Below are 101197 nucleotides of genomic sequence, written 5' to 3' on the forward strand. Positions count from 1 at the left end.
TCGCTGCGCGATGGCCTTCGGCCACCCTTGACCCCGCCGCCCGCCCCGGAAAAACGACAGACGAACGGACAACCCAAAACAAGGGCAAGGGGTGCACCTGTCCTGCGGCCCTTCCCGGCTGCCCGGCGGAGCCGGGGGCGGCGGCCCAACCCGCCCTCCGGGCGGAAAGCTCAGCCTTCACCCACCCGGAAGGTGCCAGAGACGGGCCTGCCGGGAGGGCACCCCGGATCGCTACGCGCTTCGGCCGTCTCAGTGTCCCCGTCTGGTCGCTGGCTGGACAAAAGCCGCCCCAGGGCGGAGGGTCATCGGCTGTATTGGCGGCCTCCGGAGCCGCGTGGGGCCGGTTACGGCGGTATGGGGTCGTTAGTGAGCGCCAGACGGTCCTGGAATGACGCAAGGGGAATGAGCGAGCCCAAAAGGCCCGCAATATGTCTCATTTGAGGGGCTTTGCCGCCCCTCCCGTCGCCCCGAGGGGTGCCTGACTGCAATCCACGACGCGCCAGACGGTCTTTCCTTGCGGACATCGGCCCCAGACGGCCTTTCGGCCGCCGGGGCGGCCGGAGCGCGTAGCGATCGATGGCGGTCTATGTCCGGCCACCGACCACACGGGGACACTTTGCCGAGTGGAGCGCGTAGCGGTGTGGGGTGCCCTGGGGCGGCCCGTCTGATGCACCTTCCGGGTGGGTGAAGGTGGGGCTTCCGCCCGGAGGGCGGAATCGGCCGCCGCCCCCGGCCCGGCCGGGCAGCCGGGAAGAGCCGCATCCCTGGGCACACCCCTTGCCCTTGTTTTGGGTTGTCCGTTCGTCTGTCGTTTTTCCGGGGACGGCCGCCCTGTCAAGGGTGGCCGAAGGCCATCGCGAAGCGACGCGACGAAGGAGCGCCCTTGACAGGGCGGACGGCCCCGGAAGGACGATGGGACGGACGGGCAACCACCCCGACGCAACCAACGCCCCCGGTCCGGTGGGTCCGGTCGCCCCCACCCCCGTCGGCGTCCCACGCCACCGGTCCAGTGGGCCCACCCGCCCCACCCCCGCCCCGGATCCGCGCCCCGCCCGAGCCGGCCCACCCCCACCCCCACCCCCGCCCCCCACCGCAGCACCCTCCCCAAGTGGCCCCCCTCCCATAGGCCGAAGGCCTATCGTGGGCGTGTGACTGTGCTGGAGCGGCTGCGCGGTGAGGCGGGGGCGGCTGAGGCGTACCCGCGGTTGCTCGGGGCCGGGGTCGACGAGTTGGCCGGGGCGCTGACCGAGCCCGGGCAGCCGCTGTGGGCGCGTGAGCTCGCCGCGTACCGGCTCGGGCTCGCGCGGGACCCGCGCGCGTTCGAGCCGCTGGTGCTGCTGCTCAACCACCGGGACCCGCCGCGCTGCGCCGCCGCCGCCGAAGCCCTCCTGGCGCTGGGGGATCCGCGCACCGCGCGGGCTGCCGCGGCGCTGGCCACCAATCCGCTGCGGACCGCCTACGCGCTGGAGCCGGTCCGGCTGCTGACCGCGCTCCGCGCCCCGGAGTCGGCGCCCGCCCTGATCGCCACGCTGGGCCGGCTGCTGTCCCCCCACGACCCGTACTGGAGGGTCGCGGTCGCCTGCGTCGAAGGGCTCGGCGTCCTCGCCGACCCGCGGGCGCGGGACGTGCTCACCCGGGCCCAGGCCCACCCCCGCTTGGCCGTGGCGGCAACGGGGGCGCTCCGCGCCCTCAGCGGGGCAGGCGCATCTCCTGGGTGATCGCCCAGCGTTCGTGGTCGCGCCACGCGCCGTCGACGTACAGGAAGTCGGGCGACAGGCCCTCCAGGCGGAAGCCGTGTCGGCGCACCAGCGCCATCGAGGCGGTGTTGCCGGGCTGGACGTTCGCCTCCAGGCGGTGGAGGCCGAGCGCGCCGAAGGCGTGGCCGACCACCAGGTCGAGGGCCTCGCCGAGCAGGCCGCGGCCGGCCGCGTGCGCGAACGCGCCGTAGCCGAGGGCGCCGCACCGGAACGCGCCGTGCACGATGTTGTTGATGTTGACGAAGCCGGCGATCCGTCCGTGGGCGGCGAGTTCGCACACCAGGAACCCGGCCCGGCCCTCCTCCTCGATCAGCCGTCGCGCGTACGGCTCGTACTCCTCGACGGTCTCGGGCGGGAACAGCCACGGGCGGTGGAGTTCCCGGCTCTCGCGTACCCGGGCGGTGAACTCGGGGCCGTCCGCGTGACGGAAGGGGCGCAGGGCCACCCGGCCCCCGGCGACGGTGTACGCGGTGGGTGAGGCGGAAAACGGCATCGAGCCAGGCTAGCGGCTGTGCGACGATCCGGTGTGATCTTCGACGACTACTCCCTCAGTGGCCTGGCGGCGCGCAACAACGCCGCCTGGTGCCACGCCGTCTGCGCCGCGCACGACCTGCCGGGGCGCATGGACGACCGCCTGTGGGCTTCCGGTGTGCGCACCCCGACGCTGTATCCGGACGCCGTCACCCTCGACCCCCGGACCACGGCGGAGGAGGTGCTGCACGCCGTCGACACGCGGAGCCCCGGAGGCGCGGTGAAGGACAGCTTCGCGACCCTGGACCTGGCCGGGGCCGGGTTCGAGGTGCTGTTCGAGGCGCGGTGGATCCACCGCACCGCGCTTCCGGAAGACGGCCGGCGGCCCGCCTCCGGCCTCCGGTGGCGGGTGGTCCGGACCGCCGGGGAGCTGGCCGACTGGGAGGAGGCCTGGTCCGACGGCGAGTCGGCCGGGTTGTTCCGCCCGTCCCTGCTGCGCGAGGACGTCGTCTTCCTCGCCGGCACGGACGGGGGCCGGATCGTGGCCGGAGCGGTCGCGAACCGTTCCGGAGACGCCGTGGGCCTGTCCAACGTGTTCGCCCGTGAGGACGAGTACCTCGACGGCGCCTGGGCCGGGAGCACCGCCCAGGTCGCCCGTCTCTGGCCGGACCTGCCGATCGTCGGGTACGAGGCCGGGGACGACCTCGACGCGGCCGTCCGGAACGGCTTCAGCCCTGTAGGTCCTCTCCGGGTGTGGCTCCACGCCGGTGGCGTCGGGGGTGAGGACGGGCCGGTGTGAGGACGGGCCGGCTCAGGGGCTTGGCTTCGCGGGTGGGGGGATCAGGGGGAGGTGCGGGACGTCGGTGCGGTCGAGGCCGAAGACCTGGACGTAGAGGGAGAGTTCCGCTTCCAGGGCGCGGACCATCGTGTCCGCCCGGCGGAACCCGTGGCCCTCGCCCTCGAAGGCGAGGTACGCGTGGGGCACGGGGCGGCCGCGGAGCGCCGTGAGCAGGCGTTCGGCCTGGGCCGGCGGGCACACCACGTCCGCCAGCCCCTGGAGCAGCAGGAACGGGGCGGTGATGCGGTCGGCCCGGGCGACCGGTGAGCGTTCGCGGCAGCGGACCGCGAGGGTCTCCGCCGGGCCTGCCAGGCCCTCGATGTAGCGGGACTCCAGGTCGTGGGTCTCGGCGGCGAAGCCGCGGAGTTCCAGCACGGGGTAGATGATGGTGCCGCAGGCGTAGAGGTCGGTCGAGGCCAGGGAGGCGGCGGCCGTCCAGCCGCCGGCGCTGCCGCCGCGGATCGCGAGCCGTTCCGGGTCGGCGGTGCCCTCGGCGGCCAGGGCGCGGGCCACCGCCGCGCAGTCCTCGACGTCGACCACGCCCCACTGCTCGCGCAGCCGTTCCCGGTAGGCGCGGCCGTAGCCGGTGGAGCCGCCGTAGTTGACCTCGACCACGCCGATGCCGCGCGAGGTGAAGTAGGCGATGTGCAGGTCGAGCACGGGCGGCACGTGGTCGGTGGGTCCCCCGTGCGCCCACACGACGTACGGGGGGAGTTCGTCGGCGGGGGCGCTGCGGGCCGGGTGGTGCGGCGGGTAGACGTGGGCGTGGATCTCCCGGTCGTCGGGGCCGAGGAAGGTGCGGCTCTGCGGTTCGGGGTAGTAGGCCGGGTCGACGGGGTGCCGGGAGGCCGCGCCGACGACCCGGGTGCGGCCGGTGGCCGTGTCCAGCTCGACCACCTCGTAGCCGCTGCGGGGGCTGGCGGCGACCCCGTACACGCGGGAGCCGTGTACGGCGAGCGTCGGCTGCCAGGCCGTCCAGGGGCCGGCGGCGTCGACGAGGTCGCCGGTCCCGGGGTCGAGTGTCCCCAGCACCGAGGAGCCCAGGCCGTGCAGCACGGCCACGGGGCCGGCCGGCAGGGGTGCCAGCCAGGTCAGGCCGGTCTTCCACAGCGGTCCGCCGAACTCCTCCTCGCGGGGGCAGAGGTTGGTGGCGGCGCCGGTGGCCGGGTCCACCAGGTACGGGTTCCACCAGCCGCTGCGGTCGCTGACCGCCAGGAGGGTCCCGTCGGCGGCCCATTCGGTCTGGGCGACGGCTTCGCCGGGGCCGCCGAGGACGGTGCGCACCGCGGTGAGCGTCCCGTCTTCGGTGACGTCGGCGAGTTTCAGTTCGGTGCCGTCCCACGGCATCCGCGGGTGGTCCCAGACCAGCCAGGCGGCTCGCCGGCCGTCCGGGGAGAGCCGGGGTCCGGTGGTGAACCGGTGCCGGTCGTCGGTGAGTTCGCGGACGCGGTCGCGGTCCCCGGCGGCGGAGCCGTCCAGTGGTACGGCGGCCAGCACCCTGCGGACGTCGGTGGGCGCGGGGCCGGTGAACTCCTCCAGTACGCACCACACCTCGTCGCCGCGGAGCACCGGATCGGCCCACCGCAGGCCGCCGCCCACCCCGGACAGGGGGGTGAGGGGCACGGGCGCGGCGCCGGCCGCGTCCGGCCGGTAGGCGTACATCCGCTGGTCGGTGTGGTGGACGAACACCACGAGCGGGCCGCCGTCGCGCAGGGCGCCGGTCCAGGGCCGGCCGCCGTACTCGACGACCCGGCTGCGGACGTTCCACGGCGCGGGCAGGACCGACCGCTCGGGGCCGCCGGCGGGCCGGCGCACCAGGGTGCGGCGGCCGCCCTCGGCGGGGCGGGGTTCGGTCCACCACACCTCGTCGCCGACCGTGCCGAGGTACTCGGGGCGGCCGTCGACGGCGGCGGCGAGGGCCGCGTCGATGGGGGAGGGCCAGCTGCCGTAGGGCCCGGCCGGCAGCATCACAGGGCCCGCAGGGCGCGGTCGAGGACGCGGACCCCGAAGTGGAGGGCGTCGACCGGGACCCGCTCGTCGACGCCGTGGAAGAGGGCCCAGTAGTCGAAGCCGGGGGGCAGCTTGAGCGGGGAGTAGCCGTAGCCGGTGATGCCGAGCCGGGAGAACTGTTTGGCGTCGGTGCCGCCGGCCATGCAGAACGGGACCACGTGTCCGTCGGGGTCGAAGTGCTCCACGGCTTCCCGCAGGACGGCGTAGGTGTGGCCGTCGACGGGTGCTTCGAGCGCCACTTCGCGGTGGTGGAACTCCCAGTGCACGTCGGGGCCGGTGAGTTCGTCCAGGGTGTCGGTGAACTCGCGTTCCCCGCCGGGCAGGATCCGGCCGTCCACGTAGGCGGTGGCGTGGCCGGGGACGACGTTCAGTTTGTATCCGGCGCTGAGCATGGTCGGGTTGGTGCTGTTGCGCACGGTGGCTTCGACGAGGGCGGCGGCCGGGCCGAGCTTGGGCAGCAGTCCGTCGAGGTCGAAGCCGGGGGAGCGGGGTTCCACGGACAGGCCTTCGCGGGCGGCGAGTTCGCGGACGCAGGCGGCGACGGTGGCGGTGAGCCGGACCGGCCACTCGTGTTCGCCGATCCGGGCGACGGCGGCGGCCAGCCGGCTCACCGCGTTGGCCGGGTTGGGCTTGGAGCCGTGGCCGGTGGTGCCGTGCGCGGTGAGCTTGAGCCAGGCGGTGCCGCGTTCGCCGGCGGCGATGGGGTAGAGGGCCCGGCCGGGCCCGGTGTGCAGGGTGAAGGCGCCGGATTCGCTGATGCCCTCGGTGCAGCCCTCGAACAGGTGGGGGTGCTGGTCGGCGAGGAAGCCGGAGCCGTCGACGGCGCTGTCCTCCTCGTCGGCGGTGAAGGCGAGGACGATGTCGCGGCGGGGGCGGACTCCGTGGCGGGCCCAGGCCCGGACGAGGGCCAGCACCATCGCGTCCGTGTTCTTCATGTCGACGGCGCCGCGGCCCCACACCACCCCGTCGCGGACCTCGCCGGAGAAGGGGTCCACGGTCCAGTCGGCGGCCTCGGCCGGGACGACGTCCAGGTGGCCGTGGACGAGCAGGGCGTCGGCGCCGGGGTCGGTGCCCTCGACGCGGGCGACCACGTTGGTGCGGCCGGGGGTGCGTTCCAGCAGGACGGGTTCCAGTCCGGCGGCGGCCAGGCGTTCGGCCACGTACTCGGCGGCGGGCCGTTCGCGGCAGTCGCCGCCGCCCCGGTTGGTGGTGTCGATGCGGATGAGGCCGGAGGTGAACTCGACGGCCTCGTCCAGTGCCGCCGCGTCGACGGCCTCCCCGGCCGTGCCGGGTCCCATGTCAGCCATACTGCTCCTCCACGGCCGCGGAGACGATCGTCGTGACCGCCTTGAAGGTCCGGATGCCCTCGTACATGGTGTCGCTGCGGTAGGAGATCCGGCGTTCGCCGCTCCGGTCGACCCCGGGGACGACGGTCGCCGCCATCGACAGGTGTTCGGCGTCGAACTCGACCTCGACGGTGAACGGGCCGCCGGTCACGGGGTCGTGGCGGACGGCGAGGGCGGTGGCTTCCTTGGCGGCCGCCCGGATGTCGGCGGAGGTGCGTTCCGGGGTGCGGCAGACGGCCGCGTAGCGGGAGACGTGGTCCTTGACGGCCACGGTACGGGCGCGCGGCGCGTATCCGGCGGCGTCGGCGCAGGTCAGGTCGTCTCCGGTGACCAGGATGACGGGCACGCCGTACTCGGCGACCGCGTGCGCGTTGAGCAGGCCCTCGCTGGCGCGGGTCCCGTCGACCCAGACGCCGGTGATGGAGTTGGCGAGGTAGGTGTGGGCGAGGACGCCCTCGGCGCCGGCGCCGGTGTGGTAGCCGACGAAGGCGATGCCGTCGACGTCCCCGTGCTGTACGCCCTCGACCATGGAGAGGGACTTGTGCCGGCCGGTGAGCATCTCGACCCGCGGGTCGAGCCGTTCCAGCAGCAGGTTGCGCATGGTCCAGTGGGCCTCGTTGATCAGGACCCGGTCGGCGCCGCCGTCGAAGAACCCCCGGGCGGCGGCGTCGACGTCGGAGGTGAACATGGACCGGCAGCGCTCCCACTGGGGCGTTCCGGGGAGGACGTCGGCGGGCCAGGTGACCCCGGTGGCGCCTTCCATGTCTGCGGAGATGAGGATCTTCATCGGCCCCCCGGCGGGTTCGGTGCGGTACGGAGCTGACGTCCCACACTAGCCAGGGGGCCGGGCGCGGCCCAGGGTGCGGCTCGCGCGGACCGCGGCCCGGGCGGGGCGGGCCGCGAAATCCACTCGAACCGGTGAGTCCCGGCCGGACCCCGGGGAGGGCCGGCTCAGGCCTCGGTCTCGCGGGCGAGGTTGGCGAGGACGGTGTCGTAGATGCGGCCGAGGCCCTTGGGGGCGAAGGTGCGCTCGAAGAAGCCGCCGATGCCGCCTGCGCCGTTCCAGACGGTGGTGACGACGGCCTTGGACTTGCCCTCGCCGGCCGGGGTGACCGTCCAGGTGGTGACCATGGAGGAGTTGCGGTCCTTCTCGACGAGGCGGCCGTCGGACGGCTCGGTGACCTCCAGCATGCAGTCGCGGACGCGCTTGCTGGTGGCCTGCAGCTTCCAGTGCACCAGGGTGCCCTCGCCGTCGCCGCCCTCCAGCACCTCGTACTCGCTGAAGTGCTCCGGGAGGAGCTTGCGGCGGGCGCCGGCGTAGTCCGCCAGCGTGTCGAAAACGGTCTCCGCGTCGGCCGCGATGATCCGCTCCGTGGTGGCTTCGACCTGCGCCATACCTGTTCCTCCAGCAGTAGTGAACGTTGTGCGGCGGCAAGCCAACCACTTCCGGGGCGGCGGCCCAAATCCGGCCCGGGGCCGGGGTTCTGGCGCCCGGGCGGCGGCGGCCCGGCGGGGTGGGGGCGCGGCCCCGCACGATCATGGGAACGTTTGTTCTATTCTCGGGTCGGAGCCATCGAGGAGGAGCCATGCGCTGGGACGATCTCACCGCGACCGGAGGCGGACCCGCCGCCCTGTTCGGCGCCGACGCCGTGGTCACCCGGACCTTCGATACCCCCGAGTTCCGCGGGATCACCTTCCACGAGGTGCGGGCCAGGTCGATCGTCAACCGGGTGCCCGGAGCCTCACGGATGCCGTTCGAATGGACGGTCAACCCCTACCGGGGCTGTTCGCACGCCTGCGTCTACTGCTTCGCCCGCAACACCCACAGCTACCTCGACCTCGACACCGGTCTCGGCTTCGACTCCCAGATCGTCGTCAAGACCAACGCCCCCGAACTGCTGCGCCGTGAGCTCGGCTCCCGCCGCTGGACCGGCGCCCACATCGCCATGGGCACCAACGTCGACTGCTACCAGCGCGCCGAAGGCCGCTACCGGCTCATGCCCGGGATCATCGAGGCGCTCCGCGACCACGCCAACCCCTTCTCCATCCTCACCAAGGGCACGCTGATCCTCCGCGACCTGGAACTGCTCCGGCAGGCCGCCGAGGTCACCGAGGTCGGCGTCTCCGTCTCCGTCGGCTTCACCGACACCGCCCTGTGGCGGACCGTGGAGCCCGGCACCCCCTCGCCCGCCCGCCGGCTGGACGCCGTACGGACGCTCGCCGAGCACGGCATCGGCTGCGGCGTGCTGATGGCCCCGGTCATCCCCTTCCTCGGGGACTCGCCGGAGCAGCTGCGCGCGACCGTCCGGGCGATCGCCGAGGCCGGCGCCACCTCCGTGACACCCCTGGTACTCCATCTGCGGCCGGGCGCCCGCGAGTGGTTCACGGCCTGGCTCGCCGCACACCACCCCCGGCTCGTCGAGCGGTACGAACGCATGTACGCGGGCGGGGCGTACGCGCCGACCTGGTACCAGCGCCGGATCACCCGCCAAGTCCACGGCTTCGCCGACGAATTCGGGATCGGACCGAGCAGCCCCGGAACCCACCGCCGACCCGTGCTCCCCGAACGCCCGGACGGACCGCGGCCCGCCGGACCCGTCCAGCTCAGCCTGCTCTGACCCGCCCGGCCCGCCTCGGCATCATCAGATCGGGCCAACGCGCGGCCCAATGCGCCCCTCCCGCGCACGGTTCCGGGACGATTCCGCCCAGAACCCTCTGCCGGGAGGCCCCATGACCCCGTCCCCGTCGTCCCCCTCGCCCGCGTCGTCGGCGCAGCCCGCGCCGTGCGCGCCGTCCGGGCCCGCGCCTTCCGCGTCGCCCCGTCCGGGCGCGCCGGCCCGGACCGCACCGCCCGTGCGGTTCCGCAGGCGCGCCGCCGTCCTGCTCGCCACCGCCACCGCGGCCACCGCCCTGTCCGGACCCGCCGCCACCAGCACCGCCGCCGCGCCGGCGCCCGCGCCGCGCGCCGCCGCCGACACGCTGCACTGGACCGGCTGCGCCACCACCCGCTTCCCCACCCTCCAGTGCGCCACCCTCGACGTCCCCCTCGACCACGAGGCGCCCACCGGCCGGAAGATCAGACTCGCGCTCACCCGGGTCCCGCACACCGCCGCCCGCTCCATGGGCCCGCTGCTGGTCAACCCCGGCGGTCCCGGCGGCAGCGGACGCAACCTCGCCGGGTTCATCGCCTCCGCGCTGCCCAAGGACGTCGCCGCCCAGTACGACGTCATCGGATTCGACCCGCGCGGCGTCGGCAAGAGCGAACCCGCGCTGGACTGCGGCCCCGGCCACTTCGCGCCCGTACGCCCCGACTCCGTCCCCTACCGCGCCGCCGACGAGCTCGCCAACCTCCAGCGGGTCCGCGCCTTCGCCGAGTCCTGCGCGGACCGGCACGCCGACGTCCTCCCGCACATCGGCACCGTCGCCGCCGCCCGCGACATCGAACTCCTCCGCGCCGCCCTCGGCGCCCCGAAGATCAGCTACTACGGCTACTCCTACGGCACCTACCTCGGCGCCGTGTACGCCAAGCTCCACCCCGGCCGCGTCCACCGGCTGGTCCTCGACTCCGTCGTCGACCCCTCCGGCGTCTGGTACCAGGACAACATCGCCCAGGACCTCGCCTTCGACGCCCGCCACAAGGCCTTCCTCGCCTGGGTGGCCAAGTACGACGACAAGTACGGACTCGGCAAGGACCCGGCCGCCGTCGAAGAGCGCTGGTACGCCATGCGGGACGCGCTGCGCGGCACCCCGGCCGGCGGCAAGGTCGGCCCGTCCGAACTGGAGGACACCTACCTCCCCGGCGGCTACTTCAACGGCTACTGGCCCCACCTCGCCGAAGCCTTCGCCGCGTACGTCCTCCGGCACGACACCGCACCGCTGGTCGCCGCCTACGAGCGGTTCGGCGCCGTCGACCCGGCCGCGGGCAACAGCTACAGCGTCTACAGCGCCGTGCAGTGCCGGGACTCCGCCTGGCCCCGCGACTGGGCGGTGTGGCGTCGCGACATGTGGGCCACCCACGCCAAGGCCCCCTTCATGACCTGGAACAACGCCTGGTACAACGCCCCGTGCGCGTTCTGGCCCACCCAGCCGCTGACCGCGCCCGACGTCACCAACAGCGCCCTGCCCCCCGCCCTCCTGGTGCAGGCCACCGAGGACGCCGCGACCCCCTACTCGGGAGCGGTCAGCATGCGCCGGAAGCTGGCCGGCTCCGCCCTGCTGGTCGAGGAGGGCGGCGGCAACCACGGGGTGTCGCTGGCCGGCAACAAGTGCCTCGACGAGAAGGTGGCGGCCTACCTCCGGACCGGCCGCGCGACCGACGCCGCCTGCCCGGCCGCCGCCGAGCCGACCCCCGTCCCGGCCACCCGGGCCGTACCCGCCAACGCCGGCGGGGCCGCCCTGCACGGACTGCTCGGTTTCCGGGGCTGACCGCCCCCGGGCCCCCGGCGCGCCCGGCCGGACTCACCGCCCGGCTGCCCCGGGCCGCCCGGCTGCCCCGGTCCGCCCTGCCACGGCCGGGTCGTCCCCCCGTACCGCCCCCGCATCCCCCCGCGGGTGGGACGATCCGGCAAAACCCTGTCACCGGGCCCCCGCGGCGTGTTCCATTCCCCCATGGCCACTACCGTCCGGCGCGCCGTCGTCACCCTGCCCGCCGCCCCGCTGGGGCCCGAGAACCCCCTGCCACCGCTCAGCCCCCTCGACGAGCCGCACGTCCTCGACGAACGGTCCCGCGAGGCCCTGCCCCGCCGGATGGCCCGCCAGATCGGCTATCAGCCGCTGCGCTCGCTGCTGCCCGTACGCCTCCGCGACGGATACGGCCGCGACCGGTCCGAGACCGCCCTCGACGCGGTGGTCCTGGAGAACGAACACCTGCGGGCCACCGTGCTGCCCGGCCTGGGCGGGCGGGTGCAGTCGCTGCTGCACCTGCCCACCGGCCGTGAACTCCTCTACCGCAACCCGGTGTTCCAGCCCGCCGCCTTCGCCCTCAACGGGGCCTGGTTCTCCGGCGGCATCGAATGGAACATCGGCGCCACCGGGCACACCACCCTGTCCTGCGCCCCGCTGCACGCCGCCCTGGTGCCCGCGCCCGACGGCGGGACCATGGTCCGGCTGTGGGAGTGGGAGCGGCTGCGGGACCTGCCGTTCCAGGTCGACCTCTGGCTGCCCGCCGACTCCCCGTACCTGTACGTGGGGGTCCGCGTGCGCAACCCGCACGAACGGCCCGCGCCCGTCTACTGGTGGTCGAACACCGCCGTCCCCGAGGACCCCGGCACCCGCGTCCTCGCCCCCGCCGACGAGGCCTGGCACTTCGGCTACGAGCGATCCCTGCGCAAGGTGCCGGTACCCCGCTGGGAGGGCGCCGACCGCACCTACCCGCTGGGCAGCGAGTACCCGGCGGACTGGTTCTACGAGCCGGCGGAGGACGGCGGCCGGCCCTGGATCGCCGCCCTCGACCACTCCGGCCACGGCCTCGTGCAGACCTCCACCGACCGGCTGGGCGGCCGCAAGCTCTTCGTCTGGGGATCGGGCCCCGGCGGGCGGCGCTGGCAGGAATGGCTGACCGAACCGGGCACCCCCGGCTACGCCGAGATCCAGGCCGGGCTGGCCCGCACCCAGCTGGAACACGTGCGGCTCGACCCCGGCGCCGAGATCAGCTGGCTGGAGGCGTACGGGCCGCTGGCGGCGGACCCCGCGGCCGTGCACGGCACCGACTGGGCCGCCGCCCGGGCCGAGGCCGCCCGGGCCCTGGACGCGGCGCTGCCCCGCGGCGCGGTGGACGCGGCGTACGCAGCCTGGCGTGAACACGCCGACACCGAGCCGGGAGAGCGGCTGGCCTCCGGCTCCGGCTGGGGCGCGCTGGAGGTGCTGTGCGGCGGCCACAAGCTGCCGGGCACCCCGTTCGCCGAGCCGGACATCGGCGAACAGGAGCGGCCCTGGCTGGAGTTGTGGCGCACCGGCGCCCTGCCGGGCGGCCCGGACCCCGCCGCGCCGCCCGGACCGGGCCCGGTCGCCCCGCACTGGCGGGACATGCTGGAGACGGCCCCCGCCGATCCGCTGACCGAGTACCACCTCGGGGTGGCCCAGTGGCACGCCGGGGACCGCGCCCAGGCCGTACGCAGCTGGGAGCGCGGCCTGACCCCGGCCCCGTCCCGCTGGCCCCTGCTGCGCTGCCTGGCGGCGGCCGACGCGGTGGCCGGCGAGACCGGCCGGGCCGCCGAGCGCTACGCGGAGGCGTTCCGGGCCCTGGCCGAAGCGCGCGACGGCCGCGGGGGCGCGGCCTGGGACGCCGCCGAATCGGCCCTCGGGCGGGAGGCGCTCGCCGCCCAGCTGGACGCCGGCCGGGTCCGCGAGGCCCGGGCCGTGTGGGACCGGGTCCGCCCCGGGCTGCGGGAGCGCGGCCGGTTCCGCCTGCTGGCGGCGAGGCTGCTGGTGGCGGAGGGACACGTGGTCGCGGCACGGCGGCTCTTCGAGGACGGGATAACGGTCCCGGACCTGCGCGAGGGCGACGAGTCCCTGGCCGAACTCTGGTCCGCCCTCTCGCCCCAGCCCCTCCCCGCCCACTACGACTTCCGCATGCGCCCGGCCTGACCCCCGGCGCGAAGCCCCGGAGGCGGGATGGGCGGGATGGCGGGACGGGCGGGTTCCGGGGCGCGGTTCAGGCGCGGCAGAGGATCTCGCCGTGGGGTACGGAGAACCACGCCTCGCCCGCCGCCGCGGCCCACTCGCGCCACGCGGCCGCCGCCTCCGCCAGCGTCGCCGGCGTCGCCAGGCCGCCGGCCGTGGCGAGGCCGGCGTACGCCGAGGCCGTCGTACGGTCCGCCCACAGCTCCGACCACCACGCCACCTCCTCCGCGGAGGCGAAGCACCACACCGACGCCGAGGCCCGGACCTCTCCGAAGCCCGCCGCCCTCGCCCAGGACAGCAGCCGCCGTCCCGCGTCCGGCTCCCCGCCGTTGGCGCGGGCCACCCGCCGGTACAGGGAAAGCCAGGCGTCCAGGCCGGGCGTCTGCGGGTACCAGGCCATCGCCTGGTAGTCGGCGTCCCGGGCCGCCACCACCCCGCCCGGCCGGCAGACCCGCCGCATCTCGCGCAGCGCAAGCACCGGGTCGCCGACGTGCTGGAGCACCTGGTGGGCGTGGACCACGTCGAAGGTGTCGTCGGGGAAGTCCAGCGCGTGCACGTCGGCCGTGCCGAACTCGATCCGTCCGTCCAGGCCGCGGCCCTCCGCGTACGCCCGCGCCTGCGCGACGACGTCTGCGGCGGCGTCCACCGCCACCACCCGCCCGTCCGGGCCGACCAGCTCGGCCAGGTCGGCCGTGATGGTCCCCGGCCCGCAGCCCACGTCCAGTACGGACAGGCCCGGGCGCAGCTCGCCGATCAGGTAGGCGGCGGAGTTCTCCGCGGTGCGCCACCGGTGCGAGCGCAGCACCGACTCGTGGTGGCCATGGGTGTAGACGGCGGTGTCCCGGGCGCGGCTCATCGTGTCACTCCTCGTCGTCCAGCGGTTCGAAGCGTTGCCGCAACCGTAGAGGATCATGTCGGGATATGAGATAGGCGTTTTGAAATGTGGACGTCACCCGTGCGGGTAAAGGGGATTGAGGCCCTGGCTGGCAGGGCAGTCCCGCTGCGAGGACAGTGGGCATCGGGGTCGCGGGGGCCGAGAGGACGGTGAGCTCCATGGGAACCGGAACCAGCGAAACCGGCACGGCGGGCGGGTCCGCCGGCCCGGACCGGCCCGGACAGGGGGACACCCTGCTCGCCGCGCACGCCGACGCGCTCCGCCTCTTCGGCGACCGCGTCCGCTCCGTGCGCGAGGACCAGTGGACCGGCTCCACCCCCTGCACCGAGTGGACCGTCCGGGACCTGGTCAACCACGTCACCGGAGAGCAGCTGTGGGTCCCGCCGCTGGTCACCGACGGCCGTACGGTCGCCGACGTCGGCGACGAACTCTCCGGCGACCTGCTCGGCGACGACCCGGTCGCCGCCTGGGACCGCGCGGCGGAGGCCGCGCGCGGCGCGTTCACCGCCCCCGGCGCGCTGGAGCGCACCGTCAAGCTCTCCTACGGCGACACCCGCGCGTCCGCGTACTGCTCCGAACTGACCGCGGACTGCGTGGTGCACGCCTGGGACCTGTCCCGCGCCATAGGCGCGGAGGACCGCCTGCCGGACGGGCTCGTCGAGTTCTCCCTCAAGGAGGTCATGCCCTATGCGGACGGCCTCGCCGCCAGCGGGATGTACGCCCCGCCCCTGGAGGCACCGGCCGGCGCCGACGCCCAGACCCGGCTGCTCGCGCTGCTCGGCCGGGCTGCCTGAAGGGGCGCACGGGAGCAATCCACCTTATAAAGGGCAGGGGTCGGGTAGAGGGAACGGGGCAAGCGGCAACGGGACGGTCGGACGGGACCCGCAGAGGAGACAGAGGCGGTGGAGGGGATGCAGCGCACGGTGCCGGAGGGCCGGGGCCCGGTGCGCTACGGCCCGCCCCCGCCCGAGCCGGGCTTCCCCGTACTGCCCGAACTCGCCGCCGCCCTCGCCGCGGAAGCCGGCCACGCCGCCCCCGAACCCGCCGGCGGCGGGCCCGCCGTACGCGCCGCCGCCTGCCGGTACTGGGGCCGGCGCGGACTGGCCACCGCCCCCGACGACGTGGCCGCCGGCCCCGGCGGGCCAGGGCTCCTGCTGGCCCTGCTCGGCGCGTACGGCGGCGACGTGATGCTGCCCCGGCCCTGCCCGGCCTGGTGGACCCCGCAGATCCGGCTCCTCGGCCGGCGCGCCTTCCACGTGCCCACCCCCGCCGAATGCGGCGGCGTGCCCGACCCCTGGGCGCTGATGGAGACCGTACGCCGGGTCCGGGCCGAGGGCGGCGACCCCCGCGTCCTGCTGCTCTGCCCGGCCGACGACCCCACCGGCACGGTCGCGCCGCCCGAGCTGATCCGCGAGGCCTGCGAGGCCGCCGAGACCGAGGGGCTGTTCGTCGTCAGCGACGAGACCTGGCGGGACACCCTGCACCACCCGCACGACACCCTCTTCGTCAGCCCCGCCGAGATGCTGCCCGAGCGCGCCGCCGTCCTGCTGGACCTGGCCGGATCCCTGCTGCCCGCGGGCCTGCCCGCCGCAGCCCTCCGCTTCCCCGACACCCCGCAGGGCACCTGGCTGCGCGCCCGCACCCTGGACGTGCTCACCGCCACCGGCGCGGTGGTGGCCGGACCGGTCGCCGCGGCCGCCGCGCACGCGCTGGCCGAACCGGGGGCCGTGGCCGCGCGGGCCCGGGCCGCGGCCGCCCTCCACGGGACCGTCGCGGCCGCCGCGCACCGCCGGCTGCTCGACGCCGGGGCGCTGAGCCGGCCCCCGGAAGCCGGCCGGCACCTGTACGCCGACCTCACCCCCCTGCGCGGCGGGCTGGCCCGGCGCGGGGTCGGCGACGCCATGGAACTGGAGGACTGGCTCGGCGCCCGCCTCGGCACCCCCACCCCCGGCGGACAGCGCTTCGCGGACGACCTCGGCGCGCCCCGGGTCCGGCTCTCCACCGCACCGCTGCTGGGCTCCGAGCCGGAGGAACGCGGAGCCGCGCTGACCGCACCCGACCCGCTCGCGCTGCCGCGGGTCCGGGAGGCGCTGGACACGCTCGCGGCGGTCCTGGCCGAACTGACGTGACCCGACCGACCGTCCGCAGAACGGAGCCATGCTGATGAGGGACCAGACCGACCGGCTCGAACCGGCCCCGCGCACGGCGCCGCGCGCCGCGCCCGCCGCGCCGCCGCCCGCCGGGGCGGGCCGCCGGCCTCCGGTCCTCGGCGGCACGCCGGCCCCGGCCGCGCCCCCCGTTGCCGGGCAGCCGCCCGGCGCGCTCCGGCCGCTGGGCGAGGTCCGCAGGTGGCCCAGGTCGTTCGCGGACCGGCTGACCACGCCCCTGCCCGGCCTGCGGGCCTTCGCCCGGCTGGCCCGCGAAGGCGCCTTCCGGCCCCGCCCCGAAGCCCTGAGCGGCATCCCCGACCTGCCGTACGAGCCGGGCCCGCTGCCCGAGGCCCGCCCCGGCACCCTGGCCGCCACCTGGGCCGGCCACGCCAGCTGGGTGCTGCGCGTCGGCGGGCTGACCGTGCTCACCGACCCCGTCTGGTCGCGGCGGATCCTCGGCACCCCGGCGCGGATGACGCCGGTCGGGGTGCGCTGGGAGGACCTGCCGCCGGTCGACGCGGTCGTCATCAGCCACAACCACTACGACCACCTCGACGCCCCCACCCTGCGGCTGCTGCCCCGCACCACCCCGCTGTTCGTCCCGGCCGGCCTGGGCCACTGGTGCCGGCGCCGCGGCTTCACCCGCGTCACCGAGCTCGACTGGTGGGAGGCGGCCGAACTGGACGGCGTCCGCTTCGACTTCGTCCCCGCGCACCACTGGTCCAAGCGGACCCTGCTGGACACGTGCCGGTCGCTGTGGGGCGGCTGGGTCCTGACGGACGGGGCCGCGGACCGCAGGGTGTACTTCGCCGGCGACACCGGCTACGGGCACTGGTTCGCCGAGATCGGGCGGCGGTACCCGGGCATCGACCTGGCCCTGCTGCCGGTCGGCGCGTACGCGCCGCGGTGGTGGCTGCGGGACGTCCACACCGACCCGGAGGAGGCGGTCCAGGCCTGCCTGGACGTCGGCGCGCGGCGGATGGCGCCGATGCACTGGGGGACGTTCGCGCTGTCGGCCGAGCCGGTACTGGAGCCGCTGCTCCGCGTCCGCGACGCGTGGACCCGCGCGGGCCTGCCCCGCGACCACCTCTGGGACCTCCCGATCGGCGCCTCCGCCACGCTCTAGCGCGGGCGAGGCCGCACATGCCGCCCCGGCGCTCGCTGCCCCGGCGGGGGCGCCGCCCGCGTACCGGCGGGGGTGGGCCATGCAGCCCGAGCGGCGTTTGAGCGGGCCCGGCCGGAGGCGCGGGTTGCGTGGCGGAGCGGGGGTGTGCTGGGGCACGTGGGGCTTCGCCCCACCCGCCGCGCCTCAATCGCCGGCGGGGCTGGAGTGGCGTGCCGGCGGCCGGCGGCCGGCCGGGGTGCCGCCCGCGTACCGGCGGAGCCGGACCGTCCGGCCAGGGCGGGGTTCGAGCGGGCCCGGGCGGAGGCGTGCTGCGCGGGGCCGGCAAGGGCGGGCGGGGTCAGGTGGGGCGGAGGTGGCGCCAGGCCGCGGGGGCGGCGCTCACCAGGAGCGCCAGGGCCACCGCGACCACCACGCCCTCCCACGGTTCGGAGAACAGCGAACCCCCCAGGATCCCGATCACCCCGTACGCCGCCGCCCACGCCACGCACGCCGCCGCATCCCCCCGCGCGAACCTCCGCAGCGGCATCTCCGCCATCAGGCACGCCACCATCACCGGGATCCGCCCCGCCGGCACCAGCCGGGACAGCACCAGCACCAGCATCCCGTGCCGGTGCAGCCGGCCCTGCGCCTGGGCCAGCCGTTCCGGGTCGGCCCGTTCCCGCAGCCGCGCCAGCCGGCGCGAGCCGCCGGGGGAGCGGACCCCGCGCAGGCCCAGCCAGTACAGGGCGAGGTCACCGGTGAACGCCGCCACCGCGCCCACCACGAACACCAGCAGCACCCCGAACGGCAGCGACTCCCGCTGGTGCACGGCCACCACCGCCGCCGAACTCACCAGCGCCCCGGTCGGGATGACCGGCACCAGCGCCCCCAGCGCGACCAGCAGGAACAGCGCGGGGTAGCCGACCGCCTGCTGCGTGGACTCCGCCTGCACCAGCATCACGGCAGCCGCACCCGTTCGCCGTGGTCCGGCACCCGTACCGCCACCTTCGGCGCCGCGCGGCCCGCCAGCCGCTCGAACTCGACGCCCGGCGCGTGGAACTCGTGCGGCCGCACCGCGTCCATGCCCACCGGCCAGTACGTGCCGTAGTGCACCGGAACCGCCGCCGCCGGCGCCAACGCGGCCACCACGGCGGCCGCCCGCGCCGCGTCCAGGTGCCCCGGCCCCAGGTACGGGCCCCAGCCGCCCACCGGCAGCAGCGCCACGTCCACCGGCCCGACCTCGTCGGCCATCGCGTCGAACGGCCCGGTGTCCCCGGCGAAGTACGTCAGGGCCGAGCCCTCGACGACGTACCCGAGCGCCGGCGACGACCGCGGGCCGAACGGCAGCCGGCGGCCGTCGTGCCGCGCGCTGACCGCCCGGACCCGGACCCCGTCCGACACCCGCACCACCTCGCCCGGTACCACCTCCGTGACCCGCAGCCCCCGCACCACGGCGACCCGGGCCAGCGCGGGCAGCGCCCGGCACGTGCCGCGCGGCACCACCAGGCGGGTGCCGGGCGCCAGCCGGGCCAGCGACGGCAGGTGCAGGTGGTCGGCGTGCAGGTGCGAGACCAGCACCACGTCGGCAACGGCCGCCTCGGGCGGCGGCAACGCGCCGCGCCTGCGCCGCAGGTGCGCGAGCCGCCGGGCGAACAGGGGATCGGTCAGCAGCCGGACCCCCGAGTCCTCGACCGTACAGGTGGCGTGCCCCCACCAGGTGACCTCCACCGGCACGGCGCCCCCCTCCCTTCGCTTCGTCCACCACGAGCGTAGGGCCTGCCCGGCCGGTTCGCCCGTACGAGCAGGCCGACGACCCCCTCCTCCCCGGGCCCCGATCGGAGTAGGGTCGGGCGGCATGGATGAGCTGCGGGTGGCCGCGATCGCCAGCCTGGTCCCGCTCGAACACCTGGACGCCGACCCCTTCGTGGTCGACACCCGGAGCCAGCAGGCCATGTGCGCCCGCTGGGCCGCCGACCAGGGCTACGTCGTCACGCGCCAACTGCTCGGCTACGGCATGCGCGCCGACCACTGCGGCCTGTGGGCCGACGTCGACGCCGGGCAGGTGGACCTCTTCGTCGCCCCGAACCGGCGGGTGCTGGAACGCGCGCTGCGTTCGGTGGACGAGTTCACCGCCGAGTGCGCCCGCCGCGGGGTCCGGCTGGAGACCGCCGGGCTGAGCGAGCCCAGCTACACCTCGGAGATGAAGGCCGAGGTGCACCGCCGGCTGTCCATGCCGACGGCGGGCTACGACGGCACCTGACGACCGCGAACCGAAAACGGCGTACCTGGCGCCCGCCGGGCCTGGTACCCGCCGGACCTGGCACCCGCCGCGTCCGGGACCCGCCCGGCCTGGTACCCGCCGCACCCGACACCGCCGGCCCCGCACGCGCCGCCCCGCGTCCCCGTGCGCCGTCCGTGTCGAAACGCCCGGTCACCCGCCCTGTGCGAGGCTGGTGAAGGGGCTCGCGGTCCGGGCGTGCCCGGGGCGGCCCCGGCCGGCGGGGTGACGGACGTGAGGCGGGTGCGGCGTGGTCCAGGGGTGGTGGGGGCGTTGGCGTACGGCGGGCGGGGCCCTGCTGCGGGTGATCCTCGTCTGGGCGGTGTCCACCCTGACGATGCTGGTGCTGGCCGGGATCCTGCCGGACTTCCGCTTGCAGTCCGGCGACGGTGACAGCTTCACCCGGATCGCCCTCACCGCGGCCTGGGGCGCCGGCGCCTTCGGCGTGCTGACCGCACTGGTCTGGCCCGTGGTGGTCCGGGCCCTGCTGCTGGTGCCCGCGCTGGTGCTGGGCCTGCTGGTGTTCTTCCTCAACGGCTCCCTGCTGCTCCTCGCCATGGACCTGATCCCCGACGGCCGCGGCGAGGCCGCCCCGGAGACGGCCGTGGTGGTCGCCGCCGTGATGTCCGCCGTCGCCTCCGCGACCTCCACCGCCCTCGCCGTGCGCGACGACGAGGCGTACGGCCGGCGCCTGTACCGGCTGGCCGACCGCCGTCGCCGGCGCCTCCGCGGCCGCACCGCCGCGGAGGCGGGCGTCGAGGTCACCCCCGGGCTGCTCTTCCTCCAGCTCGACGGGGTCGGGTACGGGGTGCTGCGGGAGGCGGCCGCCGCCGGTGTCATGCCCACCGTCGCCGACTGGCTCGACCGCACCCACCGGATCGCCCCCTGGCGGACGGACTGGTCCAGCCAGACCGGTGCCAGCCAGCTCGGCCTGCTGCACGGCTCCAACTTCGACGTGCCCGCCTTCCGCTGGTACGAGAAGGAGACCGGCGAGGTCATGGTCTGCAACCGGCCCGCCAGCGCCGAACGCCTCCAGCGCCGGGCGGTCAAACGCGCCGGCCACGGCGGGCTGCTGACCCGCGACGGCGCCAGCCGCGGCAACCTGTTCAGCGGCGGTGCCGACCAGCTGGCGCTGGTGCTGTCGGTCTCGGCCCGGCGCGGCCGGGGCAACCGGTCGCGGGCGGGCTACTTCGCGTACTTCTCCGACCCGGCCAACGCGGTCCGCACCGCCCTGTCCTTCGTCGCCGAGGTGGTCCGGGAGACCGTCCAGGCGCTGCGGGCGCGCAGGCGCGGCGGCACCGGCCCGCGGGTGGCGCGCGGCCTGCCGTACCCGTTCATCCGGGCCTTCGCCACCGTCGTCGAACGGGACGTGGTGGTGGCGGCCGTGATCGGCGACATGCTCGCCGGCCGCGCCGCCGTCTACGCGGACCTGGTCGCCTACGACGAGGTCGCCCACCATTCCGGCCCGCGCGGCCGGGACACCGACCAGGTCCTGGCCCGGCTGGACCGGAGCCTGGCCCTGCTCGCCCGGGTCGCCGAGCACGCCCCGCGTCCGTACCGGATCGTGCTGCTCTCCGACCACGGGCAGAGCCCCGGCGAGACGTTCCTGGGCCGGTACGGGCTGCGGCTGAAGGACCTGGTGCGGGCGGGCTGCGGGCTGCCGGTGTCGCGCCGGGCCGGCCGCACCCACAGCGGGGCGGAGGCCCGGGCGGCGGTGCGCGCGGCGCTGCACCGGCCGGTGGAGGAGGAGCCGCAGGAGGAGGCGCGGGAACAGCCGGCGTCGGACCCGGTGGTGCTGGCCTCGGGGAACCTGGGGCTGGTGTCGTTCCCGGACGTACCGGGCCGGGCCGGCCGGGAGTGGATCGACCGGGCGCACCCGGCGCTGCTGCCCACCCTGGCCAACCATCCCGGCATCGGGTTCCTGCTGGTGGACGGGGTGGTGCTGGGTCCGGGCGGGGCCTCGGCCAGGCTGTCGGTGCCGGGGGAGGCGGAGGAACTGCTGGCGGCGTACGGGCCGGGCGCGGCCGAGGCGGTCCGCCGGACGGACTCCTTCCCGCACGTGGCCGACATCATGGTCAACTCGGCGTACGACCCGGCGACCGGCACGGTCCACGCCTTCGAGGAGCAGATCGGCTCGCACGGCGGGCTGGGCGGCGAGCAGGGCACCGCCTTCCTGATGTGGCCGGCCGGCCTGCGGGACCCGGAGCCCGGGCTGGTGGGGGCGGAGCAGGTGCACCGGGTGCTGCGCGGCTGGCTGGCGGAAACGGCCCGGCCCGCCGGAACGGCTCCTTCCGCGGTGGTGGAGGATCCACGGCCGGAACGCGTCGCGGACGCAACCTTTCCGTCCGGACAGGTGCTCGCGCAGGACGAAAACCGATGATTTGGAGCCGCCCCGGCGATACCGGAGCATGTGGCGACCTGTCCACGATGTGAAACACCGTAAGGCGCACTACCCGTGAGCACCACCCTTCGCGGGGCCGCCGGCCCGGAGGCCACCAGCCCCGGTGCCGGGAGCGTGGGGGCCACCGCCCCGGACGCCGGCCCGCACGCCCGCCGTTTCGGCCTCCCCGTCGCGATATGCCTGGTCATGGGCAACATCGTGGGTGGAGGCATCTTCCTGCTGCCCGCCTCCGTGGCCCCCTTCGGCACCATCAGCCTGCTCGCCTTCGGGATCCTCACGCTGGGCGCGATCGCCCTGGCGCTGGTCTTCGGCCGCCTCGCCGGCCGGCTCCCGCACACCGGCGGACCCTACGTGTACGCCCGCGCCGCGTTCGGCGACTTCGCCGGCTTCCTCGCGGCGTACAGCTACTGGATCACCGCGTGGGTGTCGAACGCGGCCCTGGCCGTCGCCGCGGTCGGCTACCTCTCGGTGCTCTTCCCGGCCGTGGGCGAGCACCGCTGGTCGATGTGCCTGGCCGCGCTGGCCGTGCAGTGGCTGCCGGCCGTCTCGAACCTGGCCGGCACCCGGTACGTGGGCGCGGTGCAGCTGGTGGCCACGGTGCTGAAGTTCGTCCCGCTGCTGCTGGTCGCCGTGGGCGGGCTCTTCTTCTTCGACCCGGCCAACCTGGGCCCGTTCCGGGCGGGGGAGCAGAGCGCGGTCGGCGCGGTCTCGGCGTCCGCGGCGATCCTGCTGTTCGGCTACCTGGGCGTGGAGTCGGCCGCGGTCAGCGCCGGCGAGGTCCGCGACCCGCGGCGCAACGTGGGCCGGGCCACGGTGCTGGGCACCCTGGGCGCGGCCGTGGTGTACCTGCTGGGCACCGTCTCCGTGTTCGGTCTGGTCCCGCACGACCGGCTGGTCGGCTCCGAGGCCCCGTTCAGCGACGCCGTCGACGCCATGTTCGGCGGCGGCTGGGGCGGCACGCTGGTGGCCGGTGCCGCGGTGGTGTCGATGCTGGGCGCCCTCAACGGCTGGACCCTGCTGAGCGCGCAGACCCCGTACGCGGCCGCGCGGGACGGGCTCTTCCCGAAGGTGTTCGAGACCCGGCGGCGGGGCGTCCCGGTGGCCGGCGTGGTCGTCACCGTGACCCTGGCGTCCGCGCTGACCGTCTACAACTACACCGCCGGATCCGAAGGCGTGTTCGAGGTGCTGGTGCTGGTCACCACCTTCACCGCCACCGTGCCCTACCTGCTGTCCACCGCGGCCCAGCTGTACTTCCTGGCCTCGGGCCGGGCGGACCGGGTGCACCGGGGCCGCCTGGTGCGGGACGCGGTCCTCGCCGGACTGGCCTTCGCCTTCTCGATGTGGCTGGTGGCCGGCTCCGGCTACGCCGCGGTCTACCAGGGCGTCCTGTTCCTGTTCGCGGGCGTCGCGGTGTACGCGCTGATGGCGGCCCGGAGGCAGCGCGCCGCGGGCTGAACCGGCCCGGACGAGCGGAAGCCCGCGCCGTGACGGCGCGGGCTTCCGTGTCCTCGCGGGCTACGGCCCGATCAGTCCAGGTAGTCGCGCAGCACCTGGGAACGCGACGGGTGGCGCAGCTTCGACATGGTCTTGGACTCGATCTGGCGGATGCGCTCACGGGTGACCCCGTACACGCGGCCGATCTCGTCCAGGGTCTTCGGCTGGCCGTCGTTCAGGCCGTACCGCATGGAGACCACGCCCGCCTCGCGCTCGGACAGCGTGCCCAGGATGGACTGGAGCTGCTCCTGGAGGAAGGTGAAGGAGACCGCGTCGGCCGGCACGACCGCCTCGGAGTCCTCGATGAGGTCACCGAACTCGCTGTCGCCCTCCTCACCCAGCGGGGTGTGCAGGGAGATCGGCTCGCGGCCGTACTTCTGGACCTCGATGACCTTCTCGGGGGTCATGTCGAGCTCCTTGCCCAGCTCCTCCGGGGTGGGCTCGCGGCCGAGGTCCTGGAGCATCTGGCGCTGGACGCGCGCCAGCTTATTGATGATCTCCACCATGTGCACCGGGATGCGGATGGTGCGCGACTGGTCGGCCATGGCACGGGTGATCGCCTGCCGGATCCACCAGGTCGCGTAGGTGGAGAACTTGAAGCCCTTGGTGTAGTCGAACTTCTCCACGGCGCGGATCAGGCCGACGTTGCCCTCCTGGATGAGGTCCAGGAAGAGCATGCCGCGGCCGGTGTAGCGCTTGGCGAGGGAGACCACGAGGCGGAGGTTGGCCTCCAGCAGGTGGTTCTTGGCCCGGCGGCCGTCCTCGACGAGGATCTCCAGCTCACGGCGGTACGCGGGCTTGAGGTCCTCCTCCTCTTCGAGCTTGTACTCGGAGAACAGGCCCGCCTCGATGCGCTTGGCGAGCTCGACCTCCTGCTCGGCGTTGAGGAGCGGCACCTTTCCGATGAGCTTGAGGTAGTCCTTGACCGGGTCGGCGGTGGCGCCGGCCACCATGACGGTCTGGGCCGGGGCGTCGTCGTCGTCCTCGTCGGACAGCACGAAGCCCTGCCCGGCCTTGGGGTCCTCCTCGGTCTCGTCCTCGAGGTTCTCGAAGAGCTCCTCGTTCTCGAGGTCCGGGGTGTCGGCGTCGGCGTCCTTGGCGGTGGTCTTCTTGGCCGCCGTCTTCTTGGTGGCGGTGGCCTTCTTGGCGGTGGCGGTCTTCTTGACGGCCCGCTTCTTCGGCTCGGCGGCGGGCGCGGCCACGGCCGCGGCACCGTCCTCGGAGGAGGCCGCCTCGGGCTGAGCGGATATCGCCGCCGCGGCGGCGGGGGCCGCTGCGGCCGTCTTGCGCGCGCCGATGGGCCGGGGAGGGGCCGCGGCCTTCTTCACGGTGGTGCGGGCGGGTGCCGCCGCGGCCTTGCGGGGCTTCTTCGCGGCGGTCTTCGTGGCAGGGGCGGCGCTCACGTGCAGCGCGACGCCCTCCTCGTCCAGGACCTGGTTCAGGCTGCGCAGGACCCGCTTCCACTGGTCCACCGGGATGCGGCCGGTCTCGAAGGCCTGGCGCACGTCGTCACCGTTGATGTGACCCTGCTCGCGGCCGCGCTCGACGAGAGCGACCAGGGCCTCGGATTCGGCGATCTCCGGAGGGAACGTACGGGACGGGCTGAGCGACACAAGGAGCCTCTCGATTGCGAACAGATAAAGGACGGGCGGGACATCATCGCGCGGCCCTGCGAGAACGCCCCCGAGGGGGTCGGTATTCCGGCGCCGCGCGAGGACACCTGTCGGTTCATCGCGCGCCCGACAGGATTCGTTACGCGCTGAATTGAGTGACCTGCGCCACGCTCCCGCGAAACGGTCAGCGGCCGGAGCCCGGTTTCCGCGCCTCGATCAGGAACCGGGCGGTGTGGGCGACGAACGGCCCGTCGCGCTCGATCCGCTCGTGGAGCTCCCGCAACCGGTCCCGGTGATGGCCCACCGTGAAGCCCGGCACCATCCAGATCACCTTGCGCAGGAAGTAGATCACCGCCCCGATGTCGTGGAACTCGGTGCGCAGGCGTTCCGAGCGGAGGTCGACCACTTCCAGACCCGCCTTCTCCGCGTCCTTGACCGCGTCGTCGGGGTGCCGGGCCCGGCGGACCTCCTCCGGCTGCGGGCCGAGGAAGTACTCGACCAGCTCGAAGACGCTCGCCGGTCCGACCTGCTGGGAGAGGTAGATCCCGCCGGGTCTCAGCACCCGGGCGATCTCGTCCCACCAGATGGTCACCGGGTGGCGGCTGGCCACGAGGTCGAAGGCCTCGTCGCCGAACGGCAGCGGCGGCTCGTCGGAGTCGGCGACGACCACCGCGCCCAGCGGGTGCAGCAGCCGGGTGGCCCGGTCGACGTTCGGCGGCCAGGACTCGGTGGCCGCCGTCAGCTGCGGCAGCGGCGCCGCGCCGGCCAGCACCTCCCCGCCGCCGGTCTGGATGTCGAGGGCCGACCGGACGGAGCCCAGCCGCTCCCGCAGGAGGCGCTGGTAACCCCAGGACGGCCGCTGCTCGGTCGCCCGTCCGTCCAGCCAGGAGAAGTCCCAGCCGTCCACCGAGACCGACTCGGCCTCGGCCACGAGATGGTCGAAAGTGCGTGTCATGCGTTGATCGTCCCAGTTCGGGCGTGGCCGTTCCACCCGATAAGGCATCGCCGGCCCGTCGACTACAGTGGGCGGCGGGCCGTGACTGGCGTTCGGGTGGATCACCACCGGGGAGCGGCCCGGCGCACACCCCACGGGGGGTGCCGTGCGCCGATGCCGCGCGCCTGGGCGAACCGCGATCCCGCAGCGACGTTCAGGAGACCCCTATGACGACTGCCACCGCCCGCCTGATGGACGGCACCGCCCTCGCCCGCCGCGTCACCGAGCGGACCGCCGCCCGGGCCGCCGCGCTCACCGCCCGCACCGGCACCGCGCCCTGCCTGGCCACCGTGCTGGTCGGCGAGGACCCCGCCTCCGTGACGTACGTCCGCATGAAGCAGAACCGTTGCGCCAAGGCCGGCATCACCTCCCGCCACGTGGCGCTGCCCGCCGGCACCACCACGGAGGAGCTGGTGGCCGTCATCACCGCCCTTTCGGAGGACCCGGAGATCAGCGGCATCCTGCTCCAGCACCCGGTGCCGCACCACATCGACGAGCGCGCCGCGTTCGAGGCGATCGCCCCCGCCAAGGACGTCGACGGCGTCACCATGCACTCCTTCGCCGCCATGGGCTTCGGCCTGCCGGGTTTCGTCTCCTGCACCCCGGGCGGCATCATGCGGCTCCTGGAGGAGTACGACGTCGACCTGACCGGCAAGCACGCCGTGGTCGTCGGCCGCAGCGCCATCCTGGGCAAGCCGGCCGGCATGCTCCTGCTGGAGCGCAACGCCACCGTCACCTACTGCCACTCCCGCACGCGGGACCTCTCCGCCCTCGTCCGGCAGGCCGACGTCCTGGTCGCGGCGGTCGGCAAGGCGGAGTTCATCCGCGGCGAGGACATCAAGCCGGGCGCGGTCGTCCTCGACGCCGGCTACAACGAGGGCAACGTCGGCGACGTCCACTTCCCCTCCGCCGCCGAGCGCGCCTCCCTGATCACCCCGGTCCCGGGCGGCGTGGGCCCGATGACCATCGCGGTCCTGCTGGAACAGACCGTGGAGGCCGCCGCCGCCCAGGCGGGCATCCCCCTCACCGACCTCGACGGCTGACCCGCCGCCGCCGTGCGGGCGGGCCTGCCAGGCCCACGGCGGGCCCGCCCGCCCCGCGACCTGCATTACCCGGCAGGTAATCGACCCTCCCGCGGGGGCCCGGCATGGTGGTCGTGTCGGGTTCCGGGGACGGGGGACCTCCTGGCGGTGGCTGGGGGCGTTCCGGTCCGGGCCCGGCTGTGACCAGCGTGTTCGGCCCGCCCAAGGAGGATGGTTCCCATGTCCGCGACCCTGCTCACCGGTATCGCCCGCACCGCCGAGCCGCGGCTGGCGCTGCGCCGGTTCCTGGCCCTCGACGCGGTCGTCACCGGCGCCAACGGCCTGGCGTACGCGGCCTTCTCCGGGCCGCTGGGACGGCTGCTCGGCGTCGGGGAGGGGCTGCTGCTGGGGCTCGGGCTGCTGCTCGTGGCGTACGGCGCCGCCGTGGGACGGCTGGCCTCCCGGCGGCAGCCGGCCCCCTTCGCGGTGAAGGCCGTGGTCGAGACGAACTACGCCTGGGCCGCGCTCAGCGTCGTCGCGGTCCTCCTCTGGTTCACCCCGACCGCCGCCGGCGCCGTGTGGATCCCCGCGCAGGCCCTCACCGTCGCCACGTTCGCCGTGCTCCAGCAGATCGCCCTGCGCGCCTCAACCGCCCAGTGAGCGGAGGTACTTCGCCGTCGCCGGGTCGGCCGGGAGCATCGTCTCGATGGCCAGCTCGGCGACGGTCACGTCCATCGGGGTGTTGAAGGTGGAGATGGACGACACGAACGACAGCACCCGGTCGTCGTGTTCGATGACCAGCGGAAGGGCGAAGTACGGGACGGGCTCGGCCGGTTCCGCGTCGCCCGTGCGGTGCGGGACGGGGTACGCCGACACCTCCTCGTACAGCGCGCGCAGCGGTTCGGAGCGGGCCAGGGCGATCTGCCGTTCCATCTGGGCGAGCAGGTGCCCGCGCCACTCCCTGATGTTGACGATCCGCGGCGCCAGGCCCTCGGGGTGCAGCGTGATCCGCATCGCGTTCAGCGGCGGGGCCAGCAGGTGCTCCGGGAGCCCGTCGAGCAGCATGAGGACGCCCCGGTTGGCGGCGACCACGTGGTACGCGGCGTCCACGACCAGGGCCGGGTACGGCTCGTAGCCCGTCAGCAGCCGCTCCAGCCCCTCGCGCAGCGTCCCCATCGACGGGTCGTCGAGCGGGGTGTGCGCGTAGCGCGGCGCGTAACCCGCGGCCAGCAGCAGGGCGTTGCGGTCCCGCATCGGCACGTCGAGGTGGTCGGCGAGCTTGAGCACCATGTCCTCGCTGGGCCGGGACCGCCCGGTCTCGATGAAGCTGATGTGCCGGGAGGAGGATTCGGCGCGGCCGGCCAGTTCCAGCTGGCTGATGCCGCGCCGCTCCCGCCACGTGCGGAGCAGGGACCCTACGGTGACACGGGCAGCAGTCGTCATGCGCACGACGGTAGCCCACCGGGTCTTCAGCCCACGTCGAGTACGTTCCGCAGGCCGAGCCGGTACCGCCACCGGTCGTGCCGCTTGAGCGCCTCGACCTCCGGCGACCGGTACAGCCGGTGGATCGTGCAGCGGGCGGCTTCCGAACCGTCGCGGTCCAGCAGCGCGTTGACCGCGGCTCGGGCCGAGGCGTTGGCGCCCTCCATCGTGGCCAGGTCGATGTCGACCGCCACGTAGTCGCCGCTGAGGAAGAAGTTGGGGATCCGGGTGGCGGCCGTCGGCCGGTCGTAGAGGGTGCCCACGGGGTGGATCAGCAGCTCGTCCTCGTTCACCGGGTTCGGGGTGCCGAGCCCGTCCACGCCCGGGTCCAGGAACCAGGAGTGCAGGGCGCCGTCCCGCAGCAGCGTCCGGCCGGTGTCGTTGAGGGAGGCCTTCAGCTGCGCCCACACCTCGCGGGCGACCTCCTCGCGGGTGCACTGCTTGGCCGTCTTCCCGTACAGGATCCCGGGTTTGTCCCATTCCGAGATGTCCACCGACAGGACGTCCACCACGCTGCCGTCGCCGTAGTCGGCGGCGAAGTCCCGGGCCGGCCAGTGCTCGGCCTGCTGGATGGCGGTCAGGGACCAGGGCGAGTCGATGCAGTTGAGGTGGCCGTGGACCAGCGGGGCCCGTTCGGTCAGGTAGAACTGGATGCCGGTCATCCAGTCCGTCTGCAGCCGGTCGCAGCGGACCAGCATCGGGTCGGCGGCGCGGAGCTGGGCCCCCCAGGTCCGGCGGGCGTGCTCCACCGGCATCGCCGACACGTAGTGGTCGGCGGTGACCGTCTCCCTTGCTCCGTCCGGGCCCTCGACGATGACACCGCTGACCCGGCCGTCGCCGTACCGGACCTCCCGTACGGTCCAGCCGATCCGGAACTCGACTCCCAGGGAACGCAGATGGGCCTCCCAGGGGTCGATCCAGGCCTCGTTGGTGGGGAGGTTCAGGATCCGGTCGGGCGGGCCGTCCGCGCCGCGGCCGAGCGCGTTGAAGACGAAGGCCTCGCCGAGGGTGCCGACGGTGCGGGTGGACGCCTCCTCCGCCTTGGTGGCCACGATGTTGCGGGTGACGCCCACGGCGAGGATCCGCTGGTACTCGTTCGACATCCGTGCGGCACGCGTGAACTCCCACCACGGTGTGCGCTCCCACACCTCGTCGCGCCGTTCGTCGCAGCTGGTGAGGAAGACCAGGGCCCGGTCCACGAAGTACGCCGTCTCGTGCAGCGGCAGCCGGACGAAGGTCTGCACGAACCCGGTCAGCATCCGGCGGATCTCGTCCAGGGTGAGCGGGGCGGGGGAGTGCCCGGGCCAGGGGATCGGTGCCCGCAGGTCCTCCCGGCCGCCCGCCCGCGCGAACATCATCTCGGGGGGTGCGACCAGGTTGCCCCAGACGCCGTCGGCGTTGCCGGGGAAGGGGATGCGCCTCATGGTGTCCGGCAGGTTGTGGTAGATGCCGGGGATGAAGCGGAAGCCGTGTTCGGCGGGGAGCGGGCGGCGCGCGCCGCGGGCACTGCCGGGTACGCCCATGCTGCGGGCCTTGCCGCCGAGGGCCCGGCGTTCGTACACGGTGACCGCGTACCCCCGCTCGGCGAGTTCGTGGGCGGCGGTCAGCCCGGCGACGCCGCCGCCGAGGACCGCGACCCGGCGGGCGGCAGCCGGCCCGGCCGTCGCCCCGGCCGGCGCCCCGGAGGCGGCGGTCGCGGCGGCCGCGGGGGAGGCCGCCGGCCCGGCGGCGGTCAGGGCCGCGGCGGCGCCGGCGGCCGCCGTGCCCGCGAGGAAGGCGCGCCGGGAACCCGGGGCCCGGACCGCCGCGCCGCCGTCCGAACGTTCCGTGCCGTCCGTGCGTTCCGTACGGTCCGTGCCTGTCATGGGACGCCCCCTCATTACCGGCGGTAACAGCATGTCCGGCGCAGGAGCATAGGGGCGCCCCGCGGGCCGCGGAAGGCACAGGAGAACCCGCGCGCACTATGGCGCGAAACCTTCCCCCGCCGCCGTGCTGTGGGAACCTTGACAACACGTCACCATCAGTGGGACCGGGGAAGGAGCCGGCACATGCCGAGTGAGCCGCTTTCGCAGAAGGAGATCGAGGACCGGTTGCGGGAACTCCCGGGCTGGGCCTTCGAGGACGACCGCATCCTCCGCACCTACCGGCTGGGCACGCACGTCGCCGCCGGTGCGCTCGTCGCCCACATCGTCGCCGTCCAGGACGAGTTGAACCACCATGCCGACGTCACCCTCGGCTACGACACCGTACGGCTCGCCGTGAACACGCACAGCGCGGGCGACGCCGTCACCGAGACCGACTTCGAGCTCGCCCAGCGGATCGAGGGCATCGCCCCCGCCCACGGCGCCGGCTGACACCGCCGGCTGACACCGCCTGCTGACACCGGTCAGGCCGCCGCCCACCCCTCCACGGCGAAACCCCCGCCCGCCGGGCGGACCCGTACGGCCCCCGTACCGCCGAAGTGCGCGGGCACGACCAGCTCCCGCTCGGCGGCGGCCCGGCCCAGGATGCGGCGCCGGCTGGCCGCCGCACCCCGGGCGTCGAGGCAGAAGCAGCTGTTGCAGCCGGGCTCCAGGATCTGGACCGGGCTGTGCAGGAGGTCCCCGACGAACACCGCCCGGTCGTCCCCCGACGCGAGCCGCAGCACCGAGGAGCCGGGGGTGTGGCCGGGCGCGGACTCCAGTACCAGGTGCTCGTCGACGCGGTGCTCGCCGTCCCACAGCTGGGCCTGCCCCGCCCGCAGGACCGGCGCGACGCTGTCCTCCCAGACCAGCCGGTCGTCCTCGCTCAGGCCGCCGCCGTACGCGTTGTCCGGCCCGAAGTGGAACGCGTCGGCGGCCGGCAGCAGGTAACGGGCGTTGGGGAAGGTGGGCACCCACTCACCGTCCACGGCCCTGGTGTTCCAGCCGACGTGGTCGGCGTGGAGGTGGGTGTTGACGACCAGGTCCACGTCCTCCGGGCGCACCCCGGCCCGCTCCAGCGGGCCGAGGAAGTCACCCTGCCAGTGGTGGAACGCCGGGGAGCCGGGCCGCTCGCGCCCGTTGCCCACACCGGTGTCGACCAGTACGGTCCGGCCGCCGCTGCGCAGCACCCAGGTCTGCAGGGCCATCACCGCCACGTCGGCGCCGGGCTCCCAGTGGTCCGGCACCAGCCAGTCCCCGTTGTCCTTCCACAGCTCCTCGGTGGAGTCCGGGACAAGCGTCCGGGCCGGCGCGAACGCGCCCTGCCACTCGACGACCCGGATGACCTCGACCTCGCCCCATACCGCGCGCTGCGCGCCCTCAGTGCTCATGTCTCCGACCCTAGGGACGCCCGGTGAGTCCCTCAATGCGTGCCCGGATCAGGGGAATACGCCTCCGTCTCAGCGGCGCGACGCCGACGTGTGCCGCGCGGCTACCCTGGCCGCATGGACGTGGTGAGCGACGCGATCTCCGCCGTACGTACGGGCCGGCCCGCCTCCAACCGGGTGCGGGTGGGCGGCAGCTGGTGCACCCGGCTCGCCCCGTACGAGGGCGCCGGCTTCCACGTGGTCCTGGCGGGCGGATGCTGGCTGCTGCCCGACGGCGGGGAGCCGGTCGCGCTCGGCCCGGGCGACGCCGTGCTGCTGCCCCACGGGACCGGGCACGTGATCGCCGACTCCGTGGCCGACGCCGCCACCGTGGCCGGGGCCGTGCCCTTCGAGTCGTGGCAGCGGGGCCGGGAACCGGGCCCGCCGCCCGTCCCCGCCGGGCGCGCCGGGGCCACGGAGATGCTGTGCGGCAAGTACCGCTTCGACCGCAGCAGGCAGCACCCGCTGATGGCGGAGCTGCCGGCGCTGGTCCACCTCCCGCACCGGGTCGGGGGCCATCCCGAACTCCGGTCCGCCATCGACCTGCTGGGCCGTGAGCTGGATGAAGGCCGGCCCGGCTCGTCGATCGCCGTGCCCAGCCTGCTCGACCTGCTCCTCGTGTACATGATCCGCTCCTGGATGCACGAGGCCGGGACCGCGGCCGCCGCCGCGTCCGGTACGGGACCCGGACCCCGACCCCGACCCGGCACCGGCACCCCGTCCCGCACCGGCACCGGCTCCTGGGTGTGGCCCGCCGTCCTCGGCGACCCGGTGGTCGCCGCCGCCGTACGCGCCGTGCATGCCGAGCCGGCCGCGCCCTGGACCAACGACCGCCTCGCCGCCGAAGCCGGCGTCTCCCGCCCCACGCTGGCCCGCCGGTTCACCGCCCTCGTCGGCCGCCCGCCGATGGCCTACCTCACCTGGTGGCGGCTGACCCTGGCCGCCGGACTGCTCCGCGACACCCCCGACCCGCTCGCCGCCATCGCCCGCCGCGTCGGCTACGGCACCCCGTACGCGCTCTCCCACGCCTTCAGCCGCGAGTTCGGCACCACCCCCGGCCGGTACCGGGCCGCGGCCACCGCCCCCGGCGGATGAGCGGAGGCGACGGCGCGCGTCAGGCCGGTTCGAGGCGCCAGCCCTGCGACGGGGAGTCCGTCTCCTCCCACTGGCGGGCGCGCCCCTGCTCGTCCACGTCCAGCGGCAAGCCGCTGATGCAGGCGATCAGCGACACGACCCCCGGCTGGTCGAGGTGTTCCTCGACCAGCCACTCCTGGGCCCCGAACCCGTTCGCCTTCCACAACTGGACGCGCGCGCCGCTCTCCGTCGAGGCCCCCGCCACGTCCAGCCGCTTCCCGCTGCGCACGTGCTCCACGTGGTGCATCCCGGCGCCCGCGTGCACCGGCAGGATCCGCCAGTGCTGCGCGCCCGCCGGCTCCGCCCGCTCCGGGCCCAGCCGCACCCGCGAGCCGCCTCCCGTCCGGTCCCCCTCGACCTCCAGTACCCGTCCGTCCGCGGCGTTCCTCAGTACGTACACGCCCTCCACACCCCGCGCCTACAGGTCGAAGCCGGCCGGGTCCGGGCCCAGCCGGCGGCCCGCCGGGCCCGCGCCGAGGGCGTCCAGCGCGGCCATGTCCTCCGCGTCCAGCGCGAAGCCGAACACGTCCAGGTTCTCGCGGATCCGGGCCGGGGTCACCGACTTGGGGATGGCGACGATGCCCTGCTGCAGGTGCCAGCGCAGCACCACCTGGGCCGGCGACCGCCCGTGCCTGGCGGCCACCGCCGCCACCTCGGGCAGCGACAGAAGGTCCTTGCCCTGCCCCAGCGGTGACCAGGCCTCCGTGGTGACGCCCAGCTCGGCGTGGACCGCGCGCAGTTCGCGCTGCGGGAACAGCGGGTGCAGTTCGACCTGGTTCACCGCCGGCACCAGCGGGCTCACCTCGCCGAGCCTGCGCAGGTCCTCGGCGCGGAAGTTGGACACGCCGACGGCTCGGGCCCGCCCACTGGCCGCGATCTCCTCGAAGGCGTGCCAGATGGCCAGGTAGTCGTCCCGCATCGGGCGCGGCCAGTGGATCAGGTACAGGTCGAGGTAGTCCAGGCCGAGGCGGTCCAGGGAGGCGTCGAACTCGCGGAGCACGTTGTCGCGCTTCCACGTCTCCGAGGCGTGGTTCCACAGCTTGGTGGTGACGAACAGCTCCTCGCGCGGCAGCCCGGACGCGGCCAGCGCCCGGCCGGTGCCCTCCTCGTTGCCGTACGCGGCCGCCGTGTCGACGGAGCGGTAGCCGGCCTCCAGGGCGGTCCCGACCGCCCGTTCGGCCTCGCCGTCCGGCACCTGCCAGACACCGAAGCCGAGCTGCGGCATGGCCGTGCCGTTGCCGAGGGTGATGGAGGGGACCTGGTGCGCGGGGTTCACTTCTGGCCGTTCCCTAGTCTGTCGCGTGCTGCTTCCGAACGGGTACGACCGCCGACAACCGGAGGCCGGGCGGGCCTATTCCCGCCGCCGGGTCCGGTCACCCGCACGGCTCAGCCGGCGGTCCCCAGGTACGCCGCGCGGACCAGCGGGTCCGCCCGCACCTCCGCCGCCGTGCCCTCGGCGAGGACCGTGCCGAGGTCCAGCACCACCACCCGCGCGCACAGCTCCATCACGAACGCCACGTTGTGCTCGACGAGCAGCACCGCGCAGCCCTCCTCGTCGGCGAGCCGCCGCACCACCCGCGCCAGCTGCTCCCGCTCCGGCGCCGACATGCCCGAGGCCGGCTCGTCCAGCAGCAGTACCCGGGGCGGATCCGCCACCGCCCGCGCCAGTTCCACCATGCGGGCGCGGCCGACCGGCAGCCCGCCCGCGCACGAGGGGCCGAGCTCGGCGATCCCGCACCCGGCCAGCACCTCCTCGGCCCGGGCCCGCCGCTCCCGTTCGCGGCGCCGCCGGCCCCGCGGGCCGCCGCCCCGCCACTCCTGGGCGACCAGCAGGTTCTCGGCCACGCTGAGCTGGCCGAACAGCTGCTGCCGCTGGAAGGTGCGCCGCATGCCGTGCCGGGCCCGCCAGACCGGCGAGCGGCGGGTGACGTCCACGCCGCCGAGCAGCATCCGGCCCTGGTCGGGCCGCCGGATCCCCGACAGCACGTCGAAGAGGGTGGTCTTCCCGGCCCCGTTGGGCCCGATCAGCCCGCACACCTCACCGGGCCGCACCCCGAGGGACACCCCGTGCAGGGCCCGCACCCCGCCGAACCGCACCCCGACCCCGACCGCCTCCACCACGTAACCGTTCATCGGCGCATCCCCAGGTAGGCCTCGGTCAGCCGGTCCGCCTCCACCTCGGCGCGGGGGCCGCACCACGACACGAGGCCCTGGGAGAGGTAGGCGACGGTGTCGGCGATGCCGAGGATCTCGGCGGCCTTCTCCTCCACCAGCAGCAGCGCCGTACCGGCGGCGCGGAGCTCGGTCAGCAGCGCGTACACCTCGTCCACCACGCGGGGCGCGAGGCCGAGCGAGGGCTCGTCGGCGACGAGCACCGCGGGCGGCCGCTGGAGCAGCGGCGCGAGGGCCAGCATCTGCTGTTCCCCGCCGGACAGGGAGCCGGCGGGGACCCCGCGGCGCTCGGCGAGCCGGGGGAACCGGTCGTAGACGGCGGTGCGGGCGTCGGCCTCAGGCAGGTACAGGGCTAGGTTCTCCTCGATGGTGAGCGAGGGGAAGGTGCCGCGGCCCTCCGGCGCGAGCAGCACCCCGGCGCGGGCCCGCCGCACCGGGCCGTCACGGGTGGCGTCCCGGCCGTCGACGTGCACGCTGCCGGCGGCGGGCGCCAGGGCGCCGGCGGCCACGCGGCAGAGGGTGCTCTTGCCGGCGCCGTTGGGGCCGAGCAGCGCGAGCATCTCGCCCCGCCGCACGCTCAGGTCCACCCCGTGCAACACGAACCCCCCGCCGTACCCGGCGACCACCCCCCGCAACACCAGCGCCCCACCGGGCCCCGGCGGGGCGCTGGTGGTGCGGGGCCGGACCTCAGCCCCGCCGGCGTTCGAGGCGCGGGGTCCGGGGCGGAGCCCCGGGGGTTCGGGCGCAGCCCGTTCCGCGGTCCGGGGCGGGGCCCCGGTTCCGGGAAGGGGCGGGGTGGGGGAGAGGCCGCCCGGGGGGCCCGACCCCGCCGCCCCCCGCCGCCGCCCCCACCGCACCGGCACCGCCGCGCAGTACCCGTCCGGATCGTTCGCCAGCGCCAGCCCCGCCAGCCCGAACAGGATCACCGGCAGGTGCGCCGACTCCGTCACGTACTCCGCGAACACCGTCGGCATCACCGCGAACACCAGCCCCGCCACCACCGCGTACTGCGGCCTCCGCACCCCCGCGGCCACCACCACCGCCAGCCACACCAGCCCCGTCATCGCGGTGAAGTCGGTCGCGGTGATCCGCGTGTTGTACGAGGCGTAGAGCACGCCCCCGAACCCCGCCAGCCCCGCCGACAGCGTGAACAGCAGCAGCTTGGTGCGCAGCACCGACACCCCGGAGGCCATCGCCGCCACCGGCGCGGACCGCACCGCCAGCATCGCGCGCCCCGCCGGCGAGTTCCGCAGCGCGCTCAGCCCGGCGGCGACCGCCGTGACGACGACCACCAGGGCCACGCCCATCGCCCGGTCGTCGGAGAGGTCGAGCGGCCCCACCACCGGGCGGGGGACGGGCCAGCCCGTGTCCCCGTTCCGCAGCCAGCGCAGCTGGAAGAGCACCTGGTCGGCGAGGAACGCCAGGGCGAGCGTCGCCAGGGCCAGCGTGCGCCCGCCCAGCCGCAGCGCGGGCAGCGCGACCAGCGCCCCGAGCAGGGCCGCCGCGCAGGTCCCCGCCGCCAGTGCCGCGGCGAACGGCCAGCCCCGGCTCATCAGCAGCCCGGCCACCAGCGCAGCGCCCGTCACGAACGTGGCCTGGGCCAGCGACACCATGGCGCCCAGCCCGGTGACCACGCTGAACGACATGAACACCAGCGAGATCGCCAGCCCCTGGGCGAGCAGCCCGCTCCAGAACGGCGTGGTCACGGTGTAGAAGGCCGTGGCCAGCAGCACCGCGCCCGCCGCCCACACCCCCCACCGCCGCGGCCAGGACGCCCCCGCGAGGTGGTCCGGCGCGGGCAGGTCCACCGCGGCCACGCCGGCCGCCCGCTGCCGCCGGGTCAGCACCAGCAGCCCGCCGAACAGGATCAGGAAGGGCACGGCGGTACGGAACCCGGTGATCCGCTCGGCGAAGGTCGCGTAACCGGCGACGAGGTTCTGCAGGACGCCCAGCCCCAGCCCGCCCGCGAACGCCAGCGGGACCGAGGCGAACCGTCCGATGACCGCGGCGGTCGCCGACACGAACAGGAACAGGGTGAAGTCGTGCGCGGAGAGCCCCAGCAGGGGCGTGGCCAGCACGCCGGCGAGCCCGGCCAGCCCGGACGCGATCATCCAGGCCAGCGAGGACAGGCGGTCCGCGCTGATCCCGCGCAGCTCGGTCAGCGACCGGTCGTCCACGGAGGCGCGCAGCCGCAGGCCCACCCGGGTGTGCCGCAGCAGTACCCACAGGCCCACGGCGACGAGGGCGGTCACCACCCAGGTGATCAGCTGGTCGGAGTCGACGCCGACCCCTTCGGTGAGCTGCCAGGACCTGGCGGGGCTGGGCCCCACCCCGGGCAGCCCGAACTGGTTCTCCGCCGGTTTCACCGGCGCCCCGGCCCCGGCCAGCAGCTCCACCAGCCACAGCCCGGCGGCGGGCAGCGCGACCAGCAGGCCGATGGTGGCCACGATCTGCGCGGTCTCGCCGACCCGCGCCAGCTTGCGGAACATCAGCCGGTCCAGCCCCCAGCCCAGGCCGGGGGCCAGCACGAACACCACGAGCAGCGCCGCCGGCACGGCCGGCCAGCCGAGGCCGGAGTGCAGCTCGTAGAAGGTGAGCGCGGAGACGTAGGCGGTGGCCCCGTGCGCGAAGTTGAACAGTCCGGACGCCGAGTACGACAGCACCAGTCCGGTGGCGAGCAGGGCGTACAGCGCGCCGGAGACCAGGCCGCTCAGCACGAAGACGAGCAGATCCCCCATTCCCGTGGCCCCGCCCCTACTTGAAGGGGATGGGCTCGTGGCACTCGAACGGTACCGACACCTCGTACGCCCCGTTCTTCAGCTGCACCAGCGCCCCGCAGCCGAAGCTGTCCTTCTGCCCCTTGGGCAGGACCCGGTCGCCGACGAGGGTGCCGGTGTCGGAGAACGTCTGCGCCGTGTTCTGGAAGTGGGCGACGGTCAGGTCCCTGCCGACCTTGGCGGCGATGGACAGGAAGAGGTCGGCCGACATGTAGCCGGTGAGCATGTGCATGTTCAACGGCACGTTCCGCCCGCCGGCCGCGGCCTTGATGTCGGCCTTGAACTGCTCCATCGCGGGGGTCTTCGACTCGAAGGGCTGGAACTGCAGCAGGACGTGGACCCCGTCGAGGGCCTGCCGGGTCGCGTCCTTGGCGAGCAACCCGGGGTCGTAGTCGGTCGGGTCGGAGAGCACCCCCTTGTAGCTGGCCCGCTTGAGCGCGGTGAACAGGCCGATGTTGGCGGGGGTCTGCATCACCGACACGACGGCGTCGGGGGCCCCGCCGGCGTCACTGCCGAGGATCTCCTTGACGTACGCCGACCAGTCGCTGGGTACGGCGGTCGCGGGGACGCTCGGCTTGGCGTACGCGACGGAGAACCCGGCGCTGGCGAAGCCCTGCCGGAAGGTGCGGACGCCGAACTTGCCGGCGTCGCTGTCGTTGGCGATGATCGCGACCGACTTGCCGCGGGCGCCGCCGAGGACGCGCGCCATGCCCTCGGGCCACGTCTGGTTGATGGTGCCGCCGGGGGAGGGGACCAGGCAGCCGTTGAACCCGTAGAGGTACGAGGGCCCGCAGAAGGAGGGGAGGGTCCCCCACCCGAAGGTGGGCACCTTCTCCTGCTGGAGGAAGTCGGCGCCGGAGAAGGTGACCGAGCTCATCGGCGCCACCGCGAACACGCCGTCCTGCTGCACCAGTTTGCGGGCCGCGGCCAGGTTCTTGCCGGGGTCCTGGCCGTCGTCCTCGGTGCCGACGTAGTCGATCCTGCGGCCGTGGACGCCGCCCTCGGCGTTCGCTCTGAGGTACCGGGCGCGGGCCCCGAGGTCGGTGTCCTTCTTGCTGTAGCCGCTGCTGGTGGTCATCGAGACGATGCCGCCGACCTTGATGGAGTCCTCGGTGACGCCGCGGGTGTTCCGGGCCGCGGTGGAGGCGTCCTTCCCCGGCGCGGTGCCTTTGGTGGAGGCGGAGTTGCAGGCGGAGACGAGCGCCAGGGCGGCTGCCGCGGCGGCCAGGGCGCGGATCGGTCGCGACATCATGGGGAATCCTCCTGCGGTCGGAATTCCCGCATTCTGGGCGCGAGCTGACGACCCGTCAAGAATGAGCGCGGCGGATAGTTGACGTATCGTCAGATCGTGATGTGTCCTCGGCCACGACCCGGCCCGGGGGCCCCGCGCCCCGCCCTCACCTCCGGTACAGCTCCTCCACCTCCGCCGCGTACGCCTTCTCGATCGCCCGCCGCTTCAGCTTCAGCGAGGGCGTCAGCAGCCCCCGCTCCTCCGTGAACTGCTCCGCCAGCACCCGGAAGGAACGGATCGACTCCGCCGGCGAGACCAGCGCGTTGGCCGCCACCACCGCCCGGCGGACCTCCGCCGACAGGTCCTCGTCCCGCACCAGCTCCGCCGCGCCCAGCTGCGGCCGTCCGCGCATGGCCAGCCAGTGCGCCACCCCCTCCAGGTCCAGCGTGACCAGCGCGGCGACGTACGGCCGGTCGTTCCCGACCAGCACGCACTGCGACACCAGCGGATGCGAACGCACCCGCTCCTCCAGCGCCGCGGGGGCGACGCTCTTGCCGTTCGAGGTCACCAGGACGTCCTTCTTCCGCCCGGTGATCGTCAGATAGCCGTCCCCGTCCAGCCGCCCCAGGTCCCCTGTGGCCAGCCAGCCGCCGCGCAGCACCGCTCCCGTCGCCGCCGGGTCCCCCAGGTACCCGGCGAAGACGTGCCCCCCGTGCAGCCACACCTCCCCGTCCTCGGCGATGTGCACCGCGGTCCCCGGGATCGGCCGGCCGACCGTGCCGTACTTGACCGCCCCCGGCGGGTTCGCCGTGGCCGCCGCGCAGGACTCCGTCAGCCCGTAGCCCTCGAAGACGGTCACGCCGGCCCCGTCGAAGAACAGACCCAGCCGCCGCGACAGCGCCGAACCGCCGCACATCGCGTACCGCACCCGGCCGCCCAGCGCCTCCCGCACCTTGCCGTACACCAGCCGTTCGAACAGCTGGTGCTCCAGCCGCAGCCCGGCCGAAGGCCCCGGCCCGGTCCCGAAGGCCTTCTGCTCCCGCGCCTCCGCGTACCGTACGGCTGTCTCCACCGCCCGCTCGAACGCGCCCAGCCTGCCCTCCGCCTCCGCCGCACGCCGGGCCGCCGCGAAGACCTTCTCGAACACGTACGGCACGCCCAGCACGAACGTCGGCCGGAACGCCGCCAGGTCCGGCAGGAGTTCCCCGGCCGCCACGGCCGGCTGGTGCCCCAGCTTGACCCGCGCCCGTACCGCCGCCACCTGCACCATCCGTCCGAAGACGTGCGCGAGCGGCAGGAACAGCAGCGTGGACGGCTCCTCGCCCGGACCGCCCGCGAACACCGACTCCCAGCGGCGGACCATGGTGTCCGTCTCGTACATGAAGTTCGCGTGGGTGAGCACGCAGCCCTTCGGCGGGCCGGTGGTCCCCGAGGTGTAGATGACCGTCGCCACCGAATCCGGGGTCACCGCACCGCGGTGCCGGTGAACCACGTCCTCGCCGACCCCCGCCCCGTCCGCCACGAGCTGCTCGACCGCGCCGGTGTCCAGCTGCCACAGCCGGCGCAGCTCCGGCAGCCGGTCCACCACCGAGCCGACCGTCATCGCCTGGTCCTCGTCCTCCACCACGCAGGCGGTGCACCCGGAGTCCCGCAGGATCCAGTGCACCTGCTCGGCGGAGGACGTCGGGTACACCGGCACCGGCTGCGCCCCGACCGCCCACAGCGCGAAGTCGAACAGCGTCCACTCGTACCGGGTTCGGGCCATGATCGCGACCCGGTCCCCGAACCGCACCCCCTGCGCCAGCAGCCCCCTGGCGAGGGCCGTCACCTCCGCGCACAACTGGCCGGAGGTCACGTCCCGCCACACACCGCCGCTCTTCCGGCCGAGCACCACGCGGTCCGGATCCTGCCGGGCGTGCTGGAACACCGCGTCGGCCAGACCGCCCACGGGTGCGGCCGTGACCAGGGGTGGAACGCTGAACTCCCGCAAGGGCCCGGCTCCTCTCCGTGTCGGGGCGGTGACGCTACCGGCACTTCACCTGCCCGTTGATCAGTGGCCGGAATCCTCCACAAGACCTCCCCAGCGCACGCGGGCCCCCGCCGCGGGCGACCCGCCCCGGCCGTCCGGACGCCCCGCGGCGAGGGACCCGTACGGCGCGCGGCGGGCCGTGGCCCGCCGGCCGGGGAACGCCCCCTTCCCCTCAGCCCGACGGCAGTCGCACCCGTGACCCCCTCGCACGTCCTCGCCGTCCAGGCCCGCCGCCCGGGCCGGGCGGTCAGGCCGGGCGGCTCAGCCGGTCGCCGCCCGACAGGATCGCCGCGGCCAGCGCCTCCGCCGCGGCCCCGCCGGCCCCGGCGGGGCCGCGCAGCAGGGCGAACTCCACCTGCCCCAGATCCGGCAGCCCCGCCACCCGCTCCAGGCCCGGCGGGATCAGGCCGCGGGTGTGCGCCATCACCCCGAGCCCGGCGCGCGCCGCCGCGATCAACCCGTTCAGGCTGCCGCTGGTACACGCGATCCGCCACGGCCGGCCGTCCCGCTCCAGTACTTCCAGGGCCCGGGCCCGGGTGATGCCCGGCGGCGGGAACACGATCAGCGGAACCGGCCGCTCCGCGTCCAGCCGCAGGCCCTCCGCCCCGATCCACACCATCCGGTCCCGCCACACCAGTCGGCCCCGCTCGTCCGAGGGGCCGCGCCGCTTCGCCAGGACCAGGTCCAGGCGGCCCTCGTCCAGACGCTGGTGCAGGGTGCCCGACAGCTCGACCGACAACTCCAGGTCCACCTCGGGGTGCTCGTGCCGGAAGCCCTCCAGCACCTCCGGCAGCCGCGTCAGCACGAAGTCCTCCGAGGCCCCGAACCGCAGCCGCCCCCGCAACCGGGTCCCGGTGAAGAACGCGGCCGCCCGCTCGTGCGCCGCCAGGATGGTCCGCGCGAAGCCGAGCAGCGCCTCACCGTCCTCGGTCAGCGCCACGCTGTGCGTGTCCCGAGCGAACAGCGGCCGCCCGGTCGCCTCCTCCAGCCGCCGCACGTGCTGGCTGACCGTGGACTGGCGCACCCCGAGCCGCGCCGCCGCCTGCGTGAAGCTGAGCGTCTGCGCCACCGTGAGGAACGTCCGCAGCTGGACCGGGTCGTACATGACCCCACCCTAGCCCGGTCATCGCGGATCGTGATGACAGTCAGAGCGGTATGCGGGTTTCCCGATCACCCTCCAGCGGCGAGCATGGAGAGGAGCCGCCCCCACCCGCCGTCCCGCCCGGCCCGAGAGCAGAGAGCACCCCCACCATGCCCCGCCTGCGCCTGCCGTCCCGGCTGCCCCTGGACCCGTACATCCTGGCCCTGCTCGCGACGGTCGGGTTCGCGGCCCTGCTGCCCGCCCGCGGCGCGGCGGCCGGTGTCGCCGGCGGTGCCGCCACCGGCGCCGTCGCCCTGCTCTTCCTGCTCTACGGGGCCCGGCTCTCGACCCGCGAGGCCCTCGACGGCCTGCGCCACTGGCGGCTCCACCTCACCGTCCTGACCTGCACCTTCCTCGTCTTCCCCGCTCTCGGCCTGGCCGCCGGCGCGCTGGTCCCCGACGTCCTCACCGCGCCCCTCTACTCCGGCCTGCTCTTCCTCTGCCTGGTCCCCTCCACCGTGCAGTCCTCCATCGCCTTCACCTCCATCGCCCGCGGCAACGTGCCCGCCGCGATCTGTGCCGGCTCGTTCTCCAGCCTCGCCGGGATCCTCCTGACCCCGCTGCTCGCCGCCGCCCTCCTCGGCGGCACCGCGGGCGGCTTCTCGCTGGACTCCTTCCTGAGGATCGTCCTCCAGCTGCTCCTGCCGTTCCTCGCCGGCCAGGTCCTGCGCCCCTGGATGGGCGGCTTCCTGGCCCGCCACAAGAAGGTGCTCGGCTACGTCGACCGCGGCTCCATCCTGCTCGTCGTGTACGCCGCGTTCAGCGCCGGCATGGCCGCCGGCATCTGGCACCAGGTCAGCGTCCCCCGGCTGGGCGCCCTGCTCCTCGTCGAAGCCGCCCTGCTCACCGTCATGCTGCTGCTGACCTGGTACGGGGCGGGCCGCCTCGGCTTCGGCCGCGAGGACCGCATCGCCATCCAGTTCGCTGGCTCCAAGAAGAGCCTGGCCGCCGGACTCCCCATGGCCAGCGTCCTGTTCGGTGCGCACGCGGGCCTCGCCGTGCTCCCGCTGATGCTCTTCCACCAGATGCAGCTGATGGTCTGCGCCGTACTCGCCCGCCGCCGCGCCCAGGACCCCGAAGCCGCCCCGGCAGCGGACCCCGAGGCCGCCGCGGACGCCGGAGCCCCCTCGCGGGCCGCCGGAGACGCGGGCGAGCCGCAGCCCCAACTCCCGCCCCACCGCAGCGGGGAGGACGCCACGGCGGCTACCGTTCGGTAGTGACCTGGATACGACCCCTCGCCGCCCACGGCCCGCGCCCCTGCACCCTGGTGGTCTGCCGCGGCTGCTGCTGCGGCACCCCGCGCAAGCACCCCGGCACCGACCACGCCGCCCAGCTCGACCGCCTCCGTGAAGCCGCCGACGCCTCCGGAGGCCGGCTGGCCGTCCGTACGGTCGACTGCCTCGGCCCCTGCGAACAGGCCAACGTCATCGTGGTCCAGCCCTCCACGGAGGCCCGCCGCCGCGGCGCCCGCGCGGCCTGGTTCGGCTTCGTCCTCGACGGCACCGCAACCGAGGACGTCATCGACTGGGCCCTCTCCGGCGGACCCGGCACCACCCCGCTCCCCGAGGCCCTGGAGCTCCACCGTGTCGACCCGCCCTCGGACAAACCCACCCCCACCCGCCGCGACCGCCCCCGCAGCACCCGCCGCAACCGCGACTGACGACCGGAGGCGTTCCCCGGGGCGATCGGCCGGGTCTTCCCTGACGTGCGGCGGCCGCCGGCTGGCTGGGCTCCTGACGGGCCGCCGCAGACGTTCCCGGTTACTCTCGAAAAGGAGCCCCATGGCGCAGGGCTGCGGCAGTCGGCCATGACGATTCGTCAGGATGTTCCGGCCCCGGACCATCAGTGTTCGAGTGCCGGGCCCGGACCGGCCGCCGGCCGCGCCGCCTGACGCGACACGTCTCGCGCACCCGCCATGGCGAGCCCGCCCCCGATTCCGTACACACCCCGGCAGGACGCCTGCCACGGAGGGAACGGCATGAATCGGCAACGTCGTTGTGCACTCCTCGCCCCACTCCTCGCCTCCGCGGTGGCACTGCCCCCGACCATGGGGGCCCAGGCCGCCCCCGCAGCCCTACGGGCCCCTGCCGCGCCGGCGTGCGAACTGAAGCCCGCGGACGGCAGCCCGCCGAAAGTAGACATGTCGATCACCGGCTTCGGTGCGAACCAGCGGATCCGGATCACTCGAATCGGTGGCAGTTCGGCGAACGCCCGGGTCAACGGTCAAGGGGCCCTCGAGGTCGACAACCTGGACCGTGGGACCTACAGGGTCGGTCCACGCGAGGGCCGGGGCGGCACCATCACCTGCACGAAGGCACCCGCTCCCGTGGCCGTCAACATCTCCGACGCGGACGTGGTCGCGACCAAACCCGACACGCCCACGGTCAAGTGCAACCAGGTGACTCCCGTGACGTTCGAGGGCACCCTCACGGGCACGGGCACCGGCGACATCAGGATCGTGTGGGTGAGCCCGGACACCGGCAAGAGGTCCGAACCCACGATGAAGTTCACCGGCCCGAGCTCCAAAACCCCCGCCTTCGTGGTGAACGCCCCCAGCCGCGCGAACCCGGCCGAACCGCGGCCCACCGTGAAGGCCCAACTCCTCGTGCCCAGGCAGGGGTCGGAGACGGGTGTGGCCTCCGCGGTGTTCACGGTCACCCTGCACTGCGAAGCCGGCACCTGACCTGAACGGTGCCCCCCGGCCGGCGGGCTGCGGGATCAACGCCCGCATCCCGCCCCGCCGCGACCGCGGCGTCCGGAACGGCCTACACCGCGCCGGTGCCGTCCGGCAGCAGGATGCGTTCCCCGCCCGCGTAGACGTTCATGTCGCCGTGCCGCAGGAAGCCCACCAGGGTGAGGCCTGCCTCGGCGGCCAGGTCCACCGCCAGCGAGGAGGGGGCCGACACCGCCGCCAGCAGCGGGATGCCGGCCATCACCGCCTTCTGGGCCAGTTCGAACGAGGCCCGGCCGGAGACCAGCAGCACCGAACCCGTCAGCGGCAGCAGTCCGGCCTGCAGGGCCCGGCCCACCACCTTGTCCACGGCGTTGTGCCGGCCCACGTCCTCCCGCAGGTCCAGCAGTTCGCCCTCCGCCGAGAACAGGCCCGCCGCGTGGAGGCCCCCGGTCCGGTCGAAGACCCGCTGGGCCTCCCGCAGCCGGTCCGGCAACCGGCCGAGGAGCTCCGCCGGCACCCGTACCGGGTCCTCCGCGACCACCGCACCGAACCTCGTCGACGTACGCACCGCGTCCAGACTGGCCTTGCCGCACAGCCCGCAGGACGAGGTGGTGTACACGTTCCGCTCCAGGCTGATGTCGGGGAGCGCCACCCCGTCCGCAAGCCGCACGTTCACCACGTTGTACGTGTTCGAACCGTCCTCGGCCGCGCCCTCGCAGTACGTCACGGCCCGCACCTCGGCGGCCGAGCCGAGCACGCCCTCGCTCACCAGGAAGCCCACCGCGAGCGCGAAGTCGTCCCCCGGCGTCCGCATGGTCACGGCCAGCGGCCGCCCGTCCAGCCGGATCTCCAGCGGCTCCTCCGCCACCAGCGTGTCCGGGCGCACCCCGGCCGCACCGCCCCGGATGCGTACCACCCGCCGGCGCTCGGTGACCCGTCCCATTCCAACCGTCCGTCCGTAGCCGCTCGCCCCGCGATCCGCCCCGGGACCTGGGGTCCCCATTCTCCTTTACGTCACCGCGCGCCTGAGAACTCTCCAAATTCCGCCGGAGGAACCTGTCGGGTCACACGCACACGTACCGGCCGGTAGCAGACGAAGCTGGGTGATCCTGACCGCCGTACGAGGGGAAAACGCGACGATGACCGGTTCACGCGTGGTGGCGCTGGGGCACTACCAGCCCGCGCGGGAGCTCACCAACGAGGACCTCGCGGCCATGGTCGACACCAGCGACGAGTGGATCCGCTCCCGCGTCGGCATCAGGACCCGGCGCGTCGCCGGCCCCGACGAGCCGGTCGACGACCTGGCCGCGCAGGCCGCCGGCAAGGCCCTGGCCGGCGCCGGCCTCACCCCCGACGACGTGGACCTGGTGCTCGTCGCCACCTCCACCGCCATCGACCGCTCCCCGAACATGGCGGCCCGCGTCGCCGCCAGGCTGGGCATGGGCGGCGCACCCGCCGTGATGGACCTCAACGTGGTCTGCTCCGGCTTCACCCACGCCCTGGCCACCGCCGACCACGCCATCCGGGCCGGCTCCGCCACCCGCGCCCTGGTGATCGGCGCGGACAAGATGACCGAGATCACCGACTGGACGGACCGCAGCACCTGCGTCCTCACCGGCGACGGCGCCGGTGCCGCCGTGATCGAGGCCTGCGCCCCCGGCGAACCGGCCGGCATCGGTCCGGTCCTGTGGGGCTCCGTCCCCGACATGGGCCACGCCGTACGCATCGAGGGCAGCCCGCCGGTCTTCGCCCAGGAGGGCCAGTCCGTCTACCGGTGGACGACCAGCCGGCTCCCCGCCCTGGCCCGCAAGGTCTGCGAGAAGGCCGGGACGTCCCCCGAGGACCTCGCCGCGGTCGTCCTGCACCAGGCCAACCTGCGCATCATCGAGCCGCTCGCGGCCAGGATCGGAGCGGTCAACGCGGTCGTCGCCAAGGACGTCGTGGACTCCGGCAACACCTCCGCCGCCAGCATCCCGATGGCCTGGTCCAAGCTGGTCGAGCGCGGCGAGATCCCCTCCGGCGCCCCGGTCCTGCTGTTCGGGTTCGGCGGCAACCTCTCGTACGCCGGCCAGGTCGTCCGCTGCCCCTGACCGGCCCCGGTCAGGAGGTCGCGGCCGGGGCCGGCCCCGCCACCGGCACCGCCCGCCGGACCGACCGCTCCTCCACGGCCAGCACGCCGACCAGCACGGCCACCAGGGCCACCAGCTGCCAGGCCCCGCCCAGCCGCATCCCGGCCGGCACCGTCGCCGCCACCAGCGGGAGCGCGACCGCCCGGAACCGGAGCGGCCCGATGCCCAGGGCGCGGCGGAACAGCAGGTCCCCGGTCAGGTAGAGCGCCACACCGCCGGCCAGCGCCACCGCCGGCCCGGCGGGCAGCTGATCGCCCAGGTGCCCGATGGTCTTCTTCACCCCCGCCGCGAACGCGGCGATGCCGATCAGCATCGGCAGGAAGGCGTAGTAGTACGCCCGCATCGCCAGCTTGAAACGCCGGTCCGGCGGCGTCCGGGCGAAGACCTCCTCGGCCCGGCCCTCGTCGTGCACGAAGTACATCCACCACAGCGCCGACGCCACGGCGAGCGCCAGGAACGCGCCCCCGGCGATCCCGAACGTCAGCGGCAGCGCCCCCACCCCGATGCCGATGGCGATCACCGACTCGCCGAACACGATGATCAGCAGCAGGCCGTGCCGCTCCACCAGGTGCCCCGCGTCCATACCGCCGAGCTGGTCCCCGACCGTCTCCTCGACGACCTCCTCCCCGGTGGCCGCGGCCCGCCGCACGATCAGCGGCGTGACGAACTGCAACAGCAGCGCCACCAGCCACAACCCCCACGCCGCCCGCCCGTCCATCAGACCGGCGGCGATCACCGCCAGCGCACACAGCACGTTCGGCAGGGCGAACCACACCACCCCCCGACCGTGGGCCTGCGTGAACAGCGCACTGTGCACCAGCACCACCAGCAGGTACCCCAGCCCGAACGCCACCCCGCCCCGCCCGAACGCGGTCGGCACGGCCAGCGCGCACACCAGGAACGCACCCATGGCGACCATCAGCGCCACCCGCCGGCCGTTCCGGTCCGGCGGCACCTGGTTGGTCAGGTGCGCGTACCCGCCGTACATCCAGAACAGCACGGTGAAGACCAACACCACCTGTGCGGCGCCCCGCAGGGTCAGATCGTCCGCGAGCAGAACCGTGAGCTGGGTCACGGTGAACACGAAGACGAGGTCGAAGAACAGCTCCAGCGTGCTGACGCGGTGCTCGGTCTCCATCGGCAACTCCCCCCGGGGTCCGCGATTGGCCAGACCATCCGACCGCCCCGGCACCCCCGCTGTCCACCCGGTCTCGCAATCCGGATCACATCCGGACGCCCGCAACGAGCTGACCACGGGATATGTGGTCGAGGACCACCCCGAACCCCTGCTATTGTTGTCCATGTCGCCGCGGGAAACCGCAGGCCGACCACCGGTCCGGGTGGCGGAATGGCAGACGCGCTAGCTTGAGGTGCTAGTGCCCTTTATCGGGCGTGGGGGTTCAAGTCCCCCCTCGGACACCAGCTAAGACCCCAGTTCATCTGGGGTTTTTTGCTTTTCTGGGCAGTGGCGTGACCAACCACGTGACCAACGGCCCAGAGAATCCCCAGGTCAGACCAGGGATGCAGGCCGAGTCGGCCCGCACTGGAGGCGGCGAGCTTTCGCGCTCCGTCCTTACGTGAGTGCCCGTACCGGGCCATCGTGTAGCCCGGCGAGTGGTGCCGGACGTTCGCGGAGACCTCTACCGGGTTCTCCCCCGCCTCCAGATCGTTCGTGACCTTGCTGTGCCTCCAGTCGTGAATCCGAAAGTCCTCAGGCAGGTGCAGCCGGCTTCGGAGGGTCCGCCACCGCGCGGAGACCTTCTCAGGGTCCTGGGGCCCGCCTGCCTCGCCTCGGTAGAGCTTGAAGCCGTCCCGGGCGAACACGAGGTCATGATCGGTCCAAGCGGTGCCTATACGGGCACGCTCGGCGTCCTGTCGGCCCTTCTGCCACTTGAGGACATTCATGGCGCTCTGATCCACGTAGATGATCGCGTTGGCGTCACCATCCTTGGTCAGCTTCCGGAGCCGGTACGTGTTCCCCTCCTCGACCACGACCCAGCCCAGTTCGATGGACCCCTCATCCCAGTTCACGAGGGACCACTTCATACCGAGCGCCTCACTGCGCCGGACACCAGTCGCGGCATAGACAGTCCACAGCGGAGCGTCACGTAGGCAGTGGTGAGCCAGGCCGCCGTCACAGGCACGGTTGCCGCACGGCTCCCACACAGAGCCCAGGAACCTCGCCGTCTGGCCGTCGTCCACGGTCGGATAGCTCTGCTCCTGCGCCTTGATCTGCCGAGCAGTGGGCGGGTGTGCCGTCGCCGCCGGATTCGCAGGGATCAACTTCGGCACTGCTGCCCCGAGGGCGCCGGACAGGATGTTGTGAACGTGCCGGACGCTCTTGGCCCCCAGAGACTTCCCCTTGTTGGTGGGGCACGGGGCGGTCTCCAGAAGCCGGTAGAGGTCGTCCAGGGTGTCATCCGTGACCTCGCAGAGCTTCACTCCGCCGATGTGCGGCTTGATGTGCAGACGGATCTTCGTCTCGTACCCGGCCACGGTCGTCCCCTCCTTCCTGTGATTGCTCAGCCACTTGTCCAACCAGTCACCGAGCTTCATGTCCGAGCGGGCCGCGATCTTGCCCGCCTCCTGGTCGGTGATCCACTTCCTGAGCGCCTTCTCAGCCTCGGTCTTGGTCTTGTACTCCCGACCTATCCAGTAGCGCTCCTTCTTCCCCGTCGCCTTGTTGAAGTGAAGGGGCGTTCGTACGCCCCAGGTGTTCGGTCTGCCCGTGCGCTTGATCTCCACGGGGGTGCCGCCGAGCCCGTTACCGCGCTTCGCCACTGGGGCTACTGCTCCTTCCGCTCGTCCATCCAGTCACTGAGGAGTGCCGCGGCCTTGTCGGTGGGCTGCTTGCCGTCCCACAGACCCAGTTCCTTGGCTCGCTTGACCCGCTCCGAAAGCGTCGCCTTGCCGACACCCAAGCGCGCCGCCAACTCGCCTTGCGGTGCGGTTGTACCGGTTGCCCTCATCCGGGCCAGCTCAGCCACCAGCAGGGCGTAGTCAACGTCTGTGCGGCACCGGTTCGGAACGGGCCACGGCTCGTTCATGGGTCGATCCTGCTGCCGACTCAGCGCCGCCCGAAACTGCGCCTTGATCTCCGCAAACGGGACCTGCCGGAGCAGGCTGGCCGGGATGCCGTCCGTCTCCAGGGCCTCGCCCATCAGCCGGTCGATCCGCTCGTCACCCCCGCCGACGCTCAGCCGGATTCTTAGTTCGGACGGGCCGGTGAACGGCGCGTTCACGTTCGCTCGCGCCGAGACCTCCCAGGGGCCGTAGTAGCGTCGCCACACCAGCTCCTGGCCGTCACGCTGCCACTCGTTGAGTGCGCCTGCGTCTTCTGTGTTCATGCCACCACCATAGCGGTAACCGAACTTGATGCAAGCAGTTCGGCAAGATGGCGTGGATCACTCATATTGAACTTGACGCAACATGTTCGGATGCCGGCAGTCTGGGGACCAGCCCGACAGCAACAGGCGGAACGACCGCCAACCGCGCCGGCTCTGGAGGGGACACATGGAGCACAAGCTGATGACGCTGGACGACGTCGCCCCGTACCTGGGGAAGCCTCGGTCATGGGTCTACGGGAACTGGCGCAAGGAAGGCGTGCCCTTCCGCAAGGTGGGCCAGTCCCTCCGGTGCCGCCCAGCGGACCTGGAGAAGTGGCTAGACCGGCAGAACTGAACCGAGTGACCAACGACGCCCCCGAGGTAACCGGGGGCTTTTTCTTTTCCAGGAGCAGTTCTTGACCGCAGTCGCCGTGAAGCTCGTCGACCTCGTGTGCGCTACGTGCCGCGAGCCATACGCATACGAACGCCCGTGGGGAAGGGGCCGAAACCCGGCGACGAATCCGGACCACCCAGAGTGCAAGCGGAAGCGGGAGAACCAGGGACGGGCCATGTCGCGGGATCGCCAGCGAAACGGGCTGGCCGCGAAGAAGCAGCCGGAGAGGACTGACGCTCTCGATATTGCGTGGCGTGCCGGAGCCTACGTGGAGGAGGTCCTACGGTTTCAGAGCCCGCCGGAGCAGAACGGCACTCGGCAGGGGGCGGAGAAGCGTGTTCATCCGGACATTGATTATTCGACCCGTGAGGACCGTCTCGCGGTGGCGCTGTGGTTTGCAGACACCAGGGAACCGAAGGTCGGCCCGGAAACGGGGCGGACCTCACGCCGGTCCCTGACGGTGATCGGCTCCGCTAGGCCGTGGTGGGCATCCGATGTCATGTGTACGCGGGGCCCGGGTAAGCCGCTGGAGCCGTTCACGATGGGCGATTGAGAGCGGGACGCTTCCCATGTCCTATGGGGTGCGTCCGTTTTTTCTTATAAGCGAGGGGAGCTTTCCCCTTGGAGTCAAGGCCGCTGGGCGGCGGTCCTCTGACGCGGACGAGAGTCCGGGCCCGTTCGAAGTCCCGAGCATGAACCATGCTCGAATGCGGCTCTGCGGATACCTGCCTGTGAGATCACAGCAGACAACCGGAGAGTGGGCCCCAAACCCCTGAGAAGTTGATTGTCTGGGGGTTTGGGGCCCGTCTTCTCTTACGTTGTCCTGTTGTGAGATTAGGGGCCGCCTTGAGAGCGGCCCTTTCCTGTCTCTGCTTCTTTGGTTGTTTAGATTCTGAGGAGGTGTCGCCTGTGAGCGACCCACAGAACGATTCCCATTCTCCAGCCCAGGTGCCGGCCGACGGTTCCGAAGCCGTCCGGGCCGAGGTGCAGCGCGAGTACGCAACCAGGCTCGCCAAGGCCGAAGTCAGGATCCAGGCCGCCCAGGCCGGTATCAAGCTCGGTGACGGTTTCACCGATTATCTGGATGCTTCCAAGCTCCTTGACGAGCAAGGTAATCCATCGGTCGAGGCTATCGGCAAGGCCCTGGCTCCGCTCGCTGCGGCCCAGGAGCCAAAGTTCGCTCCGATCGCTGGAGCTGGCTACAACCGATATGACCCGCCTGCGGTCCGCCGCGTTTCCCTTGATGTCCGTAAGCGCTAACCAGGAGTACCTATATGACCTTTGCCTACCAGAACGCTTCCACTCATACCTTCGTCCCGGAAATCTGGGATGCCGACCTGCTGACTCAGTTTGACCCGCTGCTCGTTTGGGCTTCCCCGATCGTCTCGAATAACAAGTACGAGGGTGAGATCCGGAAGAAGGGTGATGTGGTCCACATCGACTCGCTTCTACGACCCTCGGTCGGGGACTACAAGGTTCCCGATGGCATGACAGCACAGCGCCCGGAGACCGTGGATCAGAAGCTCCCGATAACTGAGGCGAAGTATCTACAGGTGCTCGTGGAGGACGCCGAGCGCGTCCAGCTCACCATTCCCGGCCTTGACTCCCCGATCAACCAACAGATGATCCGGGCCCTCGCCCGGGAGGCTGACACGTTCATGGGCGGCGTCATCGCCAACGGCGCCACGGCTCTCCCCAACGTCAAGCCCACCTCAGCCAGCATCCCTCATAGCCTCTACAGCACGATCCTGGACATGATGTTGGCCCTGGACGACAACGACATCCCGGCGGGCCGGTACGTGGTCGTCTCGCCCCGCGTCAAGCGCTACCTCGTGGAACTTCCGGCCGTCGCCAACGCCGCTGCCTACGGCGAGGGTGGCGTGACCGCGAACGGTGTTGTGGCGCGTCTGGCGGGCTTCACGATCCTGAGCACCACGGCCATGCCCGCTGGCGTGGACATCGTAGCCGGACACAAGGACTTCGCCACTTACGCTTCCCAGTTCTCGGGCTTCCGTGAGGGTCAGTCGGAGAAGTACCGGGCCGACTACATCGACACCCTTCACCTCTATGGCGGAAAGATCGTCCGCTACCCCGAGCTGGACACCAAGAAGGCGGATTCGACGTTCGATGAGTCCAAGCCGACGAAGGGGATCGTCAAGGCGGCTGTCGAGTGGCCCACCGCCGCCTGATTGCCCGAACCGTCCCGGGCCCCAGCCTGACAGGCAGGGGCCCGGTTACGTCCCCTCCGCTCAGCCGGCTATCACTCCTGGAGGTCACCCCATGCCGAGGATGCGTAACCCCAATTCCCCCCACTCCCGATACAAGGGGCTCGAAGTGCTGCCCACTGACCACGGCCTGCCTGTTCCCGATCTACCCGCCGCCCGCCAGTGGACCCAGGCTGAACAAGAACAGTGGCGACAGTGGTGGGAATCGCCCCAGGCCGCAAGGTGGGACGAGTCGTATGTCCCGACCGTGGCCGCGATGTTGACGTACCTCGGGAAGATCCTGGACGGCACTTCCAACGCCACGCACCAAATGGAGTTCCGGCACCTAGCCACTTCCCTGGGCCTCACCGCGGACGGAATGAAGCGCCTCGGCTGGGCTTTCGAGGGGGACGAGTGAGCAGGAGGGCGGCCAAGGCTGGGGCAGCACGGGCCCATGATGGCCTTCACCGTCCCGGCATGGAGTGCCCCTGGATGGAACGGCAGTGCTCCGCCTGCCTCGCGGAGCTCAGCGTTCACGTGGGCTGGGCGCTGACGGGCCAGACACGGCCCTGGGGCGACAGCCTGACGCACGACCCGGAACGCTGCTTCGTCTGCCGACAGGCGGATCAACAAGGCTGACTGTCGGTGCAGTCAACTACCTTCCCTCCAAAGGCGAGTCGGGAGGGTCAGTGGGGCGGGATCGGTTTCAGCTCTGGGTGCACCTGATGGTGCTCATGTCCAATGAGGGACTCTGCGTCTACTGCGAAGACGCAGAGTCGGAGGTAATGGATCACGTCATCCCTCTGGCCAAAGGGGGCCCACATCACTGGAAAAACCTTGTTCCAGCATGTACGCCTTGCAACGAAAGCAAGGGAGACCGGCTATTTCCCCGCTGGCTCATGGAAATTGAGGCCAACCCTAAAGGCTGGACACACCTGACGATTCGAGACGCCTGCGAGATAATCCACGAGGAACAAAATAGGGCTGTTGCGCGAGTGGAATCCGCGAGTACCGAGATAGCCAACGAGAAGCGCATTAAATGGTTCATCAACAACACCTGGCTCGGCGTTCCGGAGAATAGGGCTTTCATCGATCGATGGAGGAAAGAAATCCTAGGGGAAAAAGAGCTAGCGGCCCGCAGGGCGGGGTATCCGCCTCCCGCACCTTCTCGACTCCTTGGCTCCATACTTTGATTGGCGATCACATCCAGAGGAAGGCGCCCCGGGCGGTCCCCATTTGTTTCTAACTAGACATTACCCCGGTAATTGCATTCACCAGAGTAATGACCTCGAAATCTATCTGTTACCGTTCCGTGATAGGGGATTGGCAGAGTTGATCACGTCGCACCGACTGAGTGTGGCGGCCGTAGGAGCAACGCTCCGGCCCATCGACTACTCGCCCTGTCGGCCCCGAATCAAAGGATTCTCACGTCATGCGCAAGGCGGTTCTCGTTCCCGTTCTCAAGACGCTTTGTGACGCCCATCTGGCGAAGGATGGGAGTGAGGAGGAGGCCACGTCCACGCTCACTTTGGGTCGACACACCTGGGACCTGTGCTTGGAACACGACGTGGTGTTCGGCCGCTACCTGGTGGATGCCCTGGGGACGCCGGACGGCGTTGCGGCCGCCCCTGACCCCGTGGCGTTGGCTGATGTGGTGCTTGTCGAGTCGGAGTGCGACGACGTGCCGGACGTGACTGAGGAAGCGGCGGAGCCTGAGCCTGTGCCGTCCGTGATGATCGCGGGGGAGGTTCCGGGCTACGACTGGGACACGGCCCGTGAGGCTGTGCGGAACCTGGGCTACGAGGTGGTTGGCCGCGCCGATGACAGCACGGTCCTGCTGATCCTGGGTGATGGTGGGGATCGCAACGGTACGAAGCTGCGGGACGCGTCTGAGCGTGGCATCCCCTGCATGGACGTCCGTGCACCGGGACGGTTCAAGGCGGCTGTCTGTGCAGGTGAGTTGGTCGGTGGTGACCCGCTTCCCCAGCCTGTGAAGGTGGACCGTTCCGGGATGAGCACGCGGGAGCGGAACCGCCTGACCCGGGCATGGGCGCGCGAGAACGGGTGGCCGAAGCTTCCCGCTCAGGGTCGTGTCCCGATGGACGTCCGTCACGCGTACGAGCTGGCCAACCGGGCCCCTGCGCAGGGAAAAGCGGTAGCGGCCTGAATGCCGCCCCCATTGTGCCGGGCGCCGAGTGCGCCCGGCACCCCCGGCCAGTGGCCACCCAACTAACCCTCCTTGAGATAGAGGCAGCATGAGCATCCCCGTTCTGTACGGTCCCATCGGTCGCGCGGTCCGAAGGATCTCCCCGTTCCTGGAGGCGGATCCCTTGGGGGTGTATGTGGCGGCTCTGTCGATGTGGTCGGCCGCGATTGGTGGAACGGTCAAGGTGTCGTCGCGTGGCAGCAGCCGGCCCGTGCTCCTGTGGTCGGCCCTGGTTGCCGGAACGGGAAGGGGTAAGGGGACTGCCCTGCGGGCGGCGATTCAGGTCCTGGACAGTTCCCTGGGGCGGTTCCTCGCCACGCACACCACATCAGGGATCACGTCCGGGGCAAGTCTGGTTAATCACCTGTGGGAGCAACAGGAAGCGACCTCTGAGACGGAGCATGGGCGCGATGTCCGAGCCCTGGTGGTGGAGGAGGAGTGGACGGAGGTCTTGAAGCGGGTCAAGCGCGATCCGTCGTTCACCACCAAGCTGCGCGCGGCCTGGGACGGTGCAACGGTCAGGAACACGACCAAGGATGAAGCGCAGGAAGTGCGCGACCCTGCGATGGTTCTCCATTCGCACATCACGCCGTCTGACTGGGCCAAGTACGTTGGGGAGTCGGAGGCGGCCGGAGGCTCGTACAACCGCATCCTGCCCTTCCTGCTCGGGTCGGTTCCGATGCTCGACGATGACCGGATCAGTCTGCCGAAGCTGGACGGTTCCGAGCTGTCCGACGCTTACGGCTGGGCTACCGCCCGACCCCGGGTGATCACACTCTCCGAGGACGCACGGCCGCTGTGGCGGACCGTCCGCCGCTATGCCCGCATCCTGGGTGAGACCCTGCCCGAAGCGCAGTCGGTGTTCATCGAGAGAACGGCCGAGCAAACCCTTCGGGTAGCGGCCTGCCTGGCAACGTCCGAGTGTTCCGAGACCGTCACGGAAGAGATCCTGTCAGCCGCCTTCACTCTCGTACGTCGCTCTGTCCAGGACGCCGTCCGGATCACCAAGGGGGCCAACGCACCGAAGATGAAGCGGCAGCCGCTCAGGCTGACGGACAAGGTCCGAGCCCGAATCGAGCTGCACGGCGGCCGGGCCACGTCATCTCAGGTCCTGCCCTACGTGGGAGCGACCGCCGAAGAGGTCAAGGCACTGCCCGGCATCGTCGTCACGGTGGAACGGTCAGGGAAGACGGGCCGACCGGCCACCGTTTTCACGCTCGCCGGTGACGCTGTGCCGCAGCCGGCCAGCGCGGAGCGTGAGGAGAACCGGGCCACCGTCGTCCGCCTGGACACCTACCGCCCGACCCCGGCGCAAACCAGGAACCCGCCTCGGTGAAGCGGACTACCGTTCCCGTTCTCGATTCCAACCCGTTCCGTGCTCTGCTCTAACACTCGAACAAACTCAGAAAGCCCCGGCCGGTCGGCCGGGGCTCCATTTGTTGCTTCGACTACTTGAGCGGTTCGAGTAGAACCACCTGGCAGCCGTTCACGCGCCCATTCGACGTCTTCCAGCGGATTCCGATTTCACCGCCACCGTACCTTGGTTCGTTCGGGCGCATTCCCGCTTCATGCCATCCGAAGTGGCCATAGCGCAGGCCGCACGTCGCGGAATTGTTGACCCAACCTTCATAGAGTGCCGTTCCAGGGATTCCGCGCCGGACGGCCCACACCTGATGCGGATACAGCTCTGCCCACGCTCCGCACCTCACGGGCTTTTCGGTCCTGACACTCACAAGGGGCGTGGACATGCACATTCCTTCCAGGTAAGACGATTTCCAGCATCCGGCGGAGCACACCCACGCCGATACCAAGCTGATCAGCAATGTCGGCGTACGTCTCCCCGCCAGCCAGCCGCTTCCTCAGCTTGTCCTCATGAGCGGCTATGTAGTCCCGGTTTTCCTTCATTTCCTGCGCGGTGAGCCTGGGCACTGCTAGCCCTTTCCGGAGTGCCTGCCCTCATGGCCTCGTGGAAGTCGACAGCCAAGGCAGTAGTAGTCACTCGGGTGGTCGCACGTGCTGTGGCCGCAGAGGCTGACATGCCTGACCACAGTGCCTCTTGGGCCGCCCCACGTCAGCCACAGAAATCCGCGACCGTTCTCGTGGTCATCCGAAGGGGCGAAGTCGCCAATATGAGGGGCTTTATGTCCCTCCCAAAGAGTGCACTTCACTTCCTGATCCCATGGGAAATCGTCCCCGAGAATCGGAGGCAATCTAATTCGGAAGGTTTCCGGCAGCAAGGCAGTGTCAAAGCAGGTTTCGTTTACATCCTGTTCCGCAATGCCCTCGCGGTGTTCCCGCGAGCTGTAGGAGGGGGCTCGACCTCACCGTTCTTGGGCCAGTACGCATCGGCCGGAATGGTGGTCAGCTCCGGCCGCTCACGCGTCATCGGCCCGGGTCTCCCTCTCGGTCGCCTCAGCGGCAGCCCGCACCAGGGCGGGAATGGCCGCCCCCACGGCCGCCGCCCACTCCTGCGCTTCGCGTTCCGCCAAAATCCGGGCCAGCCCCTCGTCCAACACCGCGCGCTCCTCGGCGGTGAAGCGGAACGCGGGCTGTCTGGACGTCCCCCGCGCGTTCACAGCCGGCCCCTGAGACCGGCAAGCACCACGCGCAGCAGGGCCGGTGTGGCTACCGCGTAACCGCGCCGGGGAACCCAGCCAGGTACCTCCGCCCACGTGGGGAACGAGTCACGCTCTCCCGGTCTGGACAGCGTCACCGTTGCTGTACGGCACCGTCTCGGCTCCATCGAGCCCTCCCGATCGCTTCCGAGGTCGATGGGATGACCGTAGGAAGCGGCTGCCGTCGGGCTCCACAAACTTGCATGAGCTTGCACGCCAATTCGCCTGGCTGATAGCGGTATTGACGCTGTATCTGCTGTTCAGCGAAGCTCGTGCAAGCCCGAGCAAAGCACCTAGACCAGGGAGTCAGCCATGGCCGTAGAGTTCGTAGGCATCGACCCGAACACGGACCGGGACCACTGCCCTACCGTGTGGGCCGACGCGGAAGCTCAGGAGATCTTGTTGCAGGGATGGAAGCCGAGCGCCGAGACTCAGGCGGAGTGCGAGGCGAGCAGCCCCGCGAACGGACCGGTACCTGACAGTGAAGCCATCGTCAGGATTCCGGCCCGGATGATCCCGATGATCAGGGAGGCGTGTGATGCCGTCGAGCGTGCCCAGCTTCGCTGAGCTGCTTGGCCAGTGTGAGCGGTCCGCTGTCCACCTGGAGCTACGCGACTCCTACGCTCCGACCGATCGGTTCAAGGCGTGGAAGCGCGGTGAGCGGATCAACTGGGAGGACTGTGAATCCTGGTGGCATCCCTACGATCAGTTGATCAAGGACACCGTGGCCCGGGGTATATCCATCCGCCGGGCCCGGGTGGTCTCCGAGCCCGTATCGGAATACATCCGCTGGGAGCACTACGTCACCCACGCCAACGTCACGGCCGGGGAAGAAGTCAGGTGGTTGCCACGTCGACGGGCCACGAGCATCCCCCTGCCGGGGAATGACTTCTGGCTGTTCGATGGCGCTCTGCTCCGTGTACACCACTTCTCCGGCGAAGGAGTGGTGGTCGAGGACGAGATCACGGCCGACCCGGAAGCCGTGAAGCTGTGCTCCGCCGCTTTCGAGGCGGTCTGGGAGCGAGCGATCCCGCACCACCTGTACGAGATCTGACGAAGGCCAGCTCCATGCCTCCACACCCCTCTTCGCGCGTCCAGAAGGCCCGTGAAGCGCTCGCCGGCCGTTTGCGCGAGATCCGCAAGGACGCGGGGATCACCGGGCGGGAGCTGGCCATCAGGTGCCGCTGGTCGGAGTCGAAGTCGTCCCGGATCGAGAACGCCAAGACACCTCCCTCGGACAGCGACATCAGTGCGTGGTGCCGAGCCTGCGGCGCCGATGACCAGGCCCCTGACTTGATCGCGGTCAACAGGCAATCGGCCGATGCTCATGTGCAGTGGAAGCAACTCCAGCGGACCGGCCTCCGTCGCCTGCAAGAGTCCACAGGAGACCTGTACCAAGAAACTAAGACGTTCCGGGTCTACGTATCCGATGTGATCCCCGGGTTCCTCCAGACGCCTGGATACGCCGCCGCTCTTCTGTCGTCCATCGCTGACTTCCGTGGGACCCCAGACGATGTGAGCGCTGCCGTGGCGGCCCGCATCAAGCGAAATGCAATCCTGAACAACGGCGCACGTCGGTTCTCGTTCGTGCTGGAGGAGTCGGTGTTGCGGTACCGGCTGTGCAGCGCCGAGACCATGGCGGCGCAGCTTGGCCACCTGCTCGGCATCATGGACCTACAGAACGTCGCCGTGGGAATCATCCCGTTCTCAGCACTGCGCACAGTGTGGCCCATGCCAACCTTCACGATCTTCGACGACAGCAGGGTTCACGCGGACACGCTGGATGCCGCATCGACACTCACCCAGCCCAGCCAGGTCGAGCTATACGCCCGAGCCTTCGATCGGCTGTCACAGGTGGCCGCGCGTGGCGCTGCGGCACGTTCCCTGATAGCAGGTGCGCTCGCTTCCTTGGACTGAGTAGGCGTACCTCCCGTCCTGCGTTCAGCCGGTTGGCCACGTGACCAACGCATGACCAACAGCGGGCGGGAACGGACGGAAACGCCAGGTAGAGGTGCCCAACCGCAGCTACGATGAAGGTGCCTCCTGGGGTACGTTTGCCCAGGTCAGACGAATAAAGGGCTGGTGCCCGAGTGGAGAGTTCAAGTCCCCCTCGGACACCACTGAGAACCCCACGTAAGTGGGGTTTTCTGCTTCTCCGGGGGTGTCTTCCGGTAGAGATGGTTCCCCGGGACCCGGTCCACACCACCTCCTGCTGGGGGCCCCATGAGCCCAGACGCGATGGTCTTCCACCTGGCGGCCGCGACGGCTGTCATCCTCGTCGTGGCGCACGCCGCGGCGGGCGCCGCCCGGTGGCTGGGCCAGCCCGTGGTCATCGGCCAGCTGATCGGCGGCATCGCCCTCGGCCCGACGGTGCTCGGGGCCGTCGCCCCCGGCCTGGCCCGGGAACTGTTCCCGCCAGGGATCGCGCCGGTGCTCGGCGGCCTCTCCCAGACGGCCCTGATCGCCTTCCTGTTCTGTGTGGGCTGCGAACTCGACCTCACCGTCCTCCGGCGGCGCGCCCGCACCGTGCTGGGCGTCTCCTCCGCCTCCTTCCTCGTCCCCATGGCGGCCGGGGCCGGCCTGGCGCTGCTCCTGGAGGGCCCCTTCGTACAGCTGGGCGCCCCGGCCGGGATGCCGGCCCCCGCGGTGCTCTTCGCCGGCGTGGCGTTATCGGTGACGGCCGTACCCGTCCTGGCGGCGGTGCTGCGGCACAACGGCCTGACGGGAACCTCCCCTGGCGTGATCGCCCTCGCCGCGGCCGGCCTGACCGACCTGGTCGGCTGGTCCGTACTGACCGCCCTGATGCTCGACGGGGGCCCCGGCGGCGGTGGCTGGGCGGTCCGGCTGATGTGGCTCCTGCTGTTCACGGTCGCGATGGTGCTGTTCGTACGGCCGTTGCTGCGGCGGCTGTTCGGGCCCGGGCGGCCGAACGGCCCCTACCGCGTCGGACTGGTGATCGCCTTCGCCGGTGCCTCGGCCTGGGTGACCGACACCCTGGGCCTGCACGTGATCTTCGGCGCCTTCCTCGCCGGCGTCGTCATGCCGCGCGACGGCGGAGCCCGGGATCAGGCGCTGCTGCGTCCTCTCCACGAGGTGTCGGGCGTCCTGCTGCCCTTCTTCTTCGTGGTGTCGGGCAGCCATGTGGCTGTCGGTTCGCTCGACGCGGGGGGCGTCGCCGTCTGCGTGTTGGTCACCGCCCTGGCCATCACCACCAAGGTCGCGAGCGGTACCGTCGCGGCGCGCCTGTCCGGGGTGGCCCGGGACGACGCCCGGACCATCGGAGTCCTGCTCAGCACCCGCGGCCTCACCGAGCTGATCGCACTCGACGCGGGCCGCCAGGCCGGCCTCGTCGGCGGCCTCCTGTACACCGTGTTCGTCCTGATGGCCCTGGCCACCACCCTCGCCACCCAGCCCCTCCTCGGACTCGTACGACGGCTCTCCACACCCCCTCCGCCGAAGCACCCGACGGCACCACCCCCTCCGCAACCCCACCCCCCGGACCCCACCGCCCCCCACCCCACCACCGGCCCACCCTGACCGGACCGCCACCCCGTCACGCAGGAGCAGCAGCGCCGGCTGCGCAGATCCGCGTGGAGTGGAAGGAAGGTACTGGCGCACCTCAACCCGCTCGGCCGGCAGCAGAGGGTCGAACCCGTGCGGCGTCGCCCCTGAGATACGCCATTCCGCGCCCCCGCGTAGTGCCGGGGAATTCCTCGGCACTACGCGGGGCGACCGGATCCGTCAGCCCGTCAGATCCGTCATGTCAGCGCTGATGGACCAGTCCTGCGGGGCCGGAGCGTGCCGGCCGGGGCGTCACATCCCCAGGACCACCAGCCCGTCTCCCGCAGGGGTGGCCGCGGCCGGGTGCTGGAACGGGGCGAAGGTGTGCGGCAGGGCCAGGGCGGGGTGGGGGGCGGACGGGTCCGGGGCGGCGAAGAGGTACGCCGTCGCCGACGCCGCGTCGCTCACCAGGTGCGGCCCCGCCGTGACCGCGGCCCCCACCAGCGGGGTGCGGAAGACGCTGTGCAGGTGCCGCAGGGTCTCCGACGCGCTCGCCCCGCCCGGCGCGTCCGGCGGCAGCGTCCCGGTCAGGAGCAGCGCCAGCAGCACCGGAACCGTCTTCCGCCGCAGCGCGCCGGTCGCCGCCCGCAGCCGGTGGGCGTCGGCGGCCGGCATGGACAGCGCGAGACTGCCCGCCTCCCGCCCGGTGGCGAGCGGAACGGCCGAGCAGACGACCCCCGGCGAGTACTCCAGCAGGTCGAACACCGGATCGCCCGGAGCCACCGAGTCCAGCGCGCTGAACAGCACCCGGCTGTCGGTGATGGTGCGCGGCGTCAGCCTGGCCGGTTTGTGCCGGGCCACGTGGTCGGCCCGGCCGTCGTGGTCGAGCTGGGTGAGCAGGCACTTGCCGACCGCGCTGGCGTGCGCGGCCAGCTTGAAGTCGAACCACTCCTCCACCGGCGGCGTGGCCGGGCCGTCCGCCATCTGGGTGATCCGGACCTCGCCGTCCACGTACCGGCTCAGGTAGACGGCGGCCCCCGCGCTGTCCCGGGCCAGGGCCAGGGTGTGCTGGAGCTGCGCCGCCAGCCCGTGCCCGCCGGGGGCGGCCAGCCGGTCCAGGGCGGGTCCCGGGGCGAGCACCCCGGGGGCGGGCCGGCGCGCGAACTGCTCCTCGCAGAGCATCGCCAGGACCCCGCGGAGCTCCGGCCCGGCGAGGCCCGCCTCGCGCGCGAGCCGGTCCACCCGGACCCCCCGCGGATGTCGCTGCAGCACCCGTACGACCTCCAGGGCGCGCCGGGCGGCCGCGGCCGGCTCGGCGCCGCCCCCGCCGACCGTGGTCCGCTGTGCGGCGGCGGTCAGCGACGGGTGCCTCAGCGGGCCGGGGGAGTGCCGGGGCCGGGTCGCCCGCCGGGCCGCCGCGGTGGGCGGCAGCAGGGCGCGCAGCGCCTGGTCCAGGCCGGGCCGGGGCAGCGGCACCGGGCCCAGGTCGGCGTCCTCGGGCTGCTCGACGTACCGCAGGACGGCGGCCCGCCCCAGTACCAGCGGCTCGATGACCTCCGGGTGCGAGGGCGGCCGGAACCCGCGCCGGACCAGTTCCCGCGCCCAGATCGCGGCGTCGTGGTGCTCGCCCCGCCGGGAGTGGTCGAGGAACAGGCAGTACGCGCCCTGGTCGTTCCCGGCCCCGGCGGTGAACTGCCACCAGAACCGGGCCCCGTCCCGCAGCCCCGCCAGGTGCAGCAGGCAGCCGAACACCTGGGCACCCCGGGGGTCGTGGCCGTCCGCGGCGAATGCGCGGAGCGCGTGCACCGCGCCGGGCCCGCACACCGCGGCCGTACAGGCCCGTTTCAGGTCCCGCCAGGCCCGCTCGGCATCGACGGGCCGGTCCCGGGCGGGGTCGGCGGCGGACTCCGCCGCCGGGGGCCGGCCGTGGAACGCCGGACGCGGCACGTGCCCGTGGTGCCCGGCGCGGGCGCCCAGGAGCCGTGCCTCGGCGGCGGCGACGTCGTAGTGGGCGTAGCGGTCGCGGACGCCGGCCCGGGCGAGGAACTCCGCCAGCGAGCGGGAACGGCCGCCCGGGTGCGGTGGGTGGTGCCGGTCGTTCATGCCCCGGCCTCCCCGTCGCGCGCCCCGGAGCCGCGCGTGTCGAGCAGCCGGGCCAGCCGCCGGTGCGCCTGGCTCAGGTGGGAGCGCACGGTGGCCTCCTCGACGCCCATGACCGCGGCCGCCTCTCCGGTCGTGCAGTGCAGCCCGTACCGCAGCAGCACCGCGTCCCGCTGGCGCTCGGCCAGCCGGGAGACCGCCGAGTAGAACTGGATGGTGTCGGTCAGCACCTCGTACGGATCGACCACGGCGTCCTTGAGCGCCGCCTCGAAGGCGGTGATGTCCATGGGCGCCGGCCGGCGGTTCCGCTTGCGCTGCTGGTCGACTATCCGGTGCTTGAGGACCGTCCAGGCGTAGGCCTCCAGCCGGTCCATGTGGAGCATCCGGAGCCACTCGTTCATGATCGATTCGAAGGTCGCGTCGACCGCGTCCTCCGCGTCCGCGTCCGAGCCCAGCTGCAGGTACGCGAATCTCATGTACGAGGGACGCCGGTCCGCGTGGAACGCCCAGTACGACAGGCGCGCGCTCGGATCCCACTGGCTCATGGGCGTGGGCCTCGGCCTCCGGCTGGGAAGCCCCACCGCCCCTCCGGATTCCTCCGGTCCGCCATCGCTCAACGTTGCACCTTCCCCTCGCGGCACGGGGGCACCTGCCCCCCAGCTTTCAGCGTTTGGGGAGCCCGGAACGTGCAGAGGAGAAACCTGGTGACAATCAGTTCGGTGCTGTGCACTCTGGGATCACTTCCGACCGCCGTCCCGAGGGGCGAGACGACGGGGGTCCGAGCAGGTGCCCGAGACGGGCGCGGACGAGCGGCCCCCGGCGGTTCGATACGATGAGCCCCTTCACGACCGGTCACACACCGCACAAATGAAATGGAGCATCCGAGGATGGCTCGTCACCTGATCACCAGCGCGCTTCCCTACATCAACGGGATCAAGCACCTGGGCAACATGGTCGGGTCGATGCTTCCGGCGGATGTGTACTCCCGGTACCTCCGCCAGCGCGGCCACGACGTCCTGTACATCTGCGCCACCGACGAGCACGGCACGCCCGCCGAGCTCGCCGCCAAGGAGGCCGGCCTCTCCGTCGCCGACTTCTGCGCCCAGGCGCACGACGCGCAGAAGGCCGTCTACGAGGGCTTCGAGCTGTCCTTCGACTACTTCGGCCGCAGCTCCTCGGAGCAGAACCGCGAGATCACCCAGCACTTCGCCCGCCGGCTGCACGCCAACGGCTTCATCGAGGAGCGGGCCATCCGGCAGGTGTACTCGCCGGTCGACGGCCGCTTCCTGCCCGACCGCTACGTCGAGGGCACCTGCCCGCACTGCGGTTACGACAAGGCCCGCGGCGACCAGTGCGAGAACTGCACCCGCGTGCTGGACCCGACCGACCTGATCGACCCGCGCTCGGCGATCTCCGGCTCCACCGAGCTGGAGGTCCGTGAGACCAAGCACCTCTTCCTCCTCCAGTCCAAGCTGCAGCACGAGGTCGAGGCCTGGGTCGCCCGGCACGAGGAGGAGTGGCCGCAGCTCGCGTCCTCCATCGCCCGCAAGTGGCTCACCGAGGGCCTGCACGACCGCGCCATCACCCGCGACCTGGACTGGGGTGTGCCCGTCCCGGCCGACACCTGGCCCGAGCTGGCCGCCGAGGGCAAGGTCTTCTACGTCTGGTTCGACGCCCCGGTCGAGTACATCGGTGCGACGAAGGAGTGGGCGGACGCCGACCCGGCCGGCCGTGACTACAAGTCCTGGTGGTTCGAGGCGCAGGACGTCCGCTACACCCAGTTCATGGCCAAGGACAACGTCCCCTTCCACACGGTGATGTTCCCGGCCACCGAGCTGGGCGTGCGCGAGCCGTGGAAGATGGTCGACTACGTCAAGGCCTTCAACTGGCTGACGTACTACGGCGGCAAGTTCTCCACCTCGCAGAAGCGCGGCGTCTTCACCGACCAGGCCCTGGAGATCCTCCCGGCCGACTACTGGCGCTACTTCCTGATCGCCAACGCGCCCGAGTCGGACGACTCCTCCTTCACCTGGGAGCACTTCACCGCGACCGTCAACAAGGACCTCGCCGACACCCTCGGCAACTTCGTCAACCGGGTCCTGTCCTTCTCCCGCAAGCGCTTCGGCGACGAGGTGCCCGCGGGCAAGGAGGCGGGCGAGGCCGAGGCCAGGCTGGGCGTCCAGATCGCCGAGCTCCTCGCCGAGTACGAGGGCCACATGGAGGGCCTGCAGTTCCGCAAGGCCGCGGCCGCGCTGCGCGCCCTGTGGTCGGCGGGCAACTCCTACCTGGAGGAGAAGGCCCCCTGGCTGGAGATCAAGACCGACCAGGAGGGCGCGGCCCTCACCCTGCGCACCGCGATGAACCTGATCCACCTGTACTCGGTCGTCTCCGAGCCGTTCATCCCGGCGTCGGCGCGCGCCATGCGGTCGGCCTTCACCCTGGCCGACGACAACGCGGCCTGGATCACGCAGGAGCGGGCCAAGGCCCTGGACGCCGTTCCTGCCGGCACCCCGTTCACGGTTCCCCCGGTGCTCTTCGCGAAGATCACCGAGGAGGACCTGGAGGCGTACCGCGAGCGGTTCGGCGGTGTCGAGGCGGGCTGACGGCCCCGCGCACGACGATTCCACGAGGGCGGCACCCGCAGCGGGTGCCGCCCTCGGCGTTCCCCTTTCCCTCACCCTCCCTGCCCGCTTGACGTCAAGCGCGGTCGAGGTCGGAGACTGGACGACGTAAACGATCAACGGAGGGGGAAACCACCGTGAAGACCGCCGTCCAGCCCGTCATCCGTCCCGACTTCGCCCGCCCCGGTGTGGGCGAAGTCAAGGTCTCCACCTGGCGGCTCGGCTCGCCCGAGCGGCAGCGCGCCGCCGTCGACGCCATCGCCCGCACCTGGCAGAGCCGCGACTGGCCCGACCTCGGACTGCTCTCGTACACGGTGCTCGCCGGGACCGACGGCGACACCCTGCTCCACTACTCGCAGTGGACCTCCCACGAGGCCTACGAGGAGTACTTCCGGTCGCTCCGGGACGACAGGAACTCCGAGATCGACGCGGCGGTCCCCGGCATCGACCGGGTGGCGCTGCACGGCTACCGCCACTACCGCTCCGAAGGCACGCCCGTCCGGACCCCGGGCAGCGTGGTGGTCGTCGAAGCCGACTTCGACCCGGCGGTCCCGGACGCCGCCCGCACCTTCACCGACCTGGTCTTCGAGGCGCTCGCCACCGACCCCTCGCCCGCGGCGGGCGGGCTCTCCGGCAACTTCCACCTCTCGGTGGACGGCACGCGGATGCTCAACTACGCCGAGTGGGAGAGCGAGCAGGCGCACGTGGACGCGCTCGCCGCCCCCGGCGACGGCATCGGCTCCGCCACCCCGGAGTGGCGCGAGGTCATGGAGTTCCCCGCCCTCCGCTCCAGCGGCTTCCGCCGCTACGTCCCCGCCCTCGCCCTGGCCCCGCTGGCGGGATGACACGGCCCTCCCCCGGGCGGGGGAGGCCCCCGTCCGGCCCTCGCTCCCGGGGACGGTCCGATCCCGCCCCGCAGTCCGACGACCGTGACCGTCGGTTCCCGTGACGATGGGTCACATGACCGCCACCGACACGACCCCGGCACGAACCCCCGGTACCGCCGACCGGGCCGCCGACCGCACCCCCGACCGCCCCGCCGACCGCAGCCCCGACCGCCGGCCGCCGCCGCGCTGGGCCGTCCTGGCCGCCCACCTCACGACGTGGGTGGTGCTGCCCAGCAGCGTGTGGCGGATCCTGCTGGCGCTCGGCCACCCGGCCGGGTACACGGACACCGGCTTCGAGGACTTCCGCTCCGTCCAGGCGAAGCTGGTGATGGTGGCGCTCAGCGTGCTCTCCGAGCTCGCCGCGTTCCTCACCCTCGGGCTCGTACGCCCGTGGGGTGAGGTCCTGCCGCGCTGGATACCGGTGCTGGGCGGGCGGCGGGTCCACCCGATGGCCGCCGTCGTACCGGCCGGCCTCGGGGCAGTGGCCCTGACGGGGCTCTGGTGCACCGTCCCCCTGTGGTGGACCTTCCCGCACGCCGACATGACCCCGACGGGGAACCTCGTCGTCGGCCTCCTCTACCAGCCCCTGTTCCTCTGGGGCCCGCTCCTCGCCGCCGTCACCGTCTCGTACCACCGCCGCCACTCCGGCCGCACGCCGGACACCACCTGACGGGAGACGGGCGCAGCCGCCCGTGTCGTCGGCCGGGCTTGATCGTTTCAAGGGCGGAAGGATCGTATCGGCAAGACCCGGGGAGCGGTGTTCGGATGGACGCGCGGTGACCGCCTGGCAGTTGTTCGCGGGGGCGGCGGGTCTGGCGGCGGCGCTGTGCCCGCTGCACGGCGCCGCCGGGGGCGGCCCGGCCGGGCACACGGACGCCTGTGCCGGGCGGCCGGGCGCCGTGTGCGTCTCGGTGGGCCGGCCGGCGCACGAGTGCGTGGCCGAGGTGGTCGCGGGCGGGGTCTGGGTGCGCCCCGGGGCGGTCTCGGTGACCACGCCGGGGGGCTCGGTGTGCGTGGGCCGGCCCTGCGGGCCGACCCGCCGGACCGAGGGCGGCGTCACCGTCGTACGGCCCGGCCCCGGCCGGCCCGGCTGCGTCGCCGTCGGGTCCGGCGGCTGCTCCCCCGGCACCCCCGCCCCGGCGCCCGAGCCCGCGCCCGGACGGACTCCCGCACCGCCCGGCCCCGCCGTGAGGGTCTCCGTGGCGCCCCCTGCGCCCCCGGCGCCTCCTGCCCCTCCGGCGCCCCCGGCGCCTCCCGCGCCCCGGTGCCCCGCCGCGCCGGACTGCGTACCGCCGGCGGACCCCGCCGCCGCGGCGGCCCCGGTTCCGGAGGCGGGGCCCGTGCCGGTCCGCGCGCCCGGGGCGGGCGGCCGCACCGAAGCCGCCGTCGCGGAGCCGCCGGCCACGCCCGGACCCGGCCCCGTGCCGCCGGGCGTCCGCGCGGCCGGGCAGAGCCTCCGCTTCCGGGTGCCCGCGTACCGCTCCGCAGCCCTGCAACGGCGGGGCCCGGACGGGCTGTCCACCGTGACGCTCATGGTCGTCGTCACCACCCCGGCCGTGCTCGCGGCCGCCGCACTGCGCCCGCGCTCCAAGAGCCGCGGCGCCTGACCCCCGAAAGAACGGGAGCCCCCTCGTGTCCGAATGGCTGGTCCTGGCCATCGCCATGACGCTCGTCTGCGCCCTCGTCCTCGCCTTCACCAACATCCGGCACCGCCGGGCCGCCGAGGACGAGGACACCAGCGAGACCCCCGACGTCATCGAGTACATGACGATGATGGTCGGCGTGGTCTACGCGATCGTCCTGGGCCTGGCCATCGCCGGCGTCTGGGAGGCCCGCGGCGCCGCCGAGGACACCGTCCGCCGCGAGGCCCAGGCCCTGTACGAGGTCAGCCAGCGCGCCGACGTCTACCCCGCCGACATCCGCGACCGGATCCGCGGCGAGGTCGACGCGTACGTCACGCACACCGTCAGCGTGGACTGGCCGCGCCTCACCTCCGGCGAGACGCCCTCGACCGAGGGCGCCGACCTGCTGGCCAAGCTCCGCACCGACGTCACCCACCAGAGCCCGGCCACCGAACTCCAGGCCCAGGCCTACCAGCCGCTGCTCGACCACATCGCGGCCGCCGACGACGCCCGCCACTCGCGCGCCCAGAGCGCGGAACCGACCCTGCCCGGCGTGGTCTGGTTCGGTCTGCTCACCGGCGGGATCGTCACCATCGGGCTGATCTTCACCCTGCAGATCCGCCGCTCCAGCCGCGAGCTGCTGCTCGCCGGCCTGTTCAGCGCCCTGATCGTGTTCCTGCTGTTCCTGGTGTGGAGCTTCGACGCCCCGTTCGGCCGCGACGGCACCGACTCCGCCGCGCCCTTCCAGGACCTGTTCCCGACACTGAAGCTCTGACCGCACGGCGGCCTTCCGGTCAGGTACCGGCGGTCTCCGCCACCCCCGCGTCCGTCGGACGCGTGAAGTGCAGTTCCCGTTCGGTCAGCGGCGGGCCCGCCAGCGGCGGCAGGCGCGGCCCGCGCAGCGCACGCAGCAGTACCCCCGGCTGGATCAGGGCGGTCGCCGGGGCGGACAGGGTGATCACGTCGGTCAGCGCGGTGGCCACCCTGAAGTCCCCGGTCGCGGTCAGGATCAGCCGCTCCACGTAGCGGGACGTCAGCCGGTCGGCCAGGGTGGGCCGCTTGCCCACGCTGCCGGGGTAGAAGACGTCCTGCCCGGTGGCCAGGTCCCAGGCCACCGACACCGGCCGCGCCACGGCCCGCTGGACCCGGCGCGCGAGCCCGGGAGCCGCCAGTTCCCGGCCGGCCGGGCCGGCCCCCAGTTCCCGGGCGAGCGCGCGGGCACCCTGGGCGGCCACCGACATGCCGTGTCCGTACACCGGGTTCAGGCCGGCCACGGCGTCGCCGATGACGACCAGCCCCTGGGGCCACGCGCGGGCTCGTTCGTAGTACCGGCGCCGGTTGGCGGTGTTGCCGAAGGTGACCACTCCGGTCAGCGGCTCGGCGTGCTCCAGCAGGTCGGCCACCACCGGGTGCCGGGCCGACCTGGCGAAGGCCTCGAAGGCCGAGGCGTCCCCGGACGGGCGGCTGCCCCGGGTCCCGGCGAGCGTGACCAGCCAGCGGCCGTCCTCGACCGGCACGATGACCGCGGACCGGCCGGGCCGGGTGCCGCGGGCGGCCGCCTGGATGTTGACCACCGGGAAGCCCTCGGTGCCCGAGGGGGCCCGGTACATGCGGCTGGCATACACCAGGCCGGAGTCCACCAGTGCTTCCGCGACGTCCGGGATCCCCAGGTCCGCCAGCCATCCGGGCGTCCGGCTGCCCCGCCCGGTGGCGTCCACCACCAGGGCGGCGGTGAGGGTCCGTTCGGCTTCGTCGCCGGTCCGTACGCGGAGGCCGGTGATCCGCTCCCGGTCGCCCGTCAGGCCGAGCACCTGGGTCCGTTCCAGCAGGCGGACGCCCGGGAGCGCGAGGACCTGGTCGCGCACCACGCGATCGAGCAGGTCACGGGTGCAGGCGATCAGGAAGTGGGTGGGCCGCCAGCGCCGGTACCAGCCGCGGGGGCTCAGGGCGACCATGCCGGCGGTGAGCGGGATACGGCGGGCGCCGGCCGCGAGGAGCCGTTCCGTGAAACCGGGCAGCAGGCCCTCGATCGCCTCGGCACCGCCGGACCAGAGCAGGTGCGCGTGCTGGGCCTGGGGCAGGAAGGCCCGGGGTTCGGCACCCGACGGCAGGGCGTCGCGTTCGACGACGGTGACCCGGTCGGCGTACGGGGCCAGGGCGGCGGCGGCGAGCAGGCCGGCGAGCCCGCCGCCCGCCACCAGGGCCCGGCGGGGACCGCCGGCCGGGCCGTCGCGGCCGGGGCCGTCGCGGCCGGGGCCGTCGTGGCCGGGGGCGGTGCCGGGGTCCGCGGCATCGGGGCCGGCGCCCTCCCGTCCCGGGCCGGGCCGCTCCGGGCCGCCGGCAGGTCTCGGGAGGGGCGGCTCCTGGCCGCTGGTCTGTCTCATGGCTGACTGCTCTCCGTACTGGCCGCGGGCCTGCGGGACTGTGCGACGAGGGGGGAGCGCAGCGCGAGTGAGATGCGCACGAGGTCACGCGGCCCTTCGGCGGTGGCCGAGGTGTAGGCGTCCGCAGAGCCTATGACCTTTTCCTCGGGGTCCGCCGCGCGTGCCCGGATCGCGGCCGCCACCATGGTGGCCTCGGCGATCGCCTCGGCCTGTCCGCTGCCGCTGCCGGCGGCGATCAGCGCCTCGCGGGTGAGGTCGCGCAGCCGGTGGTCGAAGTACGGGTCGAGGTGCAGGAGTCCGTCGTGGATGTCGGCCACCCGCTGGGTGACCCGCAGGTCGGCGGGCGACCACCAGGAGATCCGGACGGCGCGGCAGCCCTGCGGCACCGCACCCCGCAGTTCGCGCCAGAGCGGGCCGAGCCGGTGGTACGTCACCCAGGTGTTCCAGCTCGCGGACATCCGCTGGACCAGCAGCGGCAGGACGAAGCCGATGCCGATCAGCAGTGCCGAGAAGGAGGCGACGGGCGGTGCGACGTCGGTGCTGAGCACGTCCCAGTCGTGCCCGGCCAGGCGGGCCCCGACGGCGGCGAACTTGGCCGCGTCGAAGACCAGGTTCAGCATGAACCCGCAGACCATGAGGATGAGGCCGGAGCGCAGCGAGCCGCGTACGTGCAGGGACCAGCGCCGGCACAGCACCGTCATCACGACGGCGGCCGCGGTGTGCGCGAGCAGGTAGACCAGGACCATCTCGCGGATGTACGGGGTCCGGGCGTAGTAGGTGTCGAAGTCGCGCAGCCGTTCCACCGGGGCGTCACCCACCATGAACAGGACGATCTGCGCGACGATCACGGTGGAGTACGTGCCCACGCACCAGTGGGACAGGCGCCGGGTGCGGTCCTCCGAGCCGCCCCGCCAGTTGATCAGGAGCAGCAGGCAGGAGGCGCTGAACGCGGTCAGGATGCAGTAGACCAGCGGGGCGGAGAAGTTGGGCACGCCGGTGAGGTGGTTGACGGCCGCGATGGTCGGCGGTGCGGCGAAGAAGAAGACCGAACTGGCCACGAGGAGCAGCACGCTGACCGCCCGGACCAGCGGGTCCCGCCAGTCCCGGCTGAGTCCCGGCAGCTTGCAGGTGAACGCGATCACCAGCACGCTGGCCGGGATGTAGAAGTCGAGTCCTTCCAACGGTCAGCCCCGTGGGCCGCGGTAGCCCAGCGAGGCCTCGATCCGGTCGGCGACCTTGTCGCGTTCGGTCGGGGCGGAGCCCAGTCCGGCGGACAGCCAGGGACGGCATTTGCTGCCCAGCAGCAGCCCGAAGGTCTCCGCCTCGGTCTCCTCACGTACGTCGGCGCGGGTCCGGGCGGCGACGCGCCGTACGGTCTCGGTGATGTCGGCCTCGTCGCTCAGCAGCCGGGCGGCGACGGCGGCGCCGTCCACGTGGTGGCTGCAGTGGCCGGCCTTCATGTGCCACAGCTCGTGGCCGAGGATGACCAGCTGGTGGTCGGGGGCCGTGCGTTCCTCGATCACCACCAGGTCGCGGTCGGCCATGTCCAGCCACAGGCCGCTGGCCGTCCCCGGGGGGAACGAGGCCATGCGGAAGTCGACGCGGCGTCCGCGGTGGCGGCTCATGCCCGTGCACAGGGCGGCGTAGAGGTCCAGGGGTGACTGAGGGTCGGCAAGCCGGATGCCGGCCACCAGCTCCCCGCACAGCCGCCGCTGTTCTCTGCCTATGCTCACCGTTCTCCCTGTCGGCGCGGATGCGGATCAGGCTCAGGATCGGAATCAGGATCAGGATTCAGGAATCGGATCGGTCGGATCGGGTCGGGGTCGGGATCGGGGTCGGAATCCGAGGTCACTTCTCGACTTCGTTGCGTTGGACGCTCTCCAGGAGCATGTCCAGCCATTCCGTCACCTTGTCGCGATGCTTGTCGCTCGGCAACTGCGCGGCCCGCCAGGCGATGCCACGGACCCCGTGGTTCTGCAGGAGCCGGGCCAGCGGGTCGTCGTCGGCGCCGGCGGCCGCCTCCCGTTCCCGTTCCCGCTCGCGGTCCGCGAAGTCCTGGAGCAGCTGCTGTTCGGTGCGCAGCAGGGCGTCGTTGAGGGCGTCGGCGTCGTGTGCGGTGAGGAAACCGGCGTGGACCCCGAAGAAGCGCTGGATGGCGTCGCAGTGTTCCATGGTGGGGCGGCGGTCGCCGTTGATCAGGGCGCCGGCCTGCTGTCGGGACATGGCCGCGCCGTCCGCGATCTCCTGCTGGGTGTAACGTCGGCCGTTGGGCTTGACCCTGGTGCGGCGCAGGAGGTCCAGCCGCTGCAGGAACCGTGCCTGGAGGTCCGGTTCGCCGGCGGGGCGGCCCTCCAGCAGCGCTTTCACCACGTCGGCGGGGACTCCGGAGGCCTCCGAGAGTCTGCGCAGGTCGAACACCTCGCCCTGGTCGCGCCCGAGCTTGTCCGCGAGGTCGGCGACGCGCGCGACGGTGGCTGCCAGAGGCACGGTGGCCACCGCGACGGGAGCCGGGAAGCCGTCTGTCACCAGTGGTTCTCCTAGATCACGCGAGGTCGGTACGGACACGTGGTTGGCCTCTGGAGGCTAACTGTTTCCCCGTCAGAGGGCTAGAACTTGCCACAGCTGTGGCGGGATTCAGCTGTCAAGGGGCTGGAATTGCCACAATAGTTGACACTCGAATGACGGCGGTAGCAGGATCGCCACACGGAAACGAAGATCCAGACCGCGAGAAGGGGGAGCTCTCGGTGCCACATCTCGCAGCGGTGGGCCCGTCCGACGGCCTCTCCCAGGACGACCGGACAGGCGACGAGCGCCCGATGGGCGAGGAGCCCGTACGTGGCGCAGTGCGGCTGGAGCGCCGCAAGGAGATTTTGCGCCAGCGCCGCGAGGAGTTGGGGCTCAGCCAGGAGGACGTCGCGTCCCGCCTCCGCATCAGCGTACGCGCCTACGGCAACTGGGAGCGCGGCCAGGTCAAGGCGTGGACCGACCGCAAACTGCTGGCCCTCGCCGAGGCCCTGGAGATGAGCGAGCGCCAGTGCTTCTGGCTCTTCCGGGTCATGGTCGACCGCGACCCGCCGCCCACCTGGCGCGCGGCCGAGGAGAGCCGGCTGCCCGAGGATCCGGAGCAGCGCGACTACCTGCGCGACTACGCCGCCCTCATGGAGGCCGTGCCGTACCCGAGCTTCCTGGTGGACCACCGCTGGGACGTCGCGCTCACCAACTCGGCCTTCGACCAGCTCTTCCAGACGGTACGGCCGCACCCCACCGCGCTGCCCGACGACAACTTCCTGCGGTTCGTCCTGTTCCACCCGGACGCGGCGGCCGTACTGGACGACCACGAGCCCGCCTGGTGCGTGCCGCTGCTCGCCCAGTTCGCCACCGCGCTCGCCGCCGACCCCCAGGACGAGGGGCTGTGCAGCATCCGCCAGGAGGTGGCGCGCGACCCGTTCATGGAAGCCGCCTACCGGTACGGGGTGCCGCACTGGCTCAGCACCTACGGCGCCGACGCGGCCGAACGCGACGGAGCGGTCCTCGCCGTCCGCCACCCCGACGCGCGCATCGGCCGGGTGCGCTGCCGGATGGTGGCCGAAACCGGCCGGATGCTCGACGCCATGGGGCTCACCCGGATCACCCTGGTCCTCTCCGCCCCCGCGCCGCTGCCGGCCCACTCCCCGCAGGGCGCTGCCGACGCCCCGAGACGTCAACAGCCCCGCCTGCGCGCCGTGCCGCCGCTCGGCGAGTGAACCGGTCGGGGACACTGCTGCCATGCGGCTGACGATCCTCGGCGGAGGCGGGTTCCGGGTGCCCCTGGTCTACGGGGCACTGCTCGGCGACCGGGCCGACGGCCGGGTCACCGGGGTCACCCTGTACGACACCGACCCGGGCCGGCTCGCCGTCATGGCCCGGGTCCTCGCCGACCAGGCCGACGGCGTGCCCGCCGCCCCGGCGGTCACCGCCACCACGGACCTGGACGAGGCCCTCCGCGGCGCCGACTTCGTCTTCTCCGCCATCCGCGTCGGCGGCCTCGACGGCCGCGCCACCGACGAGCGGGTGGCGCTGGCCGAGGGCGTGCTGGGCCAGGAGACCGTGGGCGCCGGAGGCATCGCGTACGGCCTGCGCACCGTGCCCGCGGCCCGCGAGATCGCCCGCCGGATCGCCCGTCTCGCCCCGGACGCCTGGGTCATCAACTTCACCAACCCGGCCGGGCTCGTCACCGAGGCCATGCGGGAGTCGCTGGGCGACCGGGTCATCGGCATCTGCGACTCGCCCGTGGGGCTGGGCCGGCGGATCGCCCGGGTACTGGGCGCCGCCCGCCCGCAGGAGGCGTGGATCGACTACGTCGGCCTCAACCACCTGGGCTGGGTGCGCGGGCTGCGCATCGGCGGCCGTGACGAGCTGCCCCGGCTGCTGGCCGACCCCGTCGCGCTGGAGTCCTTCGAGGAGGGCCGGCTGTTCGGCGCGGAGTGGCTCCGTTCACTGGGCGCGATCCCGAACGAGTACCTCCACTACTACTACTTCAACCGCGAGACCGTGGCCGCCTACCGGCAGGCGGAGCGGACCCGCGGCGCCTTCCTGCGCGACCAGCAGCGGGCCTTCTACGCCGGGCCCGACGGGACGGGACCGGCCGCCGGCGCGGCGCTGGCCGCCTGGGACCGGACCCGGGCCGAACGCGAGGCCACGTACATGGCCGAGAACCGGGAGGCGGCGGGCGCCGGCGAACGCGAGGAGACCGACCTGGAGTCGGGCGGGTACGAACAGGTCGCGCTCGCCCTGATGCGGGCCATCGCCCGCGACGAGCGCGCCACCCTGATCCTCAACGTGGCCAACGGCTCCACCCTCTCCGTCCTCGACCCCGACGCGGTCATCGAGGTGCCCTGCCTGGTCGACGCCAACGGTGCCCACCCGGTGGCGGTGGACCCGCTGCCGTACCACGCCGTGGGGCTGGTGACGGCGGTCAAGGCGGTGGAGCGGGAGGTGCTCGCCGCGGCGGCGGCACCGTCACGGACCGCGGCCCGGGCCGCCGCCACCAAGGCCTTCGCCCTCCACCCGCTGGTGGACTCGGTGGCGGTCGCCCGGCGGCTGCTGGACGGGTACGCGCGACACCACCCCGGCCTGGCCTACCTGCGCTGACGGCCGGCGGGCCGCGCCCGTACGGCCCAGCGCCGCACGCGGGCCGGCGGGCGCGGCTGTGAAAGTGCGACGTGTGACCACTGCCCCCGCCGTCGCGGCCGCGCCGCCCGTCCTGGACCGGCGGCGCCGCAACGTGGTGTTCGGCACGATCCTGCTGGGGGTGCTGCTCGCCGCCCTCGACCAGACCATCGTGGGCACGGCCCTGCCCACGATCGTGGCGGACCTTCCAGTACGTGGACGGGGACTCGGACACCGTGTCCGGGGTGCGCACCCTGCCGCTGGTGGCCGGCCTCCTGCTGGCCTCCGTGTTCAGCGGCAACGCCACCAGCCGGACCGGCCGCTACCGGATCTTCCCGATCGCCGGGTCGCTGGTGATGGCCCTGGGGCTGTACCTGCTCTCACGGATGGGCCCGGGCACCGCCACCTGGCTCGAATCGGTCCACATGTTCGTACTGGGCGCCGGTATCGGCCTGTCCATGCAGGTGCTGACCATCGCCGTCCAGAACACCGTCGACTACGCCGACCTGGGCACCGCCACGTCGGGCGTCACGTTCTTCCGCACGCTGGGCAGCGCCTTCGGCACCGCCGTGTTCGGCACCATCTACGCCAACGCCCTTCAGCCGCGGCTGCGGCCGGCGGTCGTGGAGGCCGCCGCCACGGGGGCCGATCCGGCGGTGGTGGGCCGGGCGGCGCAGAGCCCGCAGGGCGTGCACGCCCTCGGACCGGCGGCGTCCGGGCCGGTGGTCGACGCCTACGCGCACGCCCTGCACACCGTGTTCCTGTGGACCGTGCCGGTGGCGCCGGCCGGGTTCGTGGTGGCCCTGTTCCTCAAGCAGGTGCGGCTGCGCGACAGCGCCCGGGCCGGCTCCACCGACATGGGCGACGGGTTCGCCTCGCCCGCCACCGCCTCCGGGGACTCGGCCCGGCTGCTGGAGCCGGCGGTCGGCAAACTCGTGCGCACGATGGGGCCCGAGACGGCCCGCGCCATCGTGAAGGCCTCCGACACCCGGCTGGACATGGCGGGGGCCTGGGCGGTGATGCAGGTGGACCTGCTGACCCGGACCGTCGGCCACGCCAGCCTGGGACTCGTCGCCGCACGGAGGTCCCTGCCGCCCGAGGTACTGCTTCCGGTCTTCGACCGGATGGAGGAGGAGGGCTACCTCGGCCGGGAGGGCACCTACTTCTCGCTGACCCGGGCCGGGCGGCGGGAGGCCGACGTGATCTCCGGGGCGTGGGCCGACTGGCTGGGCGACCGGCTGGAGCGGGACCGCGGGCGGCCGGGTGGGGCGGAGCTCCGGGCGGCGGCGGACGCCATCGCGAAACGGCTGCTCGCGGAGGACCTGGGGGAGGGCGACTTCGCGCCGTGGGCGGGGCCCCGGGCGTTCGGCGGGCGTTAGTGTCCGTGGTACTGCCCGCGGCCCGGCTCACCCGATGGGGTGAGGTGCGGGGCGGGGGGAACTGGGCGTGACCGCAGTACGTCTGAACTGGTGAGTAACCGCACGGGAACAGGACGGGCGGACAGGCATACGAGTGGGACGGGGGCCGGAGATGACCGAGACGACGGGCGCGGCGGGGGCGGTTGTCACACTGGGCGAGGAGATCATGCTGCTGTCGCTGGACGACGAGTCCGGCGCGGTCAGGTCACGGCAGGCGGCCGGCTGGGCCGTCGCCGGCGGCATCCTGCTCGAACTGGTCATGGCGGGGCGGGTCACCGTCACGGGCAAGTACCTGGGAGTGGCAGACCGCACGCCCACGGGGGAGCCGCTGCTGGACGGCCGGCTCGCCCTGATGGACGCGTGGATGAAGGGCCGCAGCAAGCGGCGGGTCGCGGACTGGCTGACCAGGGACCACATGAAGGCCGTCGGCGCGGCCGTGGAGCGGCTCGCCGAGCGCGGCCTGGTCGCGGAGCAGCGGCACAAGGTGATGGGGCTGTTCCCGGTCAGGCGCTACCCGGAGTCGGACGGTTCGGCGGAGCGGGCCCTGCGGGCGCGGCTGAACGCGGCGGTGCTCGACAAGGCCTCGGAACCCGACGAGCGCACGGCGGGTCTCATAGCCCTGCTGCACGCGGCCAAGCTGCACTCCCTGGCCTTCCCTGACCTGTCGCGCCGGCAGGTCGCCCCGAGGATGGCGGAGATAGCGGCCGGGGAGTGGGCGGCGGAGAGCGTCCGGCTCGCGATCCGGGACATGCAGGCGGCGGTGATCGCGGCGACGGCCGCGGCCACGGCGGCGGCCGTCTCGTAGCACGCCGCCGACGGGCCGTCCGCCGACCGGCCATCCGGGTCGCGACCCGCCCGGGGTTCCGGCCGGGGTTCCGGCGGGCGCTCCGGGTTCCGTCAGGGCGTCGGGTAGTCGTGGGAGGGGACGTCGGGCAGGGTGGTCAGGTCCGGGCGCCAGGTGCGGAGCACGGCCGCGGAGGGGGCGTAGAGGGCGCTCGGGATCTCCTCCGGGGCGAACCACTCCCAGCGGGTGATCTTGTGCGGTTCGGTGACCGCCGGTGTGCCCTCGGCGGCCTCCGTGACCGCGGCCGCCGTCAGCCGGGTCACCTCGGAGCGCGTTTCGAGCTGCACGGCGAGCACCCGGACCGCTTCAGGTACGGCCCGCAGGGTGGTCTCCTCGGCCAGTTCGCGGCTGGCGGCCTGCTCGAACCCCTCCCCGGGGTCGACCTTGCCGCCGGGCAGCTCCCACCGGCCGTCGTGCGCCTGGCCGAGCAGCAGCCGGCCGTCCGTGCCGAGCACGACCAGGCCGACGCCGACCACGGCGTTGGGCGTCGGTTCGGCGCGTTCGGGGCGCTGGCTCCGCGGGTGCGGGGGTTGTGTGGTCATGCTCGTCCTTCCGTGGGTTTCCCGGGCCGGGCGCGGACGTGGATCCGTTCGCCTTGCGGCCCGAACAGACTGAGGAACTCGACCGGCTGCGGGCCGGCGTTGAAGAAGACGTGCGGGATGCGGGTGTCGAACTCGGCGGCCTCGCCCGAGGTCAGCACCAGGTCGTGCTCGCCCAGCAGCAGCCGCAGCCGTCCGGAGAGCACGTACAGCCATTCGTAGCCCTCGTGGACCCGCTGCTCCGGCGGCGGCGCGGACGGATCCGGGGCCGGCGGCATGACCGTCTTGAAGGCCTGGACGCCGCCGAGGTTACGCGTCAGCGGCACATAGGTGCTCCCGTGCCGGACGAACGCCTTGGCACGCACCCGGGGGTCACCCGTCTCCGGGGCGCCGACCAACTCGTCCAGGGCCACCCGGTGCGCCCGGGCCAGCGGGAGCAGGAGCTCCAGGGTCGGCTTGCGCTGCCCCGACTCCAGCCGCGACAGCGTGGACAGTGAGATCCCGGTGGTCTCGCTCAGCTGCGCCAGCGTGGTGCCCCGCTCGCGGCGCAGCGCGCGCAGTCGCGGACCCACGGCGGTGAGCACCTCCGACAGCGCGGAGTCCTCGTCATCGGCCATGTTCCCATTTGCCGGTTCGGCAACAACATTTGTCAAGCGGGCCCATGCGGTCCCACGCTCACAGCCATGAGGAACCAGACCGACCAGACGAAGCAGGCGAACCAGACGAGCCAGGTGGACCAGGTGGACGAGGTGGACCAGATGAACGAGACGAGCCGGTCGCCGGAGCACGACGTGGTGGTGATCGGTGGCGGCGCGGCCGGGCTGAGCGCCGCCCTGACCCTGGCCAGGGCCCGGCGCTCGGTCCTCGTGATCGACTCCGGAAGCCCCCGCAACGCCCCGGCGGCCCACATGCACGGCTATCCGGGACACGACGGCATCGACCCGGCCGAATGGCGCTCCCGGGCCAGGGACGAAGCGGCCGGTTACGGCGCCCGGTTCACCGACGGCACCGCGATCGCCGCGGACCCGCTTCCGGACGGCGGGTTCCTGGTCCGGCTCGGGGACGGCTCCACGGCCTCGGCCCGGAGGATGCTCGTGACGACCGGCCTGACGGACGAACTGCCTGACGTGCCGGGCCTCGCCGCCCGGTGGGGCCGCGACGTCCTGCACTGCCCCTACTGCCACGGCTGGGAGGTCCGGGACCGGCCGGTCGCGGTGCTCGCCACCGGCCCGCTGGCCGTCCACCAGGCACAGCTGTGGCGGCAGTGGACCGACCGGGTGACCCTGCTGGCCCACACCACCACCCCCACCGGCGAGGAGCGCCGCGAACTGACGGCCCGCGGCATCGCCGTCGCTGGGGGGCGCGTCACCGGGTTGCGCACCACGCCGGAGGGCCGGCTGGCCGGAGCCGTCCTGGCCGACGGCACCACCGTCGCCTGTGAGGCCCTGGTCGTCGCACCCCGGTTCACGGCCCGCGCCGCGCTCCTGACCGGTCTCGGGCTCGGCGTCACCGACGTACGGCAGGCGGGGCGGTCCATCGGAACGGCCGTGGACTGCGATCCGCTGACCGGAGCCACCGCCGTGCCCGGCGTCTGGGTGGCGGGCAACGTCACCGCGCCGGCCGAGACGGTGCTGGGCTCCGCCGGGCAGGGTCTGCGAGCCGCGGCAGCGATCAACGCCGACCTGGTCGCCGAGGAGGTCCGCCGGGCGGTGGCCGGGAGGTAGCACGCAACGGTGCTGCCCGGGTTTCGGCCACCCTCCGGGCGCGCAGGATCCCACGGTGTGATCGTCACATGGGGACGGCCGCGGAGTGTCGGGGGGACGCCATGGCACATCTACTGGTGATCGGCGGCGGCGTGGGCGGAGTGGCCACCGCGCTGCTCGCCGCCCGTCGGGGACACACCGCCGAGCTCTTCGAGCGGGACAGCCGGGCCCCCGGCGCCGCCCTCGACCGGGACTTCTTCGGGTGGCGCCGGACCGCCGTCCCGCAGGCCGTCCAGCCGCACGCCCTGCTCGGCGCCGCCCGCAACGTCCTGCGCGGCCGGCTTCCGGACGTGTACGCGGAGATGCTCCGCCTGGGCGCGCGCGAGCGGCACGAGCTGGACTGGTTCGACGAGCGGCCGCCGGCCCGGCCGGGCGACGAGGACCTGGTCATGGTCCAGGCCCGCCGGATCGTCCTGGAGAGCGCCCTGAGCACCGCGCTGCGCGCCGAACCCCGAGTGGTCACCCGTCACGGGGAGCCGGTGACCGGGCTGGTGACGGCGTCCGTCGGCGACGGTGTCCGGGCCGTCGGCGTGCGCACCGCTTCCGGTCCCTACGAGGGCGATCTGGTGGTCGACGCGGGCGGCCGGCGCGGCGGTGCCGAACGCTGGCTGGTGGAAGCCGGCTGCCGGCCGGCCGTGGTGCAGCGGCACCGCACCGGGCTGGCGTACTTCTGCCGCTGGTACCGGCTTCCCGGAAGCACGGCGGACGGACCGCGCCGTCCGTGGGCCGTGACCGGGGGGACCTTCGCCGGCTGCGCCGTCTTCCCCGCCGACAACCGGGTGTTCGCGGTGACCCTCATCGTGCACACCGCGGACGCCACCCGGTCCGCTCTGCGCGACCCGGTGGTGTTCGAGGCGGCGGCCCGCACCTTCCCGCCCGGCGCGGCCTGGCTGGAGCTGGGCCCCGAGCCGCTCTCGGACGTGCTGGCCACCGCCGGCCTCGACAACCGCTGGAGCGCCTTCGCCGACGAGCGGGGGCCGGTGGTCTCCGGCCTGGTGCCGGTCGGCGACGCGGTCACGCACACCAATCCGACGCTGGGGCAGGGGGTGTCCCTCGCCCTGTGGGCCGCCGAGCGCGTGGCCCTGACCGCCCACCGGGACCCGGGGTCGGCGGCTTTCGCCGCCGACTACCACGCCTGGGCGCTGCGGACGCTCAAGCCCTGGTTCGACTTCCAGGTGACGGCGGACGCGGCGATCGGTGAGCGGTTCGCGACGCGGACGGGGCGCACCGGCACGGCGCGCGAGGCGGCCGCGCTCTTCGACTGCGCGCTGGAGGACCCCGAGGTGATGCGGGTCCGGGCCCGGGTCCGCCACCTGCTCGACCCGCCCGAACGGGCCTACGCGGACCCGGAGACCAGGGCGCGGGTCGCCCGCTGGCTGGCGGCCCGTCCCGGTTACGAGCCCCACGCGGCCGGGCCGGACCGCGGGGAGTGGGAGGAGCTCACGAAGGGCTGACCTGCCGCAGGCCCCGCCGGACGCCCTACGCGGTGCCCAGCACCTCGGCGAGGTCGTAGTGCACGACCTCCTCCAGCTGGGCGTACGTACAGCTCTGCGGGGTCCGGTCGGGCCGCCAGCGGCGGAACTGGGCGGTGTGCCGGAACCGGTCGCCCTCCATGTGGTCGTAGGCGACCTCGATGACCCGTTCGGGGCGCAGCGGCACCCAGGAGAGGTCCTTCTTGCCGGTCCACCGGCTCTGGGCGCCGGGCAGCCGGGCGCTCTCGTGGGCGGCCTCCTCGGCCCAGGCGGCCCAGGGGTGACCCGCGGCGTCGGCCATCCTGAGGGGCTCCAACTCCCCGATGAGCTCCGCCCGTCGCTTCATGGGGAAGGCGGCGCAGACGCCCACGTGCTGGAGGGCGCCGTGCCCGTCGTACAGGCCCAGCAGCAGCGATCCGACAATCGGACCGCTCTTGTGGAAACGGTAGCCCGCGACGACGACGTCGGCCGTACGCTCGTGCTTGATCTTGAACATGAGACGGGCGTCCGGACGGTAGGGGAGATCAAGGGGCTTGGCGATCACCCCGTCCAGACCGGCGCCCTCGAACCGCTCGAACCACTCCCGCGCCACGGCGGGGTCGGTGGTCGCGGGCGCGAGGTGAACGGGGGGACGGGCCGTGGACATGGCGTGGACGAGGGCGGTACGGCGTTCGGTGAGCGGGGTGTCGAGCAGGGCCTCGTCGCCGAGCGCGAGCAGGTCGAAGGCGACGAACGAGGCCGGGGTGGTCTCGGCCAGCAACTTCACCCGGGACGCGGCGGGATGGATCCGCTCGGTCAGCCGGTCGAAATCGAGCCGCCCGCCGTGCGCGACCACGATCTCCCCGTCGACCACGCAGCGCTCCGGCAGGTTGTCCCTGAGGGCACCGACCAGCTCCGGGAAGTACCGGGACAGGGACTTGCCGGTGCGGCTGCCGATCTCCACCTCCGCGCCGTCGCGGTGGACGATCGCCCGGAAGCCGTCCCACTTGGCCTCGTACTGCATGCCCGGCGGGATCTTCGACACCGCCTTGGCGAGCATCGGTTTCACGGGAGGCATCACCGGCAGGTCCATGTCCCCGATTCTGCGCCGTTCCGTCCCGCGACGCCCGGTATGCGAAGCCCGCCGGGGCCGCCTAACGTGGCGCACATGGGTGCTGCCGGTAGTGCGATCGAGCTGGACGCGGGCGGTCGGCCGGTACGGCTGTCCAGCCCGGACAAGGTCTACTTCCCCGAGCGGGGTCTCACCAAGCTGGACGTGGCCCGCTACTACCTGGCGGTGGCCGACGGCATCACCCGGGCCCTGCGCGACCGGCCGACCACCCTGGAGCGCTACCCCGAAGGGGTGGAGGGCGAGTCCTTCTTCCAGAAGCGCGCCCCCAAGAACCTTCCCGACTGGATTCCCACCGCCCACATCGCCTTCCCCAGCGGCCGCACCGCGGACGAGATCTGCCCGACCGAGCCGGCTGCCGTCCTGTGGGCCGCCAACCTGGGCTGCCTCACCTTCCACCCCTGGCCGGTCCGGCGCGGTGACACCGACCGGCCGGACGAACTGCGCATCGACCTGGACCCACAGCCCGGCACCGACTACCACCACGCGGTGGCCGCCGCCCACGAACTGCGCGGCCTCCTCGACGAACTGGGCCTGCGCGGCTGGCCCAAGACCTCGGGCGGCCGCGGCCTGCACGTCTTCGTGCCCATCGAACCCCGCTGGACGTTCACCGAGGTCCGGCGCTGCGCGATCGCCCTCGGCCGGGAGCTCGAACGGCGCATGCCGGGCCGGGTCACCACCGCCTGGTGGAAGGAGGAGCGCGGCGAACGGATCTTCGTGGACTACAACCAGACCGCCCGTGACCGCACCATCGCCTCCGCCTATTCCGTCCGGCCCCGCCCGCACGCACCGGTGTCGGCCCCGCTGCGCTGGGACGAGATCGACTCCGTGGAACCGAGGGACTTCGACATCGTCACCATGCCGGCCCGCTACGCGGAACTCGGCGACCTGCACGCCGACATGGACGACCACGCCTTCACCCTCGACACGGTCTTCGAGCTCGCCGACCGGCAGGAACGCGACCACGGCCTCGGCGACATGCCGTACCCGCCGGACTACCCGAAGATGCCCGGCGAACCCAAGCGCGTCCAGCCCAGCCGCGCCCGGCAGGATCCGCCGGACACGGCCTAGCCGCGGCGGGGTGCGGGGCGGTAGGTGGAGACCTGGACGCCCGCGGGGCTGGTCACCGTGGAGACCAGCTCCAGGGTGCGGAGGCCGCCGTCCGACGGGAAGATGCTCTTCCCGCCGCCGAGCAGCACGGGCATGAGCATGAGCCGGAGCTCGTCGACCAGGTCCTCGGCCAGCAGGGTCCGCACCAGGGTGGGGCTGCCCATGACCACTAGGTCGCCGCCCTCCTGCGCCCGCAGCTCGCGGATGCGCGCGACGGCGTCGTCGCCTGGGATCAGGGTGGTGTTGTCCCAGGTCAGCTCGGACTCGCGCAGGGTCCGCGACACCACGTACTTCGGCAGGGCGTTCATCCGGTCGGCGAACGGGTCGCCCGCGCGCTCGGGCCAGGCTCCCGCCATCGTCTTCCAGGTGCGCCGCCCGAACAGCAGCCCCGAGGCCTTCGCGGTGACGTCGTCGAAGGCGCCGCCGACGACCTCCGGGTCGAAGAAGGGGTGCGACCAGCCGCCGTTGGCGAAGCCGCCGTCGGTGTCCTCCTCCGCACCACCGGGCGCCTGTACGACACCGTCGAGGCTGATGAACTCGGAGATGATGATGCGCATGTGACCGCTCCCGGTGTCCGTTCCCGATGTACTGCAATGAAGACCGCACAGCCGACCGGAATTCATCGCGATCGGCGAACTTCAACCTGTGAAGCAGGTCACATCGCGGGCTTTGCGGCGATCAGAGGGTCACCGGCGACAGCTGCGGACGCTTCGCGGTGCGGCCGTCCCCGGAGGAGCGGCCCAGTATCCGGCGCCCCAGCCACGGCCCGAGGAACCCGCCCGCCCACCGGAGCTCGCCCGCGGCCGTCTGCCATACGGGGCGGGCGGGCCGGGGCGGCAGCGGGGCGGCCCAGCCGCTGTCACTGCCGGGCAGGCCGAGGGCCTCGGCCACGGCAGCGGCGATCCGCTCGTGTCCGAGCGGGCTGGCGTGCAGCCGGTCGGCCGCCCACAGCCGGGGATCGGTGGACACCGGCGCCAGTCCGGTCTCGGCCACCGCCACCTCGTGGCGGCCGGCCGCCACGCGGATCCGCGCGTTGAGCTCGAACACCCGGGCCCGCAACGGCCTGGCGAGCGGCACGACCCGCCCCACGTCGGGAATGGTCACGGTCGCCACCCGCGCTCCGGCGGCCGTGAGCGCGGCGAACATCTCCTCCAGATGCCCGGCCACCTCCGCCGCGTCGAACCGGGGCCGCATCAGGTCGTTCACCCCGGCCACCACCGTCGCCAGATCGGGCTCCAGGGCCAGAGCCGCTTCCAGCTGTTCGTCGCGGACCTGTCCGGCGAGGCGTCCCCGGACGCCGAGGTTGGCGTACCCGAACCGCGGCTCGGCGGCCGCGAGCCGTTCGGCGAGGCGGTCGGCCCAGCCCCGCAGGCCCACCGTGTCGTCACCGTCCCCGACGCCTTCCGTCTGGCTGTCGCCCAGGGCGACGTACCGCAGGTACTCACCGTTCGGCATGGTCGTTCCGCCTCTCCCTCAGGACCTCCGCGATCCGCCTGCACCAGTCGCGGTGCCCCTGCTCGAACTCCAGTCCGCGCAGGCAGGTCAGATACGGCCCGATCCGTTCCCCCCGGCGCAGGAACTCCTCCTCGCCGGCCTCGCCGCGCAGCCGGAGGAGCAGCTTGCCGAGCAGCTCGACCTTGGCCTCGGCCAGGGCGGCCCGTTCCTCCAGCTGCTCGATCACCGGTCCCGCGTCGACCCGGTCCACGGCCTGCACCTTGACCAGTAGGTCGTCGCGGATGAACGAGTTCTTGGACGGGGCCGTCGCGAAGGCCTCCAACTCGGCGCATCCGGCCTCGGTCACCCGGAACATCCGCTTGTTGGGCCGGTTCTCCTGGGCGACCTCCCGCCCGGAGACCAGCCCTTCGCGCTCCAGCCTGGTCAGCTCGGCGTACAGCTGCTGGGGGAGGGCGTGCCAGAAGTTGGCGACGCCGATGTCGAACGCCTTGGCCAACTGGTAACCGCTGTACTCGCCGTCGAGCAGTGCGGCCAGCACCGCATGCCGCAGGGCCATCGGACCGCCCCCTTCCCTTCCTACGCGCGTTCCTGCACCATACTCAAAAAACTGACTACTCACATCCTTGAGTACCCCTGCACCGGAGGTCCACATGAGTCAGGCCCTGCACGCCGCGGAAGCGTTCCGCTCCGCCGTCGAGAAGCGCGATATCGGCGCGCTGGACGCCCTGTTCGCGGATGACGTCCGCCTCTGGAGCCCGGTGAAGTTCACTCCCTTCGAGGGCAAGCCCATGGTGCTCGGCCTCTTCGGCGTCCTGCTGCGCGTCTTCGAGGACTTCCGCTACACCGGCCGGTTCGAGGGCCTCGCCGAAACGACCTCGGGCGGCGCCGACGCCCCGTCCGTGATCCTGACGTTCCGGGCCACCGTCGACGGCAGGCAGATCCACGGCATCGACCTGCTCCAGCTCGACGGGGAGGGCAGGATCGCCGAGTTCACCGTGATGGTCCGTCCCCAGTCCGCGGTGCAGGCCCTCGGTCAGGCCGTCCTGGCCGGCCTGGTCGACGCCGGCCTCGCCCCGGCCGCCGACTAGGTTCTGTCCTGGCGATCAGGTCGAGGCGTACACCTCCGCCTGGCGGCGCGGCGGCCTTCCGTGCCGCCAGGCGACCTGCTCCGAATGGCTGTTCCGATGTGCCCGGCCGGCCTGACCTGCTTTAGCGTCGTACCGCCGTGCCGCACAGGCTGCGGCGCACCGAGGCGATGGAGAGGAACTCCCATGGCAGTCGTGATGACCTTTGTGTGGCCCGAGCTCACGCCAGAGGCGTACGACGCGGCGCGTGACCGGGTGGGCTGGGAAGGCGACGCTCCCGACGGGTTCGTGATGCACATGGGCTGGTTCGACGACGACGGCTTCCACGCGGCCGACGTCTGGGAGACGGAGGATCACTTCACACGGTTCATCGCCGACAGGGTCGCACCCGTGGTGAAGGGGGAACTGGGCATCACGACCGAGCCCCAGGTGACGTTCGCCCCCCTCTACCGGCGCTTCATCGCCCCGGAGGCCAGCGGCGCCGCCTGAACTGACCTCGAACTCCGGGCGATCACGTTCGGAGCCAGGTGGCGAGGGTTGCGGCGGTTGCGGTACCGAGGTCGATGTAGCGACGTTCGTCGTAACGGGTGGCCACGGCCCGGTGCTTGTTCGAGGTGGTTGATCGCACGCTCTACGGTATTGCGTTTCTCGTACCGCTCGTCGTCGAAGCCCGGTGGCCGTCCGCCGCGTCAGCCCTTGCGCAGGCGGGCGGCCCGGCTGTCGGTCTTCTCCGGGATGGTGTGGCGGATGCCCCGGCGCCGCAGGTGGTCCCGGCATGGGTCGTCGCTGTATGCCTTGTCGGCCGCGGCGCTGGTCGGCTTCTTGCGGGGTCGGCCCGGTCCAGGCTGGGGCACACGGATGTTCTCCAGGGTCGGCTTGAACTGAGTGCAGTCTGCCCGCTGGCCTGGGGTGACGATCAGGGACAGCGGGCGGCAGCGGCCGTCGGCGCTCAAGTGGAGCTTGGTGGTGAACCCGCCGCGCGAACGGCCCAGGCCCTCACTTCCAGCACCACCTCCACCGGGCGGCCGTGGAGACGCTGCCACGCGGATTCGTCATGGTGTTCCGGGATTTCGGCCCCCTTTGACGCGGCGGTCGACGGCGGATCGGTCCGGGCGCCGGCCGCGTGCTGATGCGCCCGGACGGTCGCGGAGTCCATCGAGATGTCCCAGTCGACGTCACCCGCCGCGTCCGCCGCGGCCTGGACCCGCTGGAGCGGACGTTCCCAGGTCCCCTCGCGGTCGCCAGACCACGGGCGGTGCCGTTCGGAGACCGTCTTCCACGGACCGAACCGTTCGGGCAGGTCACACTGCACCCCGGTCCGCACCCGGTGCAGAAGCCCGTTGATCACCTGCCGGTGGTCCCGCCACCTGCAGGCAACGCCTGTTGCTGACCGGCAGGAACGGCCGCAGCGGTTCCCACTCGGCATCCGTCAGGTCACCCCGCCCCATGGGCCGCCTTCGCCGGCCTCGCCACGTACTAGCGTGCGATCGGCGCCGTGCATGAAACCCGCCGTACTGATCGGCTCCGACGGCGGCGGGATCCTGTACGCGGTCGGTGCGGACGGTGCCGTGTGGCGCTCTCGCCGCGCCTCCGAGGAGGCCGAGTTCGACCGGATCGCGGGCGACTTCGCGGAGTTCCTCGGCCTCCTCCGGCGCTCGGTCCACCGTTTCGACGGCACCGGCCAGCCCGGCTTCGTGTAACACCCTCCGCCCCCACCGCCACGTCCTCCACGCGCAAAACAACACGAACGATCGTGCTAATATTTCCTCACCCTGCCACCGTGAGGAGATCCGGAGTGCCGGACATGCATCCCCTGACTTCCGTCGTGAGCACCACCCTCAACCTCGCGTCCCGGCTGCCTCCGCCGCTGGCCGGCGCCGTCGCCTTCCCCGTGTTCGTACGCCCGCTCGGACGGGCCCGGCTCAGACCCGCGGAGCACCCGCTGTTCGCGCAGGCCGTGACCGAGCGCATCGACCTCGACGGCGCCGCCGTCACCACCTACCGCTGGGGCGAAGGCGAGCGACCCGTCCTCGTCGTCCACGGCTGGTCCTCCCGCGCCTCCCGGCTCGCCGGCATCATCGAGGCGCTCCGCGCCCGGGGCCACACCGTCGTCTCCTACGACGCGCCCGGCCACGGCACCTCCGGAGGCCGCGCCGCGACCGTCCTGGACATGCGCACGGTGATCCGCCGGCTGCACCGCCGGTACGGGGACTTCTCCGGCATCGTCGCCCACTCCATCGGCGTCCTCGCCACCTTCTTCTCGCTCCGCGACGAGGTGCACGCCGACCGCGTCGCCGCCATCGGCGGCGTCGCCTCCTTCGACCACCTGGTCGAGCAGTTCCGCGACCGCCTCGGCCTGCGCCCCGCGGTGGGAGACGCCCTGCGCCACCACGTCCGGCACCGCCTCGCCCCCGGCGAGCCCGGCGTCCTCGACCGGCTGGACGTGCGCCGCAGACCGGAGGAGATATCCGCCGCCCCCGTCCTGCTCCTGCACGACACGGACGACGACACCGTCCCGGCCGACCAGTCCCGCGCCATGGCCGACGCCTTCGGCGAGCGGGCGGAACTGGTCCTCACCAGCGGCCTCGGCCACCGCCGGATCCTCGCCGACCCGCAGGTCATCACCCGGGTCGCCGAGTTCATCACCCCCGAGCTGCCCACCCCCGCCGCCACCGACCTGCGGGTGGCGACCCGATGAACGAGACGAGCAGCCCCCGCCCCGCCACCCCCGTACCGGCCCCGCCCGCACCGGCCCCCGCCGCCCCGCCGGACAACGGCCCCGGCACCGGCGCCGGCGCCGGCCGGATCCTGGCGGTCACCTCCGCCGCCACCTTCCTCGCCTTCCTCGACTCCACCGTCGTCAACGTCGCCTTCCCCGACCTGCGGGCCGCCTTCCCCGAAGTCACCCTGCCCCGCCTCACCTGGGTCGTCAGCGCCTACGCCGTCCTCTTCGCGGCCCTCCTGGCCTCGGCCGGACGCCTCGCCGACACCCTCGGGCGGCGCTCCCTCTTCCTCGGCTCCACGCTGGCGTTCACCGCCACCTCGCTCGCCGCCGCCCTGGCCCCCACCGCCGACCTGCTCATCCTCGCCCGCGCGCTCCAGGGCGCGGCCGCCGCCGGCATGATCCCTGCCGCGCTGGGACTCGTACTCGCCCACACCCCGCCCGCCAGGCGGGCCGCCGCACTCGGGGTCTGGGGCGCCGCCGGCGGACTCGCGGCCGCCCTCGGCCCCAGCGTCGGCGGGCTACTGGTCGACCTCGCCGACTGGCGCGCGATCTTCCTCGTCAACCTGCCGATCGGCCTCGCCGTGGCCTGGGCCGCCGCGCGCGCCCTCCCCGCCGAACCCCGCCGCACCAGCCGGCTGCCCGACCCCCTCGGCACCGCCGCCCTCGTACTCGGCATCGGAGCCGCCGTCGCGGGCCTCACCCAGGGCGCCGAATGGGGCTGGACCGCCCCGGCCGTCCTCGGCCTCCTCACCGGCGGCGCCCTGCTCACCGCACTCGCCGTGGCGCGCTCCCACGCCCACCCGGCGCCCGCCGTCGACCTCGACCTCCGGCACGACCGCACCTTCGCCCGCGCCAACCTCGCCGCACTCCTCTTCGGCGCCGGCATGTACGCCTGGCTGCTCGCCGGCCCCTCCTACCTCACCGCCCGCTGGGACTTCTCCGCCCTCGAAGCGGGGCTCGGCGTCACCCCCGGGGCCTTCCTCGCCATGGCCGGCTCCCTGGTGGTCGGCCGCAAGGTCCCGCCCCACCTCCAGTGGGCGGCGCTCGCCACCGGAACCCTGCTCTTCGCCGCCAACGCCCTCCTGATGTGGGCCTGGGCTGACACATCCACCTCGTACGCGCAGGTGTTCCTGCCCGCCGGGCTGATCGGCGGCCTCGGCGTCGGCGTGGCCCTGACGGCGCTGGCGGCACTCGGCTCCCGCTCCCTGCCACCGCAGCGCTTCGCCGCCGGCACCGGCCTGCTCATGACCTCGCGGCAACTCGGCGGGGCGCTGGGCATCGCGGCGATGGCCGCGCTGCTCACCGGCGGCACCGGCGGCACCGACGGCAGCTGGGAGCACGTGTTCCTGCTGTGCGCCCTCACGTCCCTGGCCGCGGCGGCGACCGCACCGGCGCTGCGCGGCCGCGGCGTCAGGAAGGGATGACGAAATCCGCCGCGGTGGGCGGCCGCTCCGGAAGCCGTTCCGGAGCGGCCGCCACCGCTTTCAGCCGGTCGAGGATGCCCCGGCCGGCGCGGACGTAGGGCGCGACGTCGTCGTGCAGTACCGCCTCGGCGTTGGCGAGGTCCATCAACGCGATCATCTCGAAGGCGAGCTGCGGCACCACGTCCGCGTCCGTGTCCACACCCGCGCGGAACCCGCCGGCCAGCCGGGCCTCGTCCAGCACCCGCTCCACGTACCGGGTCCAGGAATCCCGGACCTTCACGATCTCGTCGCGCACCGGCCCGGGCCGGGCGTCGAACTCCGCGGAGACGGAGTAGAAGAAGCAACCCCCCGGGAAGACGCGTCCCCCGGAGTACGCCAGCCAGTGCCGGCACAGCCGCCACACCTTCTCGACGCCGGCCGGCTCCTCGCGGACGGGCCGGACGACCTCGTCGACGAACACGTCGACCGCGGCGCGGACGGTGGCCAGCTGGAGCTCTTCCTTGGAGCCGAAGAGGGCGAACACGCCGCTCTTGCTGAGGCCGAGCTCAGAGGCGATCTTCCCGAGCGACAGTCCTTCGAGGCCGTCCACGGAGGCGATGCCCATGGTCCGCTCCAGCACGGCCCGCCGGGTCTGGTTGCCGCGCTCCACGCGTCCGTCTGCCATGCGGACATCCTACCGAACGCACGATCGTGCACCTTCTTGCATGTGCGTTGATCCGATGTTGATCGGACGTACATCACCCGACATGACGATGAGCGGCATGTCGATGAACACGATCGCTACGGGGACCCAGGCCGCGGAGGCCGGCGCCCCCTGGTACGAACTCGCCCTCTGCTCCGAGACCGGCCCGGACTTCTTCTTCCCCGAGCCGGGGACCTCCCTCCGCGACGCGAAGCGGCTTTGCGGGGCGTGTGAGGGGCGGGCGGGATGCCTGGAGTACGCCCTGGCCAACGACGAGCGGTTCGGTGTGTGGGGCGGGCTCTCGGAGCGGGAGCGCTCCGCGCTACGTCTGCGTGCCCTTCCCACTCCGCCGCACTAGCCCGACCCGCCGGGCCAACGCGTCATCCTCCGGCCGCCCCCACCCCGCCGCCCCACCCCCCTCATGCGGCACCACCCGCACGGGGTAATGCCCCCCAACGGGCGACACCACCCCCCCAAACCGCGGATCCCCCGCGAACCAGATCCTGTCCGGGTGCTCGTTCTCCGTCTCGGCGAGCGGGACGGGGAAGGGGATGATGCGGAAGGTTGGCGCGTAGTCGTCCTCGAACCGGACCCAGATGAGGGTGGGGTTGCTCGGCGCCTCAGGCGGATACCCGCAGGAGAACTCGCGCCACGGATATGCGTGCAGGATGTCGAGAACGCGCCCACGCCGCCAGTAGGTGATGGCGGTGATCGGAAGAACAACGGCTGCTGTCATGATCACGAATAGGCATGCCAGCCCCACGGCGACGTTCGTTGTTACGGCGAGGAAGACGATCGCTGTAGCCCCTGCGATCCCGGTGCTGATCAGCCAGATTGCGCGGCGGAGGACCAGCTTCTGATAGCCGGCCACGGTCGGTGGGTGACCCCACGCCGCCTTAGCGAGACAGGGCGTCACAGGAGTACCTCCAGGATCCGCGAAGACGTCTTTGGTGGGGTGGGGTCGCTGAACGAGATGGTGCTGACGATGCCGTGGAGTACGTCCGTGTAGTTGTCTTGGTGCTGTGTTGCGGCGCTAGTGAGGTCGAGGACGATGAGGTGGTGACCGTCCTCGTGAGCCAGGGCAGCTCGCGCTTGGAAGATGTGGCGGTCGACTTCAGGCACGGACATGAGTCCAGACACCAAACAACAGGGCAGAGCTGACGGGTGCTCGCAGAACCCTCCAGCCGACGCCGTCCACAGCGGGGACTTGGCGATTCCGAGGGCTGCGCGACCCACCTCGCGGCGGCGTTGCCCCGGAGCGATGGGGCGAATGGCCAGGGAGAACAGGGATGTGCAGAGCCCGAACTCTTCGTCCGGGTGTAATCCAATGGCCGTATGCGCGACGTGATGATCGCCGAGCAGCCCTAACTGCTGCACTAACGTCGCGATCTGCCCCTCCGCAGCGGCACTGCCGCTTATCCGAGCTGCCCCGACTAGTTCAGTTCCCTGGGCAGGTGAGACGTCATAGAAGCCGGGAGGAAGCCGGAACCAGATTGGCGGATAGTCGTCGTTCATCGGATCCTCAGCGCCGACCAAGCGAGGGACGCCTTGGCGGCAGCGGCAGGGCCGTCCTCAAGCACCCCGCGGGTGCCGTCTACGGCTGTGGCTGTGTGCTCGACAGAGTCGCTTGCGCCGACGTAATAGTCGGAACCTGCAGTGAGCGCTCCCGTGGCAGGAATGGCCAGCAGCGTAGAGTCGCGCACTCGCGGCGAAGTGTTTCTCAGAGCCCACTGGCTCAGCGGGCTCTCCACGCGCCGGATGGCCTCGCCCTCGCGCCACGTCGTGCGGGCGAATTCGCCCGCGCCCGTGCCCAGCCGGGACAGTGCGCTGCCCTCCGGTGCGGCCGAGGCCGCTGCTGCGCGGGAGGCGGCCACGCCCGCCTTCGCGCCCGTGGCGACCGCCGCGAGGCCCGGGACGGAGCCCAGGGTGTCGCCGAGCAGCGTCACGCTGCTCTTCCAGAAGTCCGCGTCGAACTCCGCCTTCGTGAAGCCGTCCTTCAGCGGCTTGCGGAACTTCGGGTCGGACGCGTGCATCCCCAGCGCCGCCAGGCTGATGCCGCTGCCGACCAGCATCACCGCCAGCGCCGCCGGTGGGCACACGAAGGCCAGGCCCGCGCTGACCAGGCCGAGGACGGCCGCGAGGTTGGACAGCGCGTCCGCCGGGTCGTCGACGATCTCGCGCCAGACCGACTCCACGATCCCCGGCTCCTTCGGCGCCAGCCGATCCGTCGCCGCGTCCAGCGCCGCCGCCAGCCGACGGGCGTCGGCCGCGTGCTGGGCGGCCAGTTCGCGGGCCAGGCGGCGGGCGTTCGCCAGGTCCTCCGGGGTCGTCGCGTCGGCCGCCCGCGCCTCGTAGCGGGCGGCAAGCGCGCGGTGGGAGGTCAGCGTGTCGTGCCAGGCCGTGAGACGCCGCGCGGCCTCCGCCAGCGCGTCGTGCGCGGACCGCAGGTAGCGCGGCAGGTCGTCGGAGAGGGCCTCGCGGAACGCCGTCGCCGCCTCCCCCTCCCAGGACCCGCTCCGCGAGACCAGCGCGCCGACCACCCGCGATGCCTCGCCCAGGGAACCCGCCGAGGCGCGGAGCTTCGCCGCCAGCGCGAGCACGGTCGCGGGCGAACCCGGCGCGGGGTCGAAGCCGAGTGCCTCACCCATGGCCGGCCCCCGTACCCGTCGACCCCGCCGCCCGCAGGAACGCCTCGCGGATCGCCGCGTCCAGGGCCGCGTACTCCCGCGCCGCCTCCCGCACGCCGCCGCGTACGGTCGTGACCCGCTTCGTCAGCTCCTTCGCCCCGTACGACCATCTCTCCTGGAACCGGTCGCAGGCGGCGTCCAGCTCGGCCGTGCCCAGCTGGTCCGCCCGTACGCGCGCCAGCTCCCGCCGCGCGTCCCGCAGGGCGGTCAGCGCCGTGTCCAGGGACTGGGTGAAGCGGGTGAGCTGGTCGATGTCCGCCCGGAGTGTGGTCATGGCGCCGAAGCCTGGCAGAGGCGCGCCCCGCCAGGGGAATCGCCGTCACCCGCACGGGGGAGGCGGGTGCGCCGATCCGGCCGCGGCGCGCGTCAGCCCTTGCGGGCGGCCAGGCGCGCGGCCCGGGCCGCGAGGCGCTCGTCGAACTTCTTCGCCTCCGAGTCCAGGCCGTCCATGAACAGGCCGAGCTCCTCCTGCGCCTTCTGGCCCTCCGGGCCGAGGTCCTCGATCTCCATGATCTTCAGGAAGCGGAGCACGGGGCTCAGCACGTCGTCGTGGTGGATCCGCAGGTTGTACACCCCACCGATCGCCATCTGCGCGGCCATCCGCTCGAAGCCGGGCATGCCGTGTCCGGGCATCCGGAAGTTGACCACCACGTCCCGCACCGCCTGCATGGTGAGGTCGGGGGCGATCTCGAAGGCCGACTGCAGCAGGTTCCGGTAGAAGATCATGTGCAGGTTCTCGTCGGCCGCGATGCGCGCCAGCATCCGGTCGCAGACCGGGTCGCCGGACTGGTGGCCGGTGTTGCGGTGCGAGATGCGGGTGGCCAGCTCCTGGAAGGCCACGTAGGCGACCGAGTGCAGCATCGAGTGCCGGTTGTCGGACTCGAAGCCCTCCGACATGTGGGCCATCCGGAACTGCTCCAGCTTGTCCGGGTCGACGGCGCGCGACGCCAGCAGGTAGTCGCGCATCACGATGCCGTGCCGGCCCTCCTCGGCGGTCCACCGGTGCACCCAGGTGCCCCAGGCGCCGTCACGGCCGAACAGGGTGGCGATCTCGTGGTGGTAGCTGGGCAGGTTGTCCTCGGTGAGGAGGTTCACCACCAGCGCGATCTTGCCGATCTCGGTGACCTTGGACTGGCTGGGGTCCCAGGCCTCCCCGTCCTCGAAGAAGCCGGGGAAGTTCCGGCCGTCGCTCCACGGCACGTACTCGTGCGGCATCCAGTCCTTGGTGGTCTTCAGGTGCCGGTTGAGCTCCTTCTCGACCACCTCTTCCAGCGCGTACAGCAGCTTGGCGTCGGTCCACGCCTCCGAGCTGCCGAGGTGGGGAGAGGTGAGCGTCACGGGTACTCCTGGGGACAAAGCGAATTACCTACGGTTCCGTAGCCTACGAATCCGTAGGTTAAACGCGGCGTCAAGACCAGCCAAGCCCGCCCCTGGCCTATGTCCCGGTACGTTGAGTTATGTGCGCAGGTGGGGGCGGGGGTGGACGAGCCCCGGAAGGATGAAATTCGGCCAGACCGGTACCCGTCTCACGCCAGTAGGTGATCAGCGGCCCCCGCCTTGACGGCGGAGACCAGCGCCCGCAGCGCCTCGATCGAGTCCGTGACGAACTCCTCGGACCCCGTCGTGCCGATGTACGCCCTGCCGTCCGCGTCCCGGCCGAAACGGAAGCAGTTGGCGCCCTCGCTGCAGAAGCCCTCCTCCCAGGAGATCGCGGGCGGCGTCGGCGCGCTGGTCTCGGGCGCGGTGTTCATGGTGGGCATCTCGTCTCGTCGTCCGTTCTGGAGGGGGCCGCGTCCGTCAGGGGAGCGGCGTCACAGGTCCCGGGCGATGGCCCGGATGAAATCGCGGGAGGCGCGGTCCGGCAGGGCCAGCGTCCGCAGCCGCTCCAGCAGCCCCCGGTAGCGCCGCAGCTTCATGCCCGAGTCCAGGAGCATCGAACCGTGCGAGGTGTCGAGCTGGACGGTGTCCAACTGGCGGGTCGCGGCGACCGCGTACGTGAACGACTGCCCGGCCCCCGGGAACCCGCCGGCCGTGAACGGGATCACCCGAACCGTCGTCCCGTCCCGCTCCGACTGGCCCAGTATGTGCTCCAGCTGCGCCCGTGCGACCTTGGGCCCGCCGAACTGCATGCGCAGCGCGGCCTCGTGGATCACCACCTCGTACAGCGGCGGCCGCTCGCGCTCGAAGACCAGCTGCCGGCTCATCCGCAGGGCCAGCCGAGCCCTCAGGTCCGGATCCGGGAGCGGTGGGTCGGCGGTGGCGAAAACGGCCCGCGCGTGCGCCTCGGTCTGCAGCAGGCCGGGTATGTGGGTGGTCACCGCCGTGTGCAACTCCACCGAGTGGTGCTCCAGTTCACAGATGTCGAGCAGGGCGGGCGGGAGCACCCCGCGGTGCTGCTCCCACCATCCCTTGGTCCGCTCCTGGGCCATGGCGGCGAGCAGGTCCACCAGGCCGGTGTCGGGGCAGTCGTAGTTGTAGGCGAGGGTGCGCACGCGCTCGGCGGTGATGCCGATCCGGCCGGATTCGATGTTCGGGATGCGGGTGCGGTCCACCCCCAGGAGCGCCGCCGCCTGCTGCACCGTCATGCCCGACTGCTCACGGAGCTTGCGCAGCTCGCCACCCAGGCGCTGCTGGCGGGCCGTCGGCGTACTCCTCGGTGGCACGATTCCCCTCTCCGCGCGGCGCACCTGCTTGCGCTACGGTCGGTAGTGCCAGTCTCACACGGGGCGACCTCGTGCTTCAGGCTGGCGACCCGCGATTTTCGGTCTTCCCTGAAGCCCGCGCGGCGCGTAATGCCCGGTCGTCGTCGAGTTACGGCCCATGGGGCCGACCCCGGTCCGCCCGGTGCGCGCGCCGCGGGACGGCACCGGGCCCTGGGCGTCACTGCCCAGGGCCCGGTGAACGTCGCCGTGTCACTCGTCCCACATGGACGCCCGGACCTCCTCGGCCGAAGTCGGCCGCAGCTCGCCGTCCTCCAGCCGCAGCCACCGCGTGACGCCGATCGACTCCAGGAACGGCACGTCGTGGCTGGCCACCATCAGCGCCCCCTGGTAGGACTCCAGCGCGTCGGTCAACTGCCCCACGCTCGCCAGGTCCAGATTGTTCGTCGGCTCGTCCAGCATCAGCAGCTGCGGAGCCGGCTCCGCCAGCAGCAGCGCCGCCAGCGCCGCCCGGAACCGTTCGCCGCCCGACAGCGTGCCGGCCGGCCGGTCCGCCCGGCCGCCGCGGAACAGGAAGTGCGCCAGCCGCGCCCGGATCCGGTTGTCGGTGGCCTGCGGCGCGAACCGTGCCACGTTCGCCACCACCGACAGCCGGTCGTCCAGCACGTCCAGCCGCTGCGGCAGGAACCGCACGGGTACGTGCGTCTCCGCCTCCCCGGCCACCGGCCGCAGCAGCCCCGCCACCGTGCGCAGCAACGTGGTCTTGCCCGACCCGTTGCGCCCCACCAGCGCGACCCGCTCCGGACCGCGCAGTTCCAGCTCACCCGGCACCGCGCGCACCGCACCGGCGTGCGCGAGCTGCAACCCGCGCAGCGTAAGCACCCGCCGCCCGGGCGGCACCCGCGTGGCCGGCAACTCGATCCGGATCTCGGCGTCGTTCCGCACCGCCTCCACCGCCTGGTCGAGCCGCTCCCGCGCCTCGGCCAGCTTCTCGGTGTGCATGATGCGGTGCTTTCCGGCCGACTCCTGCGCGGCCCGCTTCCGAGCGCCCATGACGATCTTGGGCTCCCGTTTGTTCTCGTACATCTTCTGCCCGTACCGCTTGCGCCGGGCCAGCCTGACGTGCGCCTCGACCAGCTCCCGCTTCTGCCGCTGGACGTCGGCCTCCGCGACCCGGACCAGCCGCTCGGCCGTCTCCTGCTCGGCGGCGACGATCTCCTCGTACGCCGTGAAGTTGCCGCCGAACCAGCGGACCTCTCCCTCGCGCAGCTCGGCGATCTGGTCGACGCGTTCCAGCAGTTCACGGTCGTGACTGACCACGACCATCACGCCGGACCAGGCCTCCACGGCCTCGTACAGCCGCCGCCGGGCCCGTAGGTCGAGGTTGTTCGTCGGTTCGTCCAGCAGCAGTACGTCCGGCCGGGCGAGCAGCAGCCCGGCCAGCCGCAGCAGCACCGTCTCGCCGCCCGACAGGTCCCCGACGGTGCGGTCCAGGCCGATCCCTCCGAGGCCCAGCCGGTCGAGCGTGGCGTGCGCGCGCTCCTCGACGTCCCAGTCGTCGCCGACGGCCGCGAAGTTCGCCTCGGTGGCCTCACCCGCCTCGATGGCGTGCAGGGCGGCCCGGGCGCCGGCGATGCCGAGCACCTCGTCCACCCGGAGCGCGGTGTCGAGGATGATGCCCTGGGGGAGCAGGCCGACCGTGCCGGCCACCGTGACCTGGCCGTCCGTGGGCTGGAGTTCACCCGTGATCAGTTTCAACAGGGTCGACTTGCCGGAGCCGTTGAGACCGATCAGACCGGTCCGGCCGGGGCCCACGGCCAGTTGCAGCTCCTCGAAGACCGGGGTTCCGTCAGGCCAGTCGAAGGAGAGGGAGGAGCAGGTGACGAAGACGGGGGCAGTACTCATGGAGGCCTCCAGGTTGCGTGGATGGTGATGTGCAACGTGGGGAGACACCCGACGGATGGGGCGGGGCGAGGGTCGGTGTCTCCAGCCTCAGAAGAGCAATGGCCTGATCCGTTCGAAGACGAAGGCGCGCCCCGGGCTGGGGCGGTACCGGAAGGGGATGGAGGGGGCGTGCCGCCGCCCTCTCGTCCACGAACGTACGGATGGCCGGTGCCACCCGCAAACGATTTACCGGCCCGGGACGGTCAGCAGGAGCCGCGCATGAGTTCGGCCAGGCTGTGGTCCACGTCCAGGTAGAGGTGCTCCACGCCGGCCGGCACCACCGTGAAGGACCGGTCCAGGAAGCGGCGCAGGTCCTCGGACTCCATCAGTACGATCGCCACGCCCTCGGGCGCGTGGAACTCCACCACCGTGTGGCCGGCGCCATAAGGGCGCACGCGCACGTCGCCGTGGCCGGCCGCGCGCACCAGGCCGGCCTCGAGGAGCTCGCGGGCGAAGGACCACGAGACCTCGACGCCTTCGAGGGTCGCGGGGGCGGGGAAGGCCATGCGGACGGCGAACGGGTCGGCCTGGTCGTAGCAGAGGGTGACGGGAATGGATTCGAGCTTCGGAGCGCTGGCGACCAGTCGTGCCTGAACGGCCTGCTCGATGACGGTGATCAAGACTCGCTCCCTTGCTGCGTCACGGTTGCGGGGCGGAGGGGTGGGGCCCCGCACCCGGATAGACGTCGAAACGACCGGAAGCGTGCACGGGAACACTGCGTGAGCTACGTCACCGAATGGCCGGTTCTGCGCTGTGCGATCGCACGGAGTGATCGGGTCCGGCTGTGTCAGGGGCCGGGCTGCGTTAGCTTCCGGCGCCATGAGGCTTCTTCGAGTTGGCATGTGCGCGGCAATGATGGCGGTGGGTCTGCTGGCCGCCCCGGGAGCGGCCCAGGCGGCACGCGGTGGAGCGGGAGAGGGGGCGGGCCCGGCGGCGGACGCCGCGCTCGGCGTCGGTTGGTCGCTCAAGCCGACCGGTACGGACGCCCGCCTGCGCGGCCTGTCCGCGGTGAGCCGGACCACCGCCTGGGTGTCGGGCTCCAAGGGGACCGTCCTGCGCACACAGGACGGCGGACGCAGCTGGCAGAACGTTTCCCCACCGGCGGCGGCCGGGCTCGAACTGCGGGACATCGAGGCGTTCGACGCGCGGCGGGCCGTCGCCCTGTCCATCGGAGAGGGCGAGGCGTCCAGGATCTTCCGGACGGAGGACGGCGGCGCGACCTGGACCGAAGCCTTCCGCAACCCCGACCACCGGGCCTTCTACGACTGCCTCACCTTCTTCGACTCCCGCCACGGTCTGGCGATGAGCGACCCGGTCGACGGCAGGTTCCGGATCCTTTCGACCGACGACGGCGGGCGCACCTGGCGGGTGCTGCCGGCGGACCGGATGCCGGAGGCGCTCCCGGGCGAGGCGGGCTTCGCCGCGAGCGGCCAGTGCCTGGTCAGCGCCGGGCCGCGCGACGTGTGGCTGGCGACGGGAGGTGCCTCGAAGGCCCGCGTCATGCACTCGGCGGACCGCGGGCTGACCTGGACGGTCACCGACGCGCCGGTCCCCGCCGGGGACCCGGCGAAGGGAGTCTTCGGCCTCGCCTTCCGCGACCGCCACCACGGCCTCGCGGTGGGCGGCGACTACCGCACGGGCCAGCCCTCGCCGCTGGCCGGAGCGGTCACGGCGGACCGCGGCCGCAGCTGGCAGCCCGCGGCGCAACCGCCGCGGGCCTACCGCTCGGGCGTGGCGTGGGTGCCGTTCCTCCGGCCGGTGGCACTCGCGGTGGGGCCGACGGGCACGGACGTCACCCTGGACGCGGGAACGACCTGGCGCCCGCTGGACGAGGAGTCGTTCGACACGGTGGACTGCGCGGGGCCGACGGATGGTGGCGCGGGTGAGGCGGCTGGGGCGACTGGTGGGGCGACTGGGGCGACTGGGGCGGCTGGTGGGGCGGCGCTGGGAGTGGGTGCCGGGTGCTGGGCGGCGGGCGAGAAGGGGCGGGTGGGCAGGCTGGAGCTGAACTGAACTGAACTGGGCTGGGCTGAGCGGTGGGTCGGGGGTGGGGGCGGGTGGGCCCTGCTGGGGCGGGGGTGTTGGTTGCGTCGGGGTGGTTGCCCGTCCGTCCCATCGTCCTTCCGGGGCGTGCGTCGGCGTCAAGGGCGCTCCTTCGTCGCGTCGCTGCGCGATGGCCTT

Annotated in this window: 94 protein-coding genes, 1 tRNA gene and 3 pseudogenes; 50 read left to right on the forward strand and 48 right to left on the reverse strand. The window is 72.9% G+C overall.

Translation table 11 applies throughout. The features are described 5' to 3' along the window. Positions 1-1148: 1148 nt before the first annotated feature. Positions 1149-1718, forward strand: coding sequence for an adenylosuccinate lyase (locus ACFY61_RS29725; protein ID WP_389477044.1), 570 nt, complete (start codon positions 1149-1151; stop codon positions 1716-1718). Here ACFY61_RS29725 and ACFY61_RS29730 read toward each other — a convergent pair. Beyond that, a complete protein-coding gene (locus tag ACFY61_RS29730) occupies positions 1690-2250 on the reverse strand; it encodes a GNAT family N-acetyltransferase (RefSeq protein WP_389477046.1) in 561 nt (186 codons plus the stop codon). The genes ACFY61_RS29725 and ACFY61_RS29730 overlap by 29 nt on opposite strands. Positions 2251-2268: 18 nt before the next feature. On the opposite strand from ACFY61_RS29730, the gene ACFY61_RS29735 reads away from it, so the two are divergent. Next, entirely contained in the window at positions 2269-3027 is a 759-nt protein-coding gene (locus tag ACFY61_RS29735) for a hypothetical protein (RefSeq protein ID WP_389477048.1), read from the forward strand. Positions 3028-3039: 12 nt separating this feature from the next. Here ACFY61_RS29735 and ACFY61_RS29740 read toward each other — a convergent pair whose 3' ends face one another. The 4 genes from ACFY61_RS29740 to ACFY61_RS29755 form a co-directional block, all read right to left on the reverse strand. Continuing rightward, positions 3040-5034 carry a prolyl oligopeptidase family serine peptidase gene (locus ACFY61_RS29740; protein WP_389477050.1) on the reverse strand — a complete coding sequence of 665 codons (1995 nt, stop codon included), beginning with the start codon at positions 5032-5034 and terminating at the stop codon, positions 3040-3042. After that, positions 5034-6383, reverse strand: coding sequence for a M20/M25/M40 family metallo-hydrolase (locus tag ACFY61_RS29745; protein WP_389477051.1), 1350 nt, complete (start codon positions 6381-6383; stop codon positions 5034-5036). Before ACFY61_RS29745 ends, ACFY61_RS29740 begins: the two co-directional genes overlap by 1 nt. Next, positions 6376-7209 (reverse strand): M55 family metallopeptidase, encoded by an 834-nt coding sequence (locus tag ACFY61_RS29750; RefSeq protein ID WP_389477053.1) that lies wholly within the window; start codon positions 7207-7209, stop codon positions 6376-6378. The genes ACFY61_RS29745 and ACFY61_RS29750 overlap by 8 nt, the downstream gene beginning before the upstream one ends. A gap of 164 nt (positions 7210-7373) precedes the next feature. After that, positions 7374-7817, reverse strand: a complete 444-nt coding sequence (locus ACFY61_RS29755; RefSeq protein ID WP_389477055.1) for an SRPBCC family protein — start codon at positions 7815-7817, stop codon at positions 7374-7376. Between the two features lie 191 nt (positions 7818-8008). Here ACFY61_RS29755 and ACFY61_RS29760 point away from each other — a divergent pair, with 191 nt between their 5' ends. The 3 genes from ACFY61_RS29760 (at position 8009) to ACFY61_RS29770 (ending at position 13007) form a co-directional block, all read left to right on the forward strand. After that, positions 8009-9040, forward strand: a complete 1032-nt coding sequence (locus tag ACFY61_RS29760) for an Rv2578c family radical SAM protein (RefSeq protein ID WP_389477057.1) — start codon at positions 8009-8011, stop codon at positions 9038-9040. 235 nt (positions 9041-9275) lie between these two features. Then, a complete protein-coding gene (locus ACFY61_RS29765) occupies positions 9276-10847 on the forward strand; it encodes an alpha/beta hydrolase (RefSeq protein ID WP_389477059.1) in 1572 nt (523 codons plus the stop codon). 183 nt (positions 10848-11030) lie between these two features. Next, the gene (locus ACFY61_RS29770) at positions 11031-13007 is read left to right on the forward strand and encodes a DUF5107 domain-containing protein (RefSeq protein WP_389477061.1); all 1977 of its coding nucleotides are present in this window, start codon (positions 11031-11033) and stop codon (positions 13005-13007) included. Between the two features lie 67 nt (positions 13008-13074). On the opposite strand, the gene ACFY61_RS29775 is transcribed toward ACFY61_RS29770, so the two are convergent. Beyond that, on the reverse strand, positions 13075-13899 hold the full coding sequence (locus ACFY61_RS29775) for a methyltransferase domain-containing protein (protein WP_389477063.1): 825 nt from the start codon (positions 13897-13899) through the stop codon (positions 13075-13077). Positions 13900-14096: 197 nt separating this feature from the next. Here ACFY61_RS29775 and ACFY61_RS29780 point away from each other — a divergent pair, with 197 nt between their 5' ends. The 3 genes from ACFY61_RS29780 (at position 14097) to ACFY61_RS29790 (ending at position 17214) form a co-directional block, all read left to right on the forward strand. Continuing rightward, complete coding sequence (locus ACFY61_RS29780; RefSeq protein WP_389477065.1) at positions 14097-14732, forward strand: TIGR03086 family metal-binding protein; 636 nt, start codon at positions 14097-14099, stop codon at positions 14730-14732. A 117-nt stretch (positions 14733-14849) separates the two neighbouring features. After that, complete coding sequence (locus ACFY61_RS29785) at positions 14850-16067, forward strand: aminotransferase class I/II-fold pyridoxal phosphate-dependent enzyme (protein WP_389477222.1); 1218 nt, start codon at positions 14850-14852, stop codon at positions 16065-16067. A 34-nt stretch (positions 16068-16101) separates the two neighbouring features. Beyond that, positions 16102-17214 carry an MBL fold metallo-hydrolase gene (locus ACFY61_RS29790; RefSeq protein ID WP_389477067.1) on the forward strand — a complete coding sequence of 371 codons (1113 nt, stop codon included), beginning with the start codon at positions 16102-16104 and terminating at the stop codon, positions 17212-17214. Between the two features lie 337 nt (positions 17215-17551). Here ACFY61_RS29790 and ACFY61_RS29795 read toward each other — a convergent pair whose 3' ends face one another. Continuing rightward, positions 17552-18151 (reverse strand): DedA family protein, encoded by a 600-nt coding sequence (locus ACFY61_RS29795; RefSeq protein ID WP_389477224.1) that lies wholly within the window; start codon positions 18149-18151, stop codon positions 17552-17554. Next, positions 18151-18927, reverse strand: coding sequence for an MBL fold metallo-hydrolase (locus tag ACFY61_RS29800; RefSeq protein ID WP_389477069.1), 777 nt, complete (start codon positions 18925-18927; stop codon positions 18151-18153). The genes ACFY61_RS29795 and ACFY61_RS29800 overlap by 1 nt, the downstream gene beginning before the upstream one ends. A 121-nt stretch (positions 18928-19048) precedes the next feature. Here ACFY61_RS29800 and ACFY61_RS29805 point away from each other — a divergent pair, with 121 nt between their 5' ends. The 3 genes from ACFY61_RS29805 (at position 19049) to ACFY61_RS29815 (ending at position 23327) form a co-directional block, all read left to right on the forward strand. Then, on the forward strand, positions 19049-19453 hold the full coding sequence (locus tag ACFY61_RS29805; protein WP_389477071.1) for a hypothetical protein: 405 nt from the start codon (positions 19049-19051) through the stop codon (positions 19451-19453). Between the two features lie 268 nt (positions 19454-19721). Further along, positions 19722-21851 carry a phage holin family protein gene (locus ACFY61_RS29810; RefSeq protein WP_389477073.1) on the forward strand — a complete coding sequence of 710 codons (2130 nt, stop codon included), beginning with the start codon at positions 19722-19724 and terminating at the stop codon, positions 21849-21851. Between the two features lie 135 nt (positions 21852-21986). Beyond that, positions 21987-23327, forward strand: coding sequence for an amino acid permease (locus ACFY61_RS29815; protein ID WP_389477226.1), 1341 nt, complete (start codon positions 21987-21989; stop codon positions 23325-23327). A 71-nt stretch (positions 23328-23398) separates the two neighbouring features. On the opposite strand, the gene ACFY61_RS29820 is transcribed toward ACFY61_RS29815, so the two are convergent. Next, the gene (locus tag ACFY61_RS29820; protein ID WP_389477075.1) at positions 23399-24979 is read right to left on the reverse strand and encodes an RNA polymerase sigma factor; all 1581 of its coding nucleotides are present in this window, start codon (positions 24977-24979) and stop codon (positions 23399-23401) included. 184 nt (positions 24980-25163) lie between these two features. Next, positions 25164-25934, reverse strand: a complete 771-nt coding sequence (locus ACFY61_RS29825) for a class I SAM-dependent methyltransferase (protein WP_389477077.1) — start codon at positions 25932-25934, stop codon at positions 25164-25166. A gap of 206 nt (positions 25935-26140) precedes the next feature. Here ACFY61_RS29825 and ACFY61_RS29830 point away from each other — a divergent pair, with 206 nt between their 5' ends. Both ACFY61_RS29830 and ACFY61_RS29835 read left to right on the forward strand, forming a co-directional pair. Then, the gene (locus ACFY61_RS29830; RefSeq protein WP_389477079.1) at positions 26141-27016 is read left to right on the forward strand and encodes a bifunctional 5,10-methylenetetrahydrofolate dehydrogenase/5,10-methenyltetrahydrofolate cyclohydrolase; all 876 of its coding nucleotides are present in this window, start codon (positions 26141-26143) and stop codon (positions 27014-27016) included. A 219-nt stretch (positions 27017-27235) separates the two neighbouring features. Next, positions 27236-27655 carry a hypothetical protein gene (locus ACFY61_RS29835; RefSeq protein ID WP_389477081.1) on the forward strand — a complete coding sequence of 140 codons (420 nt, stop codon included), beginning with the start codon at positions 27236-27238 and terminating at the stop codon, positions 27653-27655. Here ACFY61_RS29835 and ACFY61_RS29840 read toward each other — a convergent pair. Beyond that, the gene (locus tag ACFY61_RS29840) at positions 27641-28438 is read right to left on the reverse strand and encodes a helix-turn-helix domain-containing protein (protein WP_389477083.1); all 798 of its coding nucleotides are present in this window, start codon (positions 28436-28438) and stop codon (positions 27641-27643) included. The genes ACFY61_RS29835 and ACFY61_RS29840 overlap by 15 nt on opposite strands. A gap of 26 nt (positions 28439-28464) precedes the next feature. Then, complete coding sequence (locus tag ACFY61_RS29845; RefSeq protein WP_389477085.1) at positions 28465-30342, reverse strand: FAD-dependent oxidoreductase; 1878 nt, start codon at positions 30340-30342, stop codon at positions 28465-28467. 183 nt (positions 30343-30525) lie between these two features. Here ACFY61_RS29845 and ACFY61_RS29850 point away from each other — a divergent pair, with 183 nt between their 5' ends. Further along, positions 30526-30831, forward strand: a complete 306-nt coding sequence (locus ACFY61_RS29850; protein WP_389477087.1) for a 4a-hydroxytetrahydrobiopterin dehydratase — start codon at positions 30526-30528, stop codon at positions 30829-30831. Between the two features lie 32 nt (positions 30832-30863). On the opposite strand, the gene ACFY61_RS29855 is transcribed toward ACFY61_RS29850, so the two are convergent. Next, complete coding sequence (locus ACFY61_RS29855) at positions 30864-31769, reverse strand: MBL fold metallo-hydrolase (protein WP_389477089.1); 906 nt, start codon at positions 31767-31769, stop codon at positions 30864-30866. A 114-nt stretch (positions 31770-31883) separates the two neighbouring features. On the opposite strand from ACFY61_RS29855, the gene ACFY61_RS29860 reads away from it, so the two are divergent. Continuing rightward, positions 31884-32900: an AraC family transcriptional regulator gene (locus ACFY61_RS29860; protein ID WP_389477091.1), complete on the forward strand. Its 1017-nt coding sequence runs from the start codon at positions 31884-31886 to the stop codon at positions 32898-32900. A 19-nt stretch (positions 32901-32919) separates the two neighbouring features. Here the strand turns inward: ACFY61_RS29860 and ACFY61_RS29865 are convergent, their stop codons facing one another. From ACFY61_RS29865 to ACFY61_RS29895, 7 genes are all read right to left on the reverse strand, one after another. Beyond that, the gene (locus ACFY61_RS29865; protein ID WP_389477093.1) at positions 32920-33339 is read right to left on the reverse strand and encodes an RICIN domain-containing protein; all 420 of its coding nucleotides are present in this window, start codon (positions 33337-33339) and stop codon (positions 32920-32922) included. Positions 33340-33357: 18 nt separating this feature from the next. Continuing rightward, positions 33358-34215 (reverse strand): aldo/keto reductase, encoded by an 858-nt coding sequence (locus ACFY61_RS29870; protein ID WP_389477095.1) that lies wholly within the window; start codon positions 34213-34215, stop codon positions 33358-33360. Positions 34216-34325: 110 nt separating this feature from the next. After that, positions 34326-35072: an ABC transporter ATP-binding protein gene (locus ACFY61_RS29875; RefSeq protein ID WP_389477097.1), complete on the reverse strand. Its 747-nt coding sequence runs from the start codon at positions 35070-35072 to the stop codon at positions 34326-34328. Next, on the reverse strand, positions 35069-37849 hold the full coding sequence (locus ACFY61_RS29880; protein ID WP_389477099.1) for an ATP-binding cassette domain-containing protein: 2781 nt from the start codon (positions 37847-37849) through the stop codon (positions 35069-35071). Before ACFY61_RS29880 ends, ACFY61_RS29875 begins: the two co-directional genes overlap by 4 nt. Positions 37850-37865: 16 nt before the next feature. After that, positions 37866-39137: an ABC transporter substrate-binding protein gene (locus tag ACFY61_RS29885; RefSeq protein ID WP_389477228.1), complete on the reverse strand. Its 1272-nt coding sequence runs from the start codon at positions 39135-39137 to the stop codon at positions 37866-37868. Between the two features lie 148 nt (positions 39138-39285). Continuing rightward, on the reverse strand, positions 39286-41109 hold the full coding sequence (locus ACFY61_RS29890) for an AMP-dependent synthetase/ligase (RefSeq protein ID WP_389477101.1): 1824 nt from the start codon (positions 41107-41109) through the stop codon (positions 39286-39288). A gap of 286 nt (positions 41110-41395) precedes the next feature. After that, positions 41396-42253, reverse strand: a complete 858-nt coding sequence (locus ACFY61_RS29895) for a LysR substrate-binding domain-containing protein (RefSeq protein ID WP_389477103.1) — start codon at positions 42251-42253, stop codon at positions 41396-41398. Between the two features lie 146 nt (positions 42254-42399). On the opposite strand from ACFY61_RS29895, the gene ACFY61_RS29900 reads away from it, so the two are divergent. The 3 genes from ACFY61_RS29900 (at position 42400) to ACFY61_RS29910 (ending at position 44972) form a co-directional block, all read left to right on the forward strand. Then, positions 42400-43506, forward strand: a complete 1107-nt coding sequence (locus ACFY61_RS29900) for a bile acid:sodium symporter family protein (RefSeq protein WP_389477105.1) — start codon at positions 42400-42402, stop codon at positions 43504-43506. Further along, positions 43506-43949 (forward strand): (2Fe-2S) ferredoxin domain-containing protein, encoded by a 444-nt coding sequence (locus tag ACFY61_RS29905; RefSeq protein WP_389477107.1) that lies wholly within the window; start codon positions 43506-43508, stop codon positions 43947-43949. The genes ACFY61_RS29900 and ACFY61_RS29905 overlap by 1 nt, the downstream gene beginning before the upstream one ends. A gap of 480 nt (positions 43950-44429) precedes the next feature. Next, a complete protein-coding gene (locus ACFY61_RS29910; RefSeq protein ID WP_389477109.1) occupies positions 44430-44972 on the forward strand; it encodes a hypothetical protein in 543 nt (180 codons plus the stop codon). 82 nt (positions 44973-45054) lie between these two features. Here ACFY61_RS29910 and fdhD read toward each other — a convergent pair whose 3' ends face one another. Further along, the gene (gene fdhD, locus ACFY61_RS29915; RefSeq protein ID WP_389477111.1) at positions 45055-45906 is read right to left on the reverse strand and encodes a formate dehydrogenase accessory sulfurtransferase FdhD; all 852 of its coding nucleotides are present in this window, start codon (positions 45904-45906) and stop codon (positions 45055-45057) included. Positions 45907-46102: 196 nt separating this feature from the next. On the opposite strand from fdhD, the gene ACFY61_RS29920 reads away from it, so the two are divergent. Then, the gene (locus tag ACFY61_RS29920; RefSeq protein ID WP_389477113.1) at positions 46103-47053 is read left to right on the forward strand and encodes a beta-ketoacyl-ACP synthase III; all 951 of its coding nucleotides are present in this window, start codon (positions 46103-46105) and stop codon (positions 47051-47053) included. Positions 47054-47063: 10 nt separating this feature from the next. Here the strand turns inward: ACFY61_RS29920 and ACFY61_RS29925 are convergent, their stop codons facing one another. Further along, the gene (locus ACFY61_RS29925) at positions 47064-48230 is read right to left on the reverse strand and encodes a low temperature requirement protein A (RefSeq protein WP_389477115.1); all 1167 of its coding nucleotides are present in this window, start codon (positions 48228-48230) and stop codon (positions 47064-47066) included. Between the two features lie 196 nt (positions 48231-48426). Here ACFY61_RS29925 and ACFY61_RS29930 point away from each other — a divergent pair. Next, positions 48427-48514 (forward strand) — tRNA-Leu (locus ACFY61_RS29930). Here ACFY61_RS29930 and ACFY61_RS29935 read toward each other — a convergent pair. Together ACFY61_RS29935 and ACFY61_RS29940 are read right to left on the reverse strand one after the other, a co-directional pair. Then, the gene (locus ACFY61_RS29935) at positions 48476-49873 is read right to left on the reverse strand and encodes a tyrosine-type recombinase/integrase (protein ID WP_389477117.1); all 1398 of its coding nucleotides are present in this window, start codon (positions 49871-49873) and stop codon (positions 48476-48478) included. The two genes, ACFY61_RS29930 and ACFY61_RS29935, sit on opposite strands and share 39 nt — an antisense overlap. Positions 49874-49878: 5 nt before the next feature. Beyond that, entirely contained in the window at positions 49879-50439 is a 561-nt protein-coding gene (locus ACFY61_RS29940) for a hypothetical protein (protein WP_389477119.1), read from the reverse strand. A 166-nt stretch (positions 50440-50605) separates the two neighbouring features. Between ACFY61_RS29940 and ACFY61_RS29945 the strand changes: the two genes are divergently transcribed. The 7 genes from ACFY61_RS29945 (at position 50606) to ACFY61_RS29975 (ending at position 56558) form a co-directional block, all read left to right on the forward strand. Then, entirely contained in the window at positions 50606-50773 is a 168-nt protein-coding gene (locus tag ACFY61_RS29945; RefSeq protein ID WP_389477121.1) for a helix-turn-helix domain-containing protein, read from the forward strand. A gap of 948 nt (positions 50774-51721) precedes the next feature. Beyond that, entirely contained in the window at positions 51722-52072 is a 351-nt protein-coding gene (locus tag ACFY61_RS29950; RefSeq protein ID WP_389477123.1) for a hypothetical protein, read from the forward strand. A gap of 14 nt (positions 52073-52086) precedes the next feature. Further along, positions 52087-53001: a hypothetical protein gene (locus ACFY61_RS29955; RefSeq protein WP_389477125.1), complete on the forward strand. Its 915-nt coding sequence runs from the start codon at positions 52087-52089 to the stop codon at positions 52999-53001. Between the two features lie 292 nt (positions 53002-53293). Further along, positions 53294-53434 (forward strand): hypothetical protein, encoded by a 141-nt coding sequence (locus tag ACFY61_RS29960; RefSeq protein WP_389477127.1) that lies wholly within the window; start codon positions 53294-53296, stop codon positions 53432-53434. A 316-nt stretch (positions 53435-53750) separates the two neighbouring features. After that, positions 53751-54209 carry an HNH endonuclease gene (locus ACFY61_RS29965; protein ID WP_389477230.1) on the forward strand — a complete coding sequence of 153 codons (459 nt, stop codon included), beginning with the start codon at positions 53751-53753 and terminating at the stop codon, positions 54207-54209. A gap of 239 nt (positions 54210-54448) precedes the next feature. After that, entirely contained in the window at positions 54449-55183 is a 735-nt protein-coding gene (locus ACFY61_RS29970) for a hypothetical protein (protein WP_389477129.1), read from the forward strand. Between the two features lie 88 nt (positions 55184-55271). Further along, a complete protein-coding gene (locus tag ACFY61_RS29975) occupies positions 55272-56558 on the forward strand; it encodes a DUF3987 domain-containing protein (RefSeq protein WP_389477131.1) in 1287 nt (428 codons plus the stop codon). 1039 nt (positions 56559-57597) lie between these two features. Here the strand turns inward: ACFY61_RS29975 and ACFY61_RS29980 are convergent. Beyond that, positions 57598-57798 carry a hypothetical protein gene (locus ACFY61_RS29980; protein WP_389477133.1) on the reverse strand — a complete coding sequence of 67 codons (201 nt, stop codon included), beginning with the start codon at positions 57796-57798 and terminating at the stop codon, positions 57598-57600. Positions 57799-58149: 351 nt separating this feature from the next. On the opposite strand from ACFY61_RS29980, the gene ACFY61_RS29985 reads away from it, so the two are divergent. The 4 genes from ACFY61_RS29985 to ACFY61_RS30000 all read left to right on the forward strand — a co-directional run bounded on the left by ACFY61_RS29985 (position 58150) and on the right by ACFY61_RS30000 (position 61374). Beyond that, a complete protein-coding gene (locus ACFY61_RS29985; RefSeq protein WP_389477135.1) occupies positions 58150-58404 on the forward strand; it encodes a hypothetical protein in 255 nt (84 codons plus the stop codon). Beyond that, positions 58376-58891, forward strand: a complete 516-nt coding sequence (locus tag ACFY61_RS29990; RefSeq protein WP_389477137.1) for a DUF6879 family protein — start codon at positions 58376-58378, stop codon at positions 58889-58891. The genes ACFY61_RS29985 and ACFY61_RS29990 overlap by 29 nt, the downstream gene beginning before the upstream one ends. Positions 58892-58905: 14 nt before the next feature. Further along, entirely contained in the window at positions 58906-59754 is an 849-nt protein-coding gene (locus ACFY61_RS29995) for a helix-turn-helix domain-containing protein (RefSeq protein ID WP_389477139.1), read from the forward strand. 306 nt (positions 59755-60060) lie between these two features. After that, on the forward strand, positions 60061-61374 hold the full coding sequence (locus ACFY61_RS30000) for a cation:proton antiporter (RefSeq protein ID WP_389477141.1): 1314 nt from the start codon (positions 60061-60063) through the stop codon (positions 61372-61374). A 552-nt stretch (positions 61375-61926) separates the two neighbouring features. Here ACFY61_RS30000 and ACFY61_RS30005 read toward each other — a convergent pair. Further along, positions 61927-62697, reverse strand: a pseudogene (locus ACFY61_RS30005) (IclR family transcriptional regulator C-terminal domain-containing protein); the annotation flags it as partial. A gap of 740 nt (positions 62698-63437) precedes the next feature. After that, positions 63438-63983 carry an RNA polymerase sigma factor gene (locus ACFY61_RS30010; RefSeq protein ID WP_389477143.1) on the reverse strand — a complete coding sequence of 182 codons (546 nt, stop codon included), beginning with the start codon at positions 63981-63983 and terminating at the stop codon, positions 63438-63440. A gap of 342 nt (positions 63984-64325) precedes the next feature. Between ACFY61_RS30010 and metG the strand changes: the two genes are divergently transcribed. The 5 genes from metG to ACFY61_RS30035 all read left to right on the forward strand — a co-directional run bounded on the left by metG (position 64326) and on the right by ACFY61_RS30035 (position 69343). Further along, positions 64326-66041 (forward strand): methionine--tRNA ligase, encoded by a 1716-nt coding sequence (gene metG, locus ACFY61_RS30015; RefSeq protein WP_389477145.1) that lies wholly within the window; start codon positions 64326-64328, stop codon positions 66039-66041. 155 nt (positions 66042-66196) lie between these two features. Beyond that, positions 66197-66904, forward strand: a complete 708-nt coding sequence (locus ACFY61_RS30020) for an antibiotic biosynthesis monooxygenase (protein WP_389477147.1) — start codon at positions 66197-66199, stop codon at positions 66902-66904. Between the two features lie 115 nt (positions 66905-67019). Then, entirely contained in the window at positions 67020-67616 is a 597-nt protein-coding gene (locus ACFY61_RS30025) for a hypothetical protein (RefSeq protein WP_389477149.1), read from the forward strand. A 106-nt stretch (positions 67617-67722) separates the two neighbouring features. Continuing rightward, positions 67723-68553, forward strand: a complete 831-nt coding sequence (locus ACFY61_RS30030; RefSeq protein ID WP_389477151.1) for a hypothetical protein — start codon at positions 67723-67725, stop codon at positions 68551-68553. A 25-nt stretch (positions 68554-68578) separates the two neighbouring features. Beyond that, positions 68579-69343 carry a hypothetical protein gene (locus ACFY61_RS30035; RefSeq protein ID WP_389477153.1) on the forward strand — a complete coding sequence of 255 codons (765 nt, stop codon included), beginning with the start codon at positions 68579-68581 and terminating at the stop codon, positions 69341-69343. A 19-nt stretch (positions 69344-69362) separates the two neighbouring features. On the opposite strand, the gene ACFY61_RS30040 is transcribed toward ACFY61_RS30035, so the two are convergent. The 4 genes from ACFY61_RS30040 to ACFY61_RS30055 all read right to left on the reverse strand — a co-directional run bounded on the left by ACFY61_RS30040 (position 69363) and on the right by ACFY61_RS30055 (position 73478). Then, positions 69363-70952 (reverse strand): FAD-dependent monooxygenase, encoded by a 1590-nt coding sequence (locus tag ACFY61_RS30040; RefSeq protein WP_389477155.1) that lies wholly within the window; start codon positions 70950-70952, stop codon positions 69363-69365. Then, positions 70949-72133: an MAB_1171c family putative transporter gene (locus tag ACFY61_RS30045; protein ID WP_389477157.1), complete on the reverse strand. Its 1185-nt coding sequence runs from the start codon at positions 72131-72133 to the stop codon at positions 70949-70951. Before ACFY61_RS30045 ends, ACFY61_RS30040 begins: the two co-directional genes overlap by 4 nt. A gap of 3 nt (positions 72134-72136) precedes the next feature. Beyond that, on the reverse strand, positions 72137-72685 hold the full coding sequence (locus ACFY61_RS30050; RefSeq protein WP_389477159.1) for a toxin-antitoxin system, toxin component: 549 nt from the start codon (positions 72683-72685) through the stop codon (positions 72137-72139). Positions 72686-72800: 115 nt separating this feature from the next. Further along, positions 72801-73478, reverse strand: coding sequence for a helix-turn-helix domain-containing protein (locus ACFY61_RS30055; RefSeq protein WP_389477160.1), 678 nt, complete (start codon positions 73476-73478; stop codon positions 72801-72803). A 218-nt stretch (positions 73479-73696) separates the two neighbouring features. On the opposite strand from ACFY61_RS30055, the gene ACFY61_RS30060 reads away from it, so the two are divergent. The 4 genes and pseudogenes from ACFY61_RS30060 to ACFY61_RS30075 all read left to right on the forward strand — a co-directional run bounded on the left by ACFY61_RS30060 (position 73697) and on the right by ACFY61_RS30075 (position 78323). Then, the gene (locus ACFY61_RS30060; protein ID WP_389477162.1) at positions 73697-74695 is read left to right on the forward strand and encodes a helix-turn-helix domain-containing protein; all 999 of its coding nucleotides are present in this window, start codon (positions 73697-73699) and stop codon (positions 74693-74695) included. A gap of 22 nt (positions 74696-74717) precedes the next feature. Continuing rightward, entirely contained in the window at positions 74718-76082 is a 1365-nt protein-coding gene (locus ACFY61_RS30065; protein ID WP_389477164.1) for a 6-phospho-beta-glucosidase, read from the forward strand. Between the two features lie 227 nt (positions 76083-76309). Next, positions 76310-77479 (forward strand): annotated as a pseudogene (locus tag ACFY61_RS30070) (MFS transporter); the annotation flags it as partial. A 151-nt stretch (positions 77480-77630) separates the two neighbouring features. Further along, positions 77631-78323 (forward strand): GPP34 family phosphoprotein, encoded by a 693-nt coding sequence (locus tag ACFY61_RS30075; RefSeq protein ID WP_389477166.1) that lies wholly within the window; start codon positions 77631-77633, stop codon positions 78321-78323. 92 nt (positions 78324-78415) lie between these two features. Here the strand turns inward: ACFY61_RS30075 and ACFY61_RS30080 are convergent, their stop codons facing one another. Together ACFY61_RS30080 and ACFY61_RS30085 are read right to left on the reverse strand one after the other, a co-directional pair. Next, positions 78416-78904 carry an NUDIX domain-containing protein gene (locus ACFY61_RS30080; RefSeq protein WP_389477168.1) on the reverse strand — a complete coding sequence of 163 codons (489 nt, stop codon included), beginning with the start codon at positions 78902-78904 and terminating at the stop codon, positions 78416-78418. After that, a complete protein-coding gene (locus ACFY61_RS30085) occupies positions 78901-79518 on the reverse strand; it encodes a helix-turn-helix domain-containing protein (RefSeq protein WP_389477170.1) in 618 nt (205 codons plus the stop codon). Before ACFY61_RS30085 ends, ACFY61_RS30080 begins: the two co-directional genes overlap by 4 nt. A 141-nt stretch (positions 79519-79659) precedes the next feature. Between ACFY61_RS30085 and ACFY61_RS30090 the strand changes: the two genes are divergently transcribed. Then, on the forward strand, positions 79660-80625 hold the full coding sequence (locus ACFY61_RS30090) for an NAD(P)/FAD-dependent oxidoreductase (protein ID WP_389477232.1): 966 nt from the start codon (positions 79660-79662) through the stop codon (positions 80623-80625). A gap of 101 nt (positions 80626-80726) precedes the next feature. After that, entirely contained in the window at positions 80727-82118 is a 1392-nt protein-coding gene (locus ACFY61_RS30095; RefSeq protein WP_389477172.1) for an NAD(P)/FAD-dependent oxidoreductase, read from the forward strand. Between the two features lie 25 nt (positions 82119-82143). On the opposite strand, the gene ACFY61_RS30100 is transcribed toward ACFY61_RS30095, so the two are convergent. Continuing rightward, positions 82144-83208: an ATP-dependent DNA ligase gene (locus ACFY61_RS30100; protein WP_389477174.1), complete on the reverse strand. Its 1065-nt coding sequence runs from the start codon at positions 83206-83208 to the stop codon at positions 82144-82146. 75 nt (positions 83209-83283) lie between these two features. Here ACFY61_RS30100 and ligD point away from each other — a divergent pair, with 75 nt between their 5' ends. Further along, positions 83284-84315: a non-homologous end-joining DNA ligase gene (gene ligD, locus ACFY61_RS30105; protein WP_389477176.1), complete on the forward strand. Its 1032-nt coding sequence runs from the start codon at positions 83284-83286 to the stop codon at positions 84313-84315. Here the strand turns inward: ligD and ACFY61_RS30110 are convergent. From ACFY61_RS30110 to ACFY61_RS30120, 3 genes are all read right to left on the reverse strand, one after another. Beyond that, on the reverse strand, positions 84312-84911 hold the full coding sequence (locus tag ACFY61_RS30110) for a dihydrofolate reductase family protein (protein WP_389477177.1): 600 nt from the start codon (positions 84909-84911) through the stop codon (positions 84312-84314). The genes ligD and ACFY61_RS30110 overlap by 4 nt on opposite strands. 121 nt (positions 84912-85032) lie before the next feature. Further along, positions 85033-85809 carry an SGNH/GDSL hydrolase family protein gene (locus tag ACFY61_RS30115; RefSeq protein ID WP_389477179.1) on the reverse strand — a complete coding sequence of 259 codons (777 nt, stop codon included), beginning with the start codon at positions 85807-85809 and terminating at the stop codon, positions 85033-85035. Next, positions 85796-86365, reverse strand: coding sequence for a PadR family transcriptional regulator (locus ACFY61_RS30120; protein WP_389477181.1), 570 nt, complete (start codon positions 86363-86365; stop codon positions 85796-85798). Before ACFY61_RS30120 ends, ACFY61_RS30115 begins: the two co-directional genes overlap by 14 nt. Positions 86366-86459: 94 nt before the next feature. Here ACFY61_RS30120 and ACFY61_RS30125 point away from each other — a divergent pair, with 94 nt between their 5' ends. Further along, positions 86460-86897, forward strand: a complete 438-nt coding sequence (locus tag ACFY61_RS30125; protein ID WP_389477183.1) for a nuclear transport factor 2 family protein — start codon at positions 86460-86462, stop codon at positions 86895-86897. A 183-nt stretch (positions 86898-87080) separates the two neighbouring features. Beyond that, positions 87081-87383 carry a hypothetical protein gene (locus ACFY61_RS30130; protein ID WP_389477186.1) on the forward strand — a complete coding sequence of 101 codons (303 nt, stop codon included), beginning with the start codon at positions 87081-87083 and terminating at the stop codon, positions 87381-87383. 22 nt (positions 87384-87405) lie between these two features. Here the strand turns inward: ACFY61_RS30130 and ACFY61_RS30135 are convergent. Continuing rightward, positions 87406-88342, reverse strand: a pseudogene (locus ACFY61_RS30135) (IS5 family transposase). A 51-nt stretch (positions 88343-88393) separates the two neighbouring features. Here ACFY61_RS30135 and ACFY61_RS30140 point away from each other — a divergent pair. The 3 genes from ACFY61_RS30140 (at position 88394) to ACFY61_RS30150 (ending at position 91043) form a co-directional block, all read left to right on the forward strand. Beyond that, positions 88394-88594, forward strand: coding sequence for a hypothetical protein (locus ACFY61_RS30140; protein WP_389477188.1), 201 nt, complete (start codon positions 88394-88396; stop codon positions 88592-88594). A gap of 125 nt (positions 88595-88719) precedes the next feature. Next, the gene (locus tag ACFY61_RS30145; protein ID WP_389477190.1) at positions 88720-89592 is read left to right on the forward strand and encodes an alpha/beta hydrolase; all 873 of its coding nucleotides are present in this window, start codon (positions 88720-88722) and stop codon (positions 89590-89592) included. Continuing rightward, positions 89589-91043, forward strand: coding sequence for a DHA2 family efflux MFS transporter permease subunit (locus ACFY61_RS30150; protein WP_389477192.1), 1455 nt, complete (start codon positions 89589-89591; stop codon positions 91041-91043). The genes ACFY61_RS30145 and ACFY61_RS30150 overlap by 4 nt, the downstream gene beginning before the upstream one ends. Here ACFY61_RS30150 and ACFY61_RS30155 read toward each other — a convergent pair. Next, positions 91030-91707, reverse strand: coding sequence for a TetR/AcrR family transcriptional regulator (locus ACFY61_RS30155; protein ID WP_389477194.1), 678 nt, complete (start codon positions 91705-91707; stop codon positions 91030-91032). The genes ACFY61_RS30150 and ACFY61_RS30155 overlap by 14 nt on opposite strands. A gap of 97 nt (positions 91708-91804) precedes the next feature. Between ACFY61_RS30155 and ACFY61_RS30160 the strand changes: the two genes are divergently transcribed. Continuing rightward, positions 91805-92083, forward strand: a complete 279-nt coding sequence (locus tag ACFY61_RS30160; RefSeq protein ID WP_389477196.1) for a WhiB family transcriptional regulator — start codon at positions 91805-91807, stop codon at positions 92081-92083. Here the strand turns inward: ACFY61_RS30160 and ACFY61_RS30165 are convergent. From ACFY61_RS30165 to ACFY61_RS30205, 9 genes are all read right to left on the reverse strand, one after another. Beyond that, on the reverse strand, positions 92048-92596 hold the full coding sequence (locus ACFY61_RS30165; protein WP_389477198.1) for a hypothetical protein: 549 nt from the start codon (positions 92594-92596) through the stop codon (positions 92048-92050). The genes ACFY61_RS30160 and ACFY61_RS30165 overlap by 36 nt on opposite strands. A 41-nt stretch (positions 92597-92637) precedes the next feature. Then, complete coding sequence (locus tag ACFY61_RS30170; RefSeq protein WP_389477201.1) at positions 92638-93240, reverse strand: hypothetical protein; 603 nt, start codon at positions 93238-93240, stop codon at positions 92638-92640. Then, entirely contained in the window at positions 93237-94373 is a 1137-nt protein-coding gene (locus ACFY61_RS30175; protein ID WP_389477203.1) for a hypothetical protein, read from the reverse strand. The genes ACFY61_RS30170 and ACFY61_RS30175 overlap by 4 nt, the downstream gene beginning before the upstream one ends. Further along, on the reverse strand, positions 94366-94686 hold the full coding sequence (locus ACFY61_RS30180) for a hypothetical protein (RefSeq protein ID WP_389477206.1): 321 nt from the start codon (positions 94684-94686) through the stop codon (positions 94366-94368). Before ACFY61_RS30180 ends, ACFY61_RS30175 begins: the two co-directional genes overlap by 8 nt. Positions 94687-94778: 92 nt before the next feature. Next, positions 94779-95750 (reverse strand): acyl-ACP desaturase, encoded by a 972-nt coding sequence (locus ACFY61_RS30185; protein ID WP_389477208.1) that lies wholly within the window; start codon positions 95748-95750, stop codon positions 94779-94781. A gap of 188 nt (positions 95751-95938) precedes the next feature. After that, positions 95939-96172 carry a hypothetical protein gene (locus ACFY61_RS30190; RefSeq protein WP_389477211.1) on the reverse strand — a complete coding sequence of 78 codons (234 nt, stop codon included), beginning with the start codon at positions 96170-96172 and terminating at the stop codon, positions 95939-95941. A gap of 51 nt (positions 96173-96223) precedes the next feature. Next, complete coding sequence (locus tag ACFY61_RS30195) at positions 96224-97075, reverse strand: helix-turn-helix transcriptional regulator (protein ID WP_389477214.1); 852 nt, start codon at positions 97073-97075, stop codon at positions 96224-96226. A 249-nt stretch (positions 97076-97324) separates the two neighbouring features. Then, complete coding sequence (locus ACFY61_RS30200) at positions 97325-98977, reverse strand: ABC-F family ATP-binding cassette domain-containing protein (RefSeq protein ID WP_389477216.1); 1653 nt, start codon at positions 98975-98977, stop codon at positions 97325-97327. Between the two features lie 242 nt (positions 98978-99219). Next, on the reverse strand, positions 99220-99636 hold the full coding sequence (locus ACFY61_RS30205; protein WP_389477218.1) for an SsgA family sporulation/cell division regulator: 417 nt from the start codon (positions 99634-99636) through the stop codon (positions 99220-99222). 220 nt (positions 99637-99856) lie between these two features. On the opposite strand from ACFY61_RS30205, the gene ACFY61_RS30210 reads away from it, so the two are divergent. Continuing rightward, positions 99857-101029: a WD40/YVTN/BNR-like repeat-containing protein gene (locus ACFY61_RS30210; RefSeq protein WP_389477220.1), complete on the forward strand. Its 1173-nt coding sequence runs from the start codon at positions 99857-99859 to the stop codon at positions 101027-101029. Positions 101030-101197: the final 168 nt, after the last annotated feature.

The sequence above is a fragment of the Streptomyces sp. NPDC012888 genome (genome assembly GCF_042900645.1).
GTDB lineage: Bacteria > Actinomycetota > Actinomycetes > Streptomycetales > Streptomycetaceae > Streptomyces.

Bases quoted from the DNA above. Each gene is read 5' to 3' on its own strand.
- ACFY61_RS29845 (WP_389477085.1), bottom strand. From the start codon at position 30,342: ATGACAGGCACGGACCGTACGGAACGCACGGACGGCACGGAACGTTCG.
- ACFY61_RS30000 (WP_389477141.1), top strand. From the start codon at position 60,061: ATGAGCCCAGACGCGATGGTCTTCCACCTGGCGGCCGCGACGGCTGTC.
- ACFY61_RS29755 (WP_389477055.1), bottom strand. From the start codon at position 7,817: ATGGCGCAGGTCGAAGCCACCACGGAGCGGATCATCGCGGCCGACGCG.
- ACFY61_RS30075 (WP_389477166.1), top strand. From the start codon at position 77,631: ATGACCGAGACGACGGGCGCGGCGGGGGCGGTTGTCACACTGGGCGAG.
- ACFY61_RS29995 (WP_389477139.1), top strand. From the start codon at position 58,906: ATGCCTCCACACCCCTCTTCGCGCGTCCAGAAGGCCCGTGAAGCGCTC.
- ACFY61_RS29730 (WP_389477046.1), bottom strand. From the start codon at position 2,250: ATGCCGTTTTCCGCCTCACCCACCGCGTACACCGTCGCCGGGGGCCGG.
- ACFY61_RS29835 (WP_389477081.1), top strand. From the start codon at position 27,236: ATGTCCGCGACCCTGCTCACCGGTATCGCCCGCACCGCCGAGCCGCGG.
- ACFY61_RS29955 (WP_389477125.1), top strand. From the start codon at position 52,087: ATGACCTTTGCCTACCAGAACGCTTCCACTCATACCTTCGTCCCGGAA.
- ACFY61_RS30210 (WP_389477220.1), top strand. From the start codon at position 99,857: ATGTGCGCGGCAATGATGGCGGTGGGTCTGCTGGCCGCCCCGGGAGCG.
- ACFY61_RS30095 (WP_389477172.1), top strand. From the start codon at position 80,727: ATGGCACATCTACTGGTGATCGGCGGCGGCGTGGGCGGAGTGGCCACC.
- ACFY61_RS29825 (WP_389477077.1), bottom strand. From the start codon at position 25,934: ATGACACGCACTTTCGACCATCTCGTGGCCGAGGCCGAGTCGGTCTCG.
- ACFY61_RS30090 (WP_389477232.1), top strand. From the start codon at position 79,660: ATGAACGAGACGAGCCGGTCGCCGGAGCACGACGTGGTGGTGATCGGT.
- ACFY61_RS30100 (WP_389477174.1), bottom strand. From the start codon at position 83,208: ATGGACCTGCCGGTGATGCCTCCCGTGAAACCGATGCTCGCCAAGGCG.
- ACFY61_RS29750 (WP_389477053.1), bottom strand. From the start codon at position 7,209: ATGAAGATCCTCATCTCCGCAGACATGGAAGGCGCCACCGGGGTCACC.
- ACFY61_RS29770 (WP_389477061.1), top strand. From the start codon at position 11,031: ATGGCCACTACCGTCCGGCGCGCCGTCGTCACCCTGCCCGCCGCCCCG.
- ACFY61_RS29960 (WP_389477127.1), top strand. From the start codon at position 53,294: ATGTTGACGTACCTCGGGAAGATCCTGGACGGCACTTCCAACGCCACG.
- ACFY61_RS30110 (WP_389477177.1), bottom strand. From the start codon at position 84,911: ATGCGCATCATCATCTCCGAGTTCATCAGCCTCGACGGTGTCGTACAG.
- ACFY61_RS30040 (WP_389477155.1), bottom strand. From the start codon at position 70,952: ATGAGACAGACCAGCGGCCAGGAGCCGCCCCTCCCGAGACCTGCCGGC.
- ligD (WP_389477176.1), top strand. From the start codon at position 83,284: ATGGGTGCTGCCGGTAGTGCGATCGAGCTGGACGCGGGCGGTCGGCCG.
- ACFY61_RS30190 (WP_389477211.1), bottom strand. From the start codon at position 96,172: ATGCCCACCATGAACACCGCGCCCGAGACCAGCGCGCCGACGCCGCCC.
- ACFY61_RS29775 (WP_389477063.1), bottom strand. From the start codon at position 13,899: ATGAGCCGCGCCCGGGACACCGCCGTCTACACCCATGGCCACCACGAG.
- ACFY61_RS30160 (WP_389477196.1), top strand. From the start codon at position 91,805: ATGTCGATGAACACGATCGCTACGGGGACCCAGGCCGCGGAGGCCGGC.
- metG (WP_389477145.1), top strand. From the start codon at position 64,326: ATGGCTCGTCACCTGATCACCAGCGCGCTTCCCTACATCAACGGGATC.
- ACFY61_RS29900 (WP_389477105.1), top strand. From the start codon at position 42,400: ATGCCCCGCCTGCGCCTGCCGTCCCGGCTGCCCCTGGACCCGTACATC.
- ACFY61_RS29965 (WP_389477230.1), top strand. From the start codon at position 53,751: ATGTCCAATGAGGGACTCTGCGTCTACTGCGAAGACGCAGAGTCGGAG.
- ACFY61_RS30120 (WP_389477181.1), bottom strand. From the start codon at position 86,365: ATGGCCCTGCGGCATGCGGTGCTGGCCGCACTGCTCGACGGCGAGTAC.
- ACFY61_RS29830 (WP_389477079.1), top strand. From the start codon at position 26,141: ATGACGACTGCCACCGCCCGCCTGATGGACGGCACCGCCCTCGCCCGC.
- ACFY61_RS29875 (WP_389477097.1), bottom strand. From the start codon at position 35,072: ATGAACGGTTACGTGGTGGAGGCGGTCGGGGTCGGGGTGCGGTTCGGC.
- ACFY61_RS29940 (WP_389477119.1), bottom strand. From the start codon at position 50,439: ATGAACACAGAAGACGCAGGCGCACTCAACGAGTGGCAGCGTGACGGC.
- ACFY61_RS29795 (WP_389477224.1), bottom strand. From the start codon at position 18,151: ATGCTGGTGCAGGCGGAGTCCACGCAGCAGGCGGTCGGCTACCCCGCG.
- ACFY61_RS29885 (WP_389477228.1), bottom strand. From the start codon at position 39,137: ATGTCGCGACCGATCCGCGCCCTGGCCGCCGCGGCAGCCGCCCTGGCG.
- ACFY61_RS29895 (WP_389477103.1), bottom strand. From the start codon at position 42,253: ATGTACGACCCGGTCCAGCTGCGGACGTTCCTCACGGTGGCGCAGACG.
- ACFY61_RS30155 (WP_389477194.1), bottom strand. From the start codon at position 91,707: ATGGCAGACGGACGCGTGGAGCGCGGCAACCAGACCCGGCGGGCCGTG.
- ACFY61_RS30170 (WP_389477201.1), bottom strand. From the start codon at position 93,240: ATGAACGACGACTATCCGCCAATCTGGTTCCGGCTTCCTCCCGGCTTC.
- ACFY61_RS29925 (WP_389477115.1), bottom strand. From the start codon at position 48,230: ATGGAGACCGAGCACCGCGTCAGCACGCTGGAGCTGTTCTTCGACCTC.
- ACFY61_RS29910 (WP_389477109.1), top strand. From the start codon at position 44,430: ATGTCGATCACCGGCTTCGGTGCGAACCAGCGGATCCGGATCACTCGA.
- ACFY61_RS29785 (WP_389477222.1), top strand. From the start codon at position 14,850: ATGCAGCGCACGGTGCCGGAGGGCCGGGGCCCGGTGCGCTACGGCCCG.
- ACFY61_RS29840 (WP_389477083.1), bottom strand. From the start codon at position 28,438: ATGACGACTGCTGCCCGTGTCACCGTAGGGTCCCTGCTCCGCACGTGG.
- ACFY61_RS30065 (WP_389477164.1), top strand. From the start codon at position 74,718: ATGCGGCTGACGATCCTCGGCGGAGGCGGGTTCCGGGTGCCCCTGGTC.
- ACFY61_RS29985 (WP_389477135.1), top strand. From the start codon at position 58,150: ATGGCCGTAGAGTTCGTAGGCATCGACCCGAACACGGACCGGGACCAC.
- ACFY61_RS30010 (WP_389477143.1), bottom strand. From the start codon at position 63,983: ATGAGCCAGTGGGATCCGAGCGCGCGCCTGTCGTACTGGGCGTTCCAC.
- ACFY61_RS29860 (WP_389477091.1), top strand. From the start codon at position 31,884: ATGGACGTGGTGAGCGACGCGATCTCCGCCGTACGTACGGGCCGGCCC.
- ACFY61_RS29850 (WP_389477087.1), top strand. From the start codon at position 30,526: ATGCCGAGTGAGCCGCTTTCGCAGAAGGAGATCGAGGACCGGTTGCGG.
- ACFY61_RS29880 (WP_389477099.1), bottom strand. From the start codon at position 37,849: ATGGGGGATCTGCTCGTCTTCGTGCTGAGCGGCCTGGTCTCCGGCGCG.
- fdhD (WP_389477111.1), bottom strand. From the start codon at position 45,906: ATGGGACGGGTCACCGAGCGCCGGCGGGTGGTACGCATCCGGGGCGGT.
- ACFY61_RS29805 (WP_389477071.1), top strand. From the start codon at position 19,049: ATGGATGAGCTGCGGGTGGCCGCGATCGCCAGCCTGGTCCCGCTCGAA.
- ACFY61_RS29745 (WP_389477051.1), bottom strand. From the start codon at position 6,383: ATGGCTGACATGGGACCCGGCACGGCCGGGGAGGCCGTCGACGCGGCG.
- ACFY61_RS29760 (WP_389477057.1), top strand. From the start codon at position 8,009: ATGCGCTGGGACGATCTCACCGCGACCGGAGGCGGACCCGCCGCCCTG.
- ACFY61_RS30140 (WP_389477188.1), top strand. From the start codon at position 88,394: ATGAAACCCGCCGTACTGATCGGCTCCGACGGCGGCGGGATCCTGTAC.
- ACFY61_RS30150 (WP_389477192.1), top strand. From the start codon at position 89,589: ATGAACGAGACGAGCAGCCCCCGCCCCGCCACCCCCGTACCGGCCCCG.
- ACFY61_RS30080 (WP_389477168.1), bottom strand. From the start codon at position 78,904: ATGACCACACAACCCCCGCACCCGCGGAGCCAGCGCCCCGAACGCGCC.
- ACFY61_RS29990 (WP_389477137.1), top strand. From the start codon at position 58,376: ATGCCGTCGAGCGTGCCCAGCTTCGCTGAGCTGCTTGGCCAGTGTGAG.
- ACFY61_RS30085 (WP_389477170.1), bottom strand. From the start codon at position 79,518: ATGGCCGATGACGAGGACTCCGCGCTGTCGGAGGTGCTCACCGCCGTG.
- ACFY61_RS30115 (WP_389477179.1), bottom strand. From the start codon at position 85,809: ATGCCGAACGGTGAGTACCTGCGGTACGTCGCCCTGGGCGACAGCCAG.
- ACFY61_RS30130 (WP_389477186.1), top strand. From the start codon at position 87,081: ATGGCAGTCGTGATGACCTTTGTGTGGCCCGAGCTCACGCCAGAGGCG.
- ACFY61_RS29855 (WP_389477089.1), bottom strand. From the start codon at position 31,769: ATGAGCACTGAGGGCGCGCAGCGCGCGGTATGGGGCGAGGTCGAGGTC.
- ACFY61_RS30025 (WP_389477149.1), top strand. From the start codon at position 67,020: ATGACCGCCACCGACACGACCCCGGCACGAACCCCCGGTACCGCCGAC.
- ACFY61_RS29970 (WP_389477129.1), top strand. From the start codon at position 54,449: ATGCGCAAGGCGGTTCTCGTTCCCGTTCTCAAGACGCTTTGTGACGCC.
- ACFY61_RS29975 (WP_389477131.1), top strand. From the start codon at position 55,272: ATGAGCATCCCCGTTCTGTACGGTCCCATCGGTCGCGCGGTCCGAAGG.
- ACFY61_RS29920 (WP_389477113.1), top strand. From the start codon at position 46,103: ATGACCGGTTCACGCGTGGTGGCGCTGGGGCACTACCAGCCCGCGCGG.
- ACFY61_RS29780 (WP_389477065.1), top strand. From the start codon at position 14,097: ATGGGAACCGGAACCAGCGAAACCGGCACGGCGGGCGGGTCCGCCGGC.
- ACFY61_RS29945 (WP_389477121.1), top strand. From the start codon at position 50,606: ATGGAGCACAAGCTGATGACGCTGGACGACGTCGCCCCGTACCTGGGG.
- ACFY61_RS30175 (WP_389477203.1), bottom strand. From the start codon at position 94,373: ATGGGTGAGGCACTCGGCTTCGACCCCGCGCCGGGTTCGCCCGCGACC.
- ACFY61_RS30125 (WP_389477183.1), top strand. From the start codon at position 86,460: ATGAGTCAGGCCCTGCACGCCGCGGAAGCGTTCCGCTCCGCCGTCGAG.
- ACFY61_RS30200 (WP_389477216.1), bottom strand. From the start codon at position 98,977: ATGAGTACTGCCCCCGTCTTCGTCACCTGCTCCTCCCTCTCCTTCGAC.
- ACFY61_RS29790 (WP_389477067.1), top strand. From the start codon at position 16,102: ATGAGGGACCAGACCGACCGGCTCGAACCGGCCCCGCGCACGGCGCCG.
- ACFY61_RS30180 (WP_389477206.1), bottom strand. From the start codon at position 94,686: ATGACCACACTCCGGGCGGACATCGACCAGCTCACCCGCTTCACCCAG.
- ACFY61_RS29740 (WP_389477050.1), bottom strand. From the start codon at position 5,034: ATGCTGCCGGCCGGGCCCTACGGCAGCTGGCCCTCCCCCATCGACGCG.